Raw genomic sequence first — 114,889 nt, forward strand, 5'->3', positions numbered from 1 at the left:
GTGACCAGATCGGGAGTCTTGATCACCACGGGGTCGACGTCGTCCAGATCGACGCGCGGCGCGGCAGGCTCGGCGGCGGGCGCGGCGGCGGGTGGTTCGGCGGGTGCGGGTTCATCGTCACCGCTGGCCAGCGCGAAGGCACCGAACGCAACCACCAGCGCCGCGACGGTGAGTGCGGCGAGATACCAGCCCTGGCGGGTCGGCTGTGCTTGTTTCGGCGGCGTCGGGGTGCGGCGCGGGCCCTGCAGATCCGCGGTCAGCTCGGCCAGGTCACCGAGTGTCTTCGCCTCAGCGAGTAGTTCGGAGTAGGCGCCGTGCTCGTCCTCGGAGAGCTGGCCCTCGCTACGGGCCAGGTCGAGCAGTTCGGTGGCGGCGGCCCGGTCGGCGTTGCGGGCTCTGGTGGCCGATGGATAACCCGTCGCCGCGTGGGGCGAGGCCTGGGTGAGATCGACCGGCGTCGGTGTACCGGTGGCTGACGGCGCCTGCAGATCGTCGACGAGCCCGGACAGCTCACCCACCGTTGTCGCCGCCCTGACCTGTGCGACCCGGTCGTGGTACTCGTCCGCACCCAGCTGCCCCTCCGCGTAGGCGGCATCCAGCACGCTCGCGGTGTGGGAACGGTCGAGATCGCGCGCACGCATTCGACCGGGAACTGGCGTCGACACAGGCGCAGTCTAATGGGACAGATGAGCATTTCGCTTTTCTGATATCGCCCCGGACGTGCGGATTCGGTCTCGCTCGACGACGCCGAGGGCGCGACCTCGACCGCCGGACCAGGCCGGCATCACTCGGCTTTGCCGACCTCGATCACCTCACCGTCGAACCCGACCGTGAGCCGCCCGTATCCGGACTTGGTCGGATGGCTCAGGACGAACCCGACCACGGGGCGGGCCGGGCCGGGTCCGTCGCGCCTGAGCTCCAGATCGATGTGCTCCATCGTGCCGCCCTCCGCGTGCACGGTCTGCTTCGCGCCCGCCAGCAGTCCGGCGATCAGCGGGATATCGATCTCGGCCATATCGAAGGTCGGCTTGTCCGGTTTCCGGTCGCCGCGCGACTGCCAGGAATCGAATTCGCCCTCTCGATAGGTGTAGGAGATGAGCTGGCGCGTGGCCGGATCGAAACGCTCGAAGGAGACGTGATCGTCGAAGAAGGTGACGTGGTCGGCGATGGTGTCGCCGAACTCCGCACGATAGGCCTCGATGAAATGCGTGATTCCGGCCATGGCGGTCAGATTCGGTCCAGCGGATCGCTCCTGTGACGCGGGAAGGGCCGGCAGGTCGGCGTCGAGCCTGCTGAGCGCACCGGCGCCTGCGCCGATGGCGACAGCCGCCGCGACGACCGCGGCCGGGATCCGCCAGTTCCACGAGCCGGCCCGACGGTCCGGCGAACCGCCCTGATCTGCCTGCGGCTGCAGATCGGCGACCAGCTCGTCCAGCTCGGCGATCGATACCGCGCGCGTCGCCGCGGAGGTGCGTGCAGTGTGCTCGGGGCCGGTCAACTGGCCGTCGGCGAGTGCCGCATCGAACACTCCGCACGCCTCGACCCGGTCGCTGTCGCGCGCCCGCAACTCCTCCGTCGCCACCTGCCCTACCCTTCGAACGCCCGTACCTCGATGACCGCACCGGACAGTTCGATCGTGACGCTGCCCGATTCGCCGAACTCGTTCGACACATCGATGCCGAGGTCCGCGCGGCCCGCCCGATCTCCGCTCGTCTCGACATCCAACGTCACCATCGAGACCGTTCCGCCCTCGACCCGAGCGGTGCCCGCGGCGTTCGCGATCGCGGCGGCCAGCGCCGCGGGATCGATGGCCGCCAGATCGACCGTCGGCAACGTCGGTGTGCGGGTATGGACGCTGATGGACTGCGAGAATCCGCCGCGGTAGTCGTAGTAGGTCACCCGATTCGGCTGCCCGTCGACCGCACGCCGGATGTCCACATATTCGGGGTAGAAGGTGGCGTGGTCGACCTCGGTCGACCCGAACTTCGCCCGGAACCGGTCGACGAACAGGGTGATCCCCTCGACGGTGAACATATTCGGCGTCGCGATCACTACCGGCGCGGCGGCATCGAGTCCGCTATCGGGCTCATCGACGGGATCATCGGAGACAACCGGCTGTGACGATGCCGGCGCGGACGCCGGATCCTCCCGCGCCGTGACGACGAAGGACCCGAACGCGGCGACCAGCGCGACCACGGTGAGCGCGGCCGGATACCACCGGCGAACACGCTCGACGAACGTCGGAGGTACCGGCGAACTCGACTCGGTCGTCGGCACCTGCAGATCGGTGAACAACGCGTCCAACTCGGCGAGGGTCCGCGCACCCGCCGCCGTGGCGGTCCGATCGTGATATTCGCCCGCCCCGAGCTGACCGTCGGCGTAGGCGGCATCCAGCCGGGTAGACGCCACCACGCGATCGGTGTCCCGCGCGCGGGTGCGACTGCTTCGGGCCGGCGTCGACATGCTGGAATCGTAATGTCAAGGGCGCCTGTTTCGCTCCGAAGAACGGCGAGCCCGGGTCGTCTCGGCCCGGAGACCAGTGCGGATCCGGTGTCACAGATACGCCATCGCAGACCGAAGCGGCAGTGGCCGGTGAACACGCCGCGCGCCAGCGCAACGAATTGGACACAGCTACTCTGGGGAGCGTGCGAATTCAGCGGCAAGTGGTCGACTACGCGCTCCGGCGCCGGTCGCTGCTGGCTGACGTCTATGCGGGCCGTGTCGATGTCGCCGAGGTATGTGATGCGAATCCATATCTGCTGCGTGCGGCGAAATTCCACGGTCGGGGGAGCGAGGTCACATGCCCTATCTGCCGGAAAGAACAGCTCACGCTCGTATCCTGGGTCTACGGCGACGGCCTCGGCCCGGTAGCGGGCTCGGCTCGCACACCGGAGGAACTGGTCCGGCTCGCCGAGACTCGCGAGGAGTTCTCGGTTCATGTGGTCGAGGTGTGCCGGACCTGCAGCTGGAACCATCTGGTGCAGTCCTATGTGCTCGGCAGCACACCGGCACCGCCGCGACGGCGCACCGGAACGCGAGCCAACCGGCGCACCGCTGCCGAATGAAGTACCTGGTCATCTGCCCGTCGGGTGACTTATGGGGCCGAGCCGAGTCCATGGCGACCACGGCGGCTCCGAGCCACCCAGACCGAAACGAGCTTTGGAGATCTTGTCAGTGAATTCGCCCTACGAGAACCCCGGCGATGACCCGAACGCCAGAACCCAGCGCAGTCCACAACCAGGCCAGAACCCCCGTCCGATGGGACCACCCCCGGGTGGCCGTCCCGGTCCGGGCGGTCCCGGCGGCCCTGGTGGCCCTGGTGGCCCTCGTCCGCAGGTGAGCGGCCCCCGTCCCGGTGCGGGTGGACCGCGCCCGGGCGGTCCCCCGCCCGGTCCGAACGGGCCGCGCCCCGGGCCGAATGGCCGGCCGGGTCCGCAGGGCGGACGTGGACCGCAGGGCGGACCGCCGCCGGGTGGCCAGCGCGGCCCGCAGCCGCCGCAGCGTCCGGGCCCGCCGCAGGGCAGGCCACCCCAGGGCGGTCCGCCGCAGGGCCGCCCCCCGCAGGGCAGGCCGCCGCAGCCGAACCCGTCGCTGCCCAACTCCGCGCAGTCGACACAGAAGATCGGCCGTCCCGGCGCCGAGGGCGACAAAGCTCAGTCGACCCAGAAGATCAGCCGTCCCGCCTCGCTGTCGGAGGCGGTGTCCCAGCGCGACCGCAAGGCGTCCACCACCGGTCCGCGTCCTGCCGCACGCAGGCCCGCAGGAACCGGGGCCGCCAACACCGGTGAACGCCGGGCGCAGTCACGTTCCGGTCCGCCCTCGGGTCCGCCGCCGCGTCGCGGTGGTGGTGACGGCGGCGACGGTTCCGACGGTCCGCGCAGGCGCAGGCCCGGCGGCAAGAAGAAGTCGCCGTGGCGGATCGTGCGCCGCACCATCTACGTGCTGATCGCGCTGGCGATCGTGGTGCCGAGCACCGTGTTCCTGATCGCCTACTCCACCGTGTCGGTGCCGCAGCCGGGCGACCTCAAGACCAACCAGGTCGCGATGATCTACGCCGCCGACGGCTCCACCGAGATCAGCAAGGTGGTCCCGCCGCAAGGCAACCGCACCGACGTCACCATCGACCAGGTGCCGCCGCATGTCCGCAACGCGGTCACCGCGGCCGAGGACCGTGACTTCTACACCAACCCCGGCTTCTCGGTGTCGGGCTTCGTGCGCGCGGCGCGCGACAACGTGCTCGGCAAGGAAAGCGCCGGTGGTGGTTCGACCATCACCCAGCAGTATGTGAAGAACGCCATGGTCGGTGACGAACGCTCGCTCGACCGCAAGCTCAAAGAGCTGGTGATCTCGGCGAAGATGGCGCGGCAGTGGAGCAAGGACGAGATCCTCGCCGCCTACCTCAACACCATCTACTTCGGTCGCGGCGCCTACGGCATCGACGCCGCCGCCAAGGCGTACTTCGACAAGCCGGTGCAAGAACTGAACGTGGCCGAGGGCGCGGTACTCGCGGCCACCATTCAGCTGCCGTCCGCGCTCGATCCGGAGAAGAACCCCGAGGGCGCGAAGACCCGCTGGAACTATGTGCTCGACGGCATGGTCTCGGAGGGCAACCTGCCCGCCGCCGAACGCAAGTCGATGCAGTACCCGCCGGTTCGCCCGCTGGACACGCTCGGCGACAAGACCATGGACGACGGCCCCGAGGGCCTGATCAAGCAGCAGGTGCTGCGTGAGCTGTCGGCCGCGGGCATCAGCGAGCAGCAGCTCAACACCGCCGGTCTGCAGATCACCACCACCATCGATCCCAAGGCCCAGCAGGCCGCGCTCGATGCGGTGGCCGAGAACATGCAGGGTGAGCCGGAGAAGCTGCGCACCGCCGTGGTGTCGGTCGATCCGCGCACCGGCGCGGTGCGCGCCTACTACGGTGGCAACGACGGCCAGGGCTACGACTTCGCCAACGCGGGCCTGCAGACCGGTTCGTCGTTCAAGGTGTTCGGCCTGGCACAGAACCTGGAGATGGGCATCCCGCTGTCGCAGATGTATGACAGCTCGCCGCTGAGCGTGCACGGTATCAAGATCACCAACGTCGAGGGCGAGTCCTGCGGCATGTGCACCATCGCCGAGGCGCTCAAACGTTCGCTCAACACCAGCTTCTATCGCATGCAGCTGGATATGCAGAACGGCCCGCAGAAGATCGCCGATATGGCGCACAAGCTCGGCATCCCGGACGAGATCCCCGGTGTCGGCCAGACGCTGACCGAGCCGGACGGCTCGGGCCCGAACAACGGCATCGTGCTCGGCCAGTACCAGGCGCGAGTGCTCGATATGGCTTCGGCGTACGCCACGCTCGCGGCGTCGGGCACCTATCACGCACCGCATTTCGTGCAGCGCGTGGTGACCGCCGACGGTGAAGTGCTGCTCGATCGCGGCGAGGTCGCCGGTGAAGAGCGGGTCTCGGAAGCCGTCGCCGACAACGTCACCGCGGCCATGAAGCCGATCGCAGGCTACTCCCGCAACCACGGCCTGGCCGGCGGCCGGGAGTCGGCCTCCAAGACCGGTACCGCCCAGCTCGGCGACACCGGCGAGAACAAGGACGCCTGGATGGTCGGCTACACGCCGTCGCTGTCCACCGCGGTCTGGGTCGGCACCGAACAGGGTGAACCGCTGCGCAACTTCGGCGGCGCCATGATCTACGGTTCCAGCCTGCCGTCCGACATCTGGAAGGCCACCATGGACGGCGCGCTCGAGGGCACGCCGAAGGAGACCTTCCCGAAGCCCGCGCCCATCAAGGGCCAGGCCGGTGTGCCGGAGTGGACGGCGCCCTACACCGCACCGTCGACGACTCAGGCCCCATCGTTCGAGCCGCCCGTCATCGTCACCCCGCGGCAGGTGGAGATCCTGCCCGGTGTCGTCATCCCGGTGCCCGGTGTGGCGCCGAATCCGCAAGCGCAGGCGCGTCCGCAGCCGCAGCAGCCCTCGGACTCCGGACCGATGCCCGGTCAACCGACCGCGCCCGCCGACGGCTCGCCATCGACGGGCCAGAGCGAATCCGATGGTGACAGTTCCGATAGCGGCGGCGGAACCGGCGGTGGCGGAGGCGACGACGATTCCGGGGGTACGAACGGAGCTCCGTCCGGCCGCTCCCGGTAGCCTCGGGTGCCGTGACCGATCAGCGACTGGTGGGCGAGCCGACCAATGGGAGCGCGCACACCGGGGGGACGGCCGACCGGTCCGGTGGCGCGCGGTACGACTCCCCGGCTCCGCTCGCGCCCGACCTCCGGTCGGCCGACGCCCGAGACCGGCCCAGCCGCAACGACTCCCTGACAGCCCAGCTGTGCACGGTGATCGGCGGGCCGGTCGGTGATCACGCGCTGATCGGCCGGGCGCGGTTCTGGACGCCGGTGCGGGTGCTGTTCCTGTTCACGGTGTTGTTCCTCGCCCTCGGCTGGGGCACCAAGGCCGCCTGCATTCAGCAGACCGAGACCGCGAACGGCGGACTCACCCTCGACTGGAACGACGGCCGTCAGTACGTGGCCATGTGCTATTCGGACACCGTCCCGCTCTATGGCGCGGAACGGCTGAACGAAGGCGCGTTCCCGTACAAGAAGTCCTGGATCGAGGAAACGCCCGACGGCGGCACCGAAACTCGGCACATGGAGTATCCGGTGCTGTCGGGCCTGTACCAGTACGTATCGATGCAGATCGCCAAGAGCTGGGATGCCGGGCCGCTACCGGGCGCATTGCAGGTGGTCATCTACTTCAATGTGATCGCCGTGGGTCTTGCGCTGGCGTGGCTGGTCACCGTCTGGGCGACGGCGCTGCTGGCCGGGCGCCGGGTCTGGGATGCCGCGCTGGTCGCGTGTTCGCCGCTGGTGATCGTGCACGGGTTCACCAATTTCGATGCCTTGGCAACGGCTTTGGCCGCGACCGGCCTGCTGGCCTGGGCGCGTAGAAGGCCGGTGCTCGCGGGTGTGCTGCTCGGCCTCGGCGGCGCGGCGAAACTGTATCCGCTGCTGCTGCTCGGCCCGATTCTGGTGCTGTGCCTGCGTGCGGATCCGATGCAGCGCACGCCGAGCGCGCATATCAAGATCCGGCTGAACGAGATCGACGGGCTGCCTGCCGCCCGGGCCTGGATCCGCGAGATCCCGCATCGGGTGCGGATTCTCGGCACCCGCCCGCTCGGGGCCGCGGGGTTGACCGTCGGCGCGGCAGCAGGCACCTGGCTGATCGTGAATCTGCCGATCGCGGCGCTGTACCCGACCGGGTGGCGGGAGTTCTTCCGGCTCAACACCAGCAGGCACGCCGATCCGGATTCGATCTACAACGTGATCACCTCGTTCACCGGCTGGCCCGGCTTCGACGGTGTGCTCGAACACGGTGAAGCGCCGACGATCCTCAACCTGGTCTCGCTGACGCTATTCGTCGTCGCCTGCCTGGTGATCGCCTATATCGGCCTCACGGCACCGCGCAGGCCACGCCTTGCGCAACTGTGCTTCCTGGTGATCGCCGCGTTCCTGCTCACCAACAAAGTGTGGAGCCCGCAGTATTCGCTGTGGCTGGTCCCGCTGGCCGTGCTCGCATTACCGCATCGCCGAATCCTGCTGGCCTGGATGGCGATCGACGCGCTGGTGTGGGTGCCGCGCATGTTCTACTACCTCGGCCTCGACCGGAAGGGCCTGCCGGAGCAGTGGTTCACCGGCGCGGTGGTGCTACGCGATATCGCGGTGATCACGGTATGCGCGTTGATCGTGCGGCAGATCTACCGTCCCGACGAGGATCTGGTGCGCCGCGATTTCGTCGACGATCCGGTCGGCGGGCTGCTCGATCACGCACCGGACCCGCTGCTGCCCTGGCTGCCGGAACGGTTGCGGCCCAAGGAAGGGCCGGTCCGCAGCGGCTGAGCCTGAGCCCGCACCGGTCGAGCGGAGTCCTTACCGGCTGATGCGAGCCCGTACCGGCATAGCCGCAGCGGCGTCAGCGGGCGCGCAGAATCCGCGCCTGGCGCTCCGGTTCCTGCGGCAGCAGATCGAGATCGAGCTCCCAGGCGCTGCCGGTCCACGGATCGAACAGCGGGGTTCCCGAGACCGTCGGCAGATGACGGCAGGCCTGCGATAGGGCCGCGACCATACCGTCGTCGGAATCGGATTCGTTGCTGCCGACGATGACTGTGGACAACCCGATCAGATCGCCGCGCATGAACAGCGAGCCGAGTCGCTGGACATCGGTAGCCTGATAGCCGTGCGGGAAGTCCGCCGCCACCAGCACGCGGTGTTCTGCCGGTGGAGTACCGGCACCGCTGTTGTAGGCCATTTCGGCGAGTTCGGCGGCATCGGCCAGGGTTTTCAACCGGGCCGAGATCTCGGTGTGGTCGGTGATCGGCGGGCCGCCGAGCACCGGAGCCAGCAGATCGGTGAGGCCGGTGAAGGCGCCGGTCAGGTCGATCACGTCGACGACGGTCCTGCGTTGCGGTGCGGCCGCGACGAGCCGGGCCAGTAACGCGCCGACGACCGGCGCGACCGCCGAAGAAGATTCGGTATCGATCCACAGCGGACGATTCAGCGGGACCGGAACGCTGTACGGAATGCGCAGCGCGCCACGGTCGATGGCGTACAGCTCACCGAGCCTGATCCCGTCCGACGGTGCCGGTGCGCGATCCCAGGCCGGTGATTCCCAGGAGGACAGCGAGGGCGGCAATGCCTGGTCGGCCTCGGCAAGTTCACGCACCAACTGCTCGCTGTCGCGCCCGTGATTGGTTTCGGCGGTGGCGTTGAGCTCGTCGTGCCTGCGCTGCGCGTTCACGCGGGCGGTGTCCGCGGCGGGGGTGTTCCTGGTGGCCGGATCGGAGACCGCTTCGGACAGTTCCTGATCGAGCCGTTTGGCGGCGTAGTCACGGGCCGAGATCAGCGCCGCCGCCGACCGGGCCGCGTCCTCGAAGATCATCCACAGCCGTTCCAGGCCGTGGCCGACCTCGAGCGGGCTGCCACCTGGTGCGGGGGCGGGCATCGCGTACGGATCACCGCGTCGGCCCGCATTCGGATTCGTATGCGGGCCAGGCGAAACCGCTGCGGAATCGCTCGGACCGAATCCGGCCGCACCATGTGCCTGCAACAGTTCGGCGAGCCCGCCCGCGTAGCCTTGCCCGACCGCGCGCACCTTCCACGCGCCTTGGCGCCGGTAGACCTCGAGGCAGATGAGCGCCCGCTCACCGGCGGCAGGCGCGATCGCGAACTCGACTGTGGTCGCACCGTTTTCGGACAATTCCGCGACCACTTTGCCGAGTTCGACCGGTTGTCCGGAAGTGCTCGCCACCAGCAGTACCGCCTGCGCGTCGGCACGGACCTCGGCGAGGGTGACGGTGACCCCGTCCTCGCCGAGTCGCACGCCGGTCGTCGTCGTCCGATCGCCGGTGACGACATCGCCTGCGGCCGAGACCCGCAGGTCATCGGCCACCACCAACGCCGAGATATCCAGTGCGGCATCGGCATGCACGCCGAACCGCACCACCTGCGCCGTCAAGGGCACGTTCTGCCCTGCGGTCAGTTGTTTCACGTCCACGACCCCCGTCGGTCCTCAGTTGTTCGAGAGGAACCGGCCGAGCTGCGGCACCGCCTCGCCGGGATGTTTGGCAGGGAAGCCCTCGCCGAGCGCCTGCATCTTCCAGTCGCCGCCGACGCGATACACCTTCGCCATCGCCATCGCGGTGAACGGCATACCGCCCGCGAGGGTGTAGCGGGCCAGCTCGGCATTGTTGCCGCCGTCGATCAGGCGGCAGAAAGCGTTCTGCACCTGCTCGAAGGTGTGCCCCTTGTAGGAGGTGACGATGAAGAACAGCGTGCTGATGTGGGCGGGGATGCGGGTCAGATCCACCAGGATCATCTCGTCGTCGCCCTCGCCCTCACCGGTGAGGTTGTCACCCTGGTGGCGAACCGAGCCGTCCTTGGAGCTCAGCTGCCCGTAGTAGGCGACATCGGCGGGGTTCATATCGGCGAACATGACCACCGACGCGTCCAGGTCGATATCGACGGTGCGGTTGCCGAACATGCCGCGGCTACGCACCGGGTCCCAGCCAAGGCCCATCTTGACGAAGGTGAGCGCGGCGCCGCCCTCCTTGCGGAGGGTGACCCGCTGGCCCTTCTGCAGGCTGACCGGCCGGTCCTTGCTCAGGCTGACCTCGCCCTGCTGCTGCGGCGGTGGAGGCGGCACGGGGGCGCCGGGCGGCGGGTAACCGGCGCCGGGCCCCGGCGGCGGCGGATAGCCACCACCCTGAGCCGGGTAGGGCGCGGTCGGCGGCGGCGGAGCAGGGTAGCCACCCTGTGGCGGCGCGGCGTGCGGCGGCGGCTGCGTCGGGTACGCGGGCTGTGCGGGTGGCGGGACCGGAGCGGGCTGCGGCGACGGAGCGGGAGCAGGCGGCGGCGAGTCGTCGACGCTCACGCCGTGGTCGGTGACAAGGGCCGCGAATCCACCGGCATACCCCTGCCCGACCGCACGCACCTTCCACGCGCCCTGACGCCGGTAGAGCTCGAGCGCGATGACGATCGACTCGGTGTCGAGCCCATCGATGCGGTACTCGAACAGCTGGTTGCCCGACGAATCCGACACGATCGCAGTCGGCGCGGCGAATCGCCCGAAGTTGCTGGTCGCGTCGTCAAGGGTGATGACGGCGCGGATCTGATCGATATCGGCGGGTACGGCGTTCAACGACACCGCCAGCGAGGCGGGCTGACCGGCCGGACCGGGCTGCAGGTTCACCCCCGGCCCGCTCGGCTGGTTGAAGAACACGAAGTCGGCGTCGGAGCGCACCTTGCCCTGTTCGGTGACCAGGAGCGCGGACAGATCGGCCTGCGCCGACAGCTGAATGGAAACCACCACGTCGTTGCCGGGCAGCGGACCGTTCTGGCCCTTGGCGAGTGTTGCGGACAAGTTCGACCCTTCGCTTGTCGGTGCGTACGGAAGCCACTCTACGAGAAAGGTGCCTACCACGGCTCGGATGAGTGCGCGGCGATCGGCGCCCGGGCTGAGATCAACTTCGATCGCCGTCGTCGATTAGGGTGACGGCGACGTTTTCGGAGCATGGGGGGATTGCCCGTGTTCCCTCATCCACACGACAGGCAAACTCCCTATGGCGCAACTGTTCGAACAGTCGAAGAAGGTGATCGAGGCGCATCTCGCGGGCACCAGTCTGCGCGCGATCTCCGGGTCGATGATCGCCTACGAAGGTAACGTCCAGTTCAAGTCCGCCGGGTTCGGCGGTGGTGACGGCGTGGTCGCGGGGCTCAAGCGGCGCGCGACCGGCGAGAAGCTCTCGCTGATGGAATGCGGCGGCAACGGCCGGGTGTTCTTCGCGGTCAACGGCCAGCATGTTTCGGTGGTGAACCTCAACAACGAGACGCTGCAGGTGGAATCGCAGCAGCTGCTCGCTTTTTGCGGCAATCTGCGCACCGACGTCCGCTTCGCCGGGCTGCGCGGCGCCTCCAGCGGCCAGGGCCTGTTCACCACCACGGTGACGGGTCAGGGTCAGGTGGCGTTGCTGTCGGCGGGCGGCCCGCTCATCCATCTGGAGGTGACACCCCAGTTCCCGCTGGTGGTGGATCCGGACGCGTTCGTCGCCGCACGCGGCAACCTCAATCAGTCGTTCGTCACCGATGTCTCCTGGCGCACCGTCGTCGGACAGGATGCGGGCGAGGCATTCTCGCTGCGCTGGGATGGCCAGGGCGTCGTAGCGATCCAGCCCGCGGAACGGTAGGGACGATGTTCGAGAAGGTCAACGGCAAGGTCGTCAAGGTCAACGTCGGTATGGCGGGCGGTGTGGCCGCCCGCGCGGGGGCGATGCTGTTCTACACCGGCGACGTCTCCTTCGCGCCGCATCAGATTCCCGGCGGCCAGGGTATGGGCGGCGGGGGCGGCATCATGCGGATCGCCGGCCGGATGATGCAGGGCGAGCACGAGCGCACCATGCTGGCCCAAGGCAACGGCGAGGTGCACTACGGATACGCCGGGCTCGAAGTCCAGGTGGTGCAGATGCAGCCGGGAGCCACGCTGCGGGTGGAAGCCTCACGCTTGCTGGCCAATACGGCCGGGCTGCAGAGTTCGGTGGTGTCGGTGGCGAGTTCCGGTGGCGGTGGGGGCGGCGGTGGCGGCCTGATGGGCGCGCTACGTGGTGCCGCGTCGGGTGCGATGACCGGGCAAGGCATGTTCACCACCCAACTGTCCGGGCAGGGGGCCGCGGTGCTGCTCGCGCACGGCGGTTTCCTGGAACTACCGGTCGGCGGGCCGAATCCGATCGTGGTGGATCCGCAGGCGTTCGTCGCCGCCTACGGCAATGTGCAGACCGAGCTGAAAACCGCGCTGAGCTGGCGCGACGCCGTCGGTCGCGGTTCCGGCGAAGCCATGCAATTGCATTGCGTCGGACAGGGTGTCGTCTACGTGCAGGCCTCGGAAGAAAAGTTGTGACCATGAGCCAGATCCTGAACCCGATGAATCTCGGTGAGAGCGACAACATCCCGGATAACAGCTACGCCTACTGCATCGACCTGAACAAGCCGTGGTTCATGCGCAAGGGCGCGATGATCGCCTACTACGGTCAGATCCAGTTCCAGCTGCTGACTCATGGCCTGCAGGGTTCGCTGATGCACATGGTGTCGCAGCAGTTCTCGGCTCCGCTGTTCACCAACGACTATGTCGTGGCCGAGGGCCAGGGCAAGCTGATCATCGGTGACCGCGGCTACGACATCAACTCCTACGATCTCGACGACGGCAACCTCACCATCCGCGCCGCCAACCTGCTCGCCTTCGAGCCGGGCCTGTCGTTGAACCAGTCCATCGTGCCCGGCTTCCTGACCCTCATCGGCACCGGCAAATTCCTCGCCTCCTCCAACGGCCCGGTCATTTTCGCCGAACCGCCGCTGCGGGTGGACCCGGAATCCCTTGTCGGCTGGGCCGATTGCCCCTCCCCCAGCCACCACTACGACCAACGCTGGGTCTCCAGCTTCCTCGCCGCAGGCGCCGCCCGCTTCGGCGTCAACTCCGGCGAGGAACGCCAATTCGACTTCACCGGCGCGGGGACCGTGCTGATCCAGTCGAGCGAAAAGGTGATGAGCGATTCGGCGCTGGTCCGCACGATCGAGGGACAGTTGCAGAGCGGTTTGACGGTGCCGGGGTTGCAGCGGATCCAAGGTGCGGTTGCGCAGCAGTTGGCGGGGCAGCAGCAGTACTGAGTGCTCAGGAAGATTTCTCGCTGTCGATCGTCTCCCGCAGGATGTCGGCATGACCGGCATGCTGCGCGGTTTCGGCGATGAGGTGGGCCAGCACGCCGCGCACGCTGCGTGACTCGCCCGGCTCATGCCAGGGCGCTGCCGGCAGTGGGTGCGTTGCGGACAAATCCGGGATGGCGGCGATGATTTCCTCGCTGCGGGCCGCGATGCGTTCGTAGCGGGCCAGGATGTCGGTGAGGGTGTCGCCGGGCTGCATCTGGAATTCGCCGGCGTGGTCGATCATCCACTGCGGGAACTCGCGTGCGGTGCCGCCGGCGATATCGGCCCAGGTGACGCCGTCAGGCAGGTCGTAGCGCATCGCTGCGGGACCTTCGACGGTGAAACGTATCCAGGTCTCCTCCATCGAAGCGACGTGCTTGATCAGCCCGCCGAGGCACAGTGCGCTGACCGTCGGGTGCAGGCCTGCCTCTTCATCGGTGAGGTCGCGCACCGTGTTGATCAGGGCGGATCGTGCGGCTGCGAGCGCGGCCAGCAGCTCGGTTCGTTCCGGGTCGAGTGTGGTGGGCGAGGCTGTGGTGGCGGTCATGGCGATCGAGCCCTTCCGGTCGGTGTGCTTCGGTACGGGGTCAACGATCGCAATAGAAGCGGACAGGGTGTGTCCGCTACTGCGGGCAATATAGAAAACATGCCGACGACCTCAGCGCGCCTGCTCGCCCTGCTCTCGCTACTACAGGTGCGCCGGGACTGGCCGGGCGCGCTGCTGGCCGAACGGCTGGACGTCAGCGCGCGGACAGTGCGCCGCGATGTCGATCGCCTGCGCGATCTGGGCTATCCGATCGCCTCGTACAAGGGGCCGGACGGCGGATATCGGCTCGAGGCGGGCACGGACCTACCGCCGCTGCTGTTCGACGACGAACAGGCAGTGGCGCTCGCAATCGGGCTCACTTTGGCGACCACCTCGGGCGTCGGCATCGAGGACGCCGCGGCGCGGGCGCTGAACACCGTCCGGCAGGTCATGCCCGCGCGGCTGCGACACCGGATCGACACCCTGCGAATCGCCGCCGTCGAGGCGCGGCCGGACCGCCCGGAGATCCAGGTCGGGATCGACGTGCTGACCGCGCTGGCCGCCGCCGTCCACGCCCGTGAGGTGCTGCGTTTCGACTACGCGGCCGTCACCGCGAAGGGGGCAGGAACTATTGACATCCCGCGCAGGCCGCGCATCGTCGAACCCCACCACCTCGTCACCCAAGGAAGCCGCTGGTACCTCATCGCCTGGGACCTCGACCGCACCGACTGGCGTATCTTCCGGGCCGATCGGATCACCCCGCGAATCCCGACCGGGCCTCGCTTCACACCGCGCGAGCTACCAGGAGGGTCGGTATCGACCTTCGTGGCCGGCCGATATCGTGGCTCCGACTCAGGCGAATGGCCCTGCCGAGGCGAGGTGATCCTGCGCCTGCCCGCCGCTTACGTATCGCGCTACGCCGATCGGGATGGGATCGTCGAAGAACTCGGCCCGGACCGCTGCAAACTCACCCTCGGATCATGGTCGTGGGCGGGGCTGGCCGCCGCCATCGGCCGGTTCGACGCCGATATCGAGGTCGTCGGCCCGGCCGAACTCGCCGACGCCTTCGCCGAGTTGGCCCGCCGCTACGCTGCCGCGGGACAATGCGCAGACGTTGCCGGGGCCGACCTCACGCCTGCCCGTCGGCCGCGCGAATCACCCCGTCCAGCACGTCCCGCATCCGGTGCAGGTCCCTGATACAGGCGCCGATGCGGTCGCGTTGATCATCGGAGGTGCGGATGTAGTCAGCGCCGACCCGGGTCGTATTCCCATGCATTGTCCGGCAGTCCGGGGCGGGTCGGCACCTGAGTGATCCGCGCGCCGGTCACTATCCCGATCTGGCCAAGGGTGGTTGGCATCATGCAGTCCCGGCTCGGCTGATCGGGAGTGCCGGCAAACCCGGTGACCGACTTGTTGTAGGGCCCGAAAGGCGGGCCGTACGTCAGATTCAGACCGAAGCAATCCACTTCGAGGATGTAGGTGCCCTCACCCGCGCACTGCGCCGACGCACCGGTCGCCCACTGATTCACCACACAGTCCCGCGGCTCCGCAGCCGCTGAACCGGCCGCAAGCGTGATCATCGTCGCCGCGCCCGCGACGATGACCGACATACCGACAACATTGCGGGTCATACCCATACTCACGTTCTCCGTATCGCTATTCCGACGAATAAGTAGCCTGATCAAGATAGCCGGGAACCTTCGCGATCTGGTCACATAATGTTTTCCAGTTGCGCTTTCCTCACGCCGCCGCCGGCGCCGCCTCGATGAACCAGTCGAGGATCTCTTCACCGGCCATGATCCCCGACGCCTCGGTCACGGTGAGGTTGGGATGGGTCCAATTGAGCAGTTCCAGTTCGCCGTGGCGGGGCCTGATCGCCGAATCGGCGGCGCGCAGCATTTCGGCGTCCAACGCCCCATCGCCTGCGGCGAGAGTGATCGCGGTGTCGGAGAGTTCGCCGGATTCGATGAGGCGGCGGCGGACCTCGCCAACGGCTCGGCTTTTACACACCGCCAGGGGCATGGTGTAGATCTTGCGGCCCTGTTGGGAGGCGGACCAGCCGCGGGGGCGGCACCAGGCGTCCCATTCGGCGAGGAAGCCTTCGGGGACGGCCTTCTGTTTGACGACCAGGTAGCAGAAGAGATGGTCGGCGATGCGGAATTTCGGGGCCCAGCTCTCGTCGATGCGGGAGCGCAGTTCGGCGCTGATCGCCGAAAGGGTGGTGCCGCCTGCGCGGACCTCGGCGTCGATATCGATGCGCCAGCGCATATCGGGGATACCGTCGACGAGGATGTTGCCGCCGTTGCTGGTGATGGCGTAGCGCCAGGGGGCGCCGGGCAATTGGATGCGCCCGAACTGCTTGATGGTGCGGGTGGTGGTGGGGACTACCGCCGCGGGCCGGGTGAGGGTCCGCATCCGGGAGGCCGCTGTGGTCGTCATGTACGACAGCGGCGCGCCCTCCAGGTGTTCCACGCAGACGGTCGCGAGATCATCGTCGGTGCTGAACGCGTTGCGGGAGTAGATCATGGTCCGGTCCAGGTCGGTGGCGACCAGCACCTGTCTTCGGGGCGGTATCACTGCTGCACATCCTTGATCAGTCCCATACACGAATAGGCCAGGTCGTCGACGACCTCGACCGGTACACCGCGAGCCGCGGCGAGTAAACGGATATGGGCGTGCTCGGGAGCGTCGGGCTCCCGTACCAGCACGCGCCACGGCATCCGGCGCAACAACACCCGGGTGGTCTCGCCGACACCGGGTTTCACGAAATTCACGCTGGACACCCCGTATTCGGCCCGCACCTGCTCCACCGAGGCCCAGCCGGCCCAGGTGGGGGTGCGCTCGCCGGCCCGGATGGCGGCAACGGCGCCGGGCACGCGGTCGCGAACGGCGTCGAAAGCGCCGGTCACGGTGTCGATGAGGCGTCCGGAAACGTCGTCGGCGGCCAGTTCGCGATAGAACTTGGCGCCGTGGAAATCGCCGGTACCGATCAGCTCGTCGTTGAGGACGGTGCGCGAGATGAGCCCGGAGACCGTCGAATTCAGGCAAGCCGAGGCGATGAGAAAATCGTCGCGGGTGCCGTAGGTGCGCACGCAGTGGCCGGGGTCGGCGAGCACCGCCAGGTCATCGTTGAATCGCGGGCCACCGGCCGCGTGATAGGCCGCCAGCGCTTCGGACAGCTCGCGTGTGATCGCGCCCTTGCCGGTCCAGCCGTCGACGAATACGACCGATGCCGGATCATGGTGGCGCGCCAAGTAATCCAACGCGGACGCGTCGATGCCCCGATCACGCACGATCGACACCGCATAGTGCGGAACATCCAGGCTGGGTGCACCCGCACCGCGCCCGTCGAGCAACCAGCGCCGCATGAGAATCCCCACCGGCGTCCCCGCGCGGGCCAATGACACCAGCACGATATCCGTACCGCGCTCGGCGACAACCAGTTCCGCCACCGCCCCGACCGCGAGCGCCAACCGCTGCGCGCTGTCGGCGAGCACCTGATCGAACAGCTCGCGATACTGTGCGTCCGGTTGGTACTCGATCGGCAGCGACTCCGCGTAGTGTGCGACCCCCGCCTGAATCTGCCGCTCGCGCTCGGCGACGTCGGCCTCCAAGTCGACGTCGGAGAGGTCCTTCAGCAGCCAGGCGACGTCTTCGCGGGCGTAGGAACCGAATTCGGGTCCGTACAGGGGACGGGCGTCCCCGGTCCCCCGCTCCACCGCACCATCGGCGACCACACCCGCATCCGCCCTGTCCGCGTGCAGCAGGCGCGGGTCCGCGCCCGGCAGAACCGCGATCAGCACATCCGCGCCGGATGCGGTGAGCACATCGACGAGACCACCGGAAGCGACAAGCTCATCGGTGTCCGCAGGCGCGTCGACCACGACCACCAGCACCGGTTCCCCGTGCACCGCTTCGACGTCGGCAATATCGCCCGTCCACGCATCGAGTTCGGCGATGAAATCCTCGGCCCAGTGCGCGTTGTACAGGTAGCGCGGCTGGTCCTGGCCGGTTTCCGGCGCGGTGAAGCGGAATCCACGGCGCAGCGGATACCCGGGCTCATCCAGCACATAGGCCGGGGAGCGGGTGGTGGTCTGATACCGCGTCGGGATACCTGATTCGGCGAGTGCGACAGCGAGCCGCAGCGGCAGATACATCAGCTCTTCGTGTCCGAGCACGATCACCGGGCGATCGGCGAACTCAGCGGCCAAACGACCGCGCAGCGCGGAGGTCGCCACGTCGACCGCCGCTTCGAACGCCATCGTGTCCGAATGCAGAATCCCGTGCCGCCCACCCTCGGGAACGTCCTCGGGCCAAGGCAGTTCGCAACGCTGGAACGACCCACGTTGCGGCGCCACCGGATTGAGTTGGGGCTCGGGCAGGCCGGCGACAGCGTCGATGAGACCTTCGGGCAGCATCGTCCGCCCGGACGCCAGACACACCGTGTCGATACGGGCGCCGAGTTCGTGTGCCGCCGCCTCGAACCGGGCGCGATCGGATTCGGTGCGCATATCCACCAGCGAGGCCAGCACATAATGTGATCTCGGCGCGAACGCATGCAGTGCGCGGACGGCGTCCATGGCGGTGTCACCGGTGGAGATCTCGTCGTCCACCAGCACCAGCGGCAGATCGTTGACGAAGATGTCGGCGGGCGCGGGCTGCAACAGATGCGAGGTGGCGTGCGAATGGCCCTCCTCGAATCCGGTGAGGGTATCCGCGAGCGGCACCTCACGTCGTGTCGAATGCAGATAGCAGCCTGCGCCGATGCGGGCGGCAACACAGTGACCGAGTCCGGTAGCGGTCTCGGCGAACCCGAGCACTACCGCCTCGCGCTCCCCCAGCACGCCGCGCACCAGATCGCCCAACCGGTTTCCCGCGTCGAGCACGACCCGCGGATCGGTCGGCAGATGCTTGCCGAGCACTGTCGAGACCAGCAGATGGGCACGGCGCGGATTACGCCGCAGACCGGGCTGGATCAGCGATTCGATCGACAACTCGGCGGGCAGCACACCGAGATCGGCCCCGTGCCGATAGGACGAACCGTGGTGCAGCTCGATCCCGAGATGCCTTGTCGCCCATGCTGTATCCGGGTCGTCACCGGTACTACCGCCCGATTCGCCCGCGAACTGCCCGCTCATACCGTGACCAACGCCGACAACAGATCCACGAACGACACTCCCTTGTTGGCCACTCCGAACACTCTCGCGCGCAGCAACGTCTGCCGCGCCCAGCTGCGATGCGGACGCATCTCGTTCATCTTGTTCCGATACTCCGACGCCGCTACCCCGCCCACATCGGCCTGCAGAATGTCGAGGGCGTCGGCGTACTCCTCATGGGTCACCACCGACAACGCGTGCACGGCCGCCACATGCGAGGGATGGATCACCGTTTTGCCCTGGATGCCGTTGGCGCGGTCGAGGGTGATCTCGCGCAGCAGGCCGTCGAGATCGCGGCTAACCAGGTACCGCCGGAACGGCACCGCGTCGGACTCCTCGAACGGCGCCGTGCGCAGCAGCGGCCGGAACATCCGCTCGTGGTCGGCGAAGTACTCCCAGACCGGGCCGGTGATCACGAAACCGGTGCCGTCGGCTCGGCCGAGATAGTTGACGATATCGGCGATCACATCGGCGACCACCCGCACGTCGTAGATGGTCAGATCGCGATCGCGCCGGATACCGAAGGTCGAGCACATATCGGTCGCGCCGACCCGTACGGCCAGCACCTGATCACGGTGTTCGGCCAGCAGCGCCGCGATCTCGGTGAGTTCGGCGTCGCGCGTCTGCCGATGCACCAGCGCCGCCGACTCCAGCACTGGCATGCCGTACAGCGGCCGGTCCAGCAACGCCCGCGCGTGCTCCAGCGCGGCAAGGTATTTCGAGCCGGATGCCGAATCGAACTTCGGGAAGACGAACCCGGTCAGCACGTCGGCACCCGGCCCGAGCTGCTCGGCGAGCTCGATGATGGTGTCGGCGTCGCGCACCCGCACGAACAGCATCGGGTTGGGATCGAGCCCCGCAGCAAGCTCGTCGAGGGTGCGCACCGCCTGCGCCTTGGCCGATTCCACCTCGTGGTCGGCGACGGCGTCTTCGAGATCGATGACCATCGAGCACACCCCGCGGGCGGCGCGTTTGGTGATCGTGGCGGTGAGATCGGCCCTGGTCGCAGGCGCGTAAAGGGTGGCCCCCAGGGCGATGGCCAAGAGTTCACGGTCGGTCTGTCCGCCGATGGGCTCGGGCTGGCGATGGAACAGTGTTCTCGCGTCGGGTCCCTCCAACTGCCGGAAATGGCGCAGCAGTATCCGCTTCCGCAGGGAAACTTCCTGCTTGACGGCGATGCCTGCGGTCATCGTCTCCCCACCCCTCACTCTCGTCGTGGTATTTGCTGTTTTCTCATGCGATCCACTACGCCCGCTATGAAATCGGCGACGGCGTCGAGCTCCGTCACATATGCCCAATAGTCGGGATGACGCCCGGTCAGCGCATCGCTCACCCGGTCGATCCGTTCCGCCTGCGCGTCGAGTACCGATCCCCACTCGGCGACGAGCCCGCGACCAACCGCGAGCATCTGCGCGTCCCGCAGCCGGAATCGTACGGCCTTGGCTTTGTCTTGCGGATTCTCGCGGACCTCACGGAGCAGCGTCAGCCGTTTGGTGACGGCGTCCACCTGCTGTTCGGCCGCGGCGAGATTGCCGCGCGCGGTAGTGGTCAGTTCAAGGGCTAACTCCGGGTCGTTCTCGGCCGCCGCCGCGCGGGCCCTGCTCAGGGCGTCATCCGCGGCGGCTATGGCCCGCTGGCTTTCCCGCTCATTGTCGGCCAGATCCGCCGAACTCGCAGCATTGAACTCACGCAGCAGCGTCGAGTAGGCCGCGGCCACCCCATCGGCCCTGGTACGCACCGCTGCCAGCCGGGTCCGCACCGAGGTAACCGCGTTCTTCGCCGCGGCGGCGCGAGAAGGGGCCACCGCCAAAGCATCTGCCAGTTCCTTGGTCGCCGCCTCCAGGCGATTCGCCGCCTCTCGCACCGTCCCGACCGCAGCACCGCCACGGGCCGCGCGCAGTGTGATCAGCGCCTCATCCACTGCGGTCGTGGCGCGGCGCACCGAGGGATAGTGCGCGTAAGGGGACTCGGCAGCCTCCCCGCGCACCGACGCGGCAGCGGCGGTCACCTGATCGGCCAGCCGCGGCACCATCGCCACCACCGCGACAGCCTCTTCCAGCTGCGCCTGATTGCCGCGGTAGTACTCGTCCACCCCGCGCGCCGCCTCGGTCAGCCTGCGCACCAACTCGTCGGTGCGGGCCTGGCCCTGTGGCAGCGAGGTGCCGGTGGCTTCGGCCTGGTCGAGCTGCTCGGTCAAGGTCAGATAAGCGTCGGCGGCGGTGTAGCAGCGGGCCCGGACCGGCTCCCAGCGCCGGGTCAGGCCACGCTCGGGAAAGATCTGCTCTGCGGCGGCGGTGGCCGATTCGGCCACGCTCTGGCGGCGGTCCATATCGAGGAACGCCGACGCGAGTGACTGCCGAGCCTGCTCGATCCACTCGGTATTCCCGGATGACCGGAACCATCCACGCCTGCGGCCTGCCACGACCCGATGGTAGGAGATCGCACCGGTTATGGGTCGGTCGATCGGGCGCTGCCGGACGTAGTCCGTCCTCAGACCGCGCATGGCCGGAGCGGATGCGGAGGTACGCGCACGGGTTTATACGCAAGATCGCCGAAACCTACTACTGTCGTATCTCGTACCCGGCGATTCGGACATGCTGGGAATCACAGACGACTATCGAAAGGGAATCCCGCATGGGTGTCAGTTTGTCCAAGGGCGGCAACGTCTCACTGACCAAGGCGGCGCCTAACCTGACCGCTGTCGCCGTCGGCCTCGGCTGGGATGTTCGTACCACCACCGGAACGGACTTCGACCTCGACGCCAGCGCGATCGCGACCGGGGCCGACAAGAAGGTGGTCTCCGACCAGCACTTCGTCTTCTTCAACAACCTGAAGTCGCCGGAGGGCTCCATCGAGCACATCGGTGACAACACCACCGGTGAAGGTGAAGGCGACGACGAGGTCATCAACGTCGATCTGGCCGGCACCCCGCCGACCATCGAGTCCATCTTCTTCCCGGTCTCGATCTACGACGCCGACACCCGTCAGCAGTCGTTCGGCCAGGTGCGCAACGCCTACATCCGGGTCGTCGACCGCTCCAACAACGAGGAGCTGGCCCGCTACGACCTGTCCGAGGACGCCTCGACCGAGACCGCCATGGTGTTCGGCGAGCTGTACCGCAACGGCGCCGAGTGGAAGTTCCGCGCTGTCGGCCAGGGCTACGCCTCGGGCCTGGCCGGTATCGCCCGCGACTACGGCGTCAACGTCTGATCGAGGTAATCCTCGGTACGGAAGGGGGCTCGGCGACGGGCCCCCTTCCACATGCGCTGCCACCCGTGGGAAACTGATCCCACCGGGGGGCTCATCGAACATCCGCGCGGTCACCTCATTCGCTGAGGTCCGACTGGACATGTCGTGGTTCCGGCGACCAGGCGCAGCGACGACGGTCACCATCGGCGTCGGCCCGAAATGTCGGGTTCACCGTCGACCGGTACCGTCGTGTCGAGCGCCGTCCACACCGTGCCGGCGATCGCACGCAGCAGCTTCAGACGTACACAACGCCCGGATGACGACCGACTCCGGCGCCGCACACGAAAGGTCCCCGCGTGGTCCTGCGCATTTTCGGCCTATCCTTCCTGGTCACCGTCGTGTCACTCGTCGTGGCGATTCTTTACGGTGGCCCTACCGCACTGGTGCTCTGCGCGATCCTCGGCATCATGGAGGTGTCGCTGTCATTCGACAACGCCGTCATCAACGCCACCATCCTGCAGCGGATGAGCGAGTTCTGGCAGCGGATGTTCCTGACCATCGGCATCCTGATCGCCGTGTTCGGCATGCGGCTGGTCTTCCCGCTGGCGATCGTGTGGATCACCGCCGGTCTGAACCCGGTCGAGGCATTCGACTTGGCGCTCAACCCGCCGCCCAACGACGCCGCCACCTTCCCGGACGGCAGCCCCAGCTACGAGACCCTGCTCACTGACGCCCACCCGCAGATCGCGGCGTTCGGTGGCATGTTCCTCGCCCTGCTGTTCCTGAACTTCATCTTCGCAGAGCGCGAGATCACCTGGCTGACGTGGCTGGAGAAGCCGCTGGCCAAGGCGGGCAAGCTCGACATGCTGTCGGTGGTCGTCGCCGGCGTCGGCCTGATCCTGTGCGCGGAGTTCCTCGCCGAAGAAGAGGTCCGCTCCACGGTGCTGCTTGCCGGTCTGCTCGGCATGATCACCTACATCGCGGTCGACGGTCTCGGCTCGATGTTCCACGCCGAGGAGCACGCGGGCCCGTCGAACGCCGCCAAGGCCACCGGTAAGGCAGGCTTCTTCCTGTTCCTGTACCTGGAGGTACTCGACGCGTCGTTCTCCTTCGACGGCGTCATCGGCGCGTTCGCCATCACCGCCGACCCGATCATCATCGCGCTCGGCCTCGGCCTGATCGGCGCCATGTTCGTCCGGTCGATCACGGTGTACCTGGTCCGCAAGGGCACCCTGTCGGAGTTCGTGTACCTCGAGCACGGCGCGCACTGGGCGATCGGCGCGCTGGCCGCGATTCTGCTGATTTCGATCGGCGTGCATGTCAACGAACTCGTTACCGGCTTCGTCGGTATCGCGTTCATCGGCGCCTCGTTCATCAGCAGCATCATGCGCAACCGGCGCGAGGGCGAGCCGGAAGTGGCAGCCGAAAAAGAGCCGACACCGGTAGGCTGACCGGCGGACGCAACACCGAATACTCGAACGGCAGCGGCCTTGTCAGGCCGCTGCCGTTCTCATCTCCGGAGGGGGGATCGCGGTAATGGCGATCGGCGATCAGCGGGCCGGCGGCGGGAAAGTGACTCTGTCCAAGGCCACGCCGAGCATCAATCTGACCCGTCCGGGCGAGCTGCAGGGTGTCATGCGGGTCGAACTGACCTGGGTGGCCCGCGCCAAGAGCCTGTTCCGCAGATCCACTCCGGTCGAGCTCGAACTCGGCTGCCTGTACGAACTCGCCGACGGGCGCACGGGCGCACTGCGCACGGCGACGGATGCGGGCGCGCTGGAATTCGAGCCGCACATCCTGCTCGACCGTGACGGCGCCCGCCCCGGCAGCGCCGGCCTGAACATGGATCTCGCGCGGCCCGAAGCATTCCGGCGGGTGCTGATCTTCGCCCTCGGCGCGCAGGCGCCGAACTGGGCTGCCGCCAAGGGAACTCTCACGCTGGCGCCGACGATCGGCCCGAGCGTCGAAGTATCGCTCGACGAGCCGGTCGCCGATACCAAGTCGTGTGCGATCGCGCTGTTGCAGAATGCGGGCGCCGGGGTCACCGTCTACCGGGAGAACCAATACCTGCCGGGCGCGATGGACGACATCGTCGCGGCCTACCGGTGGGGTATGGACTTGGATTCCGCGCGCGCCTGATCTCGAACATCGAACTATCGCGGCGGCGCAAGGCGTCTGCTCGGCTCCCCGGCCGAGCGCCGCCCCGTGAGCGATTGCCGCGCCGAGGCTCAGAGCATCCGGCGCGGATACAACCTCGCCTTCGGCCGATGCACTGCCACCCGGGACCATAGGGCGTTCTGCAAAGCCAGTGTCCCCCACCCGGCAAACGCCATCCCGGACAGGTTCAGCGCCAATTGCAATGTGCTGCCCCAAACCTCGTCCCAGGCGCCGAACACCGACCCGAGGGCGATATTGCCTGCGGCGGGCACGGTCGTCACCGAGATGAACACACCGACCAGCCCGCCCGATTTCGCCGAGGTCAGCGAGAGCACGCCGGCCGCCGCGGCGATCACGGCCACGATGAACGACCATTTGTCCGGTGTGTAGATGAACGCTGTCTCCGGACTCGTCCCGATATCGGCGCTGGTGATCCAGCCGAGCCCACGCGCGATGAGCACCAGCAGGAACGTCAGCACGATGGCGGTGAGGAAACCGAGAATCAGGGTGCGAACCGCCAACCCGAACAGCACGTATCGCCGTCGCACGAGCGCGACGCCGAGTGCGGCGATCGCACCGAACTCCGGCCCGAGCACCATCGCCCCGATCACCAGAATCTGTGAATCGGTCACGATGGCGATGGCGGCCAGTGTGGTCGCCAGCGTCATGAAGGTCAGATAGGTCCAGTTGAGCTCGGTCTCCTCATAGGAGCGCTGCGCGACATCGGCCCAGACCACCGCGTCGGCGCTGCTGCCGGGTGTGCGGACCTCCGCCTCGAATCCGGCCAGCGACAACCAGGTTCGCACCGGCTCGAGCTCGATGCTGCCGCATTTGTGCACCCCGGTCGCCCGCAGCTGGTCGACCAGCTCGTTGGCGGCCTCACGGGCCACGTGCGCCAGGACCAGATCGCCTTCCGGGCGCACCGCCGCCCCCCGCATCACCGCCAGTCCGCTGACCGCGTCGTCGGCCTCGAGAATCGCGACCACCTCGTCGGTCTTGTCAGCCGGCGCCATTATCCGCACATGCAGCATGCGCTCAGTCTGGCGTACCCGTGGGCGTTGGGTCGGGCGAAACCGGTTGGCGAGTCCGGTTGCCCGATTCTCCGCAACAGCGCGGGATGTGCGGGCCGCTACCTGGTGTGGGGAGCGACTACTGGGTCCCGCACGCGGACAACGCCACCGACCGTTGGTTTCATCGGTCGATTGACCTGGAGTCGTGGGCGGCCGGGCGGCGACTACGCCTGTTCGGCGAGTTTCGCGAGGCGCTCGATGGAGGCGGCAAGCTTGTCCGATGTGGTGGCCCGAGCCCGAGGTAGCCGCTTCTCGTCGGTCAACCGCGACCAGTCGTAGGTGTGCCGCACGCGGGAGCGCCCCTCGTCCAGCTCCTCGACTTCCCAGCGCCACAGATGCCCCGGCGGCTGCCGGTCGGGCTCGGCGGGCAGCCACGCGATCAGGCGCCCCTCCTCGAACTCCACCACATGGTTCTGCCGGGTGTGCCCCTTGGTGATCACCATCGTGAACACCTCCCCTGCCGCGCGGACCCGCTGGCCGGTCGATGCCTCGGACAGGTTGTCGTTGCCGTCCCAGCGCGGCTGTTGCGCGGGATCGGCGATCAGCTCGAATACCACCGACGCGGGCGCCGCGATCTCACGTTCGGCGCTGACGATGCGGACCTGTTCTGCTGCGGAGTTCATGTCACCGATCGAAGCACAACGGGCCGAGCGGACCCAGGTACCGGTATCCCCTGCCCAGGAAATCGCCGATCTTGTCGGTGCCCGGTTATACAGTGACGCTATGGCAGCAGCGGTTCACCCTGCGCCGGGCCCGTCACCGCGGCGCGCAGCCGACGATCTGGTGCAGATCGCCGCGCGAACACCGCTGTTCTTCTCGAGCTATACGCCGCTGTTCGCGATACTCGCCGCCCGTTTCGCAGCCACGCCGTGGCTGTCGGTTGTCTGCCTCGCGCTCATGGTGTTCGGCACGGCCTGCACGGTGTGGGTGCTGTATCTGATCGGCTCGTCGGCGCGGTCGAGTATCACGGTGGCGAAGGTGCACGAGACGGGCACCGAATCCGGCGGCTACCTGGTGTCCTATGTGCTGCCGTTTCTCACGGTCGAAACCCCGGACGCACTCGACGCCCTCGCCTACGGCCTGTTCCTGCTGGTGTTGCTGCTGGTCTACGTCCGCACCGACCTCATCCAGGTCAACCCGATGATTTATCTGCTACTGCATCGAATCGTGAAGGTACAGACCGATACCGGTGACACCGCGTACGTGATCGTGCGGTCGGTGCCAAGGCCCGGCGACACCGTGACGGTGGCCCAGCACGCGGGTATTCGAGTGATGACGGAACGAGGGTGAGCATGCGGACCAGCGCGGCGTGGGCCGATATCGACATCGGCGGCGAACCGATCGACCTGCTATTGGGTTGGCGAGACGGGCGTAAACACCTGCAGGCGTTACGCATCGAGTTCGCTGCTGCCCTCGGTGCGGAGTTGCGCGGCATCGCCGCTGCGACGCTCGGCCGGGTCGCGACCATGGCGCCGATCGACTACGACACCACCGCCACACTCGTCGACGGCGAGGAGTTCTTCTCCTTCTCCCTCGACGAGCTCGCCGCGACAGCTACGCCCGGCGAACCCGATGCCCACATCACCCAGCTGCTACAGCTCATCGCGCGATCGGCGACCCTCGATACCGTCCTGCCGCGGCAGATGCGCGACGGCACCTTCCTGTTCTACGTCTTGATCTGCGAATCCGCAGGCCCCGACCGGCACCGCACCGCATTCGTGCGGTTGCAGCACGGACTACGGGTGGCCTCCGCGCACCGCATCCTCGCCACCTTCGGTGAACGCCTGAACCGGGTCGGCGATCCGGTCTTCGCCTTCGCCGAGGAATTCGATCTCGTCGTCACCGCCGACGAGATCGCGATACTGAAACCCGATACCTTCCTGCGCCTGTTCACCGACCTGGAGCTGCTCACCAAGGCCACACCGGATTTCGTCGACCACATCAGCGAGGCGCTCGGCCTCGACCTGGCGGCGCCGGTCAAGGACACCATCGTCGCCGTCTGCGCCAAACGCCCCAGCTACGCCAAGCTCCTCAAACGGCTCAACAGCGTCGACTATCTGCCGAAGGTCACCCTGGCCTCACTGCAGGCCGAGATCGAAAAGTTCCCGGAGCTTCCCGAGGGCATTCAGATCGACGAATCCGGAATCGTATTGAGCGATCAGGGCGTACCGACATTCCTGGAGATTCTCGACCAGCGCATCTGGCGCGGGCCGTTCGACGATTCGTCGCGGGTGGCGACGGCTTATCGGCGGCTACGGCCACGCTGACATCGCCGGACGCCGGGACTGCCAGCTGATCCGGCGTCGGAGATCACCGATGGCCGAGCATCGCCGCCAGCAGTCCGCCGATGAAGTCGGGGCCGAGCGCATTCAACGCATCCGGCGTCACCGGAGTCGTCACCGTCTGGATATCGCAACCGCTCTGCGGTTGGCCGGCAGCGCGGTCCTTCAACCAGGCGAAGGCGGCGGGTGCGCCCAGACCCCATTCGAAGGTGTGCGGCGAAACCACCGACGGAACGATGTCGCGACGGTAGGTCACCGAAGTTCCTGCGGCGCAATACCGGTCGATGAGCTGATCGGTCGATGTGATGGTGCTCAACTCGTCATCTACCGCGTTGTACACATACAACGGAGCGGTGGGAGCAGTCGCGCCCAGCGCTCGTTCGGCGAGCAGACGCTGGGTGACCGGCGCGCTCATGACCTGCTGCAACGGCTCGGTCAACAGGGTGTCGAAGTTGCGCAGCGGGAAGCTCACCAGATTCTGCGGTGTGCAGCTCGCCGCGGCTCCGGCCAGCAGCCGCTTACCTTCATCGGTGACCACCCGGTCGAGCAGCGCGGCGAATTCGGGCGAATCCTGTTGCAGTGCGACGACTCCGACCGCTACCAGTCCGGCGACCGGTGCCCCGTTCCCGTTCCTGATCGCGGCGGCGAAATCCGGGACGGGCGCGCCGACAGCCATTCCCGCGACGTTCAGTTCCGGCGCGTAGCTCGGCTGAACCTGTGCGGCCCAGGTCGTGGCGATGCCGCCGCCGGAGTATCCCCAGAACAGAGCGGGCGTATCCGCGACTGCCCCCAGCTCGGCGAAGTTCTGTGCCGCCCGGACACCGTCGAGCGCCACGTAGCCCGGTTCCCGAGGCGTCAGGAAGTGGTTGTCCACCCCACCGAGGTCCGGCACCGACACCGCCCAGCCCTGGGCCAGCCCCGCCGCGATCATGGGCACTTCGCTGGCGGTGGTGGACAGGGTGATCGGCCCGCCGTCACTGGCGAAGTCGAACCACGGCGCACCGGTTCGCAGGACCTGCGAGGGCATGCAATTCGGCGCGATGGCGTCGATCATGCTGTCGTAGGACAGGATTGCCGTCGGCGCTTTGCCGTGATCGCCCATCAAGATCGTGGTCACCGCGGCATACGGGTTGCCGTTCGAATCGGTGGTCCGGTACAGCAGTTGCCAGCCGCGAACCCGCATGGGAAGCAGCTGCAGCGCGGCCGGGGTGATCGGCCGAGTCCGCAGGATGGTGCCCGGTGCTGTCGACTCGTAGTCGGCGGGCGGCTGGTAGAACGCGTCCGTGGTGTTGGGGATCGCCGCCGCGGGAGTGGCGAGCGCGACCAGACCTGCGCAGGTCGTTGCGATGGTGACGGCAAGTGCCGTCATACGTGTTCGCCATCCTCGTCTGCGGCCGACTGGTGTTCGTGACTGCCCGATCCCCGCTGTCTGCATTGGGTCACTCTAGAACGTGTTTCAGTCTATGTTCGCGTTTCCGGGAACGCTCCGTGCTCGCACGGCATGGGCCACGCCTGCCCCGGCCATCGACGCCGAGTGGGCTTTTCGGCAGTATGCGCACCGGTGCGGACTCGGCCGAATTGCGTAGCCGTGGTGAGCGAGCTGCCGGCCGATCAGCTGCCGGTTTCCGCTGTGCGCTTTCCCGTCGAAACGCGGACGCGGCGGACTCACTTGATGTGAGTCCGCCGCGTGCGGTCTTACGCCTGAGCGGTCCTTGTGCTCGATCCATCGCAGGGAGCCCGCGAGCCTCGCGAGGCCTTTGGGCTTCCGACGCGAGGCCGGCGACCGCTCGTCCTCTTACTTGGTTGCCTCCGCTCGGGCGTCCGTGGTGGGCGCCGCGGGCTTCGTGGTCGTGGTGGTGGTCGACGGCGCCGTCGTGGTCGGTTCCGTCTTCTCCGCCGGAACCTGGGTGGTGGTCGGCGCTGCCGGAGTGGTGGTCACCTCAGGAGTGGTGGTCGCGGCATCGCTCGGCTGGGTTGTCGTCGGCGCCGTGGTCGACGTGTCGGCCTCGGTGTTCGGCTTCGCGGTCGTGGTCGTCGCCGGCGACGTGGTGGTTGTCGTAGTCGTCGTGCCCTTGGCCGGTTCGGTCGTCGGGGTGGCCGAGGTGGTCGATTCCGCCGCCTCGTACGCCGCGGCGAGGTCCGCCTCGGTCGGCTTCGCGTTGGTATCAACCTTCTCGCCCGCCTGCGCCTGCTTGGCCAGGTGGGTGATCCAGGCCGCCGCGTACTCGGCCGAGGTCATCGGCCTGCCGTTGCCGGGGTCGGCGTCATCCCAGTAGTCGAAGTGGTGACCGGTGTGGTTGGGGCCGAGGGTCTGCTTGTACGGGTCGCTCAGGATCACCGGGATGGTGTTCTGGTTCGTCACGATCAGCCCGACGATCTCGTTCAGGATCTTCTGCGGCAGATACGCCAGCGGCGACATCTGGTCGGCCGCGATCACATCGGCCTGCGGCTGCTCCTTCGGCGCCTCACCCGGCTTGTACGCCGGATCCGAGACCCGCAACAGCACCTCGAGGAAGGTTTCGTCGCTGGCCATCCAGTTCGGCTGGGACGCGATATCGGCGAACGCGGTCATCGCGATCCGGCCGAGGACCACCGCGACATCCTGTCCGGTCGCTGGGGTCAGACCCTCACGCTCGAGATCGTCGACATTCAACTGCCTGCCGACATTGACCGCCAGGTTCAGCAGGGAGATGTTCTCGGGCGCCGAGCAGGTGAGGTCACCGTCGGAGCAGAACGAGGCGATCTTGCCGTTCAGCGCACCGAAATCACCGCTGGTCCCAGGCAGCACGCCCTGACCGGGCACCGGCTTCTGCCCATTCTGATAGTCCTGGTCGAAGCCGTCGGGATTGCTGTGCGGATCCTCCGAGCCGGGGAACGGCCCATCGCCCTTCGAACGGCCCGGATCGGCGAGGATCACCACACCGACCACGTTCTCCGGATCGACGATGCCGTATTCGCCGCCCTGACCGGGCTCCTGATGCCCGACCTCCATCGCGACGCGACGCACGACATCGGCGCCCTCGCTGTAGCCGACGATGGAGAACTTGGTGTCCGGGCAGGCCGCCGCGATCTCCGACATCACTTGCTTGGCATTTGCCACGCCCGCGTTGACGGCATCCTCGTAGCTGGACATGTTCGCCGGATAGGCGATGTAGACCGCCGCGTAGGAACCCTCGGCAACATCATCGCGGGGCGCGTTGACCACCGGATCCAGCCATTCACTGCTGTGATCGCCCGACAGCGCGGCGGGAAGGGGATTGCCATTGGCATCGACGAGCATCGCCGTCGTCCCCTCGCGCGGTGTGTCATTGCGACCGGCCACCGAGATGGTCACCATGTCGCGGCATTCGGTCACCGAGGCCACCAGCTGCGTATCCACCTTTTCCGGCGTGGATGTCAGCGCGAAGGTGGCGGCTACCGCCGCCGCGACCCCGAGAACTGCGGGCGCGGCAACGGCCGAGGCCATCCGATGTCGCGCGAGAAACTCACGAAGAGCCATGTCCAAATCCCCATATTCCTGTGACTGACAAGCGGAAGGACAGGCCCCCCGACGGGCCATGTGTCACGTATGAGGTCGTGGCAGGGGAGAAGAGTGTTACTGGGTGTGTGCTTGTGGTTCATGAGGTGAATGCGAACCGCACCCCACGATAGGGCTCCGCAAGACGTTCATCGGCGATAAAATCCGCAGGTGGGCTTCCTGATCGGTTTCGCCCCGTGGATCGTCTACTGGATCCTGGTCGGAAACACCGGGTTCGTGGCCGCGGTCGGAATCGCCCTCGCTCTGGCAGTCGCAGGCCCACTCGTGCTGCGCCTGCGCGGCCGGTCGTGGCATTCGCTCGAGATCGGCACCGCCGTCATGTTCGCGCTGCTGCTCATCGCGGCGCTGACCGTCGATGACCGGGTGCTCGAGCGTTGGCTCCAGCCGGTCACCAACCTCGGGCTGTTCCTGATCGCGCTCATCGGGGCCCTGATCGGCAGACCCTTCGTCAAGGAGTACGCCGCCGAATCCGTCGATCCACAGACCGCGGCCACCGACGGCTTCCGAGTGATCACCGTGGCGATGACGTGGATGTGGATCGCGGTGTTCGGCCTGATGACGGTGTCCGCGCTGATTCCACCGCTGGTCGACGGCGACGCGACCATCCGCGACACCGGACACACCCTGTCGGTGCTCTGCTACTGGGTCGTCCCGTACACGGCGATGGGTGCGGCGGGCGTGGTCTCGGCGCTGTTCCCGACCTGGTTTGCCCGGCGATCGGATCTGGTCGCCGCGCATACCGAGGAGCGGCGCGCGCCCGTCGCGCAGTCTGTCCCGCCGGCGCCGATCCGCAGCAATTCGCTCGTTCTGACCGTGTCCGAGGTTTCCCGGCATGACGAACCGTTCGCCTGGGGCGTGCGTGGCTGCGCGCCGAATGCGAGCGTGGATGTGCGTGCGTCCGGCACCGACCTCTTCGGCGCCCAGTGGGAATCCGCGGCGACTTTCACCGCATCGGCCAACGGTGTGGTCCACGCTGCGACCACCGCACCGGTCGCCGGCGACTGGAGCGCCCCCGATGGCGACGCCGCACTATGGGCCATGCGCTTCGAATCCGACCGCACCCCGGAACTTTTCGTGCCTCCGGCGCACGGCTGGCAGGTCACGATGGACGTCCGGTGCGGATCCGAACGCACTCGCACCACCGTGACCCGTGTTCCGGCATCAGCGGATGTGCACCTCACCGAGGTGTCGATCGACGGGCGGCCCGCGGTGTACGCATCGCCCGCGGGCACACCGCCACCGAACGGCAGGCCGGCAGTCGCATGCTTCGGCGGATCGGAAGGCGGTTGCGATTCGCAGCGATCCACTATCGCCATGCTGGCAGCGAATGGCTATGCGGCACTGGCATTCTCCTGGGTCGACGAAGACGCGGATATCGCCAGAATTCCGTTGGACCGTTTTGTGCGGGCGATCAACTGGCTGGCCGGGCAGGAGGAAGTCGACGCACGCCGGACCGCGGCAATGGGTATCTCCCGCGGTGCGGAGGGCTTGCTCGCCACCGCCGGACACAGTCGAATTTCCTTGGGCGGCCTGATATTGGTGAGCCCGAGCTCGGTGTCCTGGCAGGCCATCGGCTCGGACGGCGAGATCCCCGGCACGCCGTCCTGGACGCTGGACGGGGCCGACCTGCCCTGGTGCGCACTGCCTTCCGGCGAACTGATGCCACAGTTGGTTCGCAACGCCTGGTCGGCGCACGGCAGCATCGCCCGCCACCAGCCGATCCTGCTGCGCCTGCGACCCGCCTACGAGGACGGGCTCGACCACGCCACACCCGATACCCAACTCCGATCCGAACGCATCGACTACCCGATCCTGTGCCTGACCGGTGACAACGACGCCGTATGGCCATCGGGCACCATGGCCGACGAGATACTGGAGCGGCGATCCCACCCCGGCGATGCCCACCTGCGGTTCCCGGGCGCAGGCCACCTCATCCGCCCCGGTATCTTCCCCGTCGCCGCCCAATGGACCAGCGGGATCGCCTTCGGAGGCAAAGGTTCCGGGCAAGCGGCCGCGCAACGGGGCGCGAGCACCGCGATCCTCGATTTCCTCGGGCATATGTAGGCGACGCAGCGATAGCCCGCGGGCTACTCGGCAGCACATGGCGACCGGCGATCTCGCACTAGGCCACGGCGACCGGAGTGTTCCGCCGACGGACCCAACCGCGGATCCCAACGGCAACTGGGACGAGCACCGTAAGGAATCCCGACACGGGTTCGACGGCGAGCCCGAAGCCGGCCAGGGCCGCGATGGCGGCGAGGATCGGGCCGGTGACGTAGCCGCGGGCGCGCTCGACCTCGATAACGGCGATGCCAAGGGCGATTGCCGCGACCCCGAAGGCGGTGAACCAGAACGACAGTTCAGCGTCCTGGTCTTTCGTGGCCCACACGACGGCGCCCATCGCGGTGTGGGCCGTGCCGATGAACGTGAGCATGCCGCCGACTATCGGACGTGTTTTTGAATCCATATTCCAAAACTAGGTCCTAGGCTGTACGCGTGGCAAGACCCAGGCGGTTCACCGATGATCAGGTCCTCGACGCGGCGCGTGATCTGCTCGACGACCCGGCGATCACTCGGCCGGGGATCGCCGCGATCAGCGCCGCGGCCTGCATCCACACCGGCTCGATCTACGTGCGTTTCGCCTCGCGCGAGGAGTTGCTGGCCCGGCTGTGGTTGCGCTCGATCCGCCGCTTCCAGGCCGGGCTCATCGAAGCGCTGACCGGACCCGACCCACTGCTCGCCGCCGCGGCGTACCTACCGCGCTACTGCCGCGACCACCCTACCGAGGCACGGGCGATGAAGATGTTCCACCGCGACGAGCTGCTCGACACCGGCCCCGATGACCTGCGGGCCGCGATCACCACCGTCAACGACGATATGAACGCCGCACTGCGCGACGCCGTCGCCGTGCAATTCGGCACTGCCGACGAACAGGGGATGGCCATCGCGGGCGCCGCGGTCAAAGCCATCCCGTACGGCCTGGTCCGAGATTTCATCGCCCGGGCGGCCCCTGTTCCGGGGTGGGTCGACGATGTTGTCGCCACGGCGTCGGGCGCCGTGGTGCGCGAATTCAGCCGGCGGCCCGCAGTCGGACACTCCCGCTAGGGCGACGATCTCGGGGGCGGCGATGGCTAGCCTCGGGGCTCTTCGATGACGAGCGCCCCGGACGGGCAAGCATCCACCGCCTCCAGTACCGCCGAGCGATGGTGCTGCGGCCTCGAGTCGAGCAACCGCACCCGGCCGTCACCCTCGTCCTGATCGAAGACCTCCGCGGCGATGAGGGCGCACATGCCCGCGCCGATACAGCGCTCCCGATCCGCCGAGATTCGCAACTCGGTCATGGCTTTTCGTCCGTCCAGGTGACGGGCAATTCGTGGACGCCGTAGATGTTCATGTCGGTCCTGAGCCGCACCTCGCCGGCCGGGATGGCCAGCTCGAGGGACGGGAAGCGGCGCAGCATTCCGGCGAAACCGGCACGCATCTCGATCCGGGCCAGTTGCTGACCGAGGCAGGTGTGGATGCCGTGCCCGAAGGCCACCCGACCACCGGCCTCGCGGTGGATGTCGAGGGTGTCGGGGTTATCGAAGCGCTTGGGGTCGTGGTTGGCGGCCAGCAGCGAGACGACGACGGTAGATCCCTTGCCGATGGTTTCGCCGCCGAGTTCGATGTCCTCGGTGGCATAGCGATAGAAGATATCGGCGACGGAGAGATAGCGCAGCAGTTCCTCGACCGCACCGGGCACCAGGTCCGAGTCGGCACGCAGTTCGGCCAGCTGCTCGGGGTGCTCCAGGAGTGCGAAAGTACCAAGTGCCAGCATGTTGGCGGTGGTCTCATGGCCCGCGAGCAGCAGCAGGAAGGCGATGCCGGTCAGCTCGTCGATCGCGAGATCGTCATCGCGAGCCAGATCGGACAGGATGTCGTCGCCGGGTTCGGCGCGTTTACGCGTGACCAATTCGGCGAGGTAGGTCATCATCGCGCCGTAGGCGGCCATCTTCTCGTCGAGCGGCTGGTCCTTGAGCATGAACTTGGCGGAATTGACCTGGAAGGTCTCGCGGTCCGCGTAGGGAACGCCGAGCAGTTCGCAGATCACCAGTGAGGGCACCGGCAGCGCGAACTCCTTGACCAGGTCGACCGGCGGGGTCAGGCGCGCCATCTCGTCCAGCTGCCGCTCGACGATGTCGATGATGTGCTCTTCGAGCTGCTTCATGCGTTTGACGGTGAAGGTGCCGGTCAGCTTGCGCCGCAGCCGGGTGTGATCCGGCGGGTCCATCGCGATGAACATGCCCGGAATCTGTGGGGACGGTTCGGTGGGGGCCGCCATGCCCGGGATGTCTTCCAGAGTGTGCTGGATGCCGATGTCCTGGCGGGAGCTGAACCGGGTGTCGGACATGAGCCGGCGGACCGCGTCGTAGCCGGTGACGATCCAGCCCTCGTGCCCGTCGGGGAAGACGATGGGGCTGACCGGGTGCGCCTCGCGCAGCCGGGAGACCTGGCTGGGCGGGTCGAAGGGGCTGGCATCGCGCTCCGTGGGGAGACCGTGCGGGACGGGAACCGTTCGAGTCATCGGATGTCCTTTGTCGTGGCTGTTTGTTGTTGCCACAGTCGCTGACAGGGCTGTCACGCCCCTGTCACGGCCCTGACACCGACCCGGCGGCGCGGTGCGACGGACGAACCGACCGCAATCGGGCAGAGCCTTCTGCGTTGCGTCCAGCGGTCGAAACCGGTCGATCGCCCATGGCAAGATCGGCCGGGTGCAGATCGGGATGCTTGGGCCGTTCGAGGTTCGTACGGACGACGGCGGTCTCGCCGATGTGCCTGGGGCGCGGTTGCGCGGGCTGCTGGTAGCCCTCGCGCTCAACGCAGGTCACGCGGTCCCGAAAGCGAACCTCATCGACTGGATCTGGGGTGAATACCCGCCCGCTGACGCCGCGAATTCCCTGCATCGCCTGGTTTCCCGGCTGCGGAAAGCGCTGCCGGAAGGGTCGATCGAGGGACAACCGGACGGCTACCGGCTGCGGGTGACACCCGACGCCGTCGATGCCGTGCGGTTCGAACGCCTCGTCGCCCGCTCCCGCGATGAGCAGAATCCACAGCAGCTACGCGAGGCCCTCACACTATGGCGTGGTACGGCCATGCAGGACATCGGCTTACAGGAGAGCGCGGCGTTCGACGCGGTGGTCACCCGGCTCGAGGGGCTCCGCCTGACCGCCATGGAGGATCGGTTCGACGCCGAGATCGGCCTCGGCCACGGTGCGGAGCTGATCACCGAGCTGATCGACCTGGTGGCCGCGCACCCGGTGCGAGAACGGCTGGTCGCCGCGTTGATGCGCGCCCTGGTCGCGGCAGGACGCGACACCGAGGCACTGCGGGTGTACGAGCGCACGAGGGAAAGCCTGGCCGACGAACTCGGCGTCGACCCATCACCGGAGCTGTCCGATGTGCACCTCGCACTGCTGCGAGGCGAGATGGGACGGCAAGAGGACAACCGCAAGACCAACCTGCGGGCAGAATTGACCACCTACGTCGGCAAAGACGCCGATGTCGCGGCAGTCCGCGAACTTACCGCCGAACATCGGCTGATCACGCTGATCGGTCCGGGCGGCTCGGGGAAAACCCGACTGGCCACGGAGACCGCGCGCACCTTGCTCGGCGACCTGCCCGACGGGGTCTGGCTGGTCGAACTCGCGCCCATCGGCGCCGACGATGACGCCACGGGTGGGCTCGACGGAAACAACATCGCGCAGGCGACGCTCGCCGCACTCAAATTACGCGATGCGCTGCTGGGCGAGGTACCGGACGCGGAACCGACCGAGCGGGTCATCGCCGCGCTCCGCGAGCGCGCGACGGTGCTGATTCTGGACAATTGCGAGCATGTGATCGAGTCCGCGGCGACCTTCGCCCACCGTCTGCTCGGCGAATGCCGTCGGCTGCGGATACTCGCGACGAGCAGAGAACCCCTCGGCATCACCGGCGAGGCGCTGTGGCCGGTCGTGCCACTGGCCCTGCCGGACGGTAATGCGGGCCCCGCCGAGATCGAGTCCTCCCCCGCCATCCAGCTGCTGCGCGACCGCGCGGGCGCCGTGCGCAAGGACCTCGCTACCGACGCGCACACATCCTCGACCTTGGCCCGCGTATGCCGCGCACTGGACGGAATGCCACTGGCCATCGAACTCGCCGCTGCCAGATTGCGCACCATGTCCCTCGATCAGCTCGCCAATCGCCTCGACGACCGGTTCCGCCTGCTGACCGGTGGAAGTCGCACCGCACTGCCCCGGCACCGCACGTTGCGCGCGGTGATCGACTGGAGCTGGGAGTTGCTCACCGACGCCGAACGGGTAGTCCTGCGCAGGCTTTCGGTGTTCTCCGGTGGGGCGAGCTTGGAAGCAGCCGAAATGGTCTGCGCTGGAGGCGGAAAGAACGGCCTGGTCGAGACGGGTGAGGTACTCGAGCTGCTGACCGCGCTCACCGAGAAATCGCTGGTCGTCACCGCGGGTGACGAGGTGCCGCGCTACCGAATGCTCGGCACCATCAAGGAATACGCCGCGCAGCGTCTCACCGAGGCAGAGGAATCTGAGCCGGCGCGTCGGGCGCATCTCGCGTATTTCACCGACCTCGCCGACCTCGCGGAGCCGCATCTCCGCAGCGCCGAGCAGCTGGAATGGCTTGCCACACTCGAAGCCGAGCACGACAACATCGCCTCCGCGATGCGTGGGGCGCTCGCGGCAGGCGAGGCGAACGGCGCCATGCGGCTCGCCGCGGCCGCAGGCTGGTACTGGTGGCTGGCCGGGCACAAGGCCGAAGGCCACGAGCTGCTCATTGCCGCGACTGTCCTGCCCGGCGAGGTGGCCGACGAGATCCGGGCCGTGGCGTACGCATTGGTCGTCCAGTTCGTGTCCGCCGGACGGGAGGGTGATCAGTACCGGGCGGCGGAGTGGATCCGCAAAGCTCACGAGCTCAGCCGCGGCATCCAAGGTGGTCACCCCGCGCTGAGATTCGCTGCTCCGCTGGAACGCATGTTGCACGGGCCGGACGAATTCCTGCCCGCATGGGAACCATTGCTGGTCGACGACGACCCCTGGGTCCGCGCTCTTGCCCGGCTGCAACTGGGGAAGTTGCGGATCGAGCTCGGCCATGCCGACCGGGATGCCGACATCTATCTCGAGCAGGCGCTCACCGAGTTCCGTGTGATCGGAGACCGCTGGGGGATGTCGTTCGCGCTGACCGAACTGGCGAATCGAATCACCGTGCGCGGTGAGTTCGCCGCTGCCTGCGAGCACTACGAACAGGCGATAGCGGTCGTCACCGAAGTCGGTGCCATCGAGGATGTCGCGGTCATGCGGTCGCGGCAGGCCCAGTTGTACTGGCTACTTGGTGATGCGAAGTCGAGCGCGGCTGCGATGGCCGAGGCGCAGCGGTCTGCGGAACGAGTCGCCTGGCCGACCGTGCTGGCGGAGCTGGCGCTTTCGAAGGCAGAGCTCGCGCGCTGGAGCGGCAATGCCGAGCAGGCGCATCGGCAGCTCGACGTCGCGACGGCGATGCTCGGCGATGACGCCCAGCGGCCGATCATCCGCGCCGTCGTACAGGATCTGCTCGGCTATCTGGCCGAGGAGATCGACCGGGCCCGCGAACACCGCGTCGCGGCCTTCCGGGCGGCGTCGGAGGCGGGCCATGTTCCCCTGATCGCCGGGATGCTCATCGGGATCGCGGATCTGGCGCTGCGCAACGAACAGCACGAACAGGCGGCGCGGCTGCTCGCGGCGAGCATCGGCGTACGAGGCATGCCGGACCGTTCCCACCCGGATGTCGCCAGGATCGAGCAGGCGACGCGAAGTCGCCTCGGTGACACACGGTTCACCGAGGCGACTGACGAGGGGGCGAAAGCGGACTGGCGGGAGCTTGTCGCGGTCACGCTCGCTTGCTGAATGTCGAACGCGCCCACAGGTACCCGACGACACCGATCCCGATGCACCAGGCGACAGCGATGATCGCATCGCCGGCCTCCGGTGCGCCGCCGAGCAACCCACGCAGGGTTTCGATGATCGGCGTGAACGGCTGGTACTCCGCGAACTGCTTCAGACCGGGGCCCATCTTGTCCGCAGGAACGATCGCGCTGCTGAAGAACGGCAGCATGACCAGCGGCACGGAGGCCATACCCGCGGTTTCCGGCGACTTCGCCGCCAAACCCAAGGCAATCGTGAGCCAGGCGGCCGCGAAACCGAGCAGCACGACCATCCCGACCACGCCGAGCCATTCGACGAAACTCGCCGAGGGGCTGAACCCCAGCAGGAACGCCACCCCGATCAGGGCCGCGATGGCGATCATATTGGTCAGCACTGTGGCGATGACATGACCGGTGAGCACTGCGCCACGGGAGACGTCCATGACCTTGAACCGGTTGATAATGCCGTTCATCATGTCGGAATTCACCGCCGTCGCAGTCGCCCCGAGGCCGTAGCAGACGGCCAACAGGATCAAGCCCGGCGTCGCGTAGTCGATGTAGTCGGCGCCGACATCGAAGGCGTCGCCGAACATGTAGACGAACATCAGCATGATGATGATCGGCATCAGGACCGCATTGAACACCGAGACCGGGTTGCGAGCGATGTGGGTGAAGTTGCGGCGCAACATCACCAACGATTGGGGCTTGGGGTTGGTGCTCATTTCGCGGCCACCTCCGTGGTCTGGCCCGTCAGGGCGAGGAAAACATCATCGAGATCGGGTGTGTGCACGGAGAACTCCTCTGCGCTGAGCGCGTACTCGTCGAGCCGGTCCAGCAGCGCCCGCAGCGACTTCGTACCGCCGTCGCCGGGAACGCGAAGGGTCAGCGCCTCGGCGTCGGGAGTGGACTCGGCGAACAGCCTTGCCGCCGCATCGAGTTGGGCGGCGTCGCTGAACCGGAGCCGGATGTGCGTGCCGGGAATCCGGCGCTTGAGCTCGTCGGGCGTGCCGTCGGCGACAACGCGGCCCTGGTCGAGCACTGCGATCCGGTCGGCGAGCTGATCGGCTTCCTCGAGGTACTGGGTGGTGAGGAAGATGGTCACACCATCGGCCACCAGGTCACTGACGATCGACCACATCGTGCGCCGACTGCGCGGGTCCAGGCCCGTCGTCGGCTCGTCGAGGAAGATGATCTGCGGGTTGCCGACCAGCGTCATCGCCAGATCGAGCTTGCGCCGCATACCGCCGGAGTAGGTCGACGCGGGTTTCGCCGCCGCCTCCGTCAGATCGAAGCGTTCCAGCAGCTCGGCGACGGTTCGCTTGCCGTCCTTGGCGGAGAACCCTTTGAGGTCCACCATCAGCTGCAGGTTCTCCTGCCCCGTCAGCAACTCATCGACCGCCGCGAACTGGCCGGTGACCCCGATCGCCGCCCGCACCGCCTTGGCCTCGCTCACGACATCATGGCCGGCAACCCGCACCGACCCACCGTCGGGCTCGAGCAACGTGCTCAGCACGTTCACCGTCGTAGTCTTACCCGCACCATTCGGCCCGAGCAGCGAGAACACCGTCCCCGTACCGACATCGAGATCGATGCCGTCGAGCACGACCTTGTCTCCGTAGTTCTTTCGCAGTCCGGAAACCGCAATCGCTGAATTTCTCATGCGGACAACGATCGGGGGCGGGGCTGACACGAGGCTGTCATGCCGCTGTCACGGGGTCAGACATGGAGTCTTACCTGGTCGCGCGGTATTCGACCACGTCTCGCAAGGCCATTCACAGCGCAATGTCATGGCGGCTGCGCATCAAAGCCGACCAGTCGTCGCGCAACCGCGGTGACGCCGCCGTTGAACCCGCCGCGATCAGCTCAGCCGCGCGCCATATCCACGAACCGGCTCAAATGCAGCTGGTGGGCGACGGTGATGGTGGCGGTCGGGCCATTTCGGTGCTTACCGACGATCAGGTCGGCCTCACCGCCGCGCGGGTCGTCGCGCTCGAAGGCGTCGGGGCGGTGCAGCAGGATGACCATATCGGCATCCTGCTCGAGCGATCCCGATTCGCGCAGGTCAGAGACCATGGGGCGCTTGTCGGTTCGCTGTTCTGGACCACGGTTCAGCTGACTGATGGCGATGACGGGGACTTCGAGTTCCTTGGCCAGCAGCTTGAGGTTTCGGGAGAAATCCGAGACTTCCTGCTGGCGGGATTCGACCTTCTTGCCGGAGGTCATCAGCTGGAGGTAGTCGACCACAACGAGTTTCAGGTCGTGGCGCTGTTTGAGCCGCCGCGCCTTGGCCCGGATCTCCATCATGGTCAAGTTCGGTGAATCATCGACGAACAGCGGCGCCTCGCTGATCTCGCTCATCCGCCGCGCCAGCTTCGTCCAGTCGTCATCACTCATCCGCCCGGACCGCATATCACCCAGCTTGATCTTCGCCTCGGCAGACAGCAGACGCATCACGATCTCGGTGCGGCTCATCTCCAGCGAGAAGATGACGCTCGCCAACCCATGCTTGATCGAGCAGCTACGCATGAAGTCCATGCCGAGCGTCGATTTACCCACACCGGGTCGGGCCGCGACGATGATCATCTGGCCCGGGTGCAGGCCGTTGGTGAGTTCGTCGAGTTCGGTGAAGCCGGTGGGGACGCCGAGGGAGATGCCGCCGCGGCTGGCGATGGAGTCGATTTCGTCCATCGTCGGCTGGAGGAGTTCCTCGAGGGGGAGGAAGTCTTCGGTGGTTCGGCGTTCGGTGACCTCGTAGACCTCGGCCTGGGCGCGGTCGACGACCTCGGCGATGTCTTGGCCGTCGGCACCTGCGTAGCCGTATTGGACGATGCGGGTGCCCGCTTCGACGAGGCGGCGCAGGATGGCCTTCTCGGCGACGATTTCGGCGTAGTAGCCGGCATTGGCGGCGGTGGGGACGGTCTGGGTGAGGGTGACCAGGTAGGGAGGGCCGCCGATGCGTTTGAGTTCGCCGCGGCGGTCGAGGCCTGCGGCGACGGTGACGGGGTCGGCGGGCTCGCCTCGGCCGTAGAGGTCGAGGATGGTGTCGTAGATCGCCTGATGGGCGGGACGGTAGAAATCGCCGGGGCGCAGGGCCTCGATGACGTCGGCGATGGCGTCCTTGCTGAGCAGCATGCCGCCGAGCACCGACTGTTCGGCCGCCATATCGTGCGGCGGCTGCCGCCCGAAGTCCTCACCGGGCGGTTCGGGTGGGTAATCGGTATGCCCACGGTCATCGACGACTGCCACCAGACTCGACCGTCCTCTCTTCCCGACAGGGCTCACCCTATTGACGACTGGTTCTACCCCCGGGGTACGACAGACTCGTCGTGTCGGACAGGCATGACCAGCACCGTTGCCCGCCTCCGGCCACGGGCTCAGTTACCGTTCCGGCACTGGGCCGGACCGTGACCGCTGAAGGCTTCGCGCACGGCGATGCGACGAACCTAGGCGACCACGCATACACACGCCAAACCGACCTGTGCACACATCTGTGGATAACTTGTGGACTGTTTACCCAACCGTGTGCACCTCCTGTGCACAACTTGGGGAAAACCCTGGTCAGATACCACAAACACGCAGATAGGTACGCATTTCCACAGGTGTGCACGTGTGGATAAATAAAGTCTCGGCGTGTCGGTGGAGTTGAACAGCCGGGCGTGTTGGGTTAACAGACGGTGGACAAGCTATGAGGTGAATCACATTACGAGCAGTTGGTTTCCGCGGTGATCCACAGCATGCACATCTGGGGATAACTTCCCGTCCCCCGGGCAGCACGAAGCCACCCCCTTGGTTGCAGAGCAACCAGCAGATGACAGAGCTAACCCACGGCTAACAGCGTGGGGATGAGCCGGAATGACACGCAGCGCACAGTCGAAGGCCACCCTCGTGCCGAGCACGAGCGTGGCCTTCGACTATGGAAATTCAGCGTGAGTGCGCGGACTCAGCTCTCGGCTGCGACGACGTCCAGGTCGAAAGTGGCAACCACGTCCGGGTGCAGGTGCACCGAGATCTTGTGCTTGCCGGTCGACTTGATGTGCGACTTCGGCAGGTCGATGCTGCGCTTGTCCACGACCGGGCCGCCGGCCGACTTCACCGCGGCGGCGACGTCGGACTGGGTCACCGAACCGAACAGCTTGCCGGTGCCTGCGGTCTTGACGCTCAGCGACACCGACTCCAGGCCCTGGATGGCCTGCTTCAGCTCGTTGGCGTGGTCCAGGTCGCGCACGCGACGGGCATCCTGCGCCCGGCGAATGCCCTCGACCTGCTTCTCCGCACCACGGCTGGCGACGATGGCAAGGCCGCGCGGGAGCAGGAAGTTGCGCCCGTAGCCGTCCTTGACCTCGACCGTGTCGCCGGGGGCACCGAGGTTATCCACATCAGCGGTGAGAATGAGCTTCATTTGCGTGCCTCCCTTGCTCAGCGAGCCGTCGACACGTAAGGCAGCAGCGCCACCTCACGCGAGTTCTTGACGGCAACCGCGATATCGCGCTGGTGCTGCACGCAGTTGCCGGTGACCCGGCGGGCACGGATCTTGCCGCGATCGCTGACGTACTTACGCAGCAGCGCCGTGTCCTTGTAGTCGATGTTGACGATTCCGGTCTTGCTCTCCTTGCAGAAAGTGCAAGCCTTCTTCTTGAGCACCTTTTCGCGCGCGGGCGCTTTAGGCATGGTGTTCTACTCCGTAACCTTGGTGGCCCACCGTCGCGGGCCGATATGAGCCGTTATCAGAACGGCGGTTCGTCATCCATGCGGCCGCCCCCGAAGGAGCCTGCCGCGGGCGCGCTGCCCCACGGGTCGTCGGCGGCACCCTGGCCACCGGAACGCCCACCACTGTTGGCCTGCTGGTGGTTGCCACCACCGCCGCCGGAACCACCGGAACCGGAGCCACCGGAACCGAATCCGCCGCCGCCCCCGCCGCCGCGGCTGGTCTTGTTGACCTTCGCGGTGGCGTATTTCAGCGAGGGACCGACCTCGTCGACCTCGAGCTCGACGACCGTGCGCTTCTCACCCTCGCGGGTTTCGTAGGAGCGCTGCTTGAGCCGTCCACTCACGATCACACGAGAACCCCTGGTCAGGCTCTCGGCGACATTCTCCGCGGCCTCGCGCCAAATGTTGCAGCGCAGAAACAGCGCTTCGCCGTCTTTCCATTCATTGGTATTACGGTCGAACACGCGGGGCGTGGAGGCGACGGTGAAGTTCGCCACCGCGGCGCCCGCGGGCGTGAATCGAAGCTCGGGGTCGGCCGTCAGATTTCCGATGACGGTGATGACCGTGTCGCCTGCTGCCATGAGGTTCCTCCTGCTCGGTGTGCAGTTCGCGGGTGCACTCGCTGTGTCGTGCTAGAGCCTAGAGACAGGCACCGACGCAGCGAGGCACAAAGAACTACTTGCCGTGGCGCAGGACCTTGGTGCGCAGCACCGACTCGTTGAGCCCCAGCTGGCGGTCGAGCTCGCTCACGGTGGCGGGCTCGGCGGTCAGATCGACCACCGCGTAAATGCCTTCGGCCTGCTTGCTGATCTCGTAGGCGAGCCGGCGGCGGCCCCAGATGTCGACCTTGTCGACCTTGCCGCCCTCGGTACGAACCACGCTGAGCATGTTCTCCAGGTTCGGGCCTACGGTGCGCTCGTCCAGGCTCGGATCGAGGATGACCATTACTTCATATTGACGCACGGACCAATCACCTCCTGTGGACTAGGAAACGGCCACGGACGGTCCGTGGCAGGAGGGTCGTTGCGTCAGCAACCCGGCAAGGCTACCTGACCAGGTGTTGACCGGCGAAATCGATCCCCTCGCCACTACGCTGGTCTGCATGCCGAACGGACCCGCAGCAGGCGAGCTGGCCGCCGGCCGTCTGCCGCGTCGCCTGACGTCGGCGACGGTGGTTGTGCTGCTGTGCGGACTGACGCTGCTGGCCGCGTTCTGGAACAAGGCGCGCTGCGCGGGCGCGCCGTTCCGCGAAGACGGGCGTTCCCTGGCCTTCGACCTGTTCAAGGATTCGAAGGTCTGCTATTCCGATATCCAGTTCCTGTGGCTCGGCCGCGATATCGATCAGCACGTCTTCCCCTATATCCACGGCGGCATCACCGGTGACGGTTCGCTTGTCGGTGGCGCGGTCGAATATCCGGTGCTCAGCGGGCTACTGATGTGGCTCGGGGCGCTCGGCGCGGACAACGACGCGATGTTCCTGCTGCATTCGGCGCTGCTGCTGGCACCGTTCGCGCTGCTCACCGCGTGGCTGCTCGGCCGGATGGCGGGCTGGCCCGCGCTGTTGTGGGCGGCCGGTACGCCGCTGGTGCTCTACGCCTTCCACAACTGGGAGCTGCCGGTGGTGTGCACCGCGGTCGCGGCGATCTACGTCGTCACGGCGTTGCCGCGGTATTCGCTGCGCACCAGGGGCGTGCTCGCCGCGATCCTGCTCGCTCTGGGGTTCTGCCTGAAGTTGTACCCGGGGATCTTCGTCTTGCCGTTGATGGCGTACGTGCTCACCGGGGGTGCCGAGGCTGGTGTCGCGGGCGCCCGCGGCCGCAGATTCGATGTCCGCGGCGCCCTGCTGACGGGCGCGGCGGCGATCGCGACGGTGGTGGCGGTCAATCTGCCGTTCGCGCTGGCCGGCTATGACGGCTGGCGCGCGTCGATCACCTTCCAGCAGCTGCGTCAGGCCGATATCACCACGAATTCGATCTGGTACTGGGGGCTGCGGCCGCTGTTCGGTCCGGACGCGGTGAGTGAGGAGAATTTCCAGCAGGTGGTCTCGGGGGCCTCGCCGGGACTGATCGTGTTCTCGTTCATCCTCGCGATGTGGCTCGGTTGGCGGCGTTTCACTACGACCGGTGTCTTTCCCTGGGTGGGTGTCAGCGGGGCGATGCTGTGTGGCTTCCTGCTGTTCCACAAGGTGCATTCACCGCAGTACACGCTGTGGATCATTCCGTTCCTGGTGTTGCTGCGGGTGCCGTGGACGTTGGTCGGTGCCTATCTGCTGGCCGATGCGGCGATCGGGATCGGCGTGTTCCGGTATTTCTATGCCCTCGGCACCGGGAATTCTGTCGAGTCGACCGAGGCGATCGTGCAGTTCGGGGTGTGGGGCCGCGCCGGACTGCTGCTCGTGCTGTTCTTCGTTTTCGTGCGGGCGGCTCCGCGAGCCGAAAGACCCACCGCGCCACCGGCACCGCGGCGCGATTCCGGCGATCTGTTGCCTGTCGGGTGAGCGTCGGGATGACGATAATGGTGCGATGACCGAATCCGCTGACGTCGATCTCACTCGCACCGCCTACGACGGTATGGCCGAACTCTACGCCGACTTCGCCGCGGGCAACCTTGCCCGCAATCCGTTCGACCGCGCCATGCTCGGCATTTTTGCGGAGTTGGTGCGCGACAACGGATCCGGACCGGTCGCCGATATCGGTTGCGGACCGGGCCGGCTGACGACACATCTGGCCGAACTCGGTCTCGACGCCTTCGGCATCGACCTGTCTCCGGAGATGATCATGCTGGCCAACCGGCTGTATCCGGGCCCGCGCTACGCCGTCGGGACGATGGAGCGGCTCGAGATCGCCGACGCTTCACTGGCCGGGCTGCTCGCCTGGTATTCGATCATCCATCTGCCCCCGCAACGCGTGCCCGACGTTCTCGCCGAGTTCCACCGAGTCCTGGCGGACGGCGGATACGCCCTGCTGGGTTTCCAGGCCACCGATCCACCCGAGCTCGTGACGGCCTTCGACCACAAGGTCGCCGAGGCCTACCGCTGGTCGCCGGAACGACTGCTCGAGCTGCTGGAGGCCGCCGGTTTCGCCCCGGTCACCCGCATGGTCCGCGAGCCCGAACCGGACGAACGATTCGGTCAGGCCTACCTACTGGTGACCAAAGTCCCCTCTCGCACCGGATAGCTCAGCCCGGCGCTCGCGCCCGGGTACCTTGAGGGAGCGCCGCACCCGGTGCGCGCGAGCTCCGACAATGTGGTCGATCGCCGAATTCACCGTCATCGTCAGGGGACCGCCATGGAATTGATTTCACCGATCGACGCTGCCTTCCTGATCGGCGAATCCAGGGAGCATCCGATGCATGTCGGTTCGATGCAGCTGTTCGAGCCGCCGGAGGACGCCGGGCCCGGTTTCGTACGGCAATTGCACGACACGCTGCTGGCGGAGCGGGAGCTGCACCCGACGTTCCGTAAACGCCCGGCCGCACTGTTCGGCGCCCCGCAGCTTGCTTGGTCTCGTGACGACGAGGTGGATCTCGAATACCACCTACGACGGTGGGCGCTACCGCATCCCGGACGCACCGATGACGCCCTCGACCTGGCCTCCCGCCTGCACAGCGGACTGCTGGACCGGCATCGGCCGCTGTGGGAGCTGCATCTGATCGAAGGCCTCGCCGACGGCCGGTTCGCGGTGTATTCGAAGATGCACCACGCACTCATCGACGGCGTCTCCGCGCAGCGATTGCTGCGGCGGACGCTGACCAGCGACGCGAGCTCGGCGCGGGCCCGGGTGCCGTGGAACCTGCCGCGTGGGCAACGAGCGCCGCGCGCTGGCTCGGGCTTGGGCACGGTGGCGCGAAACCTGGTGTCGGCGGCGTCATCCGGGCCCGCCCTGCTGCGCGTGGCGCGCTCGGCGCTGGTACAGCAGCAGTTGACGCTGCCGTTCGCTGCACCGCGCACGATGCTCAATGTGCCGATCGGCGGTGCTCGGCGCTGCGTGGCCCGGTCGTGGCCGTTGCAGCGGCTCGAGCAGGTGAAGAAGGCGACCGGGTCGACGGTCAACGATGTCGTGCTCGCCATGTCCGCAGGCGCCCTGCGCGGCTATCTGACCGAACGGAACGCGCTGCCGGACAAGCCGCTGATCGCGATGGTGCCGATCTCGCTGCGTTCGGCCGAGGACGACGGTGACAGCGGCGGCAACAAGGTCGGCGCGATTCTGTGCAATCTGGCCACCGACGTCGCCGATCCGCTCGAGCGTTTGCGGGTGATCGGTGAGTCCATGCGGCGCAGCAAGCAGGTGTATGCGGGCCTGTCCAGTACACAGTCGATCGCGCTGTCGGCGTTGATGGTGAGTCCGCTGGCGCTGTCGCTGCTGCCGGGGTTGGTGTCGATGACGAATCCGGCGTTCAACATCGTCATCTCGAATGTGCCGGGTCCGCGCGAGCCGATGTTCTGGGGTGGCGCCCGGCTGGATGCCGCCTATCCGATGTCGATCCCGTTGGACGGGCAAGCCGTCAACATCACCCTGACCACGAACGCCGGCAATCTGGATTTCGGGATCGTCGGCTGCCGGCGCAGCGTGCCGCAATTGTCCCGGCTGCTGACCCACCTGGAGGACGCGCTGGCCGCATTGGAGGACGCCGCGCGCTGAAATTTTCCCCTCCCTAGCAAAACTAGAACGTGTTACATTCGATGCATGGCACCGATGCCGATCGATGGCGCCGCGTCCGCATACTGGCGATATCTGCGGTACGCGGCGGTTTCGAGCGGTAGGGGCCGGCACGAACGTTCGCGGGGCCGGGTCCGGCGGACTGAACATTATGCAACCCGTTCCAGGGCATAGGGAGACCAGAACCGCCATGCGTACCGAAATCTGCGACCGCCTGGGGATCGAGTTCCCCATCTTCGCCTTCACCCATTGCCGCGATGTGGCGGCCGCGGTCAGCAATGCCGGCGGCCTCGGGGTGCTCGGCGCGGTGGGCTTCACCGCCGAAGAGCTCGAGATCGAGCTCGCCTGGCTCGACGAGCACGTCGGCGACAACCCCTACGGCGTGGATCTGGTGATCCCGTCCAAGTACGAGGGCAAGGGCATCGACGGCCTCTCGCCCGAACAGCTCGAGGCCGAACTTGCCAAGAATGTCCCGGCCGGGCACCGCGATTTCGCGGCCAAGCTGCTCGCCGACCACGGCGTGCCGGAACTGCCCGCCGATGAGGTGCATCCGCAGCTGCTCGGCTGGACCGCGACCACCGTGGCCCCGCAGATCGAGGTGATCCTGCGCCATCCGAAGGCCAAGCTGGTGGCCAATGCGCTCGGCACCCCGCCGCCGGATGTGGTGAGCAAGATCCAGGAGTCCGGTCGTCTGATCGGCGCACTGTGCGGTTCGGTCAAGCATGCGCTCAACCACAAGGCCGCGGGCCTGGATTTCGCGGTCTGCCAGGGCACCGAGGGCGGCGGGCATTGCGGTGAGGTGTCCTCGCTGGTGCTGTGGCCGCAGGTGATCGACGCGGTCGGCGATATGCCGGTGCTGGCTGCCGGCGGCATCGGCGACGGCCGTCAGGTGGCGGCCGCGATGGCGATGGGCGCGGCGGGCGCGTGGACCGGTTCGATCTGGCTGACCGTCGAGGAGGCCAATGTGCCGCCCGCGCAGATGCAGAGCCTCATCGACGCCACCAGCCACGACACCGTGCGTTCACGGGCGTGGACCGGCAAGCCCGCGCGCATGCTGCGCAACGACTGGACCGAGGCGTGGGAGCAGTCCGACACCCCCAACCCGCTGCCGATGCCGCTGCAGATGATGGTCGCGCTCGACGGCGTCAAGCGTGGGCACCGGTATCCGGAGGCCGCCAAGGACGTCAACTTCAATCCGGTCGGCCAGGTGGTCGGCATGATGAACAAGGTGGAGCGTTCGGCCGACGTGATGGCCAGGCTGGTCGAGGAGTACGTGGAGTCCTGCGAACGCTTGAACAAGCTCAACGGTTCGCTCTGAGGTAGTCGCACGACGCCGATAAGGCCGCCGGACCGATAGGGTCCGGCGGCCTTATCAGACAGTTATCGAACAGCTATTGCGCCCACACCCTCGCAGCGTGGCCTCACGCGGTCTCGGCGTGCGTCGCCACGGGCTCCTCGACACCGTCCAGCAACTCCGCGAAGCGGGCGAGCACCTTCTCGTGATACATCCCGAACAGGTCCTCGAAGAGCGCGAGCTGCGCCTGGGACGGCCCGGAGTCCGACTCCCACACCGCCATCAACGCCCGCCACACCAGCACGTGCAGATCGGCGGCGCCTGCGAAATACGCCTCGATCGCCTCGGGCACTTCCAGCACCATCTCGCCGATGGAGTTCAAGATCGCGCGCTGCATGCTGGAGCCCAGCGCGGTGAGCAGCCTGCGCACCAGGCCGATCTCGACCGAGAGAATCTCGCGGTAGTCCGGAACCTCCAGGCGGGCAAGCGCTTCCAGGGTGTCGATATCGGCCTTGAGCGCCACCGGGTCGGCATCGCAGCGGCCCGCGGTGTAGGCGAGCAGCGCGTCCATCACGATGCCGCGCTCGACCTCGACGATGTCGCGGAACATCTCGATCGCGACCTCGGGCATCGGCACCGAGTACCGGAACAGATGCCGGTAGACGTCGATGCCGCCGATTTCGCGCACGTCGCGAATGGTGAAGCCCTTGCCGCGGCGTGCGTCGACGAAGCCGTAGGACTCCAGCCTGCCGAGGGTGAGCTGCGCGGTGGCGCGGTTCATCTCGAATTCGTCGGCGACCTGCCGCACCGAGGGCATCAGCTCGCCGGGCCGGTACTCCCCCGCGGCGACCCGGCGTGCCAGCTCATCGGCAGCGTCGGCGACCACCGTCCGGGATCCCATCGTGTACCTCTCACCTTCATCCATACGTCCCAGACAGTCTAGGCGCAATGTGCCAGACTGCACATGGATACTACGGGGCGGCGCAGTGTGAGGTGAATCATGACCACTCGATGGGGCAACGGCCGGGCGGGAGGCGAGGCGACGGGTCGTTCCGGCCTGTTCCCGGCACGCCCTGACGGCGCACCGCCGATGAGCCGGGCGGCACGCAATGCCAGGCTGGCAGCCCTTCCGGTCGCCTACGCGGGCCGACGCGCGGCGGGGGTCGGCCGGCGGGCACTCGGCCGTTCGGCGGACGAGGTGAACCGGGAGATCCAATTGCGCACCGCGCAGCACATCTTCGAGGTGCTCGGTGAGTTGAAGGGTTGCGCCACCAAACTCGGTCAGCTGTTGTCCATTTATCAGCTCGCGCTCCCCGAAGATATAGCAGGTCCCTATCAGATCGCGCTGACGCGTCTGCAGGACGCGGCGCCGATCATGTTGCCGCCGACGGTCGACGCCGCGATGGCGGCGAGCATGGGCGGCGGCTGGCGCGCATCGTTCCGCGAATTCGACGATCGCCGGGCGGCGGCCGCTTCCATCGGCCAAGTCCATCGCGCGGTATGGCACGACGGCAGGCCGGTGGCGGTCAAGATCATGTATCCGGGCGGGCGGGCGGCCGTTGAGGCCGATCTGACGCAATTGCGCCGCATTTCGACGCTGGCATCGGTATTCCTGCCCGGCGCCGACGTCAAGGCGGTCACCGAGGCGATCTGCGACTGCGTGCGCGACGAACTCGATTACGGCGCCGAGGCGGACAATCAGCGCGCTTTCGCCGCCGCCTTCGCCGACGATCCGGACTTCCACATCCCCGCGGTGGTGCAGCAGCGCGGGGATGTGTTGATCAGTGAATGGCTCGACGGGACGCCCGTATCGCGAATCATCGCTTCCGGCAGCACGTCCGAACGCGATCGGATCGGCATGCTGATGACGCGGTTCGTGCTGTCGGGGTGGCGGCACGATCTGCTCTACGGCGATCCGCATCCCGGCAATTTCCGGCTGCTGCCCGACGGGCGGCTCGGCATCGTCGATTTCGGCGCCTGTTCTCCGTGGCCCGCCGAATTCCGCACACTGGCCTACGACTTCTGCGACGCGTTCTTCACCGGCGGCCCGCCCGAGCTCGAAGCAGCGGTGCGCGCACACGCATTCGTTGCGCCGGGCCACCCACTCGATGCCGACGCGCTGGTCTCCGCTCTCGGCGAATGCGGTGAGCCGCTGCGGCACAACACGTTCCAGCTGACCACACGCTGGCTGCGCAAGCAGGTGGTGCGTACGACGAATCCCCGGCTGTCGAACGTCGTCAGGGAATTGGCCATGCCCGCGCCGTTCACGCCGTTCGCCCGTGCCGGGCTCACCTTGATCGGCGCGCTGAGCCAGCTCGAGGCCCAGGGTTCCTATCTCGATGAAGTGGTCGCTGCCCTGCCGTTCCTCGACGAGGTGTTCCAGCGGGCGGCTGCTGGAACGGGCGAGCGGCCGATCGATCTGGCGTCCGAGCGGCGAATACGTGCGGTGCAGCGCGTGCCTATCAGCTGAGATTCTGACGAATACCGGCCGACGGCAGCGTCCCAGACAGCCGAGACGGTGGGATCAGCGCGACAACCACTCCCGCCAAGATGGTCGGATCAACGCAGCCAGGACGCCGTACCCAGCCGCACCTGGATGCGCACCATCGCCGATACGCACCTCGTGCCGCCACGTCGGGTCCGTGCTGAGCGGCTGATGGGTACGCGCATAGGGGACCTCGGCTGCGGCGCAGATATCGGCGAACCGGGCGTCCAGTGCGGCTGTGCGCGTGTTGTGTTCATCGTCATCGATCGGCGGCGGTGCGATGACCAACACCCGCCAGTCGTGCGCGGCGGCGGTGGCGAGCATCGCGGTCAGGTTGTCTGCGGAATCCTCCGGCGCGACCCGGACTCGGCCGTCCTCCCACGTCGAGTCGTTGACCCCGAACGAGAACACCACACGCGCGTCGACACCGTCCGGCAGACGCTGCAGGCATTCGCCGAGCCAGCGGGCTCGGACATCGGTGGAGGTCTGCCTGCGCACACCGAGGTTGTAGGCGGTGACCGGATGGCCCTCGGCGTGCGTGTCAGCGACCAGCCGGCCGGCCCAGCCGAGCGCGGTGGGATCGCCGACGCCGGCGACGAACGAGTCGCCGACGAAACAGATACGGGTATCACGACTCACCGGTTGATCATGCCCGGAGGCAGGCCACCTCGCGTTCGCCACCACCGAGAGCGGTTCGGCTACTGCGGACGTGCATCGGCGCCGTTGTGCAATAAGATCGCGGTGTTCGTCCGGGAGGGAGTGATCGTGGCAGGGGAATCGGAGCGGCGGGCCGCCGCCCCGCAATGGTTCGCGGATCTGCTCGGCAGTCGGCACTGGATACGCCGTACCGAGCCGTTTCCGCATGTATACGCGCGCGATGTGTTCGCGCCCGAGTTCTATCAGCGGCTCGCCGACGAGTTCGAGCGGGCCCGCACCGACCATCCGGACCGGTTCGGCAAGGTCGCCGAAGGCTATGGCGCCACCGGCATTCGGCTGACCGAGCTGCGCGACGGACCGCTGGCGGTCTTCCAGTCCCGCGAATGGCACGACATGATCGCGGGCGTCGCGGGGGTCGAGGCGACCGGTGACGTCGAGGCGTCGCTGCACTGCCATCCGGTCGACAGCCCGCGCGGCTGGCCGCACAACGATCTCGCGCCTGCCTGGTTCTCGGGCGCCGCACCCGGCCCTGGCGAAGTGCGTGTCCCCGACTCGACCGTGGACACCAAGACCGGGCCGCGCACCGCTGGTGTCGAAGCCAGGGAAACGGTGCGCGCCGTCACGCTGCTGTTCTATCTGGCGAACTCGCCGTGGGAGCCGGGCAACGGTGGCGAGACCGCATTGTTCGCCCGGGGTGAGCGCGGTGCACGGGCCGCGAAAGCCGTCCCGCCGCTGAACAACTCGATGGTGATGTTCGAATGCACACCGCGCTCGTGGCATGCCTTCGCCGGTGCCAACACCGCCGAACGCAATTGCGTGGTGATGTGGCTGCACCGGCCGAAGGCCGACGTGGTGCGGCGTTGGGGAGGAGACCGCATTGTCCAATGGTGAACGCCGGGTCTGCCTGATCACCGGCGCCGGCGGCAGGCTCGGCGACGCCTTCTGCCGCGCCACCTACACCCATTACGACATCGTCGCGGTCTGCCGGAACCGGGTTCCGGCGGCGCCTTCGCAGGAGGAGTGGTTCGTCGACCCGCTCGAACCGGACCGGGCGGTTCCGCAGAACGAGTCGCGGGTCTTCGTGGTGCATTCAGATCTGACCCAGCCCGGCGAGCCCGAACGCGTCGTCGATCTGGCGCTGGCCAAATTCGGCCGGGTGGATCTGCTGGTGAACAACGCCGCGAACATGGCGCTGCATCCGCTCGGTGTGGTCGACGGCGACGCCGCACTCGACGCGTTCACACCGGTGTTCACGCTGAATGTCGAGGTGCCGCTGCGGCTGGCGACGCGGCTGGCGCAGCGGTCCTGGCTGCACGACGATGCGGCCAACCGCGCGAACAATCGCAATATCGTCAATGTCTCCAGCATGTCGGGGCCGGAAGTCTTCGGTGGTCAGACGCTGTACGGCACGTCCAAGGCCGCGCTCAACAAGCTGACGCGCCACTTGGCCGACGAGTTCGACGAGTTCGGCGTGCGGGTCAACGCGATCGCACCGGACGCATTCCCCGGCTCCATCGCCACCACCAAGGTCGTGCGCGCCATCGTCGAGCTCGACAGCGGGGAGATGACGGGGACGGTGTTCAGCGTCGTCCCACCGTCCGGTCCCCCGGTCGGTCGCCACGCTCGCATGACGGGGGCCTGAGTCCGGTAGTCGTCCGCTCGCACCGGGCCCGGAACAGCACACGGGCGGGCCGCGGGTCGGCCAGTCATCCCAGCAACGAGAAGCCGGCAGCACTGATCGCCGTCCGGGCGGCAAGCCCGGAGGCGCACGACCGGCGCGGGCAAGTCACGACCGCGCCACCGATACCACCTCGCGCCCGCCCAGGCAACCGATCGGCGGACATCGGTGCGGCGTGTTGGTGTGTATCGTCCGCGTCGGCCTCCTGCATACTCACCTGCAGTGAGCGAGGGTGGCCGGCGTAGCTTCAACTCGATCCGAAAGTACCGATACGACATGCGAGTCGATGGGCGGGAAATCCCGGTCACGGGCAGCCTGCTGCAGCCCTTGACCCGGCGCACCAGTGACATCATTCGCGTCGTACTCGCCGCGCTCGGGGTCGGGGTGGTGATCGCGGGCTCGATGATCACCCGCCCGGAGTGGCTCGCTCTGGAACGTTCGATATCGCCTATCGTCGGCGTCCTCAACCCCGCCCAGTCCAATTTGGTGTACCTGCTCTACGGCATCGCCATTCTGATCCTCCCGTTCGCGATTCTGATCGAACTCGTGCTGGGCAGGCACTGGAAGCTGCTGGCCGGATACGCCGCGGCGGGGCTGGTCGCCGGGCTGCTGCTCTCGATCACCGGCACCGGGCTGTCGGCGCCGAAATGGCATTTTCAGGTGCCCGACAAACTGGACAACACCTTCCTACAGCAGTTCCTCGACGATCCGCGCTGGATCGCGATGCTGGCCGCCGTGCTCACGGTGTCGAGTCCGTGGCTGCCGGTGCGGGCCCGGCGCTGGATGTGGTTTCTGCTGCTGGCATTCGCACCGATCCATCTGGTGGTCAGTACGGTCGTGCCCGCGAGGGCGATGTTCGGGCTGGCGGTCGGTTGGCTGGTGGGTGCGGTGATCGTGCTCGCGGTCGGCACCCCCGCGCTGGAGGTTCCGCTCGATGCCGCCGTGCGGGTGCTGGCCAAGCGGGGGTTCACCGTCACCGCGTTCACCGTCGTGCGGCCATCGGGTCCTGGGCCGCTGATACTGTCGGCGGCCGTCGCAGGCCCGCAGCGACTGCTCACGGTGGAGCTGTACGGCAAGAATCAGCGCAGTTACGGCGCACTGCGGCAGCTGTGGCGCTGGCTCACCTTCCGTTCCAGCGAGACCGCGCCGCTGCACGGTTCGATGCACCGGGCGGTCGAACATCGCGCGCTGATGGCTATCGCGATCGGTGACCTGGGGATGGCGGCGCATGCCCCGGTCGCGGTGGCGTCGCTGGATCGTGGATGGATGCTGTACGCACACACGGTGCCGTGCGGAAAGGCGCTGGCCGAGCTGGACGAGAAGGTGCTGCCGGGGCTGTGGCAGTCGCTGGACTCGCTGCACCGCAAGCAGATCGCGCTCGGCGATCTGCGCCCCGACGAGATCCGCATCGAAGACGGCGTCATCCGGTTCGGCGGATTCGTCGGCGCCGAACTCGGTGCCACGGATGCGCAGGTGCAATCCGACGTGGCGCAGCTATTGGTGACGACAGCGGCGATCTTCGGCCGGGACGTCGCGGTGCGCGCGGCTATCGCGGGCCTCGGCGAGCAGTCGGTACTCACCGCATCTCGTCGACTGACCAAATCGGGGATGCCGTCCGGGATCCGGAAATCGGTGCCGGACTGGAAATCGGTGGTCTCGGGCACCCGCGAGGAGGTCCGCAAACAAACCGGCCAGGACCGCATCGAAGCCGAGCAGATCACCCGGTTCAGCCGCAAGAGCATCATCCAGCTGGTTCTGCTGGTCGCCCTGGTGTACGTGGCGTATCCGTTCATCAGCGCGGTGCCGACGTTCTTCAGCCAGCTGCGCACCGCGAACTGGTGGTGGGCGTTCGCGGGCCTCGCGCTGTCGTCGCTGACCTACATCGGCACCGCGGCCGCGCTGTGGGCGTGCGCGTCGGGGGTGGTGAGCTTCCGCAATCTGGTGATCATGCAGATCGCCAATACCTTCGCGGCGACAACCACTCCCGCGCGCGTTGGTGGTCTCGCGTTGAGCGTGCGTTTCCTGCAGAAGGGCGGGCTCGGCGCGGTCCGGGCGACGGCCGCGGTGGCGTTGCAGCAGGCGGTGCAGGTTCTCACCCACATCAGCCTGCTGGTGTTCTTCAGCATCGCCGCGGGGACCTCGGCGGATCTGTCGCATTTCGTGCCCGACGCGACGATCCTCTACCTGCTCGCCGGTGTCGGCGTCGGCATCATCGGCACCTTCATGTTCGTGCCGAAACTGCGCCGCTGGTTGAACACTTCGGTGCGGCCGCAGTTGCAAGAGGTGCTCGGCGAACTCACCGATCTCGCGCGCGACCCGAAGCGGTTCGCCATCATCATCGCAGGCTGCGCCGCCTTGACCCTCGGCCAGGCGCTCGCACTATGGGCGAGCGTGGAGGCCTTCGGCGGCGGAACGACCTTCGTCACCGTCACGATCGTCACGATGATCGGTGGCACCCTCGCCTCCGCGGCGCCGACGCCCGGTGGTGTCGGTGCGGTCGAGGCCGCACTGATCGGTGGCCTGGCCGCCTTCGGCCTGCCCATCGAAGTCGCCGTGCCGTCGGTGCTGCTCTACCGCGTGCTCACCTGCTGGCTGCCGGTGTTCTGCGGATGGCAGGTCATGCGGTGGATGACCAACAAGAACATGATCTGAGCCGAAGCACCGCTCGCACGCAGCAAGAGTTGCGCCCACCTCTGAGCGACAACGAGTTTCGCTGGGTTCAGAGGTGGGCGGCATTATCCCCGGGGCGGCACGGATGACGGCGGCCCGGATCCGCCGTCAATGGTCCAGGCGGCGGCGACGATTCACGTGAAACCTACGAATGGCTGTTGCGCAGCTCGACTTTCACGACCTTGCCGCTGGCATTGCGCGGCAGCTCAGCGACCACAACCAGCTCCTTGGGGTGCTTGTACCTGGCCAGGTTGTCGTTGAGGAAGGCCTCCAGATCGGCAAGGGTCAGTTCGGTCTCCGGGTCGGCGAGGGCGACCACCGCGACCGGGACTTCACCCCACTTCTCGTGCGGCCGGCTGATCACCGCGGCCTCGCGGATCTGCGGATGGGCGAAGAGCACGTTCTCCACCTCGGCGCAGTAGATGTTCTCGCCGCCGGAGATGATCATGTCCTTCTTGCGGTCCACCACATAGATGAAGCCCTCCTCGTCCTGGCGGACCAGGTCACCGGAGTGGAACCAGCCGCCGGCGAAGGCATCGGCGGTGGCCTCGGGCTTGTTCCAGTAGCCCTGCATGAGAGTCGGTCCCCGATACACGATTTCGCCGACCTCGCCGGGGGCGACATCGTTCATTTCGTCGTCGACGATGCGAGCCTGAATGGTCGGGATCGGCTTGCCGACCGAACCGAGCTTGCGGATGGCGTCCTTACCGTCGAGCACGCAAGTGATGGGCGACATCTCGGTCTGGCCGAACACCGCGACATTGAACGCGTCCGGGAAGCAGTCGGCCATGGCTTGCAGGACGGTATCCGAGGCGGGAGCGGCACCCCAGCTCAGCGCCTTCAGCGCGAGCTTGCGCTCGATGACTGTGGGGTCGGCGCAGATCAGCTGCCACTGCGCGGGCACACAGAAGGCGGTGGTGGCCTGTTCGGCTTCGATCGCGTCGAGGAATTCGGTGGCGTCGAAGGCGCCGAGCGGATGCAGCACCGTCTTGGCGCCGACCACGAAATACGGTGCGAGGCTGCCCAAGCCCGCGATGTGGAACAGCGGCGAGGTGCAGAAGCCGATCGACTCCTGATCGATTGCCAGCGCCCGGATACAGGTGAGGGCCTGCGCGTTCATATTGGCGTGCGACAGAATCGCGCCCTTGGGGCTACCCGTGGTTCCCGAGGTGTACATGATCAGGCTCGGCGTGTCCTCGGGGATGTCGAGGGGTGTGTGCGCCCGGCCCTCCTCCGCGAGCAGCTCGTCGAAGCCGAGCACACCGTCACCGGACTGCCCGCCGATGACGACACAGTTCTCCAGCGACGAGGTCTGCGCGCGCACCGCGGCGGCCAGCGGCTGCAACACGGTATCGGTGACGATCACCTTGGCGCCGCTGTCGGCGGCGATGTAGGCGACCTCGGGCGGGGTGAGCCGGAAGTTCACCGGGACCGCGATGGCGCCGAGGGCGTTGATCCCGAAGACCGACTCGAGGTATTCGGGATAGTTCAGCGCCAGGATCAGCACCCGGTCACCGAAGCCGACACCGCGGCGGGCCAGCGCGTCGGCGAATTTCAGCGAGCGTTCGTGTAGCTGACGCCAGGTGGTGTCGGCGCCACGGAACCGCACTGCGACCTCGTCGGGCCGCATGGCCGCGTGGGTCGCGAGCTGATTGTTCCAATGGTTGCGCCGCGATCTGATCGGCTCGTCCAACGCTTGCACACCGGTGGTCATCCAGGCACTCCTCTCCCGCACGGTGCCGCCGGAGCCTCCGACGGTGGTGACGGGCTCAACCTGTGCGAAGAATAACAAGTAACTTACCTCGCAACAAGGATTCCCGCACCTGATTCAGCGTTAATCGTTCGGCTTCGAGCCCGGAACGGCTGGTTGGGACATAATTGCAGGTTGATCCTTGTTTATCCAGCTCGACGAACCGGTCCACGCAACCAGCAATATCGCATCCGCATGCGAATCACGACTCACTTCCACCTTGTCGTGAGCACGATTCGCATGCCACGATCTCCCCGAAAGCGGGTGCGCCCGCGACGAGCAGAGGGAGAAGCGCAATGCTGCGGACCAGGTTCACCGAGACCTTCGGTGTGGAACATCCGATCGTGCAGGGCGGCATGATGTGGGTCGGTCGCGCCGAACTGGTCGCGGCGGTCGCCAATGCGGGCGGGCTCGGCTTCATCACCGCCCTCACCCAGCCGACCCCCGACGACCTGCGCCGCGAGATCGCACGCACCAGGGAGCTGACCGATAAGCCCTTCGGCGTCAACGTCACCATCCTGCCCTCGATCAACCCACCCCCGTACGCCGAATACGTGCAGGCGATCATCGACAGCGGCGTCAAGATCGTGGAGACCGCGGGCAGCAATCCGGAACCGTTCCTGCCGTACTACCGGGACGCGGGCATCAAGGTGCTGCACAAGTGCACCAGCGTGCGGCACGCAGTCAAGGCCGAGCGAATCGGTGTGGACGGCGTCAGCATCGACGGGTTCGAATGCGCGGGGCACCCGGGTGAGGACGATGTTCCCGGCCTGGTGCTGATCCCGGCAGCCGCCCGCGAACTGAGTATCCCGATGATCGCTTCCGGTGGTATCGCCGACGCCCGTGGCCTGGTTGCCGCGCTCGCCCTCGGCGCCGATGGCGTCAACATGGGCACCCGATTCCTGTGCACCCAGGAGTCGTGCATCGATCACAAGGTCAAGGAGCGGATCGTCGCGGGCAGTGAGCGCGACACCCAGCTCATCTTCCGCACCATGCGCAACACCGCCCGGGTCGCCGACAACGAGATCAGCCGCAAGGTGGTCGAGATCGAAAAGGCCGGCGGCACCTTCGAGGACGTGCGCGATCTGGTCGCGGGCGCCCGTGGCCGCCGGGTCTTCGACGAGGGCGATCTGGACGCGGGCATCTGGTCGGTCGGCCTGTGCCAGGGCCTGATCCACGACATCCCCACCTGCGCCGAACTCATCGAACGCATGGTCGGCGAGGCCGAGGAGCTGATCACCGCACGGCTGGCGGACACCGTCGTCGTGAGCTGATCGACCGTATGCCGGGGCCGCGGAGGAACTCCGGGCCCCGGCATCCTCTTTGCCTGAACGCTGGGTCGCCGGCGTACGTGCCGTCAGGGAGCGCGTGCAGGCCGGTATTTTAGTGACCCAGATCACTCACGGTTCGTGTCAAGAATCCACGACCGGCTCCGAGGTATCCGTGAATACCCACCGAACCACACCAAGGAGACCAGGCAATGTCGAACCTTCCCACCATCACCTCCGCCGACGGCACCGCGATCGCCTACCGTAAAACCGGCACCGGCCCGGCGATCCTCGTGATCAGCAACGTCGCCGAAGACCACACCGGAGTCGCAGGCGTCGTCGAGGCGCTGTCGGCGCACTTCACCGTGATCAGCTTCGACCGGCGCGGCCGCGGCGCCAGCGGCGACCCGCAGCCCTACGACCCGGCGCGCGAGATCGACGACATCGCCGCGCTGATCGACCTCGCCGGCGGCACCGCGGCCCTGGCCAGCGGCTCCGGCGGCTGCGGGCTCACCCTGGACGCGGCGAGCGCCCTCGGCGACAAGGTAACCGGGCTCTACCTCTACGAACCGCCCTTCATCGTCGACGGCTCCCGCCCTGCGGCACCAGCCGACTACGTCGAGCACCAGGAGGCGCTGGTCGCGGCCGGGAAACGCAGCGAGGCCGTCGAGTACTTCATGACCGAGATGATCCGCGTCCCCGGCGAGTACATCCCGATGATGAAGCAGGACCCGTCCTGGGACCTGATGGCCGAGTACGCCCACACCTACGCCTACGACGGACGGATCATGCGCGGACTCCAGGACGGCGAGCCGCTGCCGACCGACCGCTGGAAGATCGACGCGCCGATCGCGGTGGCCGTCGGCGGCAACGGCGAGGCTTTCATCCGCGACGGCGCCCACGCGCTGGCCGCGATCCTGCCCAACGTCACCGTCCTGACGCTGGACGGCCACGACCACTCCGCGTTCTGGATGGCACCCGAACCCGTCGCCGAACAGGCCCGCGCCTTCCTGCTCGGCTGACAGCACCCGCCCAGCCCCGCCGAACGGCGGGGCCGCGCCAGGCCGGCGTGTCGAGCGGCGATCGTCAGTGATGCCGGGCAGCCAGTGCGGTCACCGCGTCGTGGTCGTGGGCCGCGACGACCTCGATGCCGTCAGGGAGCGCGTGCAGGCGGTGGATGGTGGCGAAGGTGGCGTCGCGGTCGGCGTCGAAGAGCAGGCCGGGCATAGGGGCCTTTTCGCGGATCAGCTCGATTTGGAGTTTGTTCCAGACGGCGTCACCGGCCAATAGAACCCGGGAGCCGTCGTCGACGGCGAGCAGCACGCCGATGCTGCCTGGCGTGTGGCCGGCCAGATCGACCAGAACGACCGAGCCGTCGCCGAAGAGGTCCTTGCTGCGGTGGAAGGTCAGGACAGGTGGGCCGTCGAGTTCGAACGGGGCGCACGGACGGTTGTCCAGCGTCGCCCGCACCACCGACATGGGCGCTTGCGGACCGGTCGTCGCCCACTCCAATTCGGCTGCGGGCAGCTTGATCTCGATCGAAATCGGTAGTTCGAGCAGACCGGAGACATGGTCCCAGTGCAGATGGGTGGGCAGCACGAAGTCGATATCGGAGACCGCGATATCGCGCGCGGCCAAGGCATCGGACAGGCCGAGCACCGGCTTATCGGGCGCCACCAGCATCGGGATGGGGAACGGCAGCCCGGGCAACACCCGGCTGTGCGGGTCGGCACACAGCGCGGGATCGACCAGGAAGCGGGCGCTGGGATGCTCGACCAGATACGAGGCCATCGCCATCGGCAGCTCACGCAGGCTGCGCACCCCCTCGGCGACGATTGTCGCGGGCGCGGCCAAGGTCGCCTGCGGAATCACCCGCAACCGGACGGTGGCGCGGGCCTGCGGTAGCGGCGCCTGCTCGATACTCGCCAACAGCGCGGCATCGGGGCGGCGTGGACGCAGCAGCCGGGGCGGTGTCGCGGCCAGAGCCGCGCAGCAGCGCAGCAGGGTCGGCACGGTCGGAATTCGCCCTTCGCGGATATCGGCCACGGCTGTCACGGTAGACCCTCCGGCGTGTCGGCGAAAGGGCGCGCAGGCAGCGCGGATCGCGCCTTGCCGACGCCGGATTCTCCGGCATAATCGCGTGGGTACCAGCCGCGGTGCGCGGCCGCCGATACGTGACTCGGGGAGGGAGAACGGATGCCGGCGAATCAGCCAGGCGGCCAACCTCTTCGCCGCACCCTGCTGACCGACACCGCCGTCGGCACCATCGCCGAAATACTCGCGATGGACCGGTCGCGAATCAGCACCACCGCTCCCTTCGCCGACCTCGGCCTGAGCTCGGCGCAGCTGGCCCGGTTGACCGCGCATCTGGAGGACGTCCTCGGCGTCGAGGTGCCGATCACCGCCCTGTACGACCATCCCGATATCGAACAACTGGTCGACTCCCTCATGCGATGACCGCACCCCATCCCACATCGCCGCCGATATCGGTCATCGGCCTCGGCTGCCGCCTGCCCGGAGCCTCCGGGGTGGACGAGTTCTGGCAGCTGCTGCACGAGGGCCGCGACGCCACCGGTATACCGCCGCACGGGCGCGCTGGGTATCGGCGCGGCGGATACCTGACCGATATCGACCGGTTCGACAATGAATGGTTCGGCATTTCGGGCCGGGAAGCCGCGCTGATGGATCCGCAGCAGCGGATCGCGCTGGAAGTGGCGGTCGAGGCACTCGACGACGCGGGGATCGGGTACCGCGCACAGGGTTCCGCCGGTGCGGTGATCTTCGGTGCCTGCGGATTCGAGCACGGCGCGGTGGTACTCGGCCGGGGTGGCTTCGACCCGCCGTTCGCGGTGACCGGCTCGGCGTCGAGCGTCATCGCCAATCGGCTGTCCTACGTTCTGGACCTGCGCGGGCCGAGCATGGTGGTCGACACCGCCTGTTCGTCGTCGCTGGTCGCGGTCGATCTGGCCGTGCGGTTACTCGCCGACCCGGCGGTGCCGTTCGCGGTGGTCGGCGGCGTGAATCTGACGCTGCTGCCACACACCACCGACTATCTGGCCGAAGCCGGTTTCCTGTCCCCCGAGGGCCGCTGCGCACCGTTCGACACCGCCGCCGACGGGTATGTCCGTGGTGAGGGATGCGCCGTTGTCGTATTGCAGCGTAGCGCCGATGCGGTGCGTGAGGGCAATCGCGTCTACGCCGAGATCGCCGGTTCCGCCGTCGGCTCCGATGGGCGGTCCAACGGGTTGTACGCGCCGAACGGCCGAGCGCAGCGCGAGGTCATCCGGTCCGCGTGGGAGCGGGCGGGTGTCGCGCCCTCGATCATGGGCTACCTCGAATGTCATGGCACCGGCACCACATTGGGTGATGCCATCGAGGTAGGCGCGTTATCGGAGGTGCGCGGCGATGCCGAGCGCACCACGTGGATCGGTTCGATGAAATCCGGTGTGGGGCATCTGGAAGCGGCGGCCGGAATATCCGGGCTGATCAAGGCGGCCCTGGCCGTCCATCACGGCACCATCCCGCCCACCGCCAATTTCGTGACGCCGAATCGCTTGCTGCGCCTGAACGAGCGTGGTCTGTGCGTACCGCGGGAGCCGATCGACTGGAGTGGCGTACCTGTCGCCGAGCGGTACGCCGGGGTCAGCTCGTTCGGTTTCGGCGGGACGAACGCGCATATCGCGCTGCGTGGTGCCGCGCCCAGGGACGCTGTCCGGGCGGCGGCGCCGTTCCTGCTTCCGTTGTCCGGACGCGATTCCGCCGAGCTGCGCGACGCGGCGCTGCGCATGGCATGGACACTCGATCCGGAAGCGACCTCGAGTGAGCCCGCGCCGATACTCGCACCTGTCCAACGACTTCCGCTGCCCGCCTTGACCTCCGGTGCGTCGCGGTTGATCGGCCAGGCAGTACGCGCGGCGGTGCTCGCCTATGACGGCGATGATGCCGTGGCGCGGCTACGCGCAGTAGCGGCGGGCGCCGAGGATCCTCGAGTGCTCGGCCCCTCGGCGCAGCGGCGACCGGGTGGGCTGCTGTTCCTGTTCTCCGGTCAGGGTGGTCAGCATGCGCGGATGGGTCGGGTGCTGGCCGCGCGCTATCCGGTGTTCGCGCGTGCGCTGACCGACGCCGTCGACGCCGTGCGGGAGGCGGGCGGGCCTCGGGTGTGGACGCCGCGCCGAGGGTTTACCGCCGACGGGACTGATCGAGGCGCAACAGATTTCGTTCAGCCCGTGCTGTTCGTCTATCAGATCGCGCTGGCCGAACTGCTGGCTTCACTAGGTGTTCGTCCCGATGCGGTGGCCGGGCACAGCCTCGGCGAAGTGGCGGCCGCGGCGGTGAGCGGGGCGTTGACGCTCGAGGATGCGGCGCGAGTGGTTGTCGCGCGTAGCCGGGCACTGGCGCGGCTCGACGGTAGTGGTGCGATGGCGGTGCTGGAGGCCGAGCCTGATCAGGTGGCGCTGATGGTCGAACCCCTGCGCGCCTCAGTCGGTATCGCGGCGATCAATGGGCCGCGATCGGTGGTGGTGTCGGGGCAGACGCGCTCGGTGGACACTGTGGTGCGACGGGCGAGGCGGCGTGGGATTTTCGCGCGCCGCGTCGCGGTCGAGTTCGCCGCGCACAGTCCGCAGGTCGAGGCGGTACTGCCGGAGTTCGGCGCTGCCATCAAGGATATCGTTGCCCGCACACCGCACATGGCGGTGCACTCCACCGCCCATGCCGGTCGCACGATCACCACCGATGTCATGAACGCCGAATATTGGCTCGATAACGCCAGTGGCACCGTCGAACTGGCGCGAGCACTGCACAGCGCCGCAGACGCTGGAATATCGACCGTGCTGGAGATCGGCCCGCACCCGCTGCTGATCCCGGCGGTGCGTGATCAGCCCGATTTCGGCGGGTCCGCTCATCCGGCGACCGTGCGCGAGGACGAGGCTGCCGGCCTGCTCACCTGTCTCGCGCAGCTGTATCTCGAAGGCCGATCGGTGGATTGGTCGACGCTCGGCCGTTTCGAGGGCGCGCCGCGCAGGCGGTGGCGGCGTCGCCGGTTTCCGCTTATTGCCGGCGAAGCGCGGGTGCGCACAGATGATCTCGCCGATCACATCGTCAGTGGTAGGGCATTGGTGCCCGCCGCGTACTGGTTGCGGCGGTTCATCCAGCTGGCGCGCGAGTCGGGCCGGTCGACGGTCGCCGAGGTCGTCGTGCACGAACCGCTCGCGGCCGATGCGCCGTCCGAGATGGTCTTCCGGCGCGAATCGGCAAGTGTGCGGGCGGAGGCCCCGGGTGCCGCAACGCTGGCTAAAGCACGGCTCACCGATGACCCCACACCCGCTGACATCATCGCATGGATGCGGGTGGTCGACGCCAATCGGGCTGGTCGCAGCGGTTTGCATGTCATCGCTCCCACCGCCTTCTACACGGCGTTGCGCGAGCGCGGACTCGAATACGGACCTGCGTTCCGGCCACTGCGTGCCATTGCCGGCGGCCGCGATCGCGCGATCGGCACCCTCGCCGGCGCCGACATCGAACACACCGCGACCATCGACGGCTGCCTGCAACTGCTGGCCGCCCTCGATCACGCCGCCCTGCCCGCCGACACCGTTGCGCTGCCGATCGCCGTCGCCGCTGCCTGGCTGTCCCCGGCACCGAACTGCCACATCCACGAAGTTCATGCTCTGCTGCGCACCCGCACCCACACCGGCCTCATCGGCGACATCATCGCCACCGACCAGCACGGCGCCCCCGCCCTCGCCCTCACCGGCGTCCAGATCCGGTTCACCCGACCGGCCACCGGGGTATCAGGCGCTGTCGCGTCTTCCGGAAACCTCTCGTTCGAGCGGTATGAGCATGGGCCAGCAGGCGGCGCCCGGACGCCCGCAAGCGCTGAGCACGTCAGCGATCCATGGAGCACCGGCAACCGGCAGCGCGATCCCTGGCAGCCGGCTCCACCCGGGCACACCGACAGGGCCGAGGCGAGCCGATCGGCGGCCTCGCCAGGACTTCGTCCGGAGGTACCGCCGGGCCGGCGCCCGTCGGACTGGGCAAGTCATGACCCAGCGCGCCGGGCGAATAGCGGGCGGATGTCGAGCCGAACGCCGCACTACTCGACGGGCCCGGCAGGTTACGGCACACCGGAACACGCGATCGCCGACTCGGGCACTCCGACCGTCTGGTGGCGCGAGGTGTGGGTACCACTAGCGATCGACGCATCACGCGAACCTCCGATCCCGGGTGGTGAGCCGGAGGCCGGAGGAGCCCGCCGGTCTGTTGCGGGACGCACCGCGAGCGAACGCACCGACGGGATCGACAGGCCCGCAGCCAAACGCATCGCAAGCGAACGCACCGACAGATCTGCGACAGAACCCATCGCAAGCGAACACACCGACAGGATCGACAGGCCCGCAGCCGAACGAATCCTGAGCGGACCGACCGACAGCGCGCCGGACGCCGGCGTCGGACCGGGTGCTGGATCGGCCGCACGCGGCGCAGCCGGCGGGTCTGTGGATCCGGTACGACACGTCCGGCCCGGAGACGAGATTCGGCGGACGCTGGTGGTCGGCGAATCGGATGTCGCTGTTCGGCTGACGCGGGAATTGGATCGGGTGTTGCCCAGTGAGCGGGTGGCGCGTGAGGTGGATGCGGCCGGGCCGATCGTGGATGCGGTGCTCTCTGGCAGGACGGCGGCGGCGCGGACGGCCGTCGTGGTGGTGTGGCCGGCAGGCGGTGGGAATGCCCCCGCGTCGGGGGCCGGGCCGGTCGTCGACCGGATCGGGCGGGTGCTGGATCTGGTGCAGCGGATTGTGCGGAGTCCGGCCGCCGCGTCGTTGACCGTGGTGCTGCCGGACCCGGGTAGCGGGCATGGGGCCGAACCGAGTGCGGCCGGTGGTGTCGCGGGTTTACTGCGTTCGGTGCAGCTGGAATCCGGGCGGGCGGTGCGCCTGGTGTGGGCCGACGACGCGGCTGACACGGCGATGCTCGCCCGGTTCATCACCGGCAACTCACCCGAGCTTCCGACTGAACTGCGGCTCACCGGCAATGAACCGGCCACGCGGCGGTTCGTACCCGCGGACCCGCAGCCGCAGTCGGCCACCATCGACCCGCACGGCACCTACGTGGTCTCCGGTGGACTCGGTGCGCTGGGTTCGGTGGCGGTGCGCTGGCTGCTCGACAGCGGTGCCCGCGACGTGGTGGTGCCGACGCGCGCGCCACGACCGGTGCCGCCGCTGTTGGACGGCCTGGAGGACCGAATCGTGGTGGTGCGCTGCGATACCGCCGACCGCACCGACCTCGACCACGCACTGCGCGATATTCGAGAGTGCGGTTCCACCATCCGCGGTGTGGTGCACGCGGCAGGTGCGTTGGAGGACGCGCTGATCGAGGACGTCACCACGGCACAACTGGATCGGATGTTCGCGCCGAAACTCGCCGCCGCCACCAATCTCATCGAGCTCACCGCGGCCGACCCCACCGATTTCGTGCTGCTGTTCTCCTCGGCGACCGGCGCATTCGGCGCCCCCGGCCAAGCCGCCTATGCCTGTGCGAACGCCGCCATGGATACCCTCGCCCACTGCTATCCGAAGCGTCGGATCACCAGTATCGGCTGGGGCGTGTGGGATTGCGGGTTGTCCGAAGCCGCCGGTGCGGCCGAGCATCTGCGGCTGGCCGGCGTCGTGCCCTTCGATGGCAGGCGCGGCGCCGAACTGCTGCACGAGGCAATCGGTCATCAAGCACCTCACCTGGTGGCGATGGACTATCGCCCGACCTCCGACCGGGCGCCGGTTGCGATGCGGCTGGCCGAGCTGATGGGTTCGCGCTTCGCGCAGGAGTCACCTGGTGCACCGGATGCCCTCCGCGCCGATTACGCCACCGGTGGGGAGTCGAGATCCGCACCTGGCGCACACGGTGCCGGCTACGCCATTGAACGAGACTCGCGGTCCGCGGATGGCGTAAACGCCACTGAACGAGCCTCCGCACCTGGCGCACGCGATGTCGACCCTGCCGGCGAACGGGCGCCGCAATCCGGGCTGCACCTGCGTCGTGCGGGCCGGGTCATCGAGCCGGAGCCGTTGATGCCACTGATACGACGGATCCTCGCATCCACATTGCGCATCACATCCGAAACGCTCGATACTGCAGCCGATTTCAATGATCTCGGCCTCACGTCCCTACTCGCGGTGGACATGCGGCGCGCCCTCGAGCAGGAACTGAACATTCGCATCGCGACGGCCGAACTATTCGGTCATCCGACCGTCGAAACCCTGGCGGCAGCACTCGCCGACCGCATCGAGCCCGCTGGTTCCGACGGAATCTCATGACGGCGAGGTCCGACCTATTGCACGAGCGTGTTGCCCGTCATGCAAGCGACCGCCCTGAGTCGACGGCCTTCGTCGAATTGCGTTATCGGGGAACAGAATGCCATCCGGTAGCGACCAGCTATGCCGATCTGGACCGTGGTGCACGGAAATATGCGCAGACACTCAGCGAGATCAGCGCGCCCGGGGATCGCATTGCGATCATGTGTCCCCACGGATCCACCTACCCGATCGCCTTTCTGGCCTGTCTATACGCTGAACGTATTGCGGTGCCATTGTTTCCGATGGCACGACGCAACGATTCGGAACGTCTCGAAGCTATCCTCGCCGATGCACGGCCCTCGGCCACGCTGGTCGGCGCGGGGAACCGCGGTACGGCGGTGACTGCCGGACATGTCCCGACGGTGGCAGTCGATTTCCCGGTTGCCGCGAATCCGATTGTCGCACCTGATTACCCGCAGGCGCTGGCCCAGGTCCACGCCGAGAAAACGGCCTATCTCCAGTACACCTCGGGTTCCACTCGAAGCCCGGCAGGCGTCGAAGTATCGCACGCGAATCTCACTGCCGCCCTGGAGCAATTGCGCACCGCGCTGCCTGCGACGACACAGGCACCCATCGTGTCCTGGCTACCGTTCTTCCACGATATGGGTCTGGTATTCGGCCTGTCGCTGCCGCTGTATTCGGGCGTGCCGGCCGTAACAATGGCGCCGGGCGAATTCGTCAAGCGTCCGGCGCGCTGGCTGCGCGCCTGTGCCGATTATCGCGCCGCCGCCACCGCTACGCCGAATTTCGGTTTGTCCCTGGCAGTTTCACAGACCGACCCGGGGGAACGTGCGCACCTCGACCTCTCGGATCTTCAGGTGATTCTGAACGGCGCCGAACCGGTACGGGCAGAGACTCTCGCCGAGTTCACCGAGACCTACACCGCCAGCGGATTCCGGCATCGGGCCCACACTCCCGGCTTCGGCCTGGCCGAGGCGACCCTGCCCGTGACCATCGCCGCCCAGGACGAGGAACCGGTGACGCAACTGTTCGACCGAGCGGCTCTCGCTGCCGGGCGGGCCGTCGCGGGCTCCGATGAGCGGAGCGGGGTGCGGTTGGTCGGATGCGGGATGCCGACGGGGCAGCGGATTGCCATCGTCGATCCGGACCGCGGCGTCGAGTTGGATCCCGGCGGTGTCGGTGAGATCTGGGTGGCAGGCCCGAACATATGCCGCGGCTACTTCGACAAGCCTGCGCTATCGGCACAGACCTTCGATCACACACTGCCCGGCACCACCGAAAGCTGGTTGAGCACCGGCGATCTCGGCTTCGGCTACGACGGACAGCTCTATATCGCCGGCCGCCGCAAGGATCTGATCGTGGTGGACGGACGCAATCATTATCCGGCCGATATCGAGCAAACCGTCGCGGACTGCGCACCGGAACTACGGACCGGACGGATCGCCGCCTTCGGCCACGATGACGGCGTCGGCGAGCGGTTGGTCCTGGTCGCCGAGCTGTCGGCTCCCGGCGCCGCCGCCGAGGTGAGCAAGCGGATCCGAACCGCCGTCACCTCAGCCCATGACATCGCGCCGGTGGATATCGTGCTGACCGAACGTGACCGGCTGCCACTCACCAGCAGCGGCAAGCTGCGCCGATCGGCATGCCGGGACCGGTATGCGGCGGGCTCGTTCTGAAGTTCAGGGGATAGGCCCGGTCAGTCGGGGCGCCCGAGGAGCCGGTCGGTTTCCCGGCGTTCACGTTTGGTCGGCCTACCGGCACCGCGATCCCGGCGTGGCATGGTGGCCAGGATTTCGCGCGACGGCGGTGGCGGGCTGCGGTCGATCAGGCATTGTGCGGCGATCGGAGCACTGACTCGTTTGGTGATGACGCGCTCGACGATCACGATGCGTTCGATCCCGCTGATCCGGATCCGGACTTCGTCGCCGGGCCGGACGGGCTGGGCGGGTTTGGCCGCGACACCATTGACGCGGACATGTCCGCCGCGGCAGGCTTCAGCAGCTGCGGAGCGGGTTTTGAACAGACGCACAGCCCACGTCCAGGAATCCACTCGGGCCTGGGTGAGGGTGTTCTGGTTGCCGGGTTCGGCGCGGGCCACTCGTTACACGATACGGCGTGCGGTGACCACTTCGTCGGGGGTCAGCGAGGTGTAGGAGACCGGAGTTCCGGACTGCACCGCGTTGAGCAGCTGACCGCCGCCGGCGTAGATGCCCACGTGACCGCCACCGTTGGTGATGACGATGTCGCCGGGGCGCAGATCGTTGAAGGCGACGGGAGCGCCGACGTGCGACTGTTCGAAGCTGGTGCGGGGCAGCTTGATACCGGCCTGCCGGTAGGCCCACTGGACCAGACCGGAGCAGTCGAAGCTGAACGGGCCTGCCGCGCCCCAGGAGTACTGGGCGCCGACCTTGGTCTTGGCGGCGTTGAGGGCGATGTCGCCGGCGGAGTTGTCGAACATGCCGGGCATCACCGGCGCGAAACCGGGAACACCGGGGGCTGCGGCCTGCGGCCCGCCCTGTGCGTGCGGGGCCATCGCGGCCTGCAGCTGAGTGTTGAGCTGTTGCACCGGCTGCTCGAACTCGGGCGGAACGTCCACCTCGAACTTGCCGACGCCGGGGATGTCGATCGTGGCCGCCGATGCCGAGATGGCCGGCATGGCCCCTGTGGATGCTGCCACCGCGCCCATGACGAGCGCACTCTTGACGGAATTCGGCAAACGAGAATCCCGCTGCAAGCTGTGTTTACCCACTGAGCTGCGTCTCCGATCTTCGTGCTCTCCCGCCGACCGAGCGAGGTTGGGTACAACCTCTCTATGCCCGGTTCGACAGCCGAGATCCACGAATCCCGACCGACGATGAAGCGGTGACTCCGGTGGCGCCGCTTCTCTTACGAAGCGACAGACTCCACTAAGTCACGAGAAGATTACGGTGCCGACGCGATGTTGTCCAGCGCACAGAGCCGGGACTTTTCCCTAGGGGCATTACGGCGGCAAACACAGTGAAAACCCGGAGAGTTGACCGACCATTTGCCGGATAACGGAGCGGCATCGCCGACGACGAACCGTTATCCGACCGATGCCGGACCGGTCGCGCCGAGTGCGGGCCGCGCTGTGTCACGCGCCGGAGGATCTACCCGAGCGATCGGCGACGACACGCTCGAGTTCCTCGATGCGGCGGCGGGCGGCGGCAAGTTCGACCTCCAGCTGCCCGACCGCCATCACCAGCGGACCGACCGCCAGGTCGGCGACCAGCTGCGGGTCGTCGTAGCCGCGTTCGATGGCAACCAGGATGTTGGCGCGAATCCGGCTCGCGACCACTGATCCGGCCGGGACCTCCCAGGACTCGACGACCTCGGCGGTGCCGGAGGGGATGTCCTCATCGCCGGACATAGTGCTCTCCAATCCTCGCGGGAGGCCCAGCTTAGTTTCGGTCGCGTCGGGGTCGGCGCCGCCGCTCCCCGATCATGATCCGATAGCCATATCTAGGACACGCCGTAGAGACGCCCAGATATCGCTACTGGACGCGCTACGGTGTCGGGGTATGGACCCCGTGCGCAATCCGTATGCTCCCGGCGCCGGTCAGCGCCCGCCCGAATTGGCCGGGCGTGGCAAACAACTCGACGCCTTCGATATCGTGCTGGAGCGGATCGCGCGCGGTAGGCCCGAACGCAGCGTCATGCTCACCGGACTGCGCGGCGTCGGAAAGACCGTGCTGCTCAACCAGCTTCGTTCCGCGGCGGTCTCGCGGGAGTGGGGTACCGGCAAGATCGAGGCCAGGCCGGACCAGGAACTGCGCCGGCCACTGTCCTCGGCACTGCATATGGCGGTGCGGGCCATTGCGAAGGCGCACCGCAATCCCGAACGGGTGGACGACTTCCTCGGCATCCTCAAGGCATTCGCGTTGCGCTCCACCGCGGACAAGGGCATGCGGGAACGCTGGCAGCCCGGCATCGACGTACCCGCGGTGACCGGCCGCGCCGATTCCGGCGATATCGAGATCGACCTGGTGGAGCTACTGGTCGAAGCGGCCGCACTGGCCTCCGATATCGGAGTCGGAATCGCGATCTTCATCGATGAGATGCAGGATCTGGGCCCGGCCGATATCTCGGCCATCTGCGGCGCCTGCCATGAGTTGAGCCAGGACGCGGCGCCGCTGATCGTGGTCGGGGCGGGGCTGCCGCATCTGCCCGCGGTGCTCTCGGCGTCCAAGAGCTATTCCGAACGACTGTTCAGCTATCACCGGATCGACAGGCTCGATCGAGAATCCGCTGATCAGGCATTGATAGCGCCCGCCGAACGCGAGGAGGTGAAGTTCACCGACGACGCGCTGCGTGCGCTGTACCAGAAGGCCGACGGCTACCCGTATTTCGTGCAGGCCTACGGGAAAGCGACCTGGGATCAAGCCCCGGGCAGCCCGGTGACCGCCGAGGACGTCGAGGTCGCGGCGCCGACCGCCGAGGAGGAACTCGCGGTCGGGTTCTTCGGCTCACGCTATGAACGCGCGACCCCGGCCGAACGCGAGTACATGCGTGCCATGGCCGATTTATCCGGCGACGACGGCCCGGTCGCGACCTCGGCGGTGGCCTCGGAACTGGGCCGCAAACCGGCCTCGCTGTCACCGGCACGCGACGGCCTGATCAAGAAGGGCCTGATCTACTCGGCCGAACGCGGCACGATCGGGTTCACCGTCCCGCATTTCGGCCGTTATCTGCGCAGCGTCTGATTGCCCGGTATGCACTCGTCTATCAAGATCATTAGAAACCTGTAGAAATACCTGAGCTCGAGACCTACCGGCGGGTAACCAACTTTCCTACACTCGAATGTGATCCCGATCACTTCCGAGGAGCAGAAATGGCCACCACCGCGAAAGTCGACGCCACCGAGGAACAGGCCAGGGCACTTGTCGAAGAATCCCGCGAAACCGGCTGGGCCAAGCCATCGTTCGCCAAGGAGATGTTCCTCGGGCGATTCCGGCTCGATCTGATCCACCCCTACCCGCGGCCCACCGCCGAGGACGCCGACAGCACCGACGAATTCCTGGCCAGGCTACGGCCGGTCTGCGCATCCATGGATGGCGCGGTGATCGAGGAACAATCCAGAATCCCCGACGACTACGTCAGCGCATTGGCCGAGCTCGGCTGCTTCGGCCTGAAGATACCGCACCATTTCGGAGGGCAGGGCCTGTCCCAATACGGCTACAACCGGGCCCTCATGCTGGTGGGCTCGACCCATCCCAGCCTCGGTGTCCTGCTGTCGGCACATCAGTCCATCGGCGTGCCCGAACCGCTCAAATTGGCAGGCACCGATGAGCAGAAGGCCGAATTCCTGCCGCGTTGCGCGGCCGGCGCCGTCAGCGCGTTTCTGCTCACCGAGCCCGACGTCGGCTCCGACCCGGCCCGTATGGCCAGTACCGCCACCCCGACCGATGACGGCGAGGCGTACGAACTCAACGGCGTGAAGCTCTGGACCACCAACGGCGTCGTCGCCGAGTTGCTCGTAGTGATGGCACGGGTGCCCAAGAGCGAAGGCCATCGCGGCGGGATCTCGGCCTTCGTGGTGGAAGCCGATTCGCCGGGATTGACCGTGGAGCGGCGCAATTCGTTCATGGGTCTGCGCGGCATCGAGAACGGCGTGACCAGGATGCACAACGTCCGGGTGCCGGCACGCAACCTGATCGGCCGCGAAGGTGACGGCCTCAAAATCGCGCTCACCACGCTCAACGCGGGCAGACTCGCCATTCCCGCCTTGTGCACGGCGGCGTCGAAGTGGTCGCTCAAGATCGCCCGCGAATGGAGTACCCAGCGGGTGCAGTGGGGTAGGCCCGTCGGCGAACACGCCGCGGTCGGGGCCAAACTGTCGTTCATCGCGGCCACCACGTTCGCGCTGGAAGCGGTGCTCGATCTGTCGGCCACCATGTGCGATGAGGGACGCAACGACATCCGGATCGAAGCCGCGCTGGCCAAACTCTGGTCCAGCGAGATGAGCTGCAAGGTCGTCGACGAACTGGTCCAGATCCGCGGTGGTCGCGGCTACGAAACCGCCGCGTCGCTGGCAGCGCGCGGAGAACGCGCCGTCCCCGCCGAGCAGGTGCTGCGCGACCTGCGGATCAATCGGATCTTCGAGGGTTCGAGCGAGATCATGCGGCTGTTGATCGCCAGGGAGATGGCCGATGCGCATATGTCCGCCGCCGGCGCGCTGGTCGACCGCAACGCGGAGTTGAAGGACAAGGCCAAGGCCGCGGTCGGCGCGGGTGGGTTCTACGCCAAATGGTTCCCGCAGCTGACCGTGGGCGCGGGCACGGTCCCCGCGAGCTACCCCGAATTCGGTCCGCTGGCCAGACACCTGCGTTTCGTCGAACGCAATGCACGCAAGCAGGCACGATCGCTGATGTACGCGATGGCGCGCTGGCAGGCCGGACTGGAATACCGGCAGAACTTCCTCGGCCGCATCGTCGATATCGGCGCGGAACTGTTCGCCATGTCGGCGGCCTGCGTCCGGGCCCAGGACCTGCGCAGTTCCGGCGCGGTGGAGGCCAGGTCGGCCACCGAACTCGCCGACACCTTCTGCCAGCAGTCACGGGTGCGGGTGCGTTCGTTGTTCGACGCGCTGTGGGACAACACCGACGACGAGGACCGCACGCTGACCCGCGGCATCCTCGACGGTCAGCACGATTGGCTCGAGGACGGGGTACTCGATCAGAGCGAGGGCACCGGTCCGTGGATCGCCGAATGGCAGTTCGGGCCGTCCACCGAAACCAACCTGCTGCGCCCGTTCCTGCCGTCGACCCGCCGGGTGGGGACCTGATGGGTCGACGGCGTGACGGTCAGCAGGCCCCGCGCTGCACGCAGCTGCTGACCAGCGACTGCCAGGTATCCGGTCCGACGACGCCGTCCGCGCGGATTTCGCTGTAGCGCTGGAAATTCCGTACCGCATCGGCGGTGTCGTCGCCGTACTTGCCGTCGGCGGCGACCTTGGCGTTGCCGTAGTGACCGCTGAGGAACAGCTGCACCGCCGAGACGCAGTCACCACGAGAACCCGAACGCAGCGTGGTTCCCTCGGTGGCGCAGCCGGCCAGCGTCCGCGTCGCCGCGGACGCACCCGGCCCGGCTGATTCACCCCCGGGGGACGCATCGCCGGGGGAGGCGTGTGACACCGCGCCGAACACGCTCGTGGCCACCGCCGCGATCATCACCGCGTGCACGATCCGCCGGGTTGCGTTGCTTCCGATATGCGCCATTCGGTTCATCTCTGTCTCCTCGTCTTCCCTTGCTGGGAAAGTGATTCGGACCTGCTCCGAATCCGATGAACCGAATGTATGAACCGGCGCCAACGCCCCGGTAATGCCGCGGTAATGCGGCGCTCACCAGTCCGGCGTCAGTGCTCCCGCCGGGCAGACACGCAGCAAGGTGGAGCCGAGCCGGATCCGGTCGCCCGGCTCGATGACGCCGGACGGGTCAACCCGGCGATCGTTGACGTAGACGCCGTTGGACGAGCCGAGATCCGCGATCCGCACCACCTCACCGTCGGTGTCGACGCGGGCGTGGTCGCGGCTGACCTTCGGATCGGTCAGCCGGATGTCGTTATCGCCGCCACGTCCGATGGTGAGGCCCGCCGCGGTCACCTCGAAGCGCTGACCGTCCGCGGTGGCAAGCACGACCGCACCGGGCGACTCCTGGACGGTGGCCTGATCAGCGACCGCGCGCTGCGCGAGCACTACGCCCGTGACCTCAGGCAACGGCTCGTGCCGCAGGATCCGTTCCTGCAACGCCCACAGTGCCGGAGCCCCATCCTTGCCCTCGGCACGGCGCCGGTTCAGGATTTTTCGGCAGGCGGCCAATGCTTCGTCGTCGCGACCGCATCGATACAGCGCGGTCCCGAAGCGGATCCAGGCCGCTTCGTCAGTGGGTGCGGCGTCGGCCAGCACCCGCAGCTCGCCGATGATCTCGGCCGCGCGCCCACACATCAGGTCCATATCGATCCGGTCGGCGAGGGTCTGTTTCCGTTCCTCGCCGACCTGTGTGACGAACATGTCGACGAACTTCGACGGCGCCAGCCCATCCAATCCCGATCCGGACCATTCGTCGAGTGCCTGCCGGAACAGCGCTGCGGCACGCGGGTGATCACTGCGGTCGCGAGCCTGTGCGGCACGCACCCGCAGGTCGGCGAAACGGCTTGCGTCGCACTGATCCCGGCTGAGGGCGAGTCGGTAGCAGCCGTTGTCGGTGCGCAACAGTTCGGTGTCGGCTACTCCTGCCTCCCGCAGTGCCGATCGGATCTCGGCGATCCGGTTCTGCAGCGCCTTCCGGTATGTCTGCGGTGGATTGTCGTCCCAGATGTGGTTGCCGAGTTGCTCCGGTGACAGTGCGGCGCCGCGGGCGTCGGCCAGCACCGCCACGGTGGTCAGCGTCAGATTGGCGCGAATATCGAGCGGGTGGCCGTCGACAAGCAGCCGTACCGGTCCGAGCAGGCGGACGTCGATCGCGGCGTTCAGCTCAACCGCCTGCAGGTACCGGAGAAGCGGCCGTCCGACTTCTCGAACGCGGGCCATTCGAGCACCTGGGTGCGCGTCTGCGGCCCGAAGATGCCGTCGACTTCGACACCGCTTTCCTGTTGCAGATGGCGGACCGCCGTCATGGTGGGGTGGTCGTAGATCCCGTTCACGCCGAGTGGAATCGCGTGGCACAGCGTCAGCGCACGCTGCACGGCGGCGACGCCATCGCCACGGTCGCCCTGGTTGAGGATGCATTGCGAGTCGTCACGGCCTTGTTCGCGGCTGGGCAGCTCGAGGTATGTGCCGTTGTCGGCGGGTGTGCGGATCGGCCAGTAGCACCGTGCGCGAATGCGTCCGCCGGGTTCAGCGGCCGCTCCCGCCGACGCACTGGCGCCTGGTCCGGCGGGTGTACCTGGTTCGGTTCCTGCGCTGAGCGCGACGATGCCTGCGGCTACCGAGCCAACCACCAGAATCCCGGCTAGCGGCCAGAGCCAACGCGATGCACCCGCACCGGCACTCGTTCGGTCGGCACTGGTCACATCCTCGGCATTGGCGGGTAGCTCGGCGGTATCGGGAGCCGTCGTACCGGCGGAGGTCGTCATAGGAGGGACGGATTCGCGCGTGGTGGTCGTCGTGTCGTGCGGTGGCGAGGCGTCGGCCGACTCAGCATGAGCGGGGTCGCCCGACGTCATGCGAACGGGCGCCGGGCGCCCGGTCGGCTCACCCGGATGTCGCGGCGTGGCGCTGAGCGCCGCGCGGGCAGCCGCGGCCAGCTCGCCGCAGGACTGAAACCGCAGGCCGGGATCCTTCGCCATGGCCTTGGCGATGACCTCGTCCATGGCCGCGGGCAGCGACGGACGCACCCGGGTCGGGACGGGTGCCGGCTCGTTGCGATGGGCGTTGATCAGCTCCTGATCACCGCGACTCGGATAGGGCACCGAACCGGTCAGCAGCTGGTAGAACGTCGCGCCGAGGGAGTAGATATCGGATCGATGATCGGGCACCGAACTGACGAACCGTTCCGGCGCGACGTAGTGCGGGGTGTATTCGCGCATACCCGCCCTGGTGAGGGTGGCTCCGTCATCGAGGCTGCGGGCGATACCGAAATCGGCGACGAGCGTCCGCTCGCGGCCGTCGACCGTGGCGACCAGCAGATTGGACGGCTTGATATCGCGGTGGACGACATTGTTGCGGTGGGCGTAGTCGAGCCCGGCGGCGGCGTCGCCGATGATGCGAGCGGCGCGGTCGGGCTCGAGCCCATGAGATTCGCGGGCCAGCAGCGCCGCGGCGTCGGGACCGTCGACGTACTCCATTTCGATCCAGCAGACTCCGTCGGTTTCCCCCCGGTTCAGGATCCTGACGATGTTGTCGTGCGTGAGCCCGCACGCCAGGTCGGCTTCCCGGCTGAACAGGTGGACATTGCGCCGGCCGGCCTTCGCCGGATCGAGAACTTTCAGCGCCACCGTCCTGGGTAGTCGCGGGTGCGCAGCACGGTAGACCACGCCCATCCCCCCGGCGCCGAGCTTTTCCTCGATCCGATAATCGGCGAACGGTTCACCCAACCGCAGTACCACGTGTCGTCCCCTGAGTTCCCGAGGGCCGCTCCGGACGAGTCGGCCCGGCCGAGCGACGGCGATCTACCGGTTCGCATACGCTACAAGACTTTTCGCGTATTCGAGAATGGAATCACGGCACCGGGGCAGCGCGACCGACGCGCTTCACGAGGACAATCTTCGACTTTCTAGTGAATCTGCTCGATTGCCGAATAGAAGCCTGGCGTATCCGCTCAGCATTCTCTGAACATCTCTAGCAGAACCGCTAGATGAGGCCAGATTTTCCTGTCGATCCCGCCTCCCACCCCATATCGACCAGCGGACTCGGTTAGGCAACGTGTGCATAACACCAGGTATGGGCGGCTAACGAGGCAGAAAGGCGCAGCGACATCCGGACAAGAACACTCCGACCACGGTGCGGGTGCACACCCCCACGGTGAGGCCAGAAGGAGAAATTCATGTCCACGATGACTCTCCACCGCCGTGCCGCCGACTACGACGGCCACCGCATCACTGTGTCCACCGACGACGGCGTCCCGCTCGCCGTGCGCACCTTCGGCTCCGACGACGCACCGTTGACCGTGGTCTTCGTGCACGGGCATTGCCTGCGCACCGAATCGTGGTCGTTCCTGCGCGAGCATCTGCTGCGGCAGTGGGGCGAAGACACCCGGATGGTGTTCTACGACCACCGCGGCCACGGCGAATCCGGCGCGGGCGACCACGCGACCTACACCATCGAACAGCTCGGCCGCGATCTGGACACCGTGCTGCGGACGGTGACCCCACGCGGTCCGGTGGTGCTGGTCGGGCATTCCATGGGCGCGATGGTGGTACTGGCCTACTCGCGGCTGTTCCCCCAGACGATCGGCACCCGCGTCGTCGGCGTCGGGCTGATCGCGGGCGCGGCCAATGGACTCACCGAGGTCGGGCTGGGCCGACTGCTGAACCGGCATGCGGTGAATTCGCTGCATTTCGCGGTGCGCCGGGCGCCGCGATTCATGCAGGCCTCGAAAAGTCTGTCGCGCCGAATCCTCGAACCTATCCTCCGGGAAGCGAATTTCGGTACCAGAAAGGTGAATCCGCGTCTGGTCGCCCTCGCGACGGCCATGCTGAACGAAACCTCACTGCTCACCATGGCCGGGTTTCTCGCTTCCTTGATGGCCTTCGACGAAACAGCCGCGCTGCATCGGCTCGGCGCGATCCCCGCATTGGTGCTCGCGGGCACCGCGGACATCATCGTGCCGTTCACGCATTCGGTCGTGCTGGCCTCCCAGCTGTCGAGCTCGGAACTGGTCCGGCTCGAAGGAGCAGGTCACGGTGTGATCCTGGAACGCGCGGAGGAGGTCGCCGCATCGGTCGCCGGTCTGGTCGAGCGGGCGTTCACCATGGCGCGCGGGCACAGCAGGGACTACGCGGTCGCCGGGTGATCGTTTGGCTACTCGCCGGTATCCGACGAGCCGAATCCGAGAACTCGAGCTACTGTGTTGTAGATCACGATGTGTGGTCGGTCACACGACACGCCGCCACGCGGCCAGCAAGGTCCGCGCGGTAGCCGATCCGGATGACCGGGTATGAACTCAGGAGGAATCGATGACACGCAGCGAATTCGCGGATCTCCGCTACGCCGTCGGCCAACTCCGGCAGTCCATAGAGGCACTGCGCGCGAACTATGGCGATGCCAATACGGTGCGCCGCCTCGAGAACGATCTGGAGCGGCTCGCCATCGACACCGACGAGCTCGAGCAGTCACCACCGCCGGTGGTGGCCCGGCGCCCACAGGCTCCCATCTACGTACCGGACAGCAAGTCCGACGAGGCGGCCTGGATGGGCGCACAGGACGAGGGTCTCGGCTTCCACTCGCGCCCACGGACGAAGTAGCCCTGCCGACGTCCGCCCGCCCCGTGCGGGCGGACGTCGTGCGTCCACCTCCGGATTCGTTGCCTCCTCGACGAGTTGCCGCCGGTTCACCGCACCGGCGTACTCACATTCAACCGCGATCGACTGTGATGCAAATCACCTGCCTGTAGCGGGGTCCGCGTTGGCGAGACCCCGCTCATGCGATAGCACCTGCGGCGTATGGTGCTCCTCATCACATTCGATCGCGGAGGTAATGATGACCACCCGCACCGCGGATCAGCGAGGGATCGACCGGTGAGTGCCGCACCGACCGTGACCCCCGAATCGGGAACCGGCGTATTCAGCAGGACAAGGGCCCGCATCTCGCAGCAGACGCTGCGCACCGACCGATGGTGGGTGCCCCCACTGTTCACGGTGCTCGGGCTGGCCGCGTTCGTGATCTACGCGACGATCAGATCATATGTGCGCACGGCGTATTGGGTCGCCGAGTACCACTATCTGACCCCGTTCTACTCACCGTGCCTGAGCACCTCGTGCGTCGAGGGATCCAGCCATTTCGGCACGCCGTTCGGCGAGATCCCGGCGATCCTCCCGCTCGGGTTCGTGGCGCTGCCGTTCCTGCTCGGCTTCCGGCTGACCTGCTACTACTACCGCAAGGCCTACTACCGGTCGGTATGGCTGTCGCCGCCGGCGTGCGCGGTGGCAGAGCCGCACAAGGCCTATAGCGGTGAGACCAGGCTGCCGCTGATCATCCAGAACGTGCACCGCTACTTCTTCTACGTCGCGGTGATCATCTCGCTGATCAACACCTACGACGCCGTCGGCGCCTTTCACGGCGCGACCGGTGGATTCGGGATGGGCCTCGGCAGCCTTGTCCTCACCGGAAACGTGATCCTGCTCTGGGCCTACACCCTGTCCTGCCATTCCTGCAGGCATATCGCTGGTGGCAGGCTCAAACACTTCTCCGCGCATCCGGTGCGGTATTGGTTCTGGACTCAGATCTCCAAGCTCAACACCCGGCACATGGCTCTGGCCTGGACCACCCTCGCCACGCTCATGTTGACCGACTTCTACGTGATGTTGGTTGCCAGCGGGACGATTTCGGATCTTCGATTCATCGACTGAGGAGTTTTCGCGGCTATGCCAGAAGTGGAACGGCACGCATACGACGTGGTCGTGATCGGTGCCGGTGGCGCCGGACTGCGCGCGGTAATCGAGGCACGTGAACGCGGTTTGTCGGTAGCGGTGGTGTGTAAATCGCTGTTCGGCAAGGCGCATACCGTGATGGCCGAAGGTGGCTGCGCGGCCTCGATGGGCAACGCCAATGAGAAGGACAACTGGGAGACCCACTACCGCGACACCATGCGCGGCGGCAAGTTCCTCAACAACTGGCGCATGGCCGAACTGCACGCGCGCGAAGCACCGGACCGGGTGTGGGAGCTGGAAAGCTATGGCGCGCTGTTCGATCGCACACCCGACGGCCGGATCAGTCAGCGCAATTTCGGCGGCCACACCTATCCGCGCCTGGCCCATGTCGGCGACCGGACCGGGCTAGAGATCATCCGGACGATGCAGCAGAAGATCGTCTCGCTGCAGCAGGAGGATTTCGCCGAGACCGGTGATTACGAGTCGCGGATCAAGGTTTTCGCCGAATGCACGGTGACCGAGCTGCTCAAGGACGGCGACCGGATCAGCGGCGCGTTCGGCTACTGGCGCGAATCGGGCCGGTTCATCCTCTTCGAGACCCCCGCCGTGGTGCTGGCCACCGGCGGCATCGGCAAGTCGTACAAGGTCACCTCGAACTCCTGGGAGTACACCGGCGACGGGCACGCCCTCGCGCTGCGGGCAGGCGCCGCCCTGATCAATATGGAGTTCCTGCAATTCCATCCGACCGGCATGGTCTGGCCGCCGAGCGTGAAGGGCATCCTGGTCACCGAGGGTGTGCGTGGTGACGGCGGTGTCCTGAAGAACACCGACGGCAAGCGGTTCATGTTCGACTACATCCCTGCGGTGTTCAAGGGCCAGTACGCGGAGACCGAGGCCGAGGCCGACCAGTGGCTGCGCGATAACGATTCCGCGCGCCGCACCCCGGACCTGCTGCCGCGCGATGAGGTGGCCCGCGCCATCAACGAGGAGGTCAAGGCCGGTCGTGGCACCGAGCACGGCGGCGTCTACCTCGATATCGCCTCCCGCATGCCCGCCGACGAGATCGTGCGCAGGCTGCCGTCGATGCATCATCAGTTCAAGGAACTGGCCGATGTCGACATCACCAAAGAACCCATGGAGGTCGGCCCGACCTGTCACTACGTCATGGGCGGGATCGAGGTCGATCCCGATACCGGCGCCGCACGGGTGCCCGGATTGTTCGCGGCGGGTGAATGTTCCGGCGGTATGCACGGCTCGAACCGGCTCGGCGGCAATTCGCTGTCGGACCTGCTGGTCTTCGGGCGTCGAGCCGGACTCGGGGCAGCCGCCTACGTGGAAGGCCTGGAGAATCGGCCCGCCATAGCCGACGCCGATATCGCCGCGGCCGCGAAAATCGCACTGTCGCCGTTCGATCCACCCGCCGCAGGCACCGGCGAGAACCCGTACACCCTGCACACCGATCTGCAGCAGACGATGAACGATCTGGTCGGCATCATCCGCAAGGAACACGAGGTACGCGAGGCCGTCAGCAAGCTGGCCGAGCTGCGCACGCGGTTCCAGGCGGTGACGGTCGAAGGGCACCGCCAGTTCAATCCGGGCTGGCATCTCGCACTCGACCTGCGCAACATGCTGCTGGTCAGCGAATGCGTGGCGGAGGCGGCGCTATTGCGCACCGAGAGCCGCGGCGGGCACACCCGCGATGATCATCCGGCCATGGATCCGGGGTGGCGCAACAAACTGCTCGTCTGCGCGTTGGATCCGGCTCGGCCCGACGATGCCGTGCCGGGTGTGGCGGTGACCGTCGAGGATCAGCTGCCGATGCGGGCCGAGCTGCTGGCGCTGTTCGATCTGGCCGAACTCGAGAAGTACTACACCCCAGCCGAACTCGCCGGACACCCGGCGACCGGCGTTTCCACCGACGGAGAGGCCTGACTATGAGCTACGACGCCAGGTTCCGCATCTGGCGCGGCGATATCGACGGCGGCGAGCTGCACGACTTCACCGTGCCGGTGCACGAGGGCGAGGTGGTGCTCGACATCATCCACCGGTTGCAGGCCACCCAGGCGCCCGATCTCGCGGTGCGCTGGAATTGCAAGGCGGGCAAATGTGGTTCGTGCTCGGCCGAGGTGAACGGCAGGCCTCGGCTGCTGTGCATGACCCGGATGTCGACCTTCACCGAGGCCGAGCTCATCACCGTGACGCCGATGCGGGCCTTCCCGGTCATCAAGGATCTGGTGACGGATGTGTCGTACAACTACGAGAAGGCCAGGGAGATACCGTCGTTCACCCCACCGGCGGATCTGAAACCGGGCGACTATCGCATGAAACAGGTCGATGTCGAGCGGTCGCAGGAGTTCCGCAAATGCATCGAATGTTTTCTGTGCCAGAACACTTGTCACGTCGTACGTGATCACGAGGACAACAAGAACGCGTTTTCCGGTCCGCGTTTCTTGATGCGAATCGCCGAACTGGAGATGCATCCGCTCGATGTCGTCGACCGTCGCGATATGGCCCAGGAAGAACACGGACTCGGCTACTGCAATATCACCAAATGCTGTACCGAGGTGTGCCCGGAACACATCAAGATCACCGACAATGCGCTCATCCCGATGAAAGAACGGGTGGTCGATCGGAAATACGATCCGCTGGTCTGGCTGGGCAACAAGCTGTTTCGTCGCTGAGCCGACCTCAGAGCAGGGCTACCACGCCCGCTGCCACCAGCCATACCAGCGCGCCGACGAACAATGCCGACGCCAACGAGCCGGTGAGTACATAGATACCCACCGCCGACACCGCGAAAAGCAGCGCGATGATGAGCCATTCGACCCAATCATGCGGCCGCAATCTGCGGTACAAGGGGTGGGAGTTTTTCAGCCCACGATCCACAAGTTGTTGTCTACCCGTTATCTGAGCAGTCAAACCCCAGGCAGGCCGTGGGCTCTCGGGATCGGAGTCAGGAACGTCCCGGCCGGTCGAATTCGCCGTCCTGCACACCGGCGGTGAACGCGGCCCATTCACCGGGGGTGAAGATCAATGCCGGGCCGTCCGGGTTCTTGCCGTCACGCATGCCGACATGGCCGTCGGCCAGCAGTGCCACTTCGACGCTGTCGCCGCCCTCACCCTCGCCTGCCCGCAACCAGGTGGCGCCGGACAGATCGATCTCGGCGCCCTTGTCGATACTCATGCCAGGAACTCCTTCGCCAGCTGCCGCAGCAGGTGCCTACTGGATTGACCGTCCAGCGCACACTGCTGGAGGTTCTCGTGCGCACGATGGTACCGGCGGACGTCGGCGGGCCGTTCCAGATACAGATCTCCGGTCAGGCCCTCGGTGTGCACGACCGGTGGTTCCAGTGGTCTGCCCGCGCGGTCGGTGCCGAAATCGAGGATGGTGAACGCCGCGGCGCCCACTCCGAGCGGGACGCCCGCACTGAACGGCAGCACCCGGACGGTGACATTGCCCCTGGTACCCACGTCCGCGAGATGGCGAAGCTGGGCCGCCATCACCTTGGCGCCGCCTACCACCCGGCGCAGCACCGACTCGTGCAGGATCACATCGACCGTCGCCGGCGCGACTCTGCGGGTGATCAGCGCCTGACGTTGCAGCCGGATCTGGACCCGCTGTTCCAGTGCGGCGTCGGTGTCCCCGGGATAGGCGAGGCGATACAGCGCACGCGCGTAGTCCGCGGTCTGCAGTAGCCCTGGGACGATCTCGGGCTGATAGGCCGCGACGCCCTCGGCGGCGGCCTCCAAACCCACATAGACGTCGAAGGTTTCGGGAATGAGATCACCGAAGGCGTGCCACCAGCTCGGGGAGTCGGCCTGCTGGGCCAGCCCGGCCAGCCCTTCGGCCAGCAGATCAGGGACTCCGTAGATCCGGCACAGCTCCCGGATATCGATGGTGCGGATCCGGTCGGCCTGCCCCTTCTCCAGCCGTTGCAGGGTGCTGGCACCCCATTCCATCAGCCGAGCCGCCTGGGCGATCGTCAACCCCGACTGGGTGCGCATATCGCGCAGATACCGGCCGAGCTGACGCCGCGGCAGACTCGTGGTCTTACTTCCCGAACTCACCGAACCAGCTGGCACCGCATGCTCCGTCCTGCTCTGGGATGGCCCGCGCCGTCGATCGGGAGGAGCCACGAGCGCGGTCCCCCGTCACACACTTCGCCTGGGCTTATGGATCTTTCGTCCACTATGGGCAATCCTGCACTCCAGAACGGATCTTGTGCTGGGAATTCGCGCGAAAAGTCCGCAGATCCGGAAACTACCCCTACCGGGGCGGTCTGCGGTGGTGTGCTGGAAGTGTGCCAGGCCGGAAGATTGCCTCGCACAAGGGATATCACGAAGGAACAGGTAGTCGAGCAACAGGTATCGCACGCAGAACGGGGAGAGTCATGACCGTACACCTCACCGAGTCGTCGCCGATGTCCAGCGACCGAGCCGCCCCCGGCGCCCGCAGCGCCGCGTGGACGGAGGTCGCGTAAATGCAGCTGACCAATCTCAACATGCACGTCGCGTCCCTACTGGCGTGCCGCAATGATCCCGGCGTCATGACATCCGAACAAGCCCACGCCGCAATGCAGTTACATCTGGACTGCACCGTCGACGAGTGCCGGGTACGACGGCGCGCACGGGCAACCCTGGTCGAGGCGGGCCGGTGCGTCCTCGACGATCGAGCGCTGCGGTAGTGAGGGGGCAGCGCACGATCGCCGATCGGTGATCAGTGCCAGGAATGGTCGGTGATCGGGGTGCGCGGACCGAACTTCGGTTTATGCGCCTGACCGCTGACCGACAACAGCCGGACCGAGCGATAACGGTGCGGCCGTAGCGGTTCCAGATATTCCACCATCGCGGCATCGTCGATCGGGCGCCCGAGCAGGGTCCAGCCGACGATCGCCGCGAGATGGAAGTCGCCTACCGACAGGGCGTCGGCATCGCCGAAGGCCCGCTGCGAGATCTCGGCGACCGTCCACTCGCCGATCCCCGGCACACTGCGCAACAGCCGGGCCGCCGCAGCGGGCTCCATCTCGGTGCAGCGCTCCAGCGATTCGGCCACCCGGGCCGCGCGCACAATGGTCTGCGAGCGCTGCGGACCCACGTTCGCGCGGTGGAAGGTCCAGGACGGGATGCGGCGCCAGCCGTCGGCGTCCGGGGCCACCCGCATACCGTCGGGCGCCGGGCCCGGCGGTGTCGTGCCGAACTGCCGCACCAGTCGCCGCCACGACGCATGCGCCGAGACGGTGTGCACCTTCTGTTCCAGCACGGCGGGCACAAGTGCCTCGAACACCAGCCCGGTGCGCAACATGCGCAGGCCAGGGTGGCGGCGATGCGCCTCGACGATCTTGGGATGGGTGGGGTCGAAGCCGGACAGGTCCTCGTCCAGGCACAGCATCCACGGCAGGCGATCGAGGAATTCGGTCGCGCCGGCGCCCCATGCGCGGGCATCGACCGCACAGGGTCCCGCCTGGACGAGCCGGTAGGTGACCGGGCCCTCGGGCATGCGGGCGGTCAGCCAGTGCGCGCCGTCACGGGTCACCTGATAGCAGGGGTCGCCGGGCCCGCGCCGGAGTGGTGAGAGGGTGTGCGAGAGGTCGACCGCGCGGCCGGAGGTCACCGTGCGGGCCGAGCCGGAGGAGCTCGCTTCCCGATCGACCGCCGCATCACGCACGGGTTCATTGTGCGCCCCGAGGCATGATTGCCTGCGGCATGGGTAGCCCGCCCGCCCTCATCACATTCAGATGTCGGCGTTCCCGCAGGTAGAGGCCGGTTTGTAACAGATTCGGAATATCGGACGATATGAACCCGAATTGGCAAACAGCTGGCAGTCGCCACTACGGAGGTTTTCGACAATGATCACCAACGCGCTCAACTGGTTACTCAGTGCTTGGGGTGGAGTTTCCGCGGGCAGCTCGGGCTACCAGATCCCGCCGGGCACCCTGCCCTTCGGCAGCTGAGCTTTGTACTGACGCTTTCGCGGTGGCGGGCCCACGAACCCGACACCGCGAAAGCGTCAGTCGCCCAGCAGGAACTGGGCCAGATGCCTGCTCCGACGCCCGGCCAGCTGCGTGGCCTGGGTGCGGCAGGAGAAGCCGTCGGCGATCAAGATCGAATCCTCGCCCGCGCGTTCCAGGGCCGGTAGCAGTCCGTTTTGTGCCACCGCGACCGAAATGTCGTAATGGTCCTTTTGCATTCCGAAGTTTCCGGCCAGACCACAGCATCCGGTGATTTCTGTCACCTCGATACCCATTCTGGCTAATATCCGGCGATCGGCGTCGAAGCCGAGAACCGCGTGCTGGTGACAATGCGGCTGCACCACCACCGTCTGCCCGGAGCGATCCGGCGGCGTCCAGTCCGGATGTTCGGCCAGAAATTCCGCGAGTGTGCGCACCGCCACGGCCGTCGGCGCGGCGCGTGCATCATCGGGCAGAAGTTCCGGCAGGTCGGCACGTAGAGCGGCGGTGCAGGACGGTTCGAGGCCGACCACGACGCCGCCGGCACGGACATGCTCGTCGAGAGCGTCCAGCGTCGCGCGCAGTCGCGCTCGGGCGCCGTCGAGTTGACCGGTGCTGATCCAGGTCAGCCCACAGCAGACCCGTGTGCCCGGGATGCGGACGCGGTAGCCGAGCGTCTCCAGCAGCCGCACCGCAGCCAGCGCGATCTCGGGATCGAAGGCGTCGGTGAAGGTGTCGACCCAGAGCATCACCTCGGAAGCATCCGCCGGGGATTCGCGCGGTCGCGTGTCCCGCCAGATCCGGCGAAAACTCCGCGGCGCCAGCGGCGGCACCTCGCGGCGCGGATCCATCCCACCGGCGCGCAGGCCGAGACGACGCAGCGGCACGATCGCGGCGGCGGCATTGACCAGCCGTGGCACACGGCCTGCCAGCGCGAGCCACCGCGGCAACCTACCCAGCGTGTAGTGATCGATCGGCCGTGGACGGTGCCGGTACCGGCGATACAGGGCCTCGGATTTATAGGTGGCGATATCGACACCGGCCGGGCAATCCGAACGGCAGGCCCGGCACGACAGACACAGGTCCAGCGATTCCGCCACGGCAGGCGACGACCACGGCAGTGCACCACGCACCACCTCCTGCAAGACCCGGGCGCGGCCACGCGTGCTGTCCTTCTCATCGGCGGTCGCCAGGTAGGACGGGCACATGAAGCCACCTGCGGTCCTGGTGTCGGCGCGGCACTTTCCGACGCCGACGCAGCGGTGCACGGCCGTGCCGAGATCACCGCCGTCGTGCGGATAAGAAAAGCCGCCGGCGGACGGAGCCAGGGCGGCGGCATCGGCGCCTACTGTGACCAGCGGCAGTCCGGTCAGGCGCAGATCGCGGTCGACCGGGGCGGGATCGACCAGGACTCCCGGGTTCAGCACACCGTCCGCATCGAACAGTGCCTTGAATCCGGCAAAGGCTTCCAAGACCGCAGGGGAGTACATCAGGGGGAGCAGTTCCGAGCGGGCGCGGCCGTCGCCGTGTTCGCCGGACAGCGACCCGCCGTAGCGCACCACCAACTCGGCGGCATCGAACAGAAAGGCCCGGAACCGTTGTGGTGCATCGGCAATCGGCAGATCCAGCCGCACATGGATGCAGCCGTCGCCGATATGGCCGTACAGCAGCCCGTCGACCCGGTGCTCGGCAGTGAGTTCGGCGAAATCACGCAGGTAGGCGCCGAGGTGTTGCGGCGGGACGGCGGCGTCCTCCCACCCGGGCCAGGCCGGTTGCCCGTCGGGGGTGCGGCCCGCAAGACCCGCGCCGTCGGCGCGGATACGCCAGAGCGCGGCGGTGGCAGCGGGGTCGGTGACGATCGTGGTGTCGAGGGCGCCTGCCGATCGGCACAGCGTCATCGCGGCCGCGTAGGCCTGTTCCGGTGTCTCACCCGCGAGTTCGACGAACAGCCAGCCGTTGCCGCAGGGCAGGTCGGGCACAGTGCCGCGGTGCGCGCGGACAATATCGACCAGCCGGGCGTCGATACCTTCCACCGCGATCGGCGCGCATGCGGTGACGGCGGCGATATCGTCGGCGGCGGTGGCCATATCGGGATATCCGAGCACGACGAGGACTGTCGCCGACGGCACCGGCACCAGCTCGACTGTCGCCTCCAGCAGCAGACCGCAGGTGCCTTCGGTGCCGACGAACGCCTTGGCGACCGACGAACCACGTTCGGGCAATAGATGTTCCAGCCCGTAGCCGGAGGCCTGCCGATCGAAGCGGCCGAGATCGGTGCGCAGGACGGCCAGTGCGTCCCTGGTGAATTCGGGTAGGCCGGGTACGGCGGTCACGTCGTCGGCAAGTCGACGTTCGGTGCAGGTGCCGTCGATGACGCTCAGCTCACGCACGGTATCGGAGGTGCGCCCCCAGGCCAGGGCATGCGGGCCGCAGGCATTGTTGCCGATCATGCCGCCGAGGGTGCAGCGGTTCTGGGTCGATGGGTCGGGGCCGAAGCGCAATCCGTGTGCGGCAGCCCGGCGTTGCAAAACCGACAGCACGAGGCCCGGTTGCACCCGGACGGTCCGGTGATCGGGGTCCAGCTCCAGCACGGCGTCCATATACCTGCTGAAGTCCAGCACGATGCCGGGCCCGATGGCGTTGCCCGCCACCGACGTTCCCGCACCACGCGCCGTGATCGGGATGCCCTCGGCCCGGCCGAACTCCAGCACCGCCGCGACGTCAGCGTCGTTGCGCGGGAAAACCACCGCAGTCGGCAACACCCGATAGTTGGACGCGTCGGAGGAGTATTCGGCGCGCCGCCGATCCGATATGTCGACCTCACCGCCGATCCGCGGGCGCAATGCCCGCGCCAGCCGAACTCGCCGTCCGTGCTCGTCGGTCACGCAGTCCACCCTATGCCGCGCGAAAAGCCGCGAAGAAACAACTTGCTCTCAACCTTTGTTGAGGTCTTAGTGTCGGTGGCCTGAGGTTGACTGGCGGGGAGCGGAAGGACGTGTCGAGGTGAGCATCGAATCGGTGGCCTGGAACCAGATGTATCGGCGGATGAACGCGCCCGATGAACAGCGGCCGTTCAGCATGGCGACGGCGCGGCGGATTCTACGATTCGCGACGCCACACAAGCGGCGACTGAGCGCGTTCCTGCTGTTCAGTGTGGTGTCGGCGCTGCTGGCGGTGGCGACGCCGCTGCTGGCCGGACGGGTGGTCAACGGCATCGTCGACGGTGCGGCGCCGCGGGTGGTGATCACCCTGGCCGTGGCTATCGGTGGGCTCGCGATCTTCGATGCCGCGCTCGGGCTGGCCATCCGCTGGCTGTCCGCGCGCATCGGGGAGGGCCTGATCCTGGATCTGCGCACCGCCGTCTTCGATCACGTGCAGAAGATGCCCATCGCCTTCTTCACCCGTACCCGCACCGGCGCACTGGTCAGCCGGTTGAACAACGATGTGATCGGCGCGCAGCGCGCCTTCAGCGACACCCTCTCCGGGGTGGTCGCCAATCTGGTGACGGTCGTGCTCACGCTGGTCGTGATGATCCAACTGTCCTGGCAGATCACCGTGCTCGCCCTGCTGCTGCTGCCGGTGTTCGTGGTCCCGGCGCGGCGGATGGGCGACCGGCTCGCCGATATCCAGCGCGAGGCCGCCGGGCTGAACTCGGCCATGAGTACCCAGATGACCGAACGCTTCTCCGCGCCGGGCGCGACGCTGGTCAAGCTGTTCGGCCGCCCGCATCAGGAATCCGACGAGTTCGCGCTGCGCGCCCGGCGGGTGCGCGATATCGGGGTGCGCACGGCAATGCTGCAAACCGTCTTCGTCACCTCGCTGACGCTGGTGTCGGCGCTGGCGATCGCGCTGGTCTACGGGCTGGGCGGCTGGTACGCGCTGGTCGGCCGGCTGGACGCGGGCGCGGTGGTCGCACTGTCACTGCTGCTGACCCGCCTGTACTCGCCGCTGACGGCGCTGGCCAGCGCGCGGATGGAGATCATGTCGGCACTGGTGAGCTTCGAGCGCGTATTCGAGGTGCTCGACCTGAAGCCGCTGATCGAGGACGCGCCCAATGCCGTCCCCGTGCCGGACGGCCCGGTCGCGGTCGAGCTGGACGGTGTGCGGTTTGGGTACCCGTCGGCGGACAAGGTGTCGCTGGCCTCGCTGGAAGAAGTCGCGACACTCGACACCCGTGGCGGGGTCGAGGTGCTGCACGGTATTTCGCTGCGGGCCGAACCCGGGCAAGTGGTGGCGCTGGTCGGTTCGTCGGGGGCAGGCAAGTCGACCATCGCCCAGCTGGTCTCGCGCCTGTACGACGTGGACGGCGGCGCGGTCCGGCTCAACGGCACCGATGTGCGCGACCTGAGCACCCGCTCGATCCAGCAGACCGTCGGCCTGGTCACCCAGGACGGGCACCTGTTCCACGACACCATCCGCGCCAACCTGCTGCTGGCCCGGCCGGAGGCGGCCGAGGCCGAGCTGTGGGATGCGCTGGAGCGGGCTCGGCTGCGCGATCTGGTCGCGTCCTTGGCCGACGGCCTGGATACGGTCGTCGGCGAACGCGGCTACCGGCTCTCCGGCGGTGAACGTCAGCGGCTGACCATCGCCCGGCTGCTGCTCAAGCAACCGCGCGTGGTGATCCTCGACGAAGCAACCGCTTCACTGGATTCCACCTCGGAGGCCGCGGTCCAGGAGGCGCTGACCGAAGCACTGGAGGGTCGCACCGCGCTCGTCATCGCGCACCGGCTGTCCACGGTTCGCGCCGCCGACCTGATCGTGGTGCTCGAAGACGGGCGCATCGTGGAACGCGGTACGCATCCGCAGCTGCTTGCCGCGGGTGGACGGTATGCGGAGCTGTACCGGACCCAGTTCGCCGAGGAACCCGCGCCAGTCGCCGCCTAACCCGGTCAAGGGCCGGAGGCGGCAGCGGAGCATCACCGTGCAGGCCCTCCGGGACAGGCTCCCGCACTGACCGGCTGAACGTGCGCAGGCCCACCGAACGCCACGGCGCTTTCGGTGAGCGAGTGGACTATGACCCGACCGCGAGCACGTTGTCGCCGTGACCTGGCCCGACGTCGTCGATCAGCCGACGTGGAGATGTCCGGCCCCGATACCCTCCGAGCGGTACCGGGGCCGGATCTGCGCTCAGAACTCGCCGGCTACGCCGAAGACCGTCCGGCCCGAGTGGGTGCCGTCCTTGATGGAGCGCAGCACCCGCTCGGCGTCGGTGATCGGGGCGAAGTTCTCGATATCGGACAGGTGGCGCGGACGCAGTTCGTTGGCCATCCGGGTCCACAGCGCACGACGGTTGTCGATGGGGTGGTTGACCGAGTCGATGCCGAGCAGCGCGACATTGCGCAGGATGAACGGCATGACCGTGGTCGGCACGTCGGTGCCGCCGGTGAGCCCGCTGGCCGCGACGGCGCCGCCGTAGCCGATCGCGCTCAGCACATAGGCAAGCGAAGCGCCGCCGACACTGTCCACCGCGCCGGCCCAGCGCGCCTTGGACAGCGGACGCACCTTCGCATCCGGTTCGGGCAGCCTGCCGATCACCTCGTTGGCGCCGAGTTCGGCCAGGTGGTCGGCGGCGCCGGCCTTGCCGGTCGAGGCGATGACCTCGTAGCCGAGTCCGGACAGGATGTCGATGGCGACGCTGCCGACACCGCCGGTCGCACCGGTCACCAGGATGGCGCCGTCATCGGGGGTGAGGCCGCGGTCGAGCAGGGCCTGCACGCTCAACGCCGCGGTGAACCCGGCGGTGCCGAGCGCGGCGGCGTCGCGGGTGGACAGACCGTCCAGCTTCACCACCCATTCGGCGGGCACCCTGGCGTATTCGGCGAAACCGCCGTTGTGCGAGACGCCGATCTCGTAGCCGTGGGCCACCACCTGATCGCCGGGGGCGAAGTCGTCGGATTCGGACTCGACGACCTCGCCGGTGATATCAATGCCGGGGACGATCGGATAGTTACGCACCACACCGCCGCCAGGGGTGATCGCGAGCCCGTCTTTGAAGTTGGCGCTCGAGTAGTGCACCTTGATCGTCACCGCACCCGGTCCGAGGAAATCCGCCCCGACCTCCTGTCGCGCGAGCACGACGGCGTTGTCCGATTCGTGTGCCACCATCGCCCAGAATTCCATGTGCCCGAGCATACGAGCGTGACCTGCCCGCGAGGTCAGACCGGCACCAATTCGAGCCGCACCCCGAGCAGCCGGACCGGCCGATCCAGTTCGAAGCGGTCGATGATGCGCAGCGCCGTCTCGATAATGGCGACGCGGTCGGTGGTCGGTTCGGGAAGTTTGGCCTGCTTGCTGCGGGTATAGAAGGTATTGGTGCGCACGGTGACCGACACCCGGAGGGTGACGCGGCCCGCGGCCGACATCTCATCGGCCACCTCGCCCGCCAGCCGCTCGACCTGGGCGCGGATCTCCTCACGTTCGGTGAGATCGTGCGGGAAGGTTTCGGATTTGCTGCGGCCCACGGGAATCCGCGGTTCGGTGACGACATCGGTATCGCCTGCGCCTTTGCCGAGCACCCACAGGTAGGGGCCGGTGTTCGGGCCGAACGCGCCAGCGAGGCGGTGCCGATCCGAAGCCATCAAATCGCCGACGGTATTGATGTCGAGCTCGGCCAGCCGGGCGGCGATCCGGTTGCCGATACCCCAGAGCGCGCTGGTCGGGCGGTGCGCCATCACCTCGGTCCAGTTTGCGGCGGTCAGCCGGAACATGCCCGCCGCGGCGCCCGCGCCCGGTTGCGCGGAATCCTTGCCGGAGGATTTGGCGAAACCGGTGGCGAGCTTGGCGGTGAGCTTGTTGTCGCCGAGGCCGACTGAGCAGGTCAGGTCCAGTTCGGCGATGGCGACGCGGATCTCGCGGGCCAGCGCCTCCGGGTCGTCGGTGTCGGCGGCGAGGAACGCCTCGTCCCAGCCCCACACCTCCACCGGGCCGAAGGTCCGCAATACGGCCATGACCTCGTCGGAGGCCTCCTCGTAGGTGGCCATGTCCAGCGGCATGAATATCGCGTCCGGACATTTGCGGGCCGCGGTGCGCAACGCCATGCCCGCCCGCACTCCGTAGGCGCGCGCCGGATAAGAGGCGCAGGTGACCACCTTGCGCGGCTCCTGCGGGTCACCGTGCCCGCCGACGATCACCGGTTGTCCGCGCAGTTCCGGATGACGACGGAACTCCACCGCCGCCTGAAATTGGTCGAGATCGACATGCAACAGCCACCTGGGCATATGTCCGTCTTACCGCATCGCGGGCTCGCGCGAACCGGACCTCGCCGCATCGGCCACGTCGTACGGTACGAGTGACACCAGCGAGGGGTCGACTCGATGCCGCCATCGACCTCAGATCCCGCCCGAGCAGCGGATGCCCACACAAGAGCCACGTATTACAAACCGTATTACACTAGTGGCATGGGAGCGCTCAACGTACGAACCGACGAAGCAATGGAAACCGCGCTACGTGCGCTGGCCGGTGAACATCGGACTCGGTCGGAGGCGGTCCGGTACGCACTGCTGCGCACATACAAGGAGTTGCTGCTGGAGCAGGCCACCGAGGATGCGGAGCGACTCGACACCGATCAGGACGACCGCGCCGAAATGCTGGCAATCCAGCGATTCATGGGTATGGAGTGATATTTCGGGGCGCAATCTACGAGATCAAAGCACTCCCCAGCGCCCGCGGACACGAGCAACAAGGCCGACGCTATTGCGTCGTGATCCAATCGGATCGTTTCGCCTCCAGCACTGTGATCGTCGCCATGACCTCGACCAGCGCGGGGCCCGCGATCTTCCGGCCCGAAATCGAGTTCGACGGCACGAAGACCCGGATCCTCGCCGACCAGATCTACACCGTTTCCCCCGATCGACTCGGTCAATTCAAGGGCTCCCTGGAAGGGTCGGAGCTGTCCGATCTCGACCGAGCGCTCATGCTGAAACTCGGCTTGCTGTAACCACTGCCGCCCTCAGGAGAACCACAGATGACCACCCCCGAACTCGATATCGAGCAAGCACGGCAGGTGCTGGCTGCGCAGCCGTTTGCGCAGCTGGTCGGGACGGAGCTGACGGCGTTCGGGGGTGGGGCGGCGACGTTGGTGATCGCGTTGCGGGAGGAGTTGGGGCAGCAGTTCGGGTTCGTGCACGGTGGGGTGCTGGCGTATGCGGCCGACAATGCGATCACGTTCGCGGCAGGGACGGTGCTCGGGGCGAATGTGCTGACGGGTGGATTTTCGGTGACCTATCTGCGGCCGGCGAGCGGGAAGCTGCTGCGGGCCGAGGCGAAGGTCACCGGATCGACGCGGCGGCAGGCGGTGGTCAGCTGCGAGATCTATGCCGAAGGCGATGACGGTGCGGCGATGCTGTGCGCGGTCGCGCAGGGCACCACCCGCACCGTCGACCGGGAGCTGGGTAACGGCGGCTGAGCTATCTGGCGAGCAGTTCGCGCAATGCGCGGGTGATCTCGCCCGGCGCTTCTTCGGCCATGAAATGGCCGGCGTCGAGCGTGGTGTGGTCGAGGTCGACGGCCCAGTTCTGCCACAGGTCTGCCGCGTCGAAGCCGAGTGCGGTGCCCCAGTCCTGCTGAATGACAGTGACCGGCATTGTCAGCCTGTTGCCTGCCGCCCGATCCTTGCGGTCGTGCTCGATATCCACACCTGCGGAGGCACGGTAGTCCGCGACGATCGACGGCACGGCCTCGCGCGAGGCGCGCAGATACTCGGCACGCACGTCGGCGGGGATGGCGGTCGCGTCACGGGTCCAGGCGTCGAGGAAGTAGCCGAAGAACGCGTCCGCGCTGCCCGCGATCATCTGCTCGGGCAGACCGGCGGGCTGCGCCATCAGATACAGGTGGAACGCGACGGCCGCATCGGCGCCGTGCAGCACCTCCCACATGTCGAGGGTGGGCAGGACGTCCAGCGAGGCGAGGTGGCTGATGCGGCCGGGGTGGTCGAGTCCGGCGCGGATGGCCACCAGCGCACCACGGTCGTGGCCGGACAGTGCGAACCGCTCGAAACCGAGCGCTTCGGCGAGGGTGACGATATCGGCGGCCATGGTCCGCTTCGAGTACACGTCACGGTCGAGGTCGGCGGGTTTGTCGCTCGCGCCGTAACCACGCAGATCGGGGCAGATGACGGTGTGCTGAGCGGCGAGGTCGGTGGCCACATGCCGCCACATCAGATGCGTCTGCGGGAATCCGTGCAGCAGCACGATCGGGCTGCCCGAACCACCGACGGCGACATTCAGGCCGACCCCGTCGGCGACAGTCACGCGGCGGTAGTCGAATCCGGGGATCGTCGAGGTCATCTGGGGTTTCTCCTTCGTCGGTTCGCTGACGGCATCCAGCGTGGCGTGGCCCGATGAGCATCGAATGAGTGCGCTATACCGTGAGGGCGTGACTGTCTCGTTCGGCGTGCTCGGGCCTGTGCTCGCCTGGGGCGCCGACGGCGGCCGCGTCGATCTGAAAGGTCCCAGGCACCGGGCGGTACTGGCGCGGCTGCTCGTCGCCCGAGGGCGGGTGGTGCCGGTGGAGGTCATCGTCGACGATCTGTGGGACCGCCCGGCCGACGGTGCCAAAGCTGCCGTCCGGACCTTCGTCGCCGCATTGCGTCGAGCACTCGAACCGGACCGCCCGGCCCGCGCCGCTGCCCGGTTGCTGGTCACCGAGGGCACCGGGTACGCGATTCGGGCCGACCGGCACACTGTCGACGCGTGGCGTTTCGAGCAGGCGCTCCACGATGCAGCCGATCTCGCACCCGCCCGCGCCCTTGCCTCGCTGACCGAAGCCCTCGGCTGGTGGCGTGGTCCGGCCTACGCGGAGTTCGCCGATATGGCTTGGGCTCGAGCAGAATCCGCGCGATTGGAGGAATTGCGGCTCACGGCCGTCGAACGGCAGGCGCAGGCCCGTCTCACCCTCGGTCGCGCCGCCGATGCGGTGGCGGATCTGGATGCCATGGTCAGCACCCATCCGTGGCGGGAGGAAGGGTGGCGGCTGCTCGCGCTGGCCCTGTACCGCTGCGGACGTCAGGCCGACGCACTCGCGGTATTACGCAGGGCCCGTGGCATTCTCGTCGATGAGCTCGGCCTCGAGCCCGGCCCGCGGCTGGCTGCCACCGAGTCCGGCATCCTGCGCCACGACACCCGGCTCGACGACGCTGCCGACCGTATGTGGGCCGAGGCCACCGCTGCCTACGACCGCACCGTCGCCGGTGGCGCCACCGCCAGGCTCGAATCGACCGTCGGGCTGCTGCGCAGTCTCGCGATGACCGGCAGCGGAGGCCTCGCCGCCGCCCGAGCACAGCGCCTCGACACTGTGACCGCGGCCGAACAACTCGACGATCCGTTGCTCGCCGCGCGCATCATCGGCAGCTATGATGTGCCGGGGATCTGGGCCCGTTCCGATGATCCCGCCCAGGCAGCGCAGATCGCCGCTGCGGCCGAACGCACGCTCACCCGGCTACCGGAGGACGCGTCCGCAGGCATGAGGGCCCGACTGCTGACGATCATCGCCGTCGAATCGCGCGGAATACGCAGTAGTCGTGGCTTCGACACCGCTCGCACCGCGACCGAAATCGCTCGCGCACTGGATGATCCGGCGTTGCTCGCGTTCGCGTTGGACGGCCTGTTCCTACAGACCTGCCACCGCGCCGGCCTTGCTCACGAACGCGACGAGATCGGCCGGGAATTGGTGGAATTGTCCCGCCGCCACGACCTGGTGCCGTTCGAGGTCCTCGGCCATCTTGTTCGCATGCAGGCACGCAGCGCTTTCGGTGATTTCGACCGGGCCGATACCCACGCCGATGCCGCCGACCAGCTCGGCATCCGCAATGAGCGACCGCTGGTCGCGGTGTTCACCGGCTGGTATCGCGCCATGCGAACCGCCGCGACCGGCGCGCCGATCGATATCGCCGAATCGGGTTATCGCGCAGTCGCACAACGGTACGAGGACTGCGGTATGCCAGGATTCGAGCAGGGTGTGCTGCCGTTGGCGCTGCTGTGCCTGCGGGTATGGCACGGTGCGCCTGCGGATTTCGCGTCCGATACTGACTGGGGACCATACGAGCCGTGGGCGCGACCGCTACTGCTGCTCGCCGAGGGCCGACGCGAGGAAGCCTCCGCCGCCCTGCAACGAACCCCTGAACCCCCACCGGATCTGCTGCTGGAAGCGCTGTGGTGCCTCATCGCCCGCGCCGCGATCGAGCTAGATGATCATCCGGCCGTGGCGCGCGCCCGGGTCCGATTGGCATCCGCCGCAGGGGAACTCGCAGGTGCGGGCAGCGGGATCCTCACGGCCGGACCCGTCGATGAGTATCTCGCCGAACTCGACAACGCGCTGTCGCAGAGATAGGCCTCGCACCAACTCCGAACAGCCGAACGAGCTGTGCCCATGAATCAGGACACAGCTCGTTCGGTCTTCCGGCACGGCCGCGACCACGTCGCGGCCCTTGCATCGATCAGGCAGTAGCCGCCAATGCCCGACCATCCAGCGCCGGTTCGACAACCGGTTCGATGGCGTAGGCCAGGATGTCGGCCACATCGGTGACGGGCCGGACGTCCAGTGCGGCGAGCACTTCGGCAGGGACGTCGTCCAGGTCCGGCTCGTTGCGGGCCGGGATGAACACCGTCTTCAGGCCTGCCCGTTGTGCGGCGAGCAGCTTCTGCTTGACGCCGCCGATGGGCAGCACCCGGCCGTTCAACGTGACCTCACCGGTCATGCCGACATCCGAGCGCACCTGCCTGCCCAGCGCCAAGGAGACCAGTGCGGTCACCATGGTGACGCCGGCCGACGGACCGTCCTTGGGCACCGCGCCCGCCGGAAAGTGCACGTGGATATTGCGATCCAGCACCGATGGTTCGATGCCGATCTCCGCCAGGTGCGACCGCACGTAGGTCAGCGCGATCTGCGCGGATTCCTTCATAACGTCACCCAGCTGACCGGTCAGGGTCAGCGCGCGCTCACCGTCGACGGCGTTGGTTTCGATGTAGAGCACATCGCCGCCGAGGCCGGTCACCGCCAGTCCGGTCGCCACACCGGGGACGGCGGTGCGTTCCACCGAGTCCGGGGTGAACCGTGGACGGCCGAGGTAGTCCTTCAGATCGCCGACACCGATGGTCAGCGAACCGCCGAAACGCACTGTGGCCGACTCTGTTTCGATCAGCACATCGTCGTAGCCGAGTTCGGCGTCATAACCGAGGCCGATCGACGACACGGAGTCCGCGATCGCGGAACCGCCCTCCGACAGATTGGTGGCCGCCTTGCGCAATGCCTTGGCGATCAGCCGCTCCATCTGCCGGACACCGGCTTCCCTGGTGTAGTTCGCCGCGATCTCGCGCAGCGCCGCATCGGTGATGGTGACCTCCTCGGCGGTCAGCGCATTACGTTCCAGCTGGCGCGGAACCAGGAAGTCGCGGGCGATGGCGACCTTGTCGTCCTCGGTGTAGCCGTCGACGGTGATCAGCTCCATCCGGTCCAGCAGCGGGCCGGGGATGGTCTCCATGACATTGGCCGTAGCGATGAACAGCACATCGGACAGGTCAAGGTCCAGATCCAGGTAGTGATCGCGGAAGGTGTGGTTCTGCGCCGGGTCGAGCACCTCGAGCAGCGCCGCGGCCGGGTCGCCGCGGAAATCGGAGCCGACCTTGTCGATCTCGTCCAGCAGCACCACCGGATTCATCGATCCGGCTTCCTTCATGGCGCGCACGATCCGGCCGGGCAGCGCACCGACGTAGGTGCGCCGGTGCCCGCGGATCTCGGCCTCGTCGCGCACACCGCCGAGCGCGACACGCACGAACTTGCGGCCGAGCGACCTGGCGACACTCTCACCCAGCGACGTCTTACCGACACCGGGCGGGCCGACCAGGACCAGCACCGCGCCGGACCCGCGGCCACCCACGACCTCCAGACCACGCGAGGCCCGCCGCGAGCGCACCGCCAGGTATTCGACCATCCGGTCCTTGACCTCGTCCAGGCCGTGATGGTCGGCGTCGAGTACGGCGCGGGCGGCCGAAACATCGGTGCTGTCGGTGGTCTTCACCGTCCACGGCAGCTCCAGCACGGTGTCGAGCCAGGTGCGGATCCAACCCGATTCCGGGCTCTGATCGCTGGCCCGCTCGAGCCGTCCGACCTCACGCAACGCGGCCTCGCGCACCGAATCGGGCAGGTCGGCCTGCTCCACGCGGGTGCGGTAGTCGTCGGCGCCATCAGGCTCGTCCTCGCCGAGTTCCTTGCGGATGGCGTTGAGCTGCTGGCGCAGCAGGAATTCGCGCTGGCTCTTCTCCATGCCCTCGCGGACGTCTTCGCTGATCTTCTCCGAGACCTCGGTCTCGGCGATATGCGCCTTCGTCCATTCGATCAGCGTGGCCAGCCGCTTGGCGGGCTCGGGAGTTTCCAGCAGTTCCCGCTTCTGTTCGATGCTCAGGTACGGGGCGTAGCCTGCGGTATCGGCGATCGCGGACGGCTCGCTGAGCTGGTTCACCGCGTCGATGACCTGCCAGGCCTCGCGGCGTTGCAGCACCGAGACGACCAGCTTCTTGTATTCGGCGGCGAGTTCCTTGGTCCGGCCGTCGGCGGGGGTGTCGTCGACCGGTTCGGCCTCCACCCATAGCGCGGCCCCCGGACCGGTGACGCCGTGACCGATCTTGGCGCGCCGTTCGGCCTTCAACACCGCGGCCGGTGCACCGCCACGCATCCGACCGACCTGTTCGATGGTGGCCACGACACCGTAGGCGGCGTAACCCTCATCGAGCCGGGGCGCGACCAGGACCTGATCCTTGTTCGCGGCGCGCGCGGCGTCGATGGCCGCCTGCGCCGATTCGTCGAGTTCGATGGGCACGACCATGCCCGGCAGCACGATCGGATCGGTCAGGAACAGCACCGGCAAGTTCTGAGCTGTAGTCACTTTTTCGACCCTTTCAAAGTTGAGCGATGCCTACTCAACCCCGAGGTATTCGGGTTTGTTCCAGCCGAGTGGCGACGTTCACTCACAGCGAAGTGGAGCCATTCGGCCGACTCGACAACGTCCCCACCTGCCGCTATCGTTGCGATAGATCGTTATTACGGAATTACGGAATTCAGGAGAAGCTGTGGTGCGTAGGTTGGCGATGGTCGTGGCCGCGGTGATTCCGCTGCTCGCGGGATGCTCGAGCCAAGGAGCCGCCGAACAGTCGTGCGCTCCGGTACCGGCGGCAGGCGTCGCGTCCGCAGAGGAATGGCTGGGCCGGATACACGCGGATCCGGACAACATCGCTCTCGCGATCGACGACGGGCAGGGGCACACCATCGAACGCCGCGCCGATGACGAGCAGCCCATCGCCTCGGCGATAAAGGTGGTACCGCTGGCGGCATACGCCCGCGCTGTCGCGGCAGGCACGCTCGACCCACACGAACCGGTGCCCGTCAGTGACTGGGAACGCTGGTATATGCCCGGGACCGACGGCGGCGCTCATCCAGCGGCACGTGCTCGCCTCACCGGAGAGACGGTCACGCTCGACCAGCTGGTGAGCGCGATGATCCGGGAAAGCGACAACGCCGCTCCCGACTACCTGCGCGACCGCCTCGGCGACCAGGCGCTGATCGATGCGGCAGCAGCCGGTGGGTGGCACGACTACACCCCGAGCACCAAGCTCGGGGAGATGATCCGCCTGCTCGATCCCGGTAGCGACGACGAGTGGGCACTGGCCCAGCGTTACGCGAGCGACGCCGACTACCGCGCGACCATCCAGTCGAAGACGATGCCGCCGTTGGACATTCAAATGGCATGGGCCGAAACGACCACCACGGGATCGGCCCGGCAGTTGGCGTCGATGCATCGCGCCATCGCGACCGGCAACTTCGGCCCGGGCACCGAGGTGGCACGCGCCCAGTTGGAATGGCAGCAACCGCCCGCCGGATTCGCCGCGATCGGCTTCAAGGGCGGCTCCTTTCCCGGCGTCCTGAGCGACGCCATCTACCTGCGCCGCGCCGACGGCACCGTCGCGACCGCCGTCCTGCTCAACCGCCGCATGCCCGCAGACACCTGGGCGTCCGCGCTCGAGACACTGAGCGAGCAGGAGGTGCTGGTCAGGGCCATGGCGGAACCGCAGATGTGGCGCCGGTTAGCATGCGCCACATGACCGATGTCGCTGCCAAACTGGCCGAGCTGGAGGCTCGGATCGAGGCGCTGGAAGGTCAGCGCCCCACCGAGGACTCCGCGCACGGCTATATCGACTACAGCGGCAACGTCGATTTCGGCGCCGGCCCCATCAACTGGTCGATCCGCTACAGCGCCGCCGCCGTCCCGCAACTCCCCACTCAGGCCCGCGTCGACGTCCTCGCAGCCCTGGGCCATCCCGTCCGCCGAGCCCTGGTCGAAACCCTGCTCGACGGGCCGCGCACCGGCGCCGAACTGGCAGAAGCGGTTTCACTCACCTCCGCAGGCCAGCTCTACCACCACATCCGCGCCCTGACCTCGGCGAAAGTTATCGAGCAGCACACCCGCGGGGCTTATCGGATCCCTGCGGAGAAGGTCGTTCCGCTGCTGGTCATGATGACCGCAGCCGCCGATATCGGCGAGGTGTTGCGGTAGTCCGGGTCGACACCGCAGGCTGCGCGGTCGAATCGGGGTCGCTGGACAACACACGACGTTCGGATGCCGACCATTCAGCGCGACATATTTTCGTCGGGCGTACGCGAGTTAGGGGCACACCTCCCAGACCGTGCCGGTTTCGTATCGGTCCCGAGGGCGGCCGGGATGGTCAGCGCGGTCGTCGACGACGCGGATCCCTGACCAGCAGCAGACCCCGGGACGCAGGCCCTCATGTGAACCGAGTTTGCCGCCGATCAACGGCACCCAGGTGAGGCAGAACCGTGAGGGACAGGCCACTGCGATCAGGGTGTTCGTAGCGTCATCGAATCGTCCGACGCCACAGTGCGACAGCTTGATCCAAGGCTCCTTGCTCGGATCGGAATTCGGATCAGACACCGATGCCTCCCCTGCAGGCGCGGATCGAGGCAACGATCGACATGCCCGATGGCCGGAACGGTGAACGAGGCGGCTCGATCCAGCGGCGAAACCGTGCGCCTTGATCGGTCGGGCTCGGCAGGGCAATAGTGCCGCCGAGGCGAACCACAGAGACGTTGTGCCGGAACATCTCCGCGAAGAACGGCGTCTCATCGGGCAGGTCCGGACGGATCAACAGCGTCCATCGGTTCGACCGCACATGCGACATGATCGGACCGAGGCTCTCACCCCGCCGCTGCAGGTCACCCTTGACCCGTAAACCCAGCTCGCCGGGCATCATCATGCCCCAGACATGGTCGGCCTTCATGACGATCCGACCGATCTCGGGATATCCGGGCCATGTGCGAGCTGTACGGCATGCCGGAGGAGCTGATCGAAGCCATGCTCGGACTGGCCAAACAGGCCGGCGTGAAGAGCTGGTGGCATCAGTACGGGGACCTCATCCCCAAGGATTTCGATGTGTACGTCGGATTGGAAGCTGCTGCGGCGAAGCTGACTTCGTATCAACCGGAGTTGATACCGGGATTGCTGCAGACGCCGGAATACGATCGCGAGCTGGTCCGCCGAATCTGGCCGCACGATAGCGCGGAGGAGGTCGAGAAGCGGGTCCAAATCAAGGCGCAGCGCCAGCACATCGTCACAAGGCGACGACGTCCGGTGATACTCGATGTCGTAGTCAGTGAAGCGGCGCTCCGCCGGGTTGTCGGGAGCCCATCGATCATGGCTAAGCAGCTACGTCACCTCGCGGACATGTCCACGAGGGAGAATGTCTCGGTCAGGGTTCTCCCGTTCGACGCCGGATTTCCGGCAGGGGTGTCGATGCCTCCGTTCGTTGTGCTCGACTTCGACGAAACCCCGGCCGGTGTTGAGACCGAACCCTCCGACCACGTAGGCGTCCGCGACTCCAAAAACCCCACCGCCCCCGCCTTGATCTTCACCCCAAATTCCTGGGACTCCTTCACCACCACCATCACCCCCGCAGTAGCGCCGAGCGGCACCTGAGGCGGGCGACACGCCGTCGCGAGCTGCCTCAGGTACCGCTCGCCGATGCTGTTCTGACTGGATGGGGGCACTCGTGTCATTTGCCGGCCGTACCATCAGCGCCGTAGCTATGCGGTGTGCCGGGAGCTGTGGCCAGGAATCAACATTGCCTGTACTTCGCGGCCGCTTGCACTCGACGACTACGTCAACAGCATTGGTGATATCGACCGAGTAATCACGATGCTGGTCGGCGAAATCCAGCGGGCGTGGGTCTATCCGGCAAACGGCTGGGCCATCTCCGTGGAAGTTCCGGATGAGGTGCGTGCAGCCTATCGACGGCTGGTCGAAGCGGGCTTCGATGGCCGTCTACTGCCCGAATGAGCCATGGCCCGATATGCGGGCACTGCGCCGCGCCGGGTCGCTTGGCAGTGGTCGAAGTGTGGACGATCGGCCGATCTACCAGCCGAACAACAACAGGTGCACCCCGCCGACGAGCACGCCGAGCAGACCGCCGTGCACATACAGCAGCCAGGCGTCCTGTTCGACGGAGGCGTAGAACATCTCCATGAACTCGCCCGGTGTCAGTTGTTTGAGTTTGCGGGCGGCGAACTCGTCGATCTTCTTGGCCTGTTCCTCGGTGAATTCGGCGTCCTGCACCATCGTCGGGGCGAGGCCGACCGCGGCGCCCGCCGCGCCGACCTTGAGGTTGTCGAACTGACGACGACCGAAGGCCGCGCGCACCATCGAGGTGGTGCGGCCGAGCTGGCGGTGGATCTCATCGGAGATCAGCCGCTCCAGCAGCTGACGGGTCTTGTCGCCGTTGGGGCCCTCGAGCAGTTCCTTGGACAGGTTGGGCAGGGTGAGCACCTGGTAGGCCAGGATATGGGCCAGATCGACCGCCGCCTGCGGCTGGCGTTTCGCCAGCAGCGCCTGCCGCCACAGGTACTTGTAGCGCGGCTGTGGTTCACCGGGCTCGAACACCATCTTGATCGCGATCAAGTTGACCAGCACGCCGATGCCCGCCGACACCAGCAACACGATCACCCACGCGGGTACCCAGCCGAGCACCGGGATGCTGCTGTGCACATGCAGATACAGCGCCAGCAGCAGGCCGAACGGTGCGCCGAGCAGACCGATCCGGACCATGAACTTCAGCTCGGGTGCAGCGATCGTGGTGGTCAGGTCCTCGAGGATGATCGGATTTTCCTGCAGGTACCGGATGACGAAACCCTTGACGTCGATCAGCTGGTCGACGTTGTCGCCGAGGGATTCGAAGGCCCGGCGGCACAGAGTCGGCAGTTCCCGATCGACCCGCTGATAGACCAGCTGCTTCATCGCCCGCGGCAGCGAACCCCACAGTTCCGGATTCTCCCGGTACATCACATCGTCGACGATCGACTGAACCTGCTTATGCGCCATCTCGGCGACATAGTCGGCGATCCCGTCGAGATCGAGTTCGTGGATGAAGTCGCGTGGGCTGCCGATCCGCATCAGCGCCTTGTCGACGCAGATGCTGGCCATTTTCTCCGCGCGAGCCGGGATGAACCCTTGGAACCCGAACCGGGAACCGTCCTCGGAGAACACCGGCAGCACCTGCACCCGGCGCGGCAGATAGGGATAGAGCACCTTCAGACCGGGGACCCGGACACCGCGGAACTGCAGCGGCCAGAACAACATGAGCACGCCGGTCCAGTTGGTCAGCCAACCCGCGATTCCGGCGAAGATCGGGAAGCTGATCAGGTCGACGACGAACTTCGACTGCCCGGTCATCTGCTCCCAGTCGATGAACACACCGGATGCGAGTGTGATCACGCGGGCTCTCCCTAGGCCGGCCGGTACGAATGCCCGGAATGGTTGTCTGAGACATCGAATGAGACTCGAGGTCCCAACATTCTCATTGCCCCGTAGAGGTGTCAACGATTCGGGGGTCATCGCCTTTCGCGCCCGAGAACCTGCTCGTTCGAGACCGCTTCGCCCCTGCCCACGGGTAGGGTCGCGACGCCACGACCAGGGCGCTGTTGATCGAGATCGCGCCGCGCGTACCGGCCGCGGCGCGGTACGCAAAGGGTATCGCCAGCAACGGCCGAAACGCGGTATCGCGAACCGGTCTAAATACAAGCACGCATGCTTGCTTCTTTTATTCGGAGCTGCGATGCTGAAGCGCGACGTCACATCCTGTGGCAGTCGGCAATGACGACGCGGGGCAAGGAAAACCATGGCTGACCTCGAAGGATTGCTCGGCGATCTGGCCGATGAGAGCAACGACCTGGAACAACTCGTCGCCCCGCTGACCGCCGAGCAGTGGGGTACGCAGACCCCGGCGCAGGGCTGGTCGATCGCGCATCAGATCGGGCATCTGGCCTGGACCGATGAGATCGCGACGATCTCGGCGAGCGATGGTGAGCGGTTCGCGAAGCTGGTCGCCGAGGCCGGGCCGCGGGTGCTGACATTTGTCGACGAAGCCGCCGAGGAAGCCGCGGCCGAAGAGCCCGCGCAGCTGTTGCAGCGGTGGCGGCGCAGCCGGGTCGAGCTGGCCGACGCACTGCGTGCGGTGCCCGAGGGCACCAAGGTGCCGTGGTTCGGTCCGCCGATGAGCGCGGCGTCGATGGTCACCGCGCGCACCATGGAGACCTGGGCGCATGGGCAGGATGTGGCGGACGCGCTGGGCGTCATCCGCACGCCGACCGCCCGCTTGCGGACTGTGGCGCATATCGGCGCGCGGACCAGGAACTTCGCCTATGTTGTGCGCGGCAAGCAGGCACCGGCCGAGGAGTTCCGGATCGAACTCACCGCGCCGGACGGGAGCCTGTGGACCTGGGGTCCGGAAGATTCCGCGCAGCGCGTCACCGGTCCCGCACTGGATTTCTGCCTGCTGGTCACCCAGCGCAGGCATCGGGACGATCTGGCGCTGATGGCGGTGGGCGCGGATGCGGCCGAATGGCTGACGATCGCGCAGGCGTTCGCCGGTCCGAGCGGGGAGGGTCGCGCCGCGGGCCAGTTCGCCTGATCCGGCCGGCCCGCGCCACTACGCAAAGCGGGCGAGCGCCAGTCTTGGGTGCGTCGTGACTGAGGTCGGACGTCGTTGGCCGGGTGTCTCGACATGGCAGTCGAGAATGACGCTCGCCAGCAAGCTGGGAATACCCGGCCCTCAGGGGCTCGAAACCTCCTCGACGCGGACGGTTCACCACCGCGTCACGTAAGCGCGGCGATCACCCATAGACCCTGTGATGCTGCTCTCAGCAATGCGGCACGCCAACCTTTCACACCGTAACCTGGACGAGCGTACGGCTTTCAACGATGCGGGCCGTCGACCCCAGGGAAACCAGGGCGGAGGGAAAGGAACGCATCGTGTCAGTATTCGAGTCTGCCCAGATCGTTCGTCATGCCGCGATCGTGCTCGCAGGCGCGGCCAGCCTCAGTCTCACCGTTGTCTCCGGCGCCTACATCGCCACGAACATGCCCAACCTCGAGCGTCCCGGACAGCTCGCCGCGCCTTCGGCGCCGATCATCCGGGACGGATCGCCGCATATCAGTCCTGTGCATCGCAACGGAACAGTTCTGCGCAGCGACGGCTCCGGTCAAGCCGCCGTTTACCGTGACCGGCCCGTCGTCGCCCCCGAGGACTTCGCTGATCCCACCATCACCGCGCGCGCCGAATCCCGCCCCGCAGACCCCACTGGCGTCGGCGGCCGCGTCGGTCTCGGCACCACCTACGTCGGCGCCCGGGTCGCACCGGTGCACACCAATACCGTCTCCATCACCGTCGACACCAACGCACTGACGGTGCTGAGTGGATTCCTGATGTCGGAGCCGGTCCGCGAACGACTCGGGGTGTCGACCGATCCGGCAGGCGTGACCCAGATGCGTACCGATGTCGACACTCGCCGCGGCGAGGTGACGTTGGTGTTCTCCGATCCGACGCTGGGCGAGCATGCGCTGGAGCTGGACCGGAATCCGGCGCCGGGCGATGCTGGTCGGCCTGAGGCCGGCGTCGCGGACTCCGGTGCACAGGCCACCGATGGCGGCCGGCCCGTCGCACCGGTGGTTCCTGCGACCGGAAGTGACGTCGTCACAGCCTGATTCACGATCCGCTGCTGTGCACCCAGCGCGCATGAGGTGATCTGGCCGGACAGGCAGACCGCGACAGTGCCCGAACTGCCACTTGGCTCGCAGCCATCCATACGTGAACCGATGTCGACCATCACCAGCCGGGCCGCGGACCGATCGCGCAGCGTGGAGGGTGCGCCGCATATCGTGCTCTCCATGCGGACAACGACCCCCGGACACATCTCCCCGTCACGCGCGCCCCGCGACTGACCCCATGTACGACTTCTGCGTAATCGGTGGCGGCATCGTCGGCGTAGCCACCGCCTACCGGATCCTCCAACGGCATCCGGGTGCGAGTCTGGTGCTGCTGGAGAAGGCCGATGCGCTCGCGACCCATCAGACCGGGCACAACAGTGGCGTCATCCATTCGGGCATCTACTATCCGCCCGGCAGCTTGAAGGCGACACTGTGCAGGCGGGGCGCCCGCGCGACGAAGGAGTTCGCCTCCGCGCACGGGATCGCATTCGAGGAATGCGGCAAGCTGCTGGTGGCCACCGACGCCGCCGAACACGCCAGGATGCTCGCTCTGTACGAGCGGTCGACGGTGAACGGGGTCGATGTCGAGTTGATCGACGCCGCGGAGCTTGCCCGGCGCGAACCGCGGATCAGCGGGGTCGGTGCGCTGTTCGTCCCGGACACCGGCATCGTCGATTACCGCCAGGTCACCGCGGCATTGGCCGATGAGGTCCGTGCCGCCGGTGGTGAGATCGTGCTCGGCGCGCAGATCGATGCCGTCACCGAAACCGATACCGGAGTCACCGCCGCGGGCCCGTCGGGCAGCTGGGCCGCACGCGCACTGGTCGTGTGTGCCGGATTGCAGGCCGATCGGATGGCCAGGCTGGCGGGCCTGCGCATCGATACCCGGATCGTGCCGTTCCGTGGCGAGTACTACCAACTGCCCGCCTCGCGCGCCGGGCTGGTCCGCACGCTGATCTATCCGATCCCGGATCCGGAGCTGCCATTTCTCGGTGTGCACCTGAGCCCGACCATCGATGGAGATCTCACCGTCGGCCCTAACGCTGTGCTCGGGTTGGCCAGGGAGGGCTACCGCAAGGGGAGCGTCGACCTGCGGGACGCCCGCGAGGTACTCGGCTACCCGGGTTTCCACCGGGTGGCCAAGGCCAATGTCCGCACCGGGCTGCGGGAGCTGCGCAATTCGCTGTTCAAGCGGGGCTACCTGGCCGAATGCCGCCGCTACTGCCCGGAGCTGACCATGGATGATCTCCGGCCACGTGAGGCGGGCATTCGGGCCCAGGCCGTCGCTCGCGATGGCACACTGATCCACGATTTCCTGGTCGAACGGACACCGCGGATGGTGCACGTGCTCAACGCGCCGTCGCCGGCGGCGACCTCGGCGTTGCCGATCGCCGACCACATCGTCGATCAGCTCCGGATACCCGGCGACCAAGCAACCGGTCGGTAGCAATCTGGCAATCCCGCTGGCCAAATTTGGCCACAACCCTCGAATAAAGAGGAATGCTGTAGTACTTTTGTCGGAGCCGTGGAGGGAGGGCCCATGGGCCGCATCAGATATGCCAGTGACGTCGGCGCCCCCGTCGAGGTCGCTTTCACCTACACGGACAACCATCTGTTCGTACCGGACTGGATGTTCGGCGTCGCCGAGTTCGAACCCAGCGGAGACATCGACTGCGGGCTCGGCGCTCGCTACCACACCTGCGCCCGACTCGCCCTGCTTCGCACCACGCTCACCTGCGAGATCACCGAGTACCGACGCAACGTCGTGATCGGGTATACGCTGCGTGGACGCTTATCCGGCACTCTGACACTGCGATTCGATCCCCTCGGCTACGGCCGCTCGGTGCTCACCTCGGAAGTCGAGTACACACCGCCGCGCGGGATCACCGGGCGCATGCTCGCTCATCCCATCGAATCCGGTGTCCGCTCGGCACTGCGCCGCACGGAGTCCCGGTTACGAAGGGAGATAGAGCAATTCCACGGTACCGATCTTGTCGGGCGGATTGCGTAGGGTGCGAGGCATGATCATCGTGAGCACCGACGGATCCTGCCTGCGCAATCCCGGCGGCGCCATCGGCTGGGCATGGGTCAACCATCAGGGCCCCGCCGACAGCGGGGGAGCCGCGTCGGGCACGAATCAGATCGCGGAGCTACGCGCCCTGCTGGAGGCGATCCTCGCCCACCCCGGCGACGAGCCACTACTGATCGAAAGCGATTCGCTCTACGCCATCAAATGCGCCTCGGAGTGGATCGCGGGCTGGCGGCGCAACGGCTGGCGCACCTCCAGCGGCGCCGCCGTCAAGAACGCCGAGCTCATCCAGCAGATCGATCGGGCCATCGCCTCCCGGCCGGGCCCGGTCCGGTTCCGCTGGGTGCGCGGACACGTCGGCAACTACTTCAACGAGCAGGCCGATACGCTCGCCGGTCAGGCGGCCCGGCGGGTCGCCGCGGACCCCTCGACCGCCGATCCGGCACCCGTCGATCGCGCCACCGTCGAGCCGGCGACCGTCGAGATCCCGGCGATGCGCGCCACGATCCCCGCACCCGCTCGCCCGGACAAGCCCCTGCGAAACGAAAAGCCGGCCGCCTCACGAAAAACCGCGAAGCAGCCGGCCGCTGGGGCACTGACGCTGTTCTGAGCGCCGTACCGACCACCTGAATAGACCTCCGGCGGTGGTGGCTCGACCCACCGCCGGGGGTCGCTTTACCAGCAGAAATAGGTCACCACCTGCGGTTATAGCCGTTCGGCACATCACTAGAAATCACGCAAAATCAGCGTGTCTCTCGACAGGTTGTGCCCAAAATGTGCCCACAGATGAGGCTCCACCGCCCTGGCCGTAAGCACGTCCTTACGGCCGGGGGTGTGCAGGTCTCGCACACCCCCGAGCCGCGGGGGCCGACCTCATCGCGCCCGCCTGCGCGTGGGCCGAACTGTTGCCGCCAGAGCAACGGTTGGTCGCGGGCAAAGGGTGTCAGTCTGGCGGACACCCTTTGCACCCTGATTCGGAATCAACCAACCCCGCCGGGCAGCTGCCCCGCGGACCTCAATCCACCGCCGGGGGTCGTTGGTAGGCGTCAATGGTGGCCTTGCCGGTGCTCGGGTCCTGCAACACCAGCTCCCACGGGCCGGAGTTGATTTCGAAGTCTTTGCCGAACCCGATCCACTTGCCTGCCATCCGGTTGCCCGTCGGGTCGGCGAGTAGCTGCACGGCACCGTGGTAGCGGGCGCCGCGGTAGTAGCCATCGACCGCGGTCCGCTCGGCCCAAGTCCCGGTTGCGACGTTGCCGTCCAGGGTCAGATCCATTTCGATGACCGACGGCGACGAGCCTGGCAGACTACGCACTGTGATCTGTGCACCGTGGTGCAGCACCACCGCATAGTGCGCGACCGTGAATGTCGAGTCCCGGCCGCTCGAGTAGTACTCGTACCGACTCAACCACACCCCGGAGTAGTCCCCGGCGATCCGCGCCGCAGCGGTAGGCGCCGGGCCGCTCGGGCCATCGGGTGGCGCACCGATCGCGGACTCGACGTCGTGGCTGTTGTCGTCGAGCCCGCCGACGGCGCGGCCCATCCGCACCGCACCGAATCCGAGCGACTCGATGGGCAGCTTCATGACGCGCTCGAGGGCTTGCGCGTGGCTGGGCCGCGGGTGGGTGGTGGTCCCGGATTCCCAACGTTGCACCAGACGTTTGGTCGCGCTGGCGCATCCGGCGTCGCGTAGGGCGCGGGCGAGGTCGTCTTGTGACATGAGACGGGCCGTGCGCGCGGCCCGTAGTGCCGTGTTCGGTGTGGTCCGCATGCCTGCCACGGTAGCTCTAATGACGCCTAAATGTCGCCTCATATAGGTGCGCATTGACGCCCGTTCCGTCGTCGTGTGGGCACACGGCCCAGCGGCAGAGTTGACCCAACCCCCGGCGCCGGGTGGCCGCGATCCCCGGCGCCGGGCGGCACCCAACACCTATAGCGCAGGGGGTTCGATGTCGGACTATGTTGCCGCGTTCGCTGTGGCTGGCGCCGTCGCGGTGCTGCTCGCCGGACTGATCTACGCGCTGCCCTACATGCTCGCGCGTGACGACGATCCCCCTGCGCCAGCATCGGCCGGCCGAATGTGCGTCCAGGACGCGCACGAGATCATGCAGGACCATCGCCGGTGCAGCATCGCGGGATGCCCGGACAAGCGCGACGCATACCGGACTCTCGTCGACGCCCGCGTGATCGTCCCGGACGCGCGCGCCGAGCGGTACATGCAGTGACCGACCCGGACGAGCCGCAGAGCTGGGTCCAGTGGCATGACGGGACATGGGCGCCGGTCTACGCCGACGGATGGACGGGCGATCCCGTTTCACTAGCCGATGTACTCGAGGCGAGCTCGGGCAGCGGGTCACTGGGCAGCGAGCCCGAACAGGGCGCGCTCGGCGTCCCCATCATCGACGTTGATCCGGTGTCGGTGGTCGACCACCAGGAGGCCGACGAAACGTCACCGTGACAGGACCAGCGCATGTCTGGCGGTTTTTTGGGGAGGGCGCCGAGACTCAGCCCGGGCAGTCGGCAATCTCTCCCCGGGATTCTTTTCCACGCGGGGGCGGGGTTGGGACTTTTTTCGTGGGGAGAGATTGCCGACTGCCCGGCTGAGTCCCTACCCGATCCAGAAAGAATCGGCCCGATGTCCCCGGATATGCGCCTATGCCCTCCAGACCGCAATCTGGAGGGCATTTCGGCGCGCTGGTCGGGTCACTGTCGGCGGTAGGCTCGCCAACTCTCCGGCCATAGCTCCCGGGCGAGGCCCGCTATGACTCCTCGGCGGGTGACCTTGACGCGCTGGTCTATCGGCGGGCGTTCCGCTGGGCGGTCCCGTAGCGGCGCAGGCGTTCCCGCTCGCGTTCGGCGCAGTCGCATTCACAGACGCAGCGGCATCCGGCCTGACGTTGGGCCCATGCCAGGGTGGGATCGTTGCGCCAGTAGTCCACCGAGTTCCGCGGGTCGGTCTTGCGTCGCGTGATGTAGGTGTTCACCTCGTCGAGGAATCCGTCGGCCAGTACCTCGTCCAGGTTCGGCGTGCTGCTCGGCCCGTTGCGCACGGATAGGACCTTGGCGCCGTCGTAGGCGGGGGACTCCACAAGGGCGATGTGGTCGAGCTGGGCGCGGTTCACGCGGCGGATCTTGTTGCGGCGGTCGAACCGAATTCCGGCCGAGCTGATGCGGAACCCGATGGATACCGACAGCATGTCCTCGGCTGCGAGTTGCAAGGTCTCGTCACCGAGTGGGGTCTCGGCGATGCGGATATCCGCGATGAGGCCTCGGCGGTCGCGCGGGTCGAACCGCACCACCTTGCCCACGGTGCGCGTCTTGTCGTGGTCGCGGTTGACCCGCACGGATGGTTCGGTGTCGTCGAGGCCAGCGAATGCGCCGGGCTCGAATACCTCGCGCCAGACCTCGCCCTCGTGGGGAACCTGCGCGAATTGCCCGTAAGGAACCGCGATCACGGTCAGGATGCGCTGGGCAATGTCGACGGTGGTCCGGCCGGGGGCGAGGGTTGCCGCGCTGCGGTGAATGGTGGCGCTCATGCGTCCATCTCCCATTCCGACGGCGCGTAGACCATGCCGCCCTCGAGGCCACGGTCGGCGCGAGCCTTGTCGAGTGCGGCTTGCCGTTGCCGACGCGCGGCCCGTTCCGCGCGGCCACGTTCGGTTGCTTCGGCGCGGTACTGCTCGGCCCGCTTGCGGGCGGCGGTGTCGGCTTCGGCGCGCTCGGTGAATAGTCGGCGCGCGGTCGTGCGAGTGACGCACCGGCGGCCGATGTCGTCGACGAGTACCTCGTCGGCGGGGAGCTGGGCGGCGAGGGTGTCAATACTGGCTTGCCCGAATCCCTCGGCGACGAGTTCGGCCAGAGTGACCGGCTGCTCGGTGCGTGGGGTCGGGTCGGGCATCGGGTGGTCGGCGTCGGTGTCGTTGGCGGCGAGCGCCTGCTCGAGTACCGCGGTCGACAGATCGGCCGATGCGAGTACGCGGTCGAACCATCGGGTCATGCTGTCCTCCTATCCTCGGCCCGTGCTGTTGCCTCGAGCCGGATCCGCGGCGGGTCGAATAGCCAGCGCCCGCCGATCTTTTGCCCACCGAGTTGCCGTGCGATCCGCTGCACTGAGCGGCGGCTCAATCCGAGCGCCTCGGCGGTCTGGTCGGTCGTGAGCCAGTCTGGGCCGGGCAGTGGTTCGGCGTCGGCGTCCTGGCGCGGCGGCGACATGGATCCGGCCGCGGCCTCGAGGGCGGCGAACAGTT

The 114,889-nt window shown here is 67.2% G+C and carries 103 protein-coding genes (2 of these 103 running past the window's edge); 52 read left to right on the forward strand and 51 right to left on the reverse strand.

Annotated features, from left to right (window positions below; all coding sequences use genetic code 11):
* From ACFXNW_RS00820 to ACFXNW_RS00830, 3 genes are all read right to left on the reverse strand, one after another.
* Positions 1-665, reverse strand: the 5' portion of a protein-coding gene (locus ACFXNW_RS00820) for a DUF1707 domain-containing protein (RefSeq protein ID WP_379414896.1). The gene continues 439 nt to the left of window position 1, outside the view; only the first 665 of its 1,104 coding nucleotides appear in the window; its start codon is at positions 663-665; its stop codon lies off the left edge, out of view.
* 119 nt (positions 666-784) lie between these two features.
* Positions 785-1,582, reverse strand: a complete 798-nt coding sequence (locus tag ACFXNW_RS00825; protein WP_379414898.1) for a DUF1707 domain-containing protein — start codon at positions 1,580-1,582, stop codon at positions 785-787.
* Positions 1,583-1,587: 5 nt separating this feature from the next.
* On the reverse strand, positions 1,588-2,463 hold the full coding sequence (locus tag ACFXNW_RS00830) for a DUF1707 domain-containing protein (RefSeq protein ID WP_379414899.1): 876 nt from the start codon (positions 2,461-2,463) through the stop codon (positions 1,588-1,590).
* Positions 2,464-2,645: 182 nt separating this feature from the next.
* On the opposite strand from ACFXNW_RS00830, the gene ACFXNW_RS00835 reads away from it, so the two are divergent.
* From ACFXNW_RS00835 to ACFXNW_RS00845, 3 genes are all read left to right on the forward strand, one after another.
* Positions 2,646-3,065 (forward strand): DUF5318 domain-containing protein, encoded by a 420-nt coding sequence (locus tag ACFXNW_RS00835; protein WP_379414900.1) that lies wholly within the window; start codon positions 2,646-2,648, stop codon positions 3,063-3,065.
* A gap of 271 nt (positions 3,066-3,336) precedes the next feature.
* Positions 3,337-6,147, forward strand: coding sequence for a transglycosylase domain-containing protein (locus tag ACFXNW_RS00840; protein ID WP_379414901.1), 2,811 nt, complete (start codon positions 3,337-3,339; stop codon positions 6,145-6,147).
* 11 nt (positions 6,148-6,158) lie between these two features.
* Entirely contained in the window at positions 6,159-7,898 is a 1,740-nt protein-coding gene (locus ACFXNW_RS00845) for a glycosyltransferase family 87 protein (RefSeq protein ID WP_379414902.1), read from the forward strand.
* A 73-nt stretch (positions 7,899-7,971) separates the two neighbouring features.
* Here the strand turns inward: ACFXNW_RS00845 and ACFXNW_RS00850 are convergent, their stop codons facing one another.
* Both ACFXNW_RS00850 and ACFXNW_RS00855 read right to left on the reverse strand, forming a co-directional pair.
* Positions 7,972-9,552 carry a TerD family protein gene (locus tag ACFXNW_RS00850; RefSeq protein WP_379414904.1) on the reverse strand — a complete coding sequence of 527 codons (1,581 nt, stop codon included), beginning with the start codon at positions 9,550-9,552 and terminating at the stop codon, positions 7,972-7,974.
* Between the two features lie 15 nt (positions 9,553-9,567).
* Entirely contained in the window at positions 9,568-10,917 is a 1,350-nt protein-coding gene (locus ACFXNW_RS00855; protein ID WP_379414906.1) for a TerD family protein, read from the reverse strand.
* A 199-nt stretch (positions 10,918-11,116) separates the two neighbouring features.
* Between ACFXNW_RS00855 and ACFXNW_RS00860 the strand changes: the two genes are divergently transcribed.
* Genes ACFXNW_RS00860 through ACFXNW_RS00870 form a run of 3 tightly spaced genes read left to right on the forward strand, consistent with a single transcriptional unit; the run spans position 11,117 to position 13,211 of the window.
* Positions 11,117-11,740: an AIM24 family protein gene (locus ACFXNW_RS00860; RefSeq protein ID WP_379414908.1), complete on the forward strand. Its 624-nt coding sequence runs from the start codon at positions 11,117-11,119 to the stop codon at positions 11,738-11,740.
* A gap of 5 nt (positions 11,741-11,745) precedes the next feature.
* Positions 11,746-12,447: an AIM24 family protein gene (locus ACFXNW_RS00865; protein ID WP_379414910.1), complete on the forward strand. Its 702-nt coding sequence runs from the start codon at positions 11,746-11,748 to the stop codon at positions 12,445-12,447.
* Positions 12,448-12,449: 2 nt separating this feature from the next.
* Positions 12,450-13,211: an AIM24 family protein gene (locus ACFXNW_RS00870; RefSeq protein ID WP_379414912.1), complete on the forward strand. Its 762-nt coding sequence runs from the start codon at positions 12,450-12,452 to the stop codon at positions 13,209-13,211.
* Between the two features lie 4 nt (positions 13,212-13,215).
* Here ACFXNW_RS00870 and ACFXNW_RS00875 read toward each other — a convergent pair whose 3' ends face one another.
* Positions 13,216-13,794 carry a DinB family protein gene (locus ACFXNW_RS00875; RefSeq protein ID WP_379414913.1) on the reverse strand — a complete coding sequence of 193 codons (579 nt, stop codon included), beginning with the start codon at positions 13,792-13,794 and terminating at the stop codon, positions 13,216-13,218.
* A 99-nt stretch (positions 13,795-13,893) separates the two neighbouring features.
* Between ACFXNW_RS00875 and ACFXNW_RS00880 the strand changes: the two genes are divergently transcribed.
* Complete coding sequence (locus tag ACFXNW_RS00880) at positions 13,894-14,970, forward strand: helix-turn-helix transcriptional regulator (RefSeq protein ID WP_379414915.1); 1,077 nt, start codon at positions 13,894-13,896, stop codon at positions 14,968-14,970.
* Between the two features lie 47 nt (positions 14,971-15,017).
* Here the strand turns inward: ACFXNW_RS00880 and ACFXNW_RS00885 are convergent, their stop codons facing one another.
* The 5 genes from ACFXNW_RS00885 to ACFXNW_RS00905 form a co-directional block, all read right to left on the reverse strand.
* Complete coding sequence (locus ACFXNW_RS00885; protein WP_379414917.1) at positions 15,018-15,416, reverse strand: hypothetical protein; 399 nt, start codon at positions 15,414-15,416, stop codon at positions 15,018-15,020.
* Between the two features lie 97 nt (positions 15,417-15,513).
* A complete protein-coding gene (locus ACFXNW_RS00890; protein ID WP_379416231.1) occupies positions 15,514-16,299 on the reverse strand; it encodes an HAD family hydrolase in 786 nt (261 codons plus the stop codon).
* Between the two features lie 47 nt (positions 16,300-16,346).
* The gene (locus ACFXNW_RS00895; protein WP_379414918.1) at positions 16,347-18,911 is read right to left on the reverse strand and encodes a phosphoribosyltransferase; all 2,565 of its coding nucleotides are present in this window, start codon (positions 18,909-18,911) and stop codon (positions 16,347-16,349) included.
* On the reverse strand, positions 18,908-20,119 hold the full coding sequence (locus ACFXNW_RS00900; protein WP_379414920.1) for an HpcH/HpaI aldolase/citrate lyase family protein: 1,212 nt from the start codon (positions 20,117-20,119) through the stop codon (positions 18,908-18,910). The genes ACFXNW_RS00895 and ACFXNW_RS00900 overlap by 4 nt, the downstream gene beginning before the upstream one ends.
* A 14-nt stretch (positions 20,120-20,133) precedes the next feature.
* On the reverse strand, positions 20,134-21,258 hold the full coding sequence (locus tag ACFXNW_RS00905) for a hypothetical protein (protein ID WP_379416232.1): 1,125 nt from the start codon (positions 21,256-21,258) through the stop codon (positions 20,134-20,136).
* A gap of 305 nt (positions 21,259-21,563) precedes the next feature.
* Between ACFXNW_RS00905 and ACFXNW_RS00910 the strand changes: the two genes are divergently transcribed.
* The 3 genes from ACFXNW_RS00910 (at position 21,564) to ACFXNW_RS00920 (ending at position 24,257) form a co-directional block, all read left to right on the forward strand.
* Positions 21,564-22,139 carry a TerD family protein gene (locus tag ACFXNW_RS00910; protein WP_379414921.1) on the forward strand — a complete coding sequence of 192 codons (576 nt, stop codon included), beginning with the start codon at positions 21,564-21,566 and terminating at the stop codon, positions 22,137-22,139.
* Between the two features lie 335 nt (positions 22,140-22,474).
* Positions 22,475-23,569: a DUF475 domain-containing protein gene (locus ACFXNW_RS00915; protein ID WP_379414923.1), complete on the forward strand. Its 1,095-nt coding sequence runs from the start codon at positions 22,475-22,477 to the stop codon at positions 23,567-23,569.
* 85 nt (positions 23,570-23,654) lie between these two features.
* Positions 23,655-24,257, forward strand: coding sequence for a Tellurium resistance (locus tag ACFXNW_RS00920; protein ID WP_379414925.1), 603 nt, complete (start codon positions 23,655-23,657; stop codon positions 24,255-24,257).
* 89 nt (positions 24,258-24,346) lie between these two features.
* Here ACFXNW_RS00920 and ACFXNW_RS00925 read toward each other — a convergent pair whose 3' ends face one another.
* Both ACFXNW_RS00925 and ACFXNW_RS00930 read right to left on the reverse strand, forming a co-directional pair.
* Positions 24,347-25,306 carry a DUF389 domain-containing protein gene (locus ACFXNW_RS00925; protein ID WP_379414926.1) on the reverse strand — a complete coding sequence of 320 codons (960 nt, stop codon included), beginning with the start codon at positions 25,304-25,306 and terminating at the stop codon, positions 24,347-24,349.
* A gap of 203 nt (positions 25,307-25,509) precedes the next feature.
* On the reverse strand, positions 25,510-25,968 hold the full coding sequence (locus ACFXNW_RS00930; protein WP_379414928.1) for an SRPBCC family protein: 459 nt from the start codon (positions 25,966-25,968) through the stop codon (positions 25,510-25,512).
* A gap of 100 nt (positions 25,969-26,068) precedes the next feature.
* On the opposite strand from ACFXNW_RS00930, the gene ACFXNW_RS00935 reads away from it, so the two are divergent.
* Positions 26,069-26,635 carry a hypothetical protein gene (locus ACFXNW_RS00935; RefSeq protein WP_379414929.1) on the forward strand — a complete coding sequence of 189 codons (567 nt, stop codon included), beginning with the start codon at positions 26,069-26,071 and terminating at the stop codon, positions 26,633-26,635.
* Positions 26,632-27,612: a hypothetical protein gene (locus ACFXNW_RS00940; protein WP_379414931.1), complete on the forward strand. Its 981-nt coding sequence runs from the start codon at positions 26,632-26,634 to the stop codon at positions 27,610-27,612. Before ACFXNW_RS00935 ends, ACFXNW_RS00940 begins: the two co-directional genes overlap by 4 nt.
* A gap of 43 nt (positions 27,613-27,655) precedes the next feature.
* Here ACFXNW_RS00940 and ACFXNW_RS00945 read toward each other — a convergent pair whose 3' ends face one another.
* On the reverse strand, positions 27,656-28,996 hold the full coding sequence (locus ACFXNW_RS00945) for a lipase family protein (protein WP_379414933.1): 1,341 nt from the start codon (positions 28,994-28,996) through the stop codon (positions 27,656-27,658).
* 426 nt (positions 28,997-29,422) lie between these two features.
* Positions 29,423-31,126, reverse strand: coding sequence for a cutinase family protein (locus ACFXNW_RS00950; RefSeq protein WP_379414934.1), 1,704 nt, complete (start codon positions 31,124-31,126; stop codon positions 29,423-29,425).
* 189 nt (positions 31,127-31,315) lie between these two features.
* Between ACFXNW_RS00950 and ACFXNW_RS00955 the strand changes: the two genes are divergently transcribed.
* On the forward strand, positions 31,316-33,229 hold the full coding sequence (locus ACFXNW_RS00955; RefSeq protein ID WP_379414935.1) for an acyl-CoA thioester hydrolase/BAAT C-terminal domain-containing protein: 1,914 nt from the start codon (positions 31,316-31,318) through the stop codon (positions 33,227-33,229).
* Between the two features lie 58 nt (positions 33,230-33,287).
* Here ACFXNW_RS00955 and ACFXNW_RS00960 read toward each other — a convergent pair whose 3' ends face one another.
* Positions 33,288-33,632: a DUF6463 family protein gene (locus ACFXNW_RS00960; RefSeq protein ID WP_379414937.1), complete on the reverse strand. Its 345-nt coding sequence runs from the start codon at positions 33,630-33,632 to the stop codon at positions 33,288-33,290.
* A 29-nt stretch (positions 33,633-33,661) separates the two neighbouring features.
* Here ACFXNW_RS00960 and ACFXNW_RS00965 point away from each other — a divergent pair, with 29 nt between their 5' ends.
* Complete coding sequence (locus ACFXNW_RS00965) at positions 33,662-34,270, forward strand: TetR/AcrR family transcriptional regulator (protein ID WP_379414938.1); 609 nt, start codon at positions 33,662-33,664, stop codon at positions 34,268-34,270.
* Between the two features lie 26 nt (positions 34,271-34,296).
* Here the strand turns inward: ACFXNW_RS00965 and ACFXNW_RS00970 are convergent, their stop codons facing one another.
* Positions 34,297-34,506 carry a ferredoxin gene (locus ACFXNW_RS00970; RefSeq protein ID WP_379414939.1) on the reverse strand — a complete coding sequence of 70 codons (210 nt, stop codon included), beginning with the start codon at positions 34,504-34,506 and terminating at the stop codon, positions 34,297-34,299.
* Positions 34,503-35,729 carry a cytochrome P450 gene (locus ACFXNW_RS00975; RefSeq protein WP_379414940.1) on the reverse strand — a complete coding sequence of 409 codons (1,227 nt, stop codon included), beginning with the start codon at positions 35,727-35,729 and terminating at the stop codon, positions 34,503-34,505. Before ACFXNW_RS00975 ends, ACFXNW_RS00970 begins: the two co-directional genes overlap by 4 nt.
* Before the next feature lie 187 nt (positions 35,730-35,916).
* Between ACFXNW_RS00975 and ACFXNW_RS00980 the strand changes: the two genes are divergently transcribed.
* Positions 35,917-39,087, forward strand: a complete 3,171-nt coding sequence (locus tag ACFXNW_RS00980; RefSeq protein WP_379414942.1) for a BTAD domain-containing putative transcriptional regulator — start codon at positions 35,917-35,919, stop codon at positions 39,085-39,087.
* Here ACFXNW_RS00980 and ACFXNW_RS00985 read toward each other — a convergent pair.
* The 7 genes from ACFXNW_RS00985 to rpsF all read right to left on the reverse strand — a co-directional run bounded on the left by ACFXNW_RS00985 (position 39,071) and on the right by rpsF (position 44,774).
* Positions 39,071-39,826: an ABC transporter permease gene (locus tag ACFXNW_RS00985; RefSeq protein WP_379414943.1), complete on the reverse strand. Its 756-nt coding sequence runs from the start codon at positions 39,824-39,826 to the stop codon at positions 39,071-39,073. The two genes, ACFXNW_RS00980 and ACFXNW_RS00985, sit on opposite strands and share 17 nt — an antisense overlap.
* Positions 39,823-40,764, reverse strand: coding sequence for an ATP-binding cassette domain-containing protein (locus ACFXNW_RS00990; RefSeq protein ID WP_379414945.1), 942 nt, complete (start codon positions 40,762-40,764; stop codon positions 39,823-39,825). The genes ACFXNW_RS00985 and ACFXNW_RS00990 overlap by 4 nt, the downstream gene beginning before the upstream one ends.
* A gap of 203 nt (positions 40,765-40,967) precedes the next feature.
* Positions 40,968-42,350: a replicative DNA helicase gene (gene dnaB / locus ACFXNW_RS00995; protein ID WP_379414946.1), complete on the reverse strand. Its 1,383-nt coding sequence runs from the start codon at positions 42,348-42,350 to the stop codon at positions 40,968-40,970.
* 694 nt (positions 42,351-43,044) lie between these two features.
* Positions 43,045-43,503, reverse strand: a complete 459-nt coding sequence (rplI, locus tag ACFXNW_RS01000; RefSeq protein ID WP_379414947.1) for a 50S ribosomal protein L9 — start codon at positions 43,501-43,503, stop codon at positions 43,045-43,047.
* Between the two features lie 17 nt (positions 43,504-43,520).
* Positions 43,521-43,772, reverse strand: a complete 252-nt coding sequence (gene rpsR / locus ACFXNW_RS01005; protein WP_379414949.1) for a 30S ribosomal protein S18 — start codon at positions 43,770-43,772, stop codon at positions 43,521-43,523.
* 56 nt (positions 43,773-43,828) lie between these two features.
* Positions 43,829-44,392: a single-stranded DNA-binding protein gene (locus ACFXNW_RS01010; RefSeq protein ID WP_379414951.1), complete on the reverse strand. Its 564-nt coding sequence runs from the start codon at positions 44,390-44,392 to the stop codon at positions 43,829-43,831.
* Positions 44,393-44,486: 94 nt separating this feature from the next.
* On the reverse strand, positions 44,487-44,774 hold the full coding sequence (rpsF, locus tag ACFXNW_RS01015; RefSeq protein ID WP_379414953.1) for a 30S ribosomal protein S6: 288 nt from the start codon (positions 44,772-44,774) through the stop codon (positions 44,487-44,489).
* Positions 44,775-44,913: 139 nt separating this feature from the next.
* Here rpsF and ACFXNW_RS01020 point away from each other — a divergent pair, with 139 nt between their 5' ends.
* The 4 genes from ACFXNW_RS01020 to ACFXNW_RS01035 all read left to right on the forward strand — a co-directional run bounded on the left by ACFXNW_RS01020 (position 44,914) and on the right by ACFXNW_RS01035 (position 49,787).
* Positions 44,914-46,308 carry a hypothetical protein gene (locus tag ACFXNW_RS01020; RefSeq protein ID WP_379414955.1) on the forward strand — a complete coding sequence of 465 codons (1,395 nt, stop codon included), beginning with the start codon at positions 44,914-44,916 and terminating at the stop codon, positions 46,306-46,308.
* 25 nt (positions 46,309-46,333) lie between these two features.
* Positions 46,334-46,987, forward strand: a complete 654-nt coding sequence (locus ACFXNW_RS01025; RefSeq protein WP_379414956.1) for a class I SAM-dependent methyltransferase — start codon at positions 46,334-46,336, stop codon at positions 46,985-46,987.
* A 111-nt stretch (positions 46,988-47,098) separates the two neighbouring features.
* Positions 47,099-48,451 carry a wax ester/triacylglycerol synthase family O-acyltransferase gene (locus tag ACFXNW_RS01030; protein ID WP_379414957.1) on the forward strand — a complete coding sequence of 451 codons (1,353 nt, stop codon included), beginning with the start codon at positions 47,099-47,101 and terminating at the stop codon, positions 48,449-48,451.
* A gap of 208 nt (positions 48,452-48,659) precedes the next feature.
* The gene (locus ACFXNW_RS01035; protein WP_379414959.1) at positions 48,660-49,787 is read left to right on the forward strand and encodes an NAD(P)H-dependent flavin oxidoreductase; all 1,128 of its coding nucleotides are present in this window, start codon (positions 48,660-48,662) and stop codon (positions 49,785-49,787) included.
* A 103-nt stretch (positions 49,788-49,890) separates the two neighbouring features.
* Here ACFXNW_RS01035 and ACFXNW_RS01040 read toward each other — a convergent pair whose 3' ends face one another.
* Positions 49,891-50,664: a GntR family transcriptional regulator gene (locus tag ACFXNW_RS01040; protein WP_379414961.1), complete on the reverse strand. Its 774-nt coding sequence runs from the start codon at positions 50,662-50,664 to the stop codon at positions 49,891-49,893.
* A gap of 99 nt (positions 50,665-50,763) precedes the next feature.
* On the opposite strand from ACFXNW_RS01040, the gene ACFXNW_RS01045 reads away from it, so the two are divergent.
* Positions 50,764-52,233: an ABC1 kinase family protein gene (locus tag ACFXNW_RS01045; RefSeq protein ID WP_379414962.1), complete on the forward strand. Its 1,470-nt coding sequence runs from the start codon at positions 50,764-50,766 to the stop codon at positions 52,231-52,233.
* A 54-nt stretch (positions 52,234-52,287) separates the two neighbouring features.
* Here ACFXNW_RS01045 and ACFXNW_RS01050 read toward each other — a convergent pair whose 3' ends face one another.
* A complete protein-coding gene (locus tag ACFXNW_RS01050; RefSeq protein ID WP_379414964.1) occupies positions 52,288-52,887 on the reverse strand; it encodes a GDSL-type esterase/lipase family protein in 600 nt (199 codons plus the stop codon).
* Positions 52,888-53,013: 126 nt separating this feature from the next.
* On the opposite strand from ACFXNW_RS01050, the gene ACFXNW_RS01055 reads away from it, so the two are divergent.
* From ACFXNW_RS01055 to ACFXNW_RS01065, 3 genes are all read left to right on the forward strand, one after another.
* A complete protein-coding gene (locus tag ACFXNW_RS01055) occupies positions 53,014-53,796 on the forward strand; it encodes a 2OG-Fe(II) oxygenase (protein ID WP_379414965.1) in 783 nt (260 codons plus the stop codon).
* Positions 53,783-54,547, forward strand: coding sequence for an SDR family NAD(P)-dependent oxidoreductase (locus ACFXNW_RS01060; protein ID WP_379414967.1), 765 nt, complete (start codon positions 53,783-53,785; stop codon positions 54,545-54,547). Before ACFXNW_RS01055 ends, ACFXNW_RS01060 begins: the two co-directional genes overlap by 14 nt.
* A gap of 312 nt (positions 54,548-54,859) precedes the next feature.
* A complete protein-coding gene (locus ACFXNW_RS01065; protein ID WP_379414969.1) occupies positions 54,860-57,235 on the forward strand; it encodes a YbhN family protein in 2,376 nt (791 codons plus the stop codon).
* A 163-nt stretch (positions 57,236-57,398) separates the two neighbouring features.
* Here the strand turns inward: ACFXNW_RS01065 and fadD5 are convergent, their stop codons facing one another.
* A complete protein-coding gene (fadD5, locus tag ACFXNW_RS01070; protein WP_379414970.1) occupies positions 57,399-58,967 on the reverse strand; it encodes a fatty-acid--CoA ligase FadD5 in 1,569 nt (522 codons plus the stop codon).
* A 332-nt stretch (positions 58,968-59,299) separates the two neighbouring features.
* Between fadD5 and ACFXNW_RS01075 the strand changes: the two genes are divergently transcribed.
* Positions 59,300-60,277 (forward strand): NAD(P)H-dependent flavin oxidoreductase, encoded by a 978-nt coding sequence (locus ACFXNW_RS01075; RefSeq protein WP_379414972.1) that lies wholly within the window; start codon positions 59,300-59,302, stop codon positions 60,275-60,277.
* Between the two features lie 206 nt (positions 60,278-60,483).
* Complete coding sequence (locus tag ACFXNW_RS01080) at positions 60,484-61,293, forward strand: alpha/beta fold hydrolase (RefSeq protein WP_379414974.1); 810 nt, start codon at positions 60,484-60,486, stop codon at positions 61,291-61,293.
* Between the two features lie 64 nt (positions 61,294-61,357).
* Here the strand turns inward: ACFXNW_RS01080 and ACFXNW_RS01085 are convergent, their stop codons facing one another.
* A complete protein-coding gene (locus tag ACFXNW_RS01085; RefSeq protein WP_379414976.1) occupies positions 61,358-62,317 on the reverse strand; it encodes an MBL fold metallo-hydrolase in 960 nt (319 codons plus the stop codon).
* Positions 62,318-62,467: 150 nt separating this feature from the next.
* Between ACFXNW_RS01085 and ACFXNW_RS01090 the strand changes: the two genes are divergently transcribed.
* From ACFXNW_RS01090 to ACFXNW_RS01100, 3 genes are read left to right on the forward strand one after another with little or no spacing between them, the layout of a single operon-like run.
* Positions 62,468-62,728, forward strand: a complete 261-nt coding sequence (locus ACFXNW_RS01090) for an acyl carrier protein (RefSeq protein ID WP_379414977.1) — start codon at positions 62,468-62,470, stop codon at positions 62,726-62,728.
* Positions 62,725-68,580, forward strand: a complete 5,856-nt coding sequence (locus ACFXNW_RS01095) for an SDR family NAD(P)-dependent oxidoreductase (RefSeq protein WP_379414978.1) — start codon at positions 62,725-62,727, stop codon at positions 68,578-68,580. The genes ACFXNW_RS01090 and ACFXNW_RS01095 overlap by 4 nt, the downstream gene beginning before the upstream one ends.
* The gene (locus tag ACFXNW_RS01100) at positions 68,577-70,256 is read left to right on the forward strand and encodes a fatty acyl-AMP ligase (RefSeq protein ID WP_379414979.1); all 1,680 of its coding nucleotides are present in this window, start codon (positions 68,577-68,579) and stop codon (positions 70,254-70,256) included. The genes ACFXNW_RS01095 and ACFXNW_RS01100 overlap by 4 nt, the downstream gene beginning before the upstream one ends.
* A gap of 20 nt (positions 70,257-70,276) precedes the next feature.
* Here ACFXNW_RS01100 and ACFXNW_RS01105 read toward each other — a convergent pair whose 3' ends face one another.
* The 3 genes from ACFXNW_RS01105 to ACFXNW_RS01115 form a co-directional block, all read right to left on the reverse strand.
* Complete coding sequence (locus tag ACFXNW_RS01105; RefSeq protein WP_379414980.1) at positions 70,277-70,678, reverse strand: RNA-binding S4 domain-containing protein; 402 nt, start codon at positions 70,676-70,678, stop codon at positions 70,277-70,279.
* 3 nt (positions 70,679-70,681) lie between these two features.
* On the reverse strand, positions 70,682-71,266 hold the full coding sequence (locus ACFXNW_RS01110) for a C40 family peptidase (RefSeq protein ID WP_379416233.1): 585 nt from the start codon (positions 71,264-71,266) through the stop codon (positions 70,682-70,684).
* 426 nt (positions 71,267-71,692) lie between these two features.
* Positions 71,693-71,968, reverse strand: a complete 276-nt coding sequence (locus ACFXNW_RS01115) for a hypothetical protein (protein ID WP_379414981.1) — start codon at positions 71,966-71,968, stop codon at positions 71,693-71,695.
* Between the two features lie 151 nt (positions 71,969-72,119).
* Here ACFXNW_RS01115 and ACFXNW_RS01120 point away from each other — a divergent pair, with 151 nt between their 5' ends.
* Entirely contained in the window at positions 72,120-73,301 is a 1,182-nt protein-coding gene (locus tag ACFXNW_RS01120; protein ID WP_379414982.1) for an AAA family ATPase, read from the forward strand.
* A gap of 128 nt (positions 73,302-73,429) precedes the next feature.
* Positions 73,430-75,382, forward strand: coding sequence for an acyl-CoA dehydrogenase family protein (locus ACFXNW_RS01125; protein ID WP_379414983.1), 1,953 nt, complete (start codon positions 73,430-73,432; stop codon positions 75,380-75,382).
* Positions 75,383-75,401: 19 nt separating this feature from the next.
* Here the strand turns inward: ACFXNW_RS01125 and ACFXNW_RS01130 are convergent, their stop codons facing one another.
* The 3 genes from ACFXNW_RS01130 to ACFXNW_RS01140 all read right to left on the reverse strand — a co-directional run bounded on the left by ACFXNW_RS01130 (position 75,402) and on the right by ACFXNW_RS01140 (position 78,631).
* Entirely contained in the window at positions 75,402-75,824 is a 423-nt protein-coding gene (locus tag ACFXNW_RS01130) for a peptidoglycan-binding protein (RefSeq protein ID WP_379414984.1), read from the reverse strand.
* Positions 75,825-75,938: 114 nt separating this feature from the next.
* A complete protein-coding gene (locus tag ACFXNW_RS01135; protein ID WP_379414985.1) occupies positions 75,939-77,126 on the reverse strand; it encodes a BTAD domain-containing putative transcriptional regulator in 1,188 nt (395 codons plus the stop codon).
* On the reverse strand, positions 77,066-78,631 hold the full coding sequence (locus tag ACFXNW_RS01140) for a protein kinase (RefSeq protein WP_379414986.1): 1,566 nt from the start codon (positions 78,629-78,631) through the stop codon (positions 77,066-77,068). The genes ACFXNW_RS01135 and ACFXNW_RS01140 overlap by 61 nt, the downstream gene beginning before the upstream one ends.
* 449 nt (positions 78,632-79,080) lie before the next feature.
* Here ACFXNW_RS01140 and ACFXNW_RS01145 point away from each other — a divergent pair, with 449 nt between their 5' ends.
* From ACFXNW_RS01145 to ACFXNW_RS01165, 5 genes are all read left to right on the forward strand, one after another.
* Complete coding sequence (locus ACFXNW_RS01145; RefSeq protein ID WP_379414987.1) at positions 79,081-80,049, forward strand: alpha/beta fold hydrolase; 969 nt, start codon at positions 79,081-79,083, stop codon at positions 80,047-80,049.
* A gap of 163 nt (positions 80,050-80,212) precedes the next feature.
* Positions 80,213-80,500, forward strand: coding sequence for a hypothetical protein (locus ACFXNW_RS01150; protein WP_379414988.1), 288 nt, complete (start codon positions 80,213-80,215; stop codon positions 80,498-80,500).
* Positions 80,501-80,773: 273 nt separating this feature from the next.
* On the forward strand, positions 80,774-81,604 hold the full coding sequence (locus tag ACFXNW_RS01155; protein ID WP_379414989.1) for a hypothetical protein: 831 nt from the start codon (positions 80,774-80,776) through the stop codon (positions 81,602-81,604).
* A gap of 15 nt (positions 81,605-81,619) precedes the next feature.
* Positions 81,620-83,557 carry a fumarate reductase/succinate dehydrogenase flavoprotein subunit gene (locus tag ACFXNW_RS01160; protein WP_379414990.1) on the forward strand — a complete coding sequence of 646 codons (1,938 nt, stop codon included), beginning with the start codon at positions 81,620-81,622 and terminating at the stop codon, positions 83,555-83,557.
* Between the two features lie 2 nt (positions 83,558-83,559).
* Complete coding sequence (locus ACFXNW_RS01165) at positions 83,560-84,306, forward strand: succinate dehydrogenase/fumarate reductase iron-sulfur subunit (protein ID WP_379414991.1); 747 nt, start codon at positions 83,560-83,562, stop codon at positions 84,304-84,306.
* A gap of 7 nt (positions 84,307-84,313) precedes the next feature.
* Here the strand turns inward: ACFXNW_RS01165 and ACFXNW_RS01170 are convergent, their stop codons facing one another.
* The 3 genes from ACFXNW_RS01170 to ACFXNW_RS01180 form a co-directional block, all read right to left on the reverse strand.
* A complete protein-coding gene (locus ACFXNW_RS01170) occupies positions 84,314-84,481 on the reverse strand; it encodes a hypothetical protein (RefSeq protein WP_163822249.1) in 168 nt (55 codons plus the stop codon).
* 97 nt (positions 84,482-84,578) lie between these two features.
* Complete coding sequence (locus ACFXNW_RS01175; protein ID WP_379414992.1) at positions 84,579-84,809, reverse strand: DUF397 domain-containing protein; 231 nt, start codon at positions 84,807-84,809, stop codon at positions 84,579-84,581.
* Positions 84,806-85,708 (reverse strand): helix-turn-helix domain-containing protein, encoded by a 903-nt coding sequence (locus ACFXNW_RS01180; RefSeq protein WP_379414993.1) that lies wholly within the window; start codon positions 85,706-85,708, stop codon positions 84,806-84,808. The genes ACFXNW_RS01175 and ACFXNW_RS01180 overlap by 4 nt, the downstream gene beginning before the upstream one ends.
* Positions 85,709-86,106: 398 nt before the next feature.
* Here ACFXNW_RS01180 and ACFXNW_RS01185 point away from each other — a divergent pair, with 398 nt between their 5' ends.
* Entirely contained in the window at positions 86,107-86,310 is a 204-nt protein-coding gene (locus ACFXNW_RS01185; protein WP_280468758.1) for a hypothetical protein, read from the forward strand.
* A gap of 32 nt (positions 86,311-86,342) precedes the next feature.
* Here the strand turns inward: ACFXNW_RS01185 and ACFXNW_RS01190 are convergent, their stop codons facing one another.
* Together ACFXNW_RS01190 and ACFXNW_RS01195 are read right to left on the reverse strand one after the other, a co-directional pair.
* The gene (locus ACFXNW_RS01190) at positions 86,343-87,290 is read right to left on the reverse strand and encodes a DNA-3-methyladenine glycosylase family protein (protein ID WP_379414994.1); all 948 of its coding nucleotides are present in this window, start codon (positions 87,288-87,290) and stop codon (positions 86,343-86,345) included.
* A gap of 342 nt (positions 87,291-87,632) precedes the next feature.
* Entirely contained in the window at positions 87,633-90,458 is a 2,826-nt protein-coding gene (locus ACFXNW_RS01195; RefSeq protein ID WP_379414995.1) for an FAD-binding and (Fe-S)-binding domain-containing protein, read from the reverse strand.
* 118 nt (positions 90,459-90,576) lie between these two features.
* Here ACFXNW_RS01195 and ACFXNW_RS01200 point away from each other — a divergent pair, with 118 nt between their 5' ends.
* Positions 90,577-92,457, forward strand: coding sequence for an ABC transporter ATP-binding protein (locus tag ACFXNW_RS01200; RefSeq protein ID WP_379414996.1), 1,881 nt, complete (start codon positions 90,577-90,579; stop codon positions 92,455-92,457).
* Positions 92,458-92,700: 243 nt separating this feature from the next.
* On the opposite strand, the gene ACFXNW_RS01205 is transcribed toward ACFXNW_RS01200, so the two are convergent.
* Both ACFXNW_RS01205 and ACFXNW_RS01210 read right to left on the reverse strand, forming a co-directional pair.
* Positions 92,701-93,693, reverse strand: coding sequence for an oxidoreductase (locus ACFXNW_RS01205; protein WP_379414997.1), 993 nt, complete (start codon positions 93,691-93,693; stop codon positions 92,701-92,703).
* 35 nt (positions 93,694-93,728) lie between these two features.
* Entirely contained in the window at positions 93,729-94,790 is a 1,062-nt protein-coding gene (locus ACFXNW_RS01210) for a DNA polymerase IV (protein ID WP_379414999.1), read from the reverse strand.
* A gap of 180 nt (positions 94,791-94,970) precedes the next feature.
* Here ACFXNW_RS01210 and ACFXNW_RS01215 point away from each other — a divergent pair, with 180 nt between their 5' ends.
* Genes ACFXNW_RS01215 through ACFXNW_RS01225 form a run of 3 tightly spaced genes read left to right on the forward strand, consistent with a single transcriptional unit; the run spans position 94,971 to position 95,977 of the window.
* The gene (locus ACFXNW_RS01215; RefSeq protein ID WP_379415001.1) at positions 94,971-95,192 is read left to right on the forward strand and encodes a hypothetical protein; all 222 of its coding nucleotides are present in this window, start codon (positions 94,971-94,973) and stop codon (positions 95,190-95,192) included.
* A complete protein-coding gene (locus ACFXNW_RS01220) occupies positions 95,189-95,509 on the forward strand; it encodes a type II toxin-antitoxin system PemK/MazF family toxin (RefSeq protein WP_379415002.1) in 321 nt (106 codons plus the stop codon). The genes ACFXNW_RS01215 and ACFXNW_RS01220 overlap by 4 nt, the downstream gene beginning before the upstream one ends.
* 27 nt (positions 95,510-95,536) lie before the next feature.
* Positions 95,537-95,977, forward strand: coding sequence for a PaaI family thioesterase (locus ACFXNW_RS01225; RefSeq protein WP_379415004.1), 441 nt, complete (start codon positions 95,537-95,539; stop codon positions 95,975-95,977).
* Position 95,978: 1 nt separating this feature from the next.
* Here the strand turns inward: ACFXNW_RS01225 and ACFXNW_RS01230 are convergent, their stop codons facing one another.
* Positions 95,979-96,857 carry an alpha/beta fold hydrolase gene (locus ACFXNW_RS01230; protein WP_379415006.1) on the reverse strand — a complete coding sequence of 293 codons (879 nt, stop codon included), beginning with the start codon at positions 96,855-96,857 and terminating at the stop codon, positions 95,979-95,981.
* A gap of 88 nt (positions 96,858-96,945) precedes the next feature.
* Here ACFXNW_RS01230 and ACFXNW_RS01235 point away from each other — a divergent pair, with 88 nt between their 5' ends.
* A complete protein-coding gene (locus tag ACFXNW_RS01235; RefSeq protein ID WP_379415007.1) occupies positions 96,946-98,898 on the forward strand; it encodes a BTAD domain-containing putative transcriptional regulator in 1,953 nt (650 codons plus the stop codon).
* Between the two features lie 106 nt (positions 98,899-99,004).
* Here ACFXNW_RS01235 and lon read toward each other — a convergent pair whose 3' ends face one another.
* On the reverse strand, positions 99,005-101,449 hold the full coding sequence (gene lon, locus ACFXNW_RS01240) for an endopeptidase La (protein ID WP_379415008.1): 2,445 nt from the start codon (positions 101,447-101,449) through the stop codon (positions 99,005-99,007).
* Between the two features lie 187 nt (positions 101,450-101,636).
* Here lon and ACFXNW_RS01245 point away from each other — a divergent pair, with 187 nt between their 5' ends.
* Together ACFXNW_RS01245 and ACFXNW_RS01250 are read left to right on the forward strand one after the other, a co-directional pair.
* Positions 101,637-102,662 (forward strand): serine hydrolase, encoded by a 1,026-nt coding sequence (locus ACFXNW_RS01245; protein WP_379415010.1) that lies wholly within the window; start codon positions 101,637-101,639, stop codon positions 102,660-102,662.
* Positions 102,659-103,114, forward strand: a complete 456-nt coding sequence (locus tag ACFXNW_RS01250) for an ArsR/SmtB family transcription factor (RefSeq protein WP_379415012.1) — start codon at positions 102,659-102,661, stop codon at positions 103,112-103,114. The genes ACFXNW_RS01245 and ACFXNW_RS01250 overlap by 4 nt, the downstream gene beginning before the upstream one ends.
* 108 nt (positions 103,115-103,222) lie before the next feature.
* On the opposite strand, the gene ACFXNW_RS01255 is transcribed toward ACFXNW_RS01250, so the two are convergent.
* Together ACFXNW_RS01255 and ACFXNW_RS01260 are read right to left on the reverse strand one after the other, a co-directional pair.
* Positions 103,223-103,510, reverse strand: a complete 288-nt coding sequence (locus tag ACFXNW_RS01255) for a hypothetical protein (protein ID WP_379415013.1) — start codon at positions 103,508-103,510, stop codon at positions 103,223-103,225.
* Positions 103,503-103,856, reverse strand: a complete 354-nt coding sequence (locus ACFXNW_RS01260) for a DNA-directed RNA polymerase subunit beta (protein WP_379415014.1) — start codon at positions 103,854-103,856, stop codon at positions 103,503-103,505. Before ACFXNW_RS01260 ends, ACFXNW_RS01255 begins: the two co-directional genes overlap by 8 nt.
* A gap of 50 nt (positions 103,857-103,906) precedes the next feature.
* On the opposite strand from ACFXNW_RS01260, the gene ACFXNW_RS01265 reads away from it, so the two are divergent.
* Both ACFXNW_RS01265 and ACFXNW_RS01270 read left to right on the forward strand, forming a co-directional pair.
* Positions 103,907-104,551, forward strand: coding sequence for a DUF397 domain-containing protein (locus tag ACFXNW_RS01265; protein ID WP_379415016.1), 645 nt, complete (start codon positions 103,907-103,909; stop codon positions 104,549-104,551).
* A gap of 114 nt (positions 104,552-104,665) precedes the next feature.
* Complete coding sequence (locus tag ACFXNW_RS01270; protein WP_379415018.1) at positions 104,666-104,911, forward strand: hypothetical protein; 246 nt, start codon at positions 104,666-104,668, stop codon at positions 104,909-104,911.
* Between the two features lie 75 nt (positions 104,912-104,986).
* On the opposite strand, the gene ACFXNW_RS01275 is transcribed toward ACFXNW_RS01270, so the two are convergent.
* Complete coding sequence (locus ACFXNW_RS01275; protein WP_379415020.1) at positions 104,987-106,342, reverse strand: hypothetical protein; 1,356 nt, start codon at positions 106,340-106,342, stop codon at positions 104,987-104,989.
* Between the two features lie 403 nt (positions 106,343-106,745).
* Between ACFXNW_RS01275 and ACFXNW_RS01280 the strand changes: the two genes are divergently transcribed.
* The 5 genes from ACFXNW_RS01280 to ACFXNW_RS01300 all read left to right on the forward strand — a co-directional run bounded on the left by ACFXNW_RS01280 (position 106,746) and on the right by ACFXNW_RS01300 (position 111,252).
* Positions 106,746-107,537 (forward strand): TIGR03084 family metal-binding protein, encoded by a 792-nt coding sequence (locus ACFXNW_RS01280; RefSeq protein WP_379415021.1) that lies wholly within the window; start codon positions 106,746-106,748, stop codon positions 107,535-107,537.
* A 341-nt stretch (positions 107,538-107,878) separates the two neighbouring features.
* Entirely contained in the window at positions 107,879-108,610 is a 732-nt protein-coding gene (locus tag ACFXNW_RS01285; protein WP_379415022.1) for a hypothetical protein, read from the forward strand.
* A 241-nt stretch (positions 108,611-108,851) separates the two neighbouring features.
* On the forward strand, positions 108,852-110,060 hold the full coding sequence (gene lhgO, locus ACFXNW_RS01290; RefSeq protein WP_379415023.1) for an L-2-hydroxyglutarate oxidase: 1,209 nt from the start codon (positions 108,852-108,854) through the stop codon (positions 110,058-110,060).
* A 93-nt stretch (positions 110,061-110,153) separates the two neighbouring features.
* Complete coding sequence (locus ACFXNW_RS01295) at positions 110,154-110,624, forward strand: SRPBCC family protein (RefSeq protein WP_379415024.1); 471 nt, start codon at positions 110,154-110,156, stop codon at positions 110,622-110,624.
* A gap of 10 nt (positions 110,625-110,634) precedes the next feature.
* Positions 110,635-111,252: a ribonuclease H gene (locus ACFXNW_RS01300; protein ID WP_379415025.1), complete on the forward strand. Its 618-nt coding sequence runs from the start codon at positions 110,635-110,637 to the stop codon at positions 111,250-111,252.
* A gap of 405 nt (positions 111,253-111,657) precedes the next feature.
* On the opposite strand, the gene ACFXNW_RS01305 is transcribed toward ACFXNW_RS01300, so the two are convergent.
* Positions 111,658-112,413 carry a helix-turn-helix transcriptional regulator gene (locus ACFXNW_RS01305; protein WP_379415027.1) on the reverse strand — a complete coding sequence of 252 codons (756 nt, stop codon included), beginning with the start codon at positions 112,411-112,413 and terminating at the stop codon, positions 111,658-111,660.
* Positions 112,414-112,591: 178 nt separating this feature from the next.
* Between ACFXNW_RS01305 and ACFXNW_RS01310 the strand changes: the two genes are divergently transcribed.
* The gene (locus ACFXNW_RS01310) at positions 112,592-112,867 is read left to right on the forward strand and encodes a hypothetical protein (RefSeq protein ID WP_379415028.1); all 276 of its coding nucleotides are present in this window, start codon (positions 112,592-112,594) and stop codon (positions 112,865-112,867) included.
* Positions 112,864-113,100 (forward strand): hypothetical protein, encoded by a 237-nt coding sequence (locus tag ACFXNW_RS01315; RefSeq protein WP_379415029.1) that lies wholly within the window; start codon positions 112,864-112,866, stop codon positions 113,098-113,100. Before ACFXNW_RS01310 ends, ACFXNW_RS01315 begins: the two co-directional genes overlap by 4 nt.
* A 337-nt stretch (positions 113,101-113,437) precedes the next feature.
* On the opposite strand, the gene ACFXNW_RS01320 is transcribed toward ACFXNW_RS01315, so the two are convergent.
* The 3 genes in view from ACFXNW_RS01320 to ACFXNW_RS01330 are tightly spaced (each overlapping or abutting the next) and all read right to left on the reverse strand, a layout consistent with a single transcriptional unit that may run on beyond the window.
* On the reverse strand, positions 113,438-114,178 hold the full coding sequence (locus tag ACFXNW_RS01320) for an HK97 family phage prohead protease (protein ID WP_379415030.1): 741 nt from the start codon (positions 114,176-114,178) through the stop codon (positions 113,438-113,440).
* A complete protein-coding gene (locus ACFXNW_RS01325; RefSeq protein WP_379415032.1) occupies positions 114,175-114,639 on the reverse strand; it encodes a hypothetical protein in 465 nt (154 codons plus the stop codon). The genes ACFXNW_RS01320 and ACFXNW_RS01325 overlap by 4 nt, the downstream gene beginning before the upstream one ends.
* Positions 114,636-114,889: the 3' portion of a helix-turn-helix domain-containing protein gene (locus tag ACFXNW_RS01330; RefSeq protein ID WP_379415033.1), read on the reverse strand. 121 nt of this gene lie beyond the right edge of the window; 254 of the gene's 375 nt are visible here — the last part of the coding sequence; its start codon lies off the right edge, out of view — the gene reads right to left on this strand; the stop codon is at positions 114,636-114,638. The genes ACFXNW_RS01325 and ACFXNW_RS01330 overlap by 4 nt, the downstream gene beginning before the upstream one ends.

Source organism: Nocardia sp. NPDC059180 (genome assembly GCF_042754945.1).
Lineage (GTDB): Bacteria > Actinomycetota > Actinomycetes > Mycobacteriales > Mycobacteriaceae > Nocardia.

Bases quoted from the DNA above. Each gene is read 5' to 3' on its own strand.
- ACFXNW_RS00830 (WP_379414899.1), bottom strand. From the start codon at position 2,463: ATGTCGACGCCGGCCCGAAGCAGTCGCACCCGCGCGCGGGACACCGAT.
- ACFXNW_RS00860 (WP_379414908.1), top strand. From the start codon at position 11,117: ATGGCGCAACTGTTCGAACAGTCGAAGAAGGTGATCGAGGCGCATCTC.
- ACFXNW_RS00865 (WP_379414910.1), top strand. From the start codon at position 11,746: ATGTTCGAGAAGGTCAACGGCAAGGTCGTCAAGGTCAACGTCGGTATG.
- ACFXNW_RS00870 (WP_379414912.1), top strand. From the start codon at position 12,450: ATGAGCCAGATCCTGAACCCGATGAATCTCGGTGAGAGCGACAACATC.
- ACFXNW_RS00875 (WP_379414913.1), bottom strand. From the start codon at position 13,794: ATGACCGCCACCACAGCCTCGCCCACCACACTCGACCCGGAACGAACC.
- ACFXNW_RS00880 (WP_379414915.1), top strand. From the start codon at position 13,894: ATGCCGACGACCTCAGCGCGCCTGCTCGCCCTGCTCTCGCTACTACAG.
- ACFXNW_RS00890 (WP_379416231.1), bottom strand. From the start codon at position 16,299: ATGATCTACTCCCGCAACGCGTTCAGCACCGACGATGATCTCGCGACC.
- ACFXNW_RS00895 (WP_379414918.1), bottom strand. From the start codon at position 18,911: ATGAGCGGGCAGTTCGCGGGCGAATCGGGCGGTAGTACCGGTGACGAC.
- ACFXNW_RS00900 (WP_379414920.1), bottom strand. From the start codon at position 20,119: ATGACCGCAGGCATCGCCGTCAAGCAGGAAGTTTCCCTGCGGAAGCGG.
- ACFXNW_RS00905 (WP_379416232.1), bottom strand. From the start codon at position 21,258: ATGGACCGCCGCCAGAGCGTGGCCGAATCGGCCACCGCCGCCGCAGAG.
- ACFXNW_RS00910 (WP_379414921.1), top strand. From the start codon at position 21,564: ATGGGTGTCAGTTTGTCCAAGGGCGGCAACGTCTCACTGACCAAGGCG.
- ACFXNW_RS00920 (WP_379414925.1), top strand. From the start codon at position 23,655: ATGGCGATCGGCGATCAGCGGGCCGGCGGCGGGAAAGTGACTCTGTCC.
- ACFXNW_RS00925 (WP_379414926.1), bottom strand. From the start codon at position 25,306: ATGCTGCATGTGCGGATAATGGCGCCGGCTGACAAGACCGACGAGGTG.
- ACFXNW_RS00930 (WP_379414928.1), bottom strand. From the start codon at position 25,968: ATGAACTCCGCAGCAGAACAGGTCCGCATCGTCAGCGCCGAACGTGAG.
- ACFXNW_RS00935 (WP_379414929.1), top strand. From the start codon at position 26,069: ATGGCAGCAGCGGTTCACCCTGCGCCGGGCCCGTCACCGCGGCGCGCA.
- ACFXNW_RS00945 (WP_379414933.1), bottom strand. From the start codon at position 28,996: ATGACGGCACTTGCCGTCACCATCGCAACGACCTGCGCAGGTCTGGTC.
- ACFXNW_RS00950 (WP_379414934.1), bottom strand. From the start codon at position 31,126: ATGGCTCTTCGTGAGTTTCTCGCGCGACATCGGATGGCCTCGGCCGTT.
- ACFXNW_RS00960 (WP_379414937.1), bottom strand. From the start codon at position 33,632: ATGGATTCAAAAACACGTCCGATAGTCGGCGGCATGCTCACGTTCATC.
- ACFXNW_RS00970 (WP_379414939.1), bottom strand. From the start codon at position 34,506: ATGACCGAGTTGCGAATCTCGGCGGATCGGGAGCGCTGTATCGGCGCG.
- ACFXNW_RS00975 (WP_379414940.1), bottom strand. From the start codon at position 35,729: ATGACTCGAACGGTTCCCGTCCCGCACGGTCTCCCCACGGAGCGCGAT.
- ACFXNW_RS00985 (WP_379414943.1), bottom strand. From the start codon at position 39,826: ATGAGCACCAACCCCAAGCCCCAATCGTTGGTGATGTTGCGCCGCAAC.
- ACFXNW_RS00990 (WP_379414945.1), bottom strand. From the start codon at position 40,764: ATGAGAAATTCAGCGATTGCGGTTTCCGGACTGCGAAAGAACTACGGA.
- rplI (WP_379414947.1), bottom strand. From the start codon at position 43,503: ATGAAGCTCATTCTCACCGCTGATGTGGATAACCTCGGTGCCCCCGGC.
- rpsR (WP_379414949.1), bottom strand. From the start codon at position 43,772: ATGCCTAAAGCGCCCGCGCGCGAAAAGGTGCTCAAGAAGAAGGCTTGC.
- ACFXNW_RS01010 (WP_379414951.1), bottom strand. From the start codon at position 44,392: ATGGCAGCAGGCGACACGGTCATCACCGTCATCGGAAATCTGACGGCC.
- ACFXNW_RS01020 (WP_379414955.1), top strand. From the start codon at position 44,914: ATGCCGAACGGACCCGCAGCAGGCGAGCTGGCCGCCGGCCGTCTGCCG.
- ACFXNW_RS01025 (WP_379414956.1), top strand. From the start codon at position 46,334: ATGACCGAATCCGCTGACGTCGATCTCACTCGCACCGCCTACGACGGT.
- ACFXNW_RS01030 (WP_379414957.1), top strand. From the start codon at position 47,099: ATGGAATTGATTTCACCGATCGACGCTGCCTTCCTGATCGGCGAATCC.
- ACFXNW_RS01035 (WP_379414959.1), top strand. From the start codon at position 48,660: ATGCGTACCGAAATCTGCGACCGCCTGGGGATCGAGTTCCCCATCTTC.
- ACFXNW_RS01040 (WP_379414961.1), bottom strand. From the start codon at position 50,664: ATGGGATCCCGGACGGTGGTCGCCGACGCTGCCGATGAGCTGGCACGC.
- ACFXNW_RS01045 (WP_379414962.1), top strand. From the start codon at position 50,764: ATGACCACTCGATGGGGCAACGGCCGGGCGGGAGGCGAGGCGACGGGT.
- ACFXNW_RS01065 (WP_379414969.1), top strand. From the start codon at position 54,860: ATGCGAGTCGATGGGCGGGAAATCCCGGTCACGGGCAGCCTGCTGCAG.
- fadD5 (WP_379414970.1), bottom strand. From the start codon at position 58,967: ATGACCACCGGTGTGCAAGCGTTGGACGAGCCGATCAGATCGCGGCGC.
- ACFXNW_RS01075 (WP_379414972.1), top strand. From the start codon at position 59,300: ATGCTGCGGACCAGGTTCACCGAGACCTTCGGTGTGGAACATCCGATC.
- ACFXNW_RS01080 (WP_379414974.1), top strand. From the start codon at position 60,484: ATGTCGAACCTTCCCACCATCACCTCCGCCGACGGCACCGCGATCGCC.
- ACFXNW_RS01090 (WP_379414977.1), top strand. From the start codon at position 62,468: ATGCCGGCGAATCAGCCAGGCGGCCAACCTCTTCGCCGCACCCTGCTG.
- ACFXNW_RS01095 (WP_379414978.1), top strand. From the start codon at position 62,725: ATGACCGCACCCCATCCCACATCGCCGCCGATATCGGTCATCGGCCTC.
- ACFXNW_RS01100 (WP_379414979.1), top strand. From the start codon at position 68,577: ATGACGGCGAGGTCCGACCTATTGCACGAGCGTGTTGCCCGTCATGCA.
- ACFXNW_RS01110 (WP_379416233.1), bottom strand. From the start codon at position 71,266: ATGGGCGCGGTGGCAGCATCCACAGGGGCCATGCCGGCCATCTCGGCA.
- ACFXNW_RS01115 (WP_379414981.1), bottom strand. From the start codon at position 71,968: ATGTCCGGCGATGAGGACATCCCCTCCGGCACCGCCGAGGTCGTCGAG.
- ACFXNW_RS01120 (WP_379414982.1), top strand. From the start codon at position 72,120: ATGGACCCCGTGCGCAATCCGTATGCTCCCGGCGCCGGTCAGCGCCCG.
- ACFXNW_RS01125 (WP_379414983.1), top strand. From the start codon at position 73,430: ATGGCCACCACCGCGAAAGTCGACGCCACCGAGGAACAGGCCAGGGCA.
- ACFXNW_RS01130 (WP_379414984.1), bottom strand. From the start codon at position 75,824: ATGAACCGAATGGCGCATATCGGAAGCAACGCAACCCGGCGGATCGTG.
- ACFXNW_RS01135 (WP_379414985.1), bottom strand. From the start codon at position 77,126: ATGGCCCGCGTTCGAGAAGTCGGACGGCCGCTTCTCCGGTACCTGCAG.
- ACFXNW_RS01145 (WP_379414987.1), top strand. From the start codon at position 79,081: ATGTCCACGATGACTCTCCACCGCCGTGCCGCCGACTACGACGGCCAC.
- ACFXNW_RS01150 (WP_379414988.1), top strand. From the start codon at position 80,213: ATGACACGCAGCGAATTCGCGGATCTCCGCTACGCCGTCGGCCAACTC.
- ACFXNW_RS01160 (WP_379414990.1), top strand. From the start codon at position 81,620: ATGCCAGAAGTGGAACGGCACGCATACGACGTGGTCGTGATCGGTGCC.
- ACFXNW_RS01165 (WP_379414991.1), top strand. From the start codon at position 83,560: ATGAGCTACGACGCCAGGTTCCGCATCTGGCGCGGCGATATCGACGGC.
- ACFXNW_RS01175 (WP_379414992.1), bottom strand. From the start codon at position 84,809: ATGAGTATCGACAAGGGCGCCGAGATCGATCTGTCCGGCGCCACCTGG.
- ACFXNW_RS01185 (WP_280468758.1), top strand. From the start codon at position 86,107: ATGCAGCTGACCAATCTCAACATGCACGTCGCGTCCCTACTGGCGTGC.
- ACFXNW_RS01205 (WP_379414997.1), bottom strand. From the start codon at position 93,693: ATGGAATTCTGGGCGATGGTGGCACACGAATCGGACAACGCCGTCGTG.
- ACFXNW_RS01210 (WP_379414999.1), bottom strand. From the start codon at position 94,790: ATGCCCAGGTGGCTGTTGCATGTCGATCTCGACCAATTTCAGGCGGCG.
- ACFXNW_RS01215 (WP_379415001.1), top strand. From the start codon at position 94,971: ATGGGAGCGCTCAACGTACGAACCGACGAAGCAATGGAAACCGCGCTA.
- ACFXNW_RS01225 (WP_379415004.1), top strand. From the start codon at position 95,537: ATGACCACCCCCGAACTCGATATCGAGCAAGCACGGCAGGTGCTGGCT.
- ACFXNW_RS01230 (WP_379415006.1), bottom strand. From the start codon at position 96,857: ATGACCTCGACGATCCCCGGATTCGACTACCGCCGCGTGACTGTCGCC.
- ACFXNW_RS01250 (WP_379415012.1), top strand. From the start codon at position 102,659: ATGACCGATGTCGCTGCCAAACTGGCCGAGCTGGAGGCTCGGATCGAG.
- ACFXNW_RS01260 (WP_379415014.1), bottom strand. From the start codon at position 103,856: ATGAAGGCCGACCATGTCTGGGGCATGATGATGCCCGGCGAGCTGGGT.
- ACFXNW_RS01265 (WP_379415016.1), top strand. From the start codon at position 103,907: ATGCCGGAGGAGCTGATCGAAGCCATGCTCGGACTGGCCAAACAGGCC.
- ACFXNW_RS01280 (WP_379415021.1), top strand. From the start codon at position 106,746: ATGGCTGACCTCGAAGGATTGCTCGGCGATCTGGCCGATGAGAGCAAC.
- lhgO (WP_379415023.1), top strand. From the start codon at position 108,852: ATGTACGACTTCTGCGTAATCGGTGGCGGCATCGTCGGCGTAGCCACC.
- ACFXNW_RS01295 (WP_379415024.1), top strand. From the start codon at position 110,154: ATGGGCCGCATCAGATATGCCAGTGACGTCGGCGCCCCCGTCGAGGTC.
- ACFXNW_RS01300 (WP_379415025.1), top strand. From the start codon at position 110,635: ATGATCATCGTGAGCACCGACGGATCCTGCCTGCGCAATCCCGGCGGC.
- ACFXNW_RS01305 (WP_379415027.1), bottom strand. From the start codon at position 112,413: ATGCGGACCACACCGAACACGGCACTACGGGCCGCGCGCACGGCCCGT.
- ACFXNW_RS01310 (WP_379415028.1), top strand. From the start codon at position 112,592: ATGTCGGACTATGTTGCCGCGTTCGCTGTGGCTGGCGCCGTCGCGGTG.
- ACFXNW_RS01320 (WP_379415030.1), bottom strand. From the start codon at position 114,178: ATGAGCGCCACCATTCACCGCAGCGCGGCAACCCTCGCCCCCGGCCGG.
- ACFXNW_RS01325 (WP_379415032.1), bottom strand. From the start codon at position 114,639: ATGACCCGATGGTTCGACCGCGTACTCGCATCGGCCGATCTGTCGACC.